This window comes from Jeotgalicoccus halotolerans (genome assembly GCF_003387165.1).
GTDB classification, from domain to species: Bacteria; Bacillota; Bacilli; order Staphylococcales; family Salinicoccaceae; genus Jeotgalicoccus; species Jeotgalicoccus halotolerans.
In genome coordinates this window covers 1-115,343 of record NZ_QUMW01000015.1, presented here as the reverse complement: position 1 = coordinate 115,343, position 115,343 = coordinate 1, and the positions used below count along the sequence as shown (strand labels likewise).

At 41.0% G+C, this 115,343-nt stretch carries 105 protein-coding genes and 1 pseudogene (1 of these 106 running past the window's edge); 77 read left to right on the top strand and 29 right to left on the bottom strand.

Features of this window, described 5'->3' with window-relative positions; genetic code table 11:
* On the top strand, positions 1-1,072 hold the 3' portion of the coding sequence (gene gcvPB / locus DFR63_RS10595) for an aminomethyl-transferring glycine dehydrogenase subunit GcvPB (RefSeq protein WP_115885921.1). 392 nt of this gene lie to the left of the window's left edge; 1,072 of the gene's 1,464 nt are visible here — the last part of the coding sequence; its start codon lies beyond the left edge, outside the window; the stop codon is at positions 1,070-1,072.
* Positions 1,073-1,269: 197 nt separating this feature from the next.
* Entirely contained in the window at positions 1,270-2,052 is a 783-nt protein-coding gene (locus tag DFR63_RS10590; RefSeq protein WP_115885920.1) for a SurA N-terminal domain-containing protein, read from the top strand.
* Positions 2,053-2,096: 44 nt separating this feature from the next.
* Here the strand turns inward: DFR63_RS10590 and DFR63_RS10585 are convergent, their stop codons facing one another.
* Positions 2,097-2,516: a hypothetical protein gene (locus DFR63_RS10585; RefSeq protein WP_115885919.1), complete on the bottom strand. Its 420-nt coding sequence runs from the start codon at positions 2,514-2,516 to the stop codon at positions 2,097-2,099.
* Positions 2,517-2,639: 123 nt separating this feature from the next.
* A complete protein-coding gene (locus DFR63_RS10580; RefSeq protein ID WP_115885918.1) occupies positions 2,640-3,452 on the bottom strand; it encodes a MerR family transcriptional regulator in 813 nt (270 codons plus the stop codon).
* A gap of 116 nt (positions 3,453-3,568) precedes the next feature.
* Here DFR63_RS10580 and DFR63_RS10575 point away from each other — a divergent pair, with 116 nt between their 5' ends.
* From DFR63_RS10575 to DFR63_RS10540, 8 genes are all read left to right on the top strand, one after another.
* Positions 3,569-5,059 carry an MDR family MFS transporter gene (locus DFR63_RS10575; protein WP_115885917.1) on the top strand — a complete coding sequence of 497 codons (1,491 nt, stop codon included), beginning with the start codon at positions 3,569-3,571 and terminating at the stop codon, positions 5,057-5,059.
* A gap of 215 nt (positions 5,060-5,274) precedes the next feature.
* Positions 5,275-5,604, top strand: coding sequence for a GRAM domain-containing protein (locus tag DFR63_RS10570; RefSeq protein ID WP_115885916.1), 330 nt, complete (start codon positions 5,275-5,277; stop codon positions 5,602-5,604).
* Between the two features lie 111 nt (positions 5,605-5,715).
* Positions 5,716-6,690: a tRNA dihydrouridine synthase gene (locus DFR63_RS10565; RefSeq protein ID WP_115885915.1), complete on the top strand. Its 975-nt coding sequence runs from the start codon at positions 5,716-5,718 to the stop codon at positions 6,688-6,690.
* A gap of 87 nt (positions 6,691-6,777) precedes the next feature.
* Positions 6,778-7,719 carry a DMT family transporter gene (locus DFR63_RS10560; protein ID WP_115885914.1) on the top strand — a complete coding sequence of 314 codons (942 nt, stop codon included), beginning with the start codon at positions 6,778-6,780 and terminating at the stop codon, positions 7,717-7,719.
* Between the two features lie 38 nt (positions 7,720-7,757).
* On the top strand, positions 7,758-8,711 hold the full coding sequence (locus DFR63_RS10555) for a VOC family protein (protein WP_115885913.1): 954 nt from the start codon (positions 7,758-7,760) through the stop codon (positions 8,709-8,711).
* A 505-nt stretch (positions 8,712-9,216) separates the two neighbouring features.
* Positions 9,217-11,352 (top strand): ATP-dependent Clp protease ATP-binding subunit, encoded by a 2,136-nt coding sequence (locus tag DFR63_RS10550; RefSeq protein WP_115885912.1) that lies wholly within the window; start codon positions 9,217-9,219, stop codon positions 11,350-11,352.
* A 116-nt stretch (positions 11,353-11,468) separates the two neighbouring features.
* Positions 11,469-11,930, top strand: a complete 462-nt coding sequence (locus DFR63_RS10545; RefSeq protein WP_115885911.1) for a DUF2243 domain-containing protein — start codon at positions 11,469-11,471, stop codon at positions 11,928-11,930.
* A 2-nt stretch (positions 11,931-11,932) separates the two neighbouring features.
* Entirely contained in the window at positions 11,933-12,718 is a 786-nt protein-coding gene (locus DFR63_RS10540; protein WP_115885910.1) for a cytochrome c oxidase assembly protein, read from the top strand.
* 42 nt (positions 12,719-12,760) lie between these two features.
* Here DFR63_RS10540 and ybaK read toward each other — a convergent pair whose 3' ends face one another.
* Positions 12,761-13,234 (bottom strand): Cys-tRNA(Pro) deacylase, encoded by a 474-nt coding sequence (gene ybaK / locus DFR63_RS10535; protein WP_115885909.1) that lies wholly within the window; start codon positions 13,232-13,234, stop codon positions 12,761-12,763.
* A gap of 101 nt (positions 13,235-13,335) precedes the next feature.
* Between ybaK and DFR63_RS10530 the strand changes: the two genes are divergently transcribed.
* From DFR63_RS10530 to DFR63_RS10495, 8 genes are all read left to right on the top strand, one after another.
* Entirely contained in the window at positions 13,336-13,974 is a 639-nt protein-coding gene (locus DFR63_RS10530) for an NAD(P)-dependent oxidoreductase (protein ID WP_115885908.1), read from the top strand.
* A gap of 72 nt (positions 13,975-14,046) precedes the next feature.
* Positions 14,047-15,492, top strand: coding sequence for an aldehyde dehydrogenase (aldA, locus tag DFR63_RS10525; RefSeq protein WP_115885907.1), 1,446 nt, complete (start codon positions 14,047-14,049; stop codon positions 15,490-15,492).
* 112 nt (positions 15,493-15,604) lie between these two features.
* Positions 15,605-16,006, top strand: coding sequence for a hypothetical protein (locus DFR63_RS10520; protein WP_115885906.1), 402 nt, complete (start codon positions 15,605-15,607; stop codon positions 16,004-16,006).
* Between the two features lie 172 nt (positions 16,007-16,178).
* Entirely contained in the window at positions 16,179-16,928 is a 750-nt protein-coding gene (locus tag DFR63_RS10515) for a DeoR/GlpR family DNA-binding transcription regulator (protein WP_162842344.1), read from the top strand.
* A 12-nt stretch (positions 16,929-16,940) separates the two neighbouring features.
* A complete protein-coding gene (locus DFR63_RS10510) occupies positions 16,941-18,224 on the top strand; it encodes a four-carbon acid sugar kinase family protein (protein WP_115885904.1) in 1,284 nt (427 codons plus the stop codon).
* Between the two features lie 12 nt (positions 18,225-18,236).
* Positions 18,237-19,235 (top strand): 4-hydroxythreonine-4-phosphate dehydrogenase PdxA, encoded by a 999-nt coding sequence (pdxA, locus tag DFR63_RS10505; RefSeq protein WP_115885903.1) that lies wholly within the window; start codon positions 18,237-18,239, stop codon positions 19,233-19,235.
* 69 nt (positions 19,236-19,304) lie between these two features.
* Positions 19,305-20,702, top strand: a complete 1,398-nt coding sequence (locus DFR63_RS10500) for a GntP family permease (protein WP_115885902.1) — start codon at positions 19,305-19,307, stop codon at positions 20,700-20,702.
* Between the two features lie 279 nt (positions 20,703-20,981).
* Positions 20,982-21,980: a CHAP domain-containing protein gene (locus DFR63_RS10495; RefSeq protein ID WP_162842343.1), complete on the top strand. Its 999-nt coding sequence runs from the start codon at positions 20,982-20,984 to the stop codon at positions 21,978-21,980.
* Between the two features lie 78 nt (positions 21,981-22,058).
* On the opposite strand, the gene DFR63_RS10490 is transcribed toward DFR63_RS10495, so the two are convergent.
* The 4 genes from DFR63_RS10490 to trhO all read right to left on the bottom strand — a co-directional run bounded on the left by DFR63_RS10490 (position 22,059) and on the right by trhO (position 27,245).
* The gene (locus DFR63_RS10490; protein ID WP_115885900.1) at positions 22,059-23,498 is read right to left on the bottom strand and encodes a carbon starvation CstA family protein; all 1,440 of its coding nucleotides are present in this window, start codon (positions 23,496-23,498) and stop codon (positions 22,059-22,061) included.
* 200 nt (positions 23,499-23,698) lie between these two features.
* Positions 23,699-25,009 (bottom strand): LLM class flavin-dependent oxidoreductase, encoded by a 1,311-nt coding sequence (locus tag DFR63_RS10485; RefSeq protein ID WP_115885899.1) that lies wholly within the window; start codon positions 25,007-25,009, stop codon positions 23,699-23,701.
* Entirely contained in the window at positions 25,006-26,007 is a 1,002-nt protein-coding gene (locus tag DFR63_RS10480) for an MsnO8 family LLM class oxidoreductase (protein ID WP_115885898.1), read from the bottom strand. Before DFR63_RS10480 ends, DFR63_RS10485 begins: the two co-directional genes overlap by 4 nt.
* A gap of 254 nt (positions 26,008-26,261) precedes the next feature.
* A complete protein-coding gene (gene trhO, locus DFR63_RS10475; RefSeq protein ID WP_115885897.1) occupies positions 26,262-27,245 on the bottom strand; it encodes an oxygen-dependent tRNA uridine(34) hydroxylase TrhO in 984 nt (327 codons plus the stop codon).
* A gap of 170 nt (positions 27,246-27,415) precedes the next feature.
* Here trhO and DFR63_RS10470 point away from each other — a divergent pair, with 170 nt between their 5' ends.
* Positions 27,416-28,054, top strand: a complete 639-nt coding sequence (locus DFR63_RS10470; RefSeq protein WP_115885896.1) for a DsbA family oxidoreductase — start codon at positions 27,416-27,418, stop codon at positions 28,052-28,054.
* Between the two features lie 58 nt (positions 28,055-28,112).
* On the opposite strand, the gene DFR63_RS10465 is transcribed toward DFR63_RS10470, so the two are convergent.
* On the bottom strand, positions 28,113-28,394 hold the full coding sequence (locus DFR63_RS10465; RefSeq protein WP_115885895.1) for a hypothetical protein: 282 nt from the start codon (positions 28,392-28,394) through the stop codon (positions 28,113-28,115).
* A gap of 112 nt (positions 28,395-28,506) precedes the next feature.
* Between DFR63_RS10465 and DFR63_RS10460 the strand changes: the two genes are divergently transcribed.
* The 6 genes from DFR63_RS10460 to DFR63_RS10435 all read left to right on the top strand — a co-directional run bounded on the left by DFR63_RS10460 (position 28,507) and on the right by DFR63_RS10435 (position 34,025).
* A complete protein-coding gene (locus tag DFR63_RS10460) occupies positions 28,507-29,010 on the top strand; it encodes a GNAT family N-acetyltransferase (RefSeq protein WP_115885894.1) in 504 nt (167 codons plus the stop codon).
* A gap of 68 nt (positions 29,011-29,078) precedes the next feature.
* Positions 29,079-30,269 (top strand): dicarboxylate/amino acid:cation symporter, encoded by a 1,191-nt coding sequence (locus DFR63_RS10455; RefSeq protein ID WP_115885893.1) that lies wholly within the window; start codon positions 29,079-29,081, stop codon positions 30,267-30,269.
* 106 nt (positions 30,270-30,375) lie between these two features.
* Entirely contained in the window at positions 30,376-31,527 is a 1,152-nt protein-coding gene (locus DFR63_RS10450; RefSeq protein WP_245954178.1) for an MFS transporter, read from the top strand.
* A gap of 10 nt (positions 31,528-31,537) precedes the next feature.
* On the top strand, positions 31,538-32,452 hold the full coding sequence (locus tag DFR63_RS10445; RefSeq protein WP_115885892.1) for a Rossmann-fold NAD(P)-binding domain-containing protein: 915 nt from the start codon (positions 31,538-31,540) through the stop codon (positions 32,450-32,452).
* A 47-nt stretch (positions 32,453-32,499) separates the two neighbouring features.
* On the top strand, positions 32,500-33,219 hold the full coding sequence (locus DFR63_RS10440) for a YebC/PmpR family DNA-binding transcriptional regulator (protein WP_115885891.1): 720 nt from the start codon (positions 32,500-32,502) through the stop codon (positions 33,217-33,219).
* A gap of 32 nt (positions 33,220-33,251) precedes the next feature.
* Positions 33,252-34,025 carry an SDR family NAD(P)-dependent oxidoreductase gene (locus DFR63_RS10435; RefSeq protein ID WP_115885935.1) on the top strand — a complete coding sequence of 258 codons (774 nt, stop codon included), beginning with the start codon at positions 33,252-33,254 and terminating at the stop codon, positions 34,023-34,025.
* Positions 34,026-34,125: 100 nt separating this feature from the next.
* Here DFR63_RS10435 and DFR63_RS10430 read toward each other — a convergent pair whose 3' ends face one another.
* The 5 genes from DFR63_RS10430 to argF are packed head-to-tail and all read right to left on the bottom strand — an operon-like array spanning position 34,126 to position 39,552.
* Entirely contained in the window at positions 34,126-35,334 is a 1,209-nt protein-coding gene (locus DFR63_RS10430; protein ID WP_115885890.1) for an aspartate aminotransferase family protein, read from the bottom strand.
* Positions 35,331-36,236: an acetylglutamate kinase gene (gene argB / locus DFR63_RS10425; RefSeq protein ID WP_211313799.1), complete on the bottom strand. Its 906-nt coding sequence runs from the start codon at positions 36,234-36,236 to the stop codon at positions 35,331-35,333. Before argB ends, DFR63_RS10430 begins: the two co-directional genes overlap by 4 nt.
* A gap of 10 nt (positions 36,237-36,246) precedes the next feature.
* Positions 36,247-37,467, bottom strand: a complete 1,221-nt coding sequence (gene argJ / locus DFR63_RS10420) for a bifunctional glutamate N-acetyltransferase/amino-acid acetyltransferase ArgJ (protein ID WP_115885888.1) — start codon at positions 37,465-37,467, stop codon at positions 36,247-36,249.
* 14 nt (positions 37,468-37,481) lie between these two features.
* Complete coding sequence (argC, locus tag DFR63_RS10415) at positions 37,482-38,522, bottom strand: N-acetyl-gamma-glutamyl-phosphate reductase (RefSeq protein ID WP_115885887.1); 1,041 nt, start codon at positions 38,520-38,522, stop codon at positions 37,482-37,484.
* Positions 38,523-38,544: 22 nt separating this feature from the next.
* Entirely contained in the window at positions 38,545-39,552 is a 1,008-nt protein-coding gene (gene argF / locus DFR63_RS10410; RefSeq protein WP_115885886.1) for an ornithine carbamoyltransferase, read from the bottom strand.
* Between the two features lie 244 nt (positions 39,553-39,796).
* Here argF and DFR63_RS10405 point away from each other — a divergent pair, with 244 nt between their 5' ends.
* The 7 genes from DFR63_RS10405 (at position 39,797) to DFR63_RS10375 (ending at position 46,249) form a co-directional block, all read left to right on the top strand.
* Complete coding sequence (locus DFR63_RS10405; protein WP_115885885.1) at positions 39,797-40,177, top strand: GntR family transcriptional regulator; 381 nt, start codon at positions 39,797-39,799, stop codon at positions 40,175-40,177.
* Positions 40,174-41,079, top strand: coding sequence for an ABC transporter ATP-binding protein (locus DFR63_RS10400; RefSeq protein WP_115885884.1), 906 nt, complete (start codon positions 40,174-40,176; stop codon positions 41,077-41,079). The genes DFR63_RS10405 and DFR63_RS10400 overlap by 4 nt, the downstream gene beginning before the upstream one ends.
* Complete coding sequence (locus tag DFR63_RS10395) at positions 41,051-43,006, top strand: ABC transporter permease (RefSeq protein WP_115885883.1); 1,956 nt, start codon at positions 41,051-41,053, stop codon at positions 43,004-43,006. The genes DFR63_RS10400 and DFR63_RS10395 overlap by 29 nt, the downstream gene beginning before the upstream one ends.
* Positions 43,007-43,103: 97 nt before the next feature.
* Entirely contained in the window at positions 43,104-43,640 is a 537-nt protein-coding gene (locus tag DFR63_RS10390; protein WP_115885882.1) for a ribonuclease FAU-1 family protein, read from the top strand.
* A gap of 45 nt (positions 43,641-43,685) precedes the next feature.
* Complete coding sequence (locus DFR63_RS10385; RefSeq protein ID WP_115885881.1) at positions 43,686-44,546, top strand: LysR family transcriptional regulator; 861 nt, start codon at positions 43,686-43,688, stop codon at positions 44,544-44,546.
* 15 nt (positions 44,547-44,561) lie between these two features.
* A complete protein-coding gene (locus DFR63_RS10380; RefSeq protein ID WP_115885880.1) occupies positions 44,562-45,767 on the top strand; it encodes an MFS transporter in 1,206 nt (401 codons plus the stop codon).
* Positions 45,767-46,249: a DUF456 domain-containing protein gene (locus tag DFR63_RS10375; protein WP_115885879.1), complete on the top strand. Its 483-nt coding sequence runs from the start codon at positions 45,767-45,769 to the stop codon at positions 46,247-46,249. The genes DFR63_RS10380 and DFR63_RS10375 overlap by 1 nt, the downstream gene beginning before the upstream one ends.
* Here the strand turns inward: DFR63_RS10375 and DFR63_RS10370 are convergent.
* The 5 genes from DFR63_RS10370 to DFR63_RS10350 are packed head-to-tail and all read right to left on the bottom strand — an operon-like array spanning position 46,215 to position 50,572.
* Positions 46,215-46,559, bottom strand: a complete 345-nt coding sequence (locus DFR63_RS10370; RefSeq protein WP_147302219.1) for a hypothetical protein — start codon at positions 46,557-46,559, stop codon at positions 46,215-46,217. The genes DFR63_RS10375 and DFR63_RS10370 overlap by 35 nt on opposite strands.
* 52 nt (positions 46,560-46,611) lie before the next feature.
* The gene (locus DFR63_RS10365; protein WP_115885877.1) at positions 46,612-47,718 is read right to left on the bottom strand and encodes an ABC transporter ATP-binding protein; all 1,107 of its coding nucleotides are present in this window, start codon (positions 47,716-47,718) and stop codon (positions 46,612-46,614) included.
* A complete protein-coding gene (locus DFR63_RS10360; protein WP_115885876.1) occupies positions 47,708-48,715 on the bottom strand; it encodes an ABC transporter ATP-binding protein in 1,008 nt (335 codons plus the stop codon). Before DFR63_RS10360 ends, DFR63_RS10365 begins: the two co-directional genes overlap by 11 nt.
* 15 nt (positions 48,716-48,730) lie before the next feature.
* Positions 48,731-49,651, bottom strand: a complete 921-nt coding sequence (locus DFR63_RS10355; RefSeq protein ID WP_115885875.1) for an ABC transporter permease — start codon at positions 49,649-49,651, stop codon at positions 48,731-48,733.
* A 12-nt stretch (positions 49,652-49,663) separates the two neighbouring features.
* The gene (locus tag DFR63_RS10350; protein WP_115885874.1) at positions 49,664-50,572 is read right to left on the bottom strand and encodes an ABC transporter permease; all 909 of its coding nucleotides are present in this window, start codon (positions 50,570-50,572) and stop codon (positions 49,664-49,666) included.
* Positions 50,573-50,877: 305 nt separating this feature from the next.
* Here DFR63_RS10350 and DFR63_RS10345 point away from each other — a divergent pair, with 305 nt between their 5' ends.
* The 10 genes from DFR63_RS10345 (at position 50,878) to DFR63_RS10300 (ending at position 62,812) form a co-directional block, all read left to right on the top strand.
* Complete coding sequence (locus tag DFR63_RS10345; protein WP_115885873.1) at positions 50,878-52,560, top strand: glutathione ABC transporter substrate-binding protein; 1,683 nt, start codon at positions 50,878-50,880, stop codon at positions 52,558-52,560.
* Between the two features lie 45 nt (positions 52,561-52,605).
* Entirely contained in the window at positions 52,606-54,285 is a 1,680-nt protein-coding gene (locus tag DFR63_RS10340) for an ABC transporter substrate-binding protein (protein WP_115885872.1), read from the top strand.
* A 173-nt stretch (positions 54,286-54,458) separates the two neighbouring features.
* Positions 54,459-55,733, top strand: coding sequence for an alcohol acetyltransferase (locus DFR63_RS10335; RefSeq protein WP_115885871.1), 1,275 nt, complete (start codon positions 54,459-54,461; stop codon positions 55,731-55,733).
* Positions 55,734-55,735: 2 nt separating this feature from the next.
* Positions 55,736-56,401 carry a DUF6320 domain-containing protein gene (locus tag DFR63_RS10330; protein WP_115885870.1) on the top strand — a complete coding sequence of 222 codons (666 nt, stop codon included), beginning with the start codon at positions 55,736-55,738 and terminating at the stop codon, positions 56,399-56,401.
* A gap of 28 nt (positions 56,402-56,429) precedes the next feature.
* Entirely contained in the window at positions 56,430-57,401 is a 972-nt protein-coding gene (locus DFR63_RS10325) for an alpha/beta hydrolase (protein ID WP_115885869.1), read from the top strand.
* Between the two features lie 267 nt (positions 57,402-57,668).
* Positions 57,669-59,342 (top strand): glutathione ABC transporter substrate-binding protein, encoded by a 1,674-nt coding sequence (locus tag DFR63_RS10320; protein WP_115885868.1) that lies wholly within the window; start codon positions 57,669-57,671, stop codon positions 59,340-59,342.
* 491 nt (positions 59,343-59,833) lie between these two features.
* The gene (locus DFR63_RS10315; protein WP_115885867.1) at positions 59,834-61,516 is read left to right on the top strand and encodes a glutathione ABC transporter substrate-binding protein; all 1,683 of its coding nucleotides are present in this window, start codon (positions 59,834-59,836) and stop codon (positions 61,514-61,516) included.
* Between the two features lie 104 nt (positions 61,517-61,620).
* Positions 61,621-61,881 (top strand): hypothetical protein, encoded by a 261-nt coding sequence (locus DFR63_RS10310; protein WP_115885866.1) that lies wholly within the window; start codon positions 61,621-61,623, stop codon positions 61,879-61,881.
* Positions 61,882-61,893: 12 nt separating this feature from the next.
* Positions 61,894-62,229, top strand: coding sequence for a hypothetical protein (locus DFR63_RS10305; RefSeq protein WP_115885865.1), 336 nt, complete (start codon positions 61,894-61,896; stop codon positions 62,227-62,229).
* A gap of 19 nt (positions 62,230-62,248) precedes the next feature.
* Positions 62,249-62,812, top strand: coding sequence for a GNAT family N-acetyltransferase (locus tag DFR63_RS10300; protein WP_115885864.1), 564 nt, complete (start codon positions 62,249-62,251; stop codon positions 62,810-62,812).
* 29 nt (positions 62,813-62,841) lie between these two features.
* On the opposite strand, the gene DFR63_RS10295 is transcribed toward DFR63_RS10300, so the two are convergent.
* Positions 62,842-63,423 carry an LOG family protein gene (locus DFR63_RS10295; RefSeq protein ID WP_115885863.1) on the bottom strand — a complete coding sequence of 194 codons (582 nt, stop codon included), beginning with the start codon at positions 63,421-63,423 and terminating at the stop codon, positions 62,842-62,844.
* Between the two features lie 25 nt (positions 63,424-63,448).
* Positions 63,449-64,408 carry a hypothetical protein gene (locus DFR63_RS10290; RefSeq protein ID WP_115885862.1) on the bottom strand — a complete coding sequence of 320 codons (960 nt, stop codon included), beginning with the start codon at positions 64,406-64,408 and terminating at the stop codon, positions 63,449-63,451.
* A 137-nt stretch (positions 64,409-64,545) separates the two neighbouring features.
* On the opposite strand from DFR63_RS10290, the gene DFR63_RS10285 reads away from it, so the two are divergent.
* Positions 64,546-65,229 (top strand): hemerythrin domain-containing protein, encoded by a 684-nt coding sequence (locus tag DFR63_RS10285; RefSeq protein WP_162842342.1) that lies wholly within the window; start codon positions 64,546-64,548, stop codon positions 65,227-65,229.
* A 179-nt stretch (positions 65,230-65,408) separates the two neighbouring features.
* Here the strand turns inward: DFR63_RS10285 and pnpS are convergent, their stop codons facing one another.
* Together pnpS and DFR63_RS10275 are read right to left on the bottom strand one after the other, a co-directional pair.
* A complete protein-coding gene (gene pnpS, locus DFR63_RS10280; protein WP_115885860.1) occupies positions 65,409-67,184 on the bottom strand; it encodes a two-component system histidine kinase PnpS in 1,776 nt (591 codons plus the stop codon).
* Positions 67,185-67,877, bottom strand: coding sequence for a response regulator transcription factor (locus DFR63_RS10275; RefSeq protein WP_115885859.1), 693 nt, complete (start codon positions 67,875-67,877; stop codon positions 67,185-67,187).
* Between the two features lie 206 nt (positions 67,878-68,083).
* Here DFR63_RS10275 and DFR63_RS10270 point away from each other — a divergent pair, with 206 nt between their 5' ends.
* Together DFR63_RS10270 and DFR63_RS10265 are read left to right on the top strand one after the other, a co-directional pair.
* Positions 68,084-69,085: a ThiF family adenylyltransferase gene (locus DFR63_RS10270; RefSeq protein ID WP_115885858.1), complete on the top strand. Its 1,002-nt coding sequence runs from the start codon at positions 68,084-68,086 to the stop codon at positions 69,083-69,085.
* A gap of 12 nt (positions 69,086-69,097) precedes the next feature.
* Positions 69,098-69,604 carry a MogA/MoaB family molybdenum cofactor biosynthesis protein gene (locus DFR63_RS10265; protein ID WP_425453206.1) on the top strand — a complete coding sequence of 169 codons (507 nt, stop codon included), beginning with the start codon at positions 69,098-69,100 and terminating at the stop codon, positions 69,602-69,604.
* A gap of 246 nt (positions 69,605-69,850) precedes the next feature.
* On the opposite strand, the gene moaC is transcribed toward DFR63_RS10265, so the two are convergent.
* Positions 69,851-70,327: a cyclic pyranopterin monophosphate synthase MoaC gene (gene moaC, locus DFR63_RS10260; RefSeq protein WP_115885856.1), complete on the bottom strand. Its 477-nt coding sequence runs from the start codon at positions 70,325-70,327 to the stop codon at positions 69,851-69,853.
* Between the two features lie 99 nt (positions 70,328-70,426).
* On the opposite strand from moaC, the gene DFR63_RS10255 reads away from it, so the two are divergent.
* The 13 genes from DFR63_RS10255 to DFR63_RS10195 all read left to right on the top strand — a co-directional run bounded on the left by DFR63_RS10255 (position 70,427) and on the right by DFR63_RS10195 (position 83,886).
* Positions 70,427-71,686: a molybdopterin molybdotransferase MoeA gene (locus tag DFR63_RS10255; protein WP_115885855.1), complete on the top strand. Its 1,260-nt coding sequence runs from the start codon at positions 70,427-70,429 to the stop codon at positions 71,684-71,686.
* Complete coding sequence (mobB, locus tag DFR63_RS10250; RefSeq protein WP_115885854.1) at positions 71,687-72,157, top strand: molybdopterin-guanine dinucleotide biosynthesis protein B; 471 nt, start codon at positions 71,687-71,689, stop codon at positions 72,155-72,157. It begins immediately after the preceding gene.
* Positions 72,144-72,587 carry a molybdenum cofactor biosynthesis protein MoaE gene (locus DFR63_RS10245; protein ID WP_115885853.1) on the top strand — a complete coding sequence of 148 codons (444 nt, stop codon included), beginning with the start codon at positions 72,144-72,146 and terminating at the stop codon, positions 72,585-72,587. Before mobB ends, DFR63_RS10245 begins: the two co-directional genes overlap by 14 nt.
* On the top strand, positions 72,587-72,820 hold the full coding sequence (locus tag DFR63_RS10240; protein ID WP_115885852.1) for a MoaD/ThiS family protein: 234 nt from the start codon (positions 72,587-72,589) through the stop codon (positions 72,818-72,820). The genes DFR63_RS10245 and DFR63_RS10240 overlap by 1 nt, the downstream gene beginning before the upstream one ends.
* Positions 72,821-73,387 (top strand): molybdenum cofactor guanylyltransferase, encoded by a 567-nt coding sequence (gene mobA / locus DFR63_RS10235; protein ID WP_115885851.1) that lies wholly within the window; start codon positions 72,821-72,823, stop codon positions 73,385-73,387. It abuts the gene before it with no gap.
* A gap of 11 nt (positions 73,388-73,398) precedes the next feature.
* Positions 73,399-74,424 carry a GTP 3',8-cyclase MoaA gene (gene moaA / locus DFR63_RS10230; RefSeq protein ID WP_115885850.1) on the top strand — a complete coding sequence of 342 codons (1,026 nt, stop codon included), beginning with the start codon at positions 73,399-73,401 and terminating at the stop codon, positions 74,422-74,424.
* A 56-nt stretch (positions 74,425-74,480) separates the two neighbouring features.
* Entirely contained in the window at positions 74,481-76,046 is a 1,566-nt protein-coding gene (locus DFR63_RS10225; protein ID WP_115885849.1) for an ATP-binding cassette domain-containing protein, read from the top strand.
* A complete protein-coding gene (locus tag DFR63_RS10220) occupies positions 76,043-77,590 on the top strand; it encodes an ATP-binding cassette domain-containing protein (RefSeq protein WP_115885848.1) in 1,548 nt (515 codons plus the stop codon). The genes DFR63_RS10225 and DFR63_RS10220 overlap by 4 nt, the downstream gene beginning before the upstream one ends.
* Before the next feature lie 217 nt (positions 77,591-77,807).
* Complete coding sequence (locus DFR63_RS10215) at positions 77,808-79,166, top strand: hemolysin family protein (protein ID WP_115885847.1); 1,359 nt, start codon at positions 77,808-77,810, stop codon at positions 79,164-79,166.
* A 413-nt stretch (positions 79,167-79,579) separates the two neighbouring features.
* Positions 79,580-79,891 carry a hypothetical protein gene (locus DFR63_RS10210; protein ID WP_115885846.1) on the top strand — a complete coding sequence of 104 codons (312 nt, stop codon included), beginning with the start codon at positions 79,580-79,582 and terminating at the stop codon, positions 79,889-79,891.
* A 5-nt stretch (positions 79,892-79,896) separates the two neighbouring features.
* Entirely contained in the window at positions 79,897-81,282 is a 1,386-nt protein-coding gene (gene hydA, locus DFR63_RS10205; RefSeq protein ID WP_115885845.1) for a dihydropyrimidinase, read from the top strand.
* Between the two features lie 24 nt (positions 81,283-81,306).
* Positions 81,307-82,557, top strand: coding sequence for a Zn-dependent hydrolase (locus tag DFR63_RS10200; protein WP_115885844.1), 1,251 nt, complete (start codon positions 81,307-81,309; stop codon positions 82,555-82,557).
* Positions 82,558-82,662: 105 nt separating this feature from the next.
* Positions 82,663-83,886 (top strand): hypothetical protein, encoded by a 1,224-nt coding sequence (locus DFR63_RS10195; RefSeq protein ID WP_115885843.1) that lies wholly within the window; start codon positions 82,663-82,665, stop codon positions 83,884-83,886.
* A 288-nt stretch (positions 83,887-84,174) separates the two neighbouring features.
* On the opposite strand, the gene DFR63_RS12085 is transcribed toward DFR63_RS10195, so the two are convergent.
* From DFR63_RS12085 to DFR63_RS10175, 3 genes are all read right to left on the bottom strand, one after another.
* Positions 84,175-84,318, bottom strand: a complete 144-nt coding sequence (locus DFR63_RS12085; protein ID WP_415708195.1) for a recombinase family protein — start codon at positions 84,316-84,318, stop codon at positions 84,175-84,177.
* Positions 84,319-85,298: 980 nt separating this feature from the next.
* Positions 85,299-87,212 (bottom strand): heavy metal translocating P-type ATPase, encoded by a 1,914-nt coding sequence (locus DFR63_RS10185; protein WP_026858752.1) that lies wholly within the window; start codon positions 87,210-87,212, stop codon positions 85,299-85,301.
* Between the two features lie 331 nt (positions 87,213-87,543).
* Positions 87,544-87,870 carry an ArsR/SmtB family transcription factor gene (locus tag DFR63_RS10175; RefSeq protein WP_026858751.1) on the bottom strand — a complete coding sequence of 109 codons (327 nt, stop codon included), beginning with the start codon at positions 87,868-87,870 and terminating at the stop codon, positions 87,544-87,546.
* An 883-nt stretch (positions 87,871-88,753) separates the two neighbouring features.
* Between DFR63_RS10175 and DFR63_RS10165 the strand changes: the two genes are divergently transcribed.
* The 4 genes and pseudogenes from DFR63_RS10165 (at position 88,754) to DFR63_RS10150 (ending at position 93,461) form a co-directional block, all read left to right on the top strand.
* A complete protein-coding gene (locus DFR63_RS10165; protein WP_052256044.1) occupies positions 88,754-89,122 on the top strand; it encodes an ArsR/SmtB family transcription factor in 369 nt (122 codons plus the stop codon).
* Complete coding sequence (locus tag DFR63_RS10160; protein WP_115885840.1) at positions 89,115-91,817, top strand: heavy metal translocating P-type ATPase; 2,703 nt, start codon at positions 89,115-89,117, stop codon at positions 91,815-91,817. The genes DFR63_RS10165 and DFR63_RS10160 overlap by 8 nt, the downstream gene beginning before the upstream one ends.
* The gene (locus tag DFR63_RS10155; protein WP_026858749.1) at positions 91,814-92,434 is read left to right on the top strand and encodes a CadD family cadmium resistance transporter; all 621 of its coding nucleotides are present in this window, start codon (positions 91,814-91,816) and stop codon (positions 92,432-92,434) included. The genes DFR63_RS10160 and DFR63_RS10155 overlap by 4 nt, the downstream gene beginning before the upstream one ends.
* A gap of 526 nt (positions 92,435-92,960) precedes the next feature.
* Positions 92,961-93,461: pseudogene (locus DFR63_RS10150) on the top strand (recombinase family protein).
* A 180-nt stretch (positions 93,462-93,641) separates the two neighbouring features.
* Here the strand turns inward: DFR63_RS10150 and DFR63_RS10145 are convergent.
* Positions 93,642-93,737, bottom strand: a complete 96-nt coding sequence (locus DFR63_RS10145; RefSeq protein ID WP_115885839.1) for a type I toxin-antitoxin system Fst family toxin — start codon at positions 93,735-93,737, stop codon at positions 93,642-93,644.
* Between the two features lie 326 nt (positions 93,738-94,063).
* Here DFR63_RS10145 and DFR63_RS10140 point away from each other — a divergent pair, with 326 nt between their 5' ends.
* The 11 genes from DFR63_RS10140 (at position 94,064) to DFR63_RS10090 (ending at position 110,089) form a co-directional block, all read left to right on the top strand.
* Entirely contained in the window at positions 94,064-94,633 is a 570-nt protein-coding gene (locus DFR63_RS10140; RefSeq protein WP_115885838.1) for a TetR/AcrR family transcriptional regulator, read from the top strand.
* Between the two features lie 73 nt (positions 94,634-94,706).
* Positions 94,707-95,060 (top strand): DMT family transporter, encoded by a 354-nt coding sequence (locus DFR63_RS10135; protein ID WP_115885837.1) that lies wholly within the window; start codon positions 94,707-94,709, stop codon positions 95,058-95,060.
* Positions 95,060-95,374: a DMT family transporter gene (locus DFR63_RS10130; RefSeq protein ID WP_115885836.1), complete on the top strand. Its 315-nt coding sequence runs from the start codon at positions 95,060-95,062 to the stop codon at positions 95,372-95,374. The genes DFR63_RS10135 and DFR63_RS10130 overlap by 1 nt, the downstream gene beginning before the upstream one ends.
* 88 nt (positions 95,375-95,462) lie before the next feature.
* Entirely contained in the window at positions 95,463-95,705 is a 243-nt protein-coding gene (locus DFR63_RS12080) for a helix-turn-helix transcriptional regulator (protein WP_115885835.1), read from the top strand.
* Between the two features lie 547 nt (positions 95,706-96,252).
* Positions 96,253-104,316: a Cna B-type domain-containing protein gene (locus DFR63_RS10120; RefSeq protein WP_115885834.1), complete on the top strand. Its 8,064-nt coding sequence runs from the start codon at positions 96,253-96,255 to the stop codon at positions 104,314-104,316.
* 587 nt (positions 104,317-104,903) lie between these two features.
* Positions 104,904-105,437: a thiol-disulfide oxidoreductase ResA gene (gene resA / locus DFR63_RS10115; protein ID WP_115885833.1), complete on the top strand. Its 534-nt coding sequence runs from the start codon at positions 104,904-104,906 to the stop codon at positions 105,435-105,437.
* A gap of 89 nt (positions 105,438-105,526) precedes the next feature.
* Entirely contained in the window at positions 105,527-106,231 is a 705-nt protein-coding gene (locus DFR63_RS10110; protein WP_115885832.1) for a cytochrome c biogenesis protein CcdA, read from the top strand.
* A 109-nt stretch (positions 106,232-106,340) separates the two neighbouring features.
* A complete protein-coding gene (locus DFR63_RS10105; RefSeq protein ID WP_026859513.1) occupies positions 106,341-106,847 on the top strand; it encodes a CueP family metal-binding protein in 507 nt (168 codons plus the stop codon).
* A gap of 258 nt (positions 106,848-107,105) precedes the next feature.
* Positions 107,106-109,154, top strand: a complete 2,049-nt coding sequence (locus DFR63_RS10100; RefSeq protein ID WP_115885831.1) for a copper-translocating P-type ATPase — start codon at positions 107,106-107,108, stop codon at positions 109,152-109,154.
* A 112-nt stretch (positions 109,155-109,266) separates the two neighbouring features.
* Positions 109,267-109,698, top strand: a complete 432-nt coding sequence (locus tag DFR63_RS10095; protein WP_115885830.1) for a CopY/TcrY family copper transport repressor — start codon at positions 109,267-109,269, stop codon at positions 109,696-109,698.
* A 139-nt stretch (positions 109,699-109,837) separates the two neighbouring features.
* A complete protein-coding gene (locus tag DFR63_RS10090; protein ID WP_115885829.1) occupies positions 109,838-110,089 on the top strand; it encodes a copper ion binding protein in 252 nt (83 codons plus the stop codon).
* Positions 110,090-110,272: 183 nt separating this feature from the next.
* Here the strand turns inward: DFR63_RS10090 and DFR63_RS10085 are convergent, their stop codons facing one another.
* The gene (locus DFR63_RS10085) at positions 110,273-110,896 is read right to left on the bottom strand and encodes a YdhK family protein (RefSeq protein WP_115885828.1); all 624 of its coding nucleotides are present in this window, start codon (positions 110,894-110,896) and stop codon (positions 110,273-110,275) included.
* 712 nt (positions 110,897-111,608) lie between these two features.
* On the opposite strand from DFR63_RS10085, the gene DFR63_RS10080 reads away from it, so the two are divergent.
* Positions 111,609-112,997, top strand: a complete 1,389-nt coding sequence (locus tag DFR63_RS10080; RefSeq protein WP_115885827.1) for a sensor histidine kinase — start codon at positions 111,609-111,611, stop codon at positions 112,995-112,997.
* The gene (locus DFR63_RS10075) at positions 112,990-113,661 is read left to right on the top strand and encodes a response regulator transcription factor (protein WP_211313797.1); all 672 of its coding nucleotides are present in this window, start codon (positions 112,990-112,992) and stop codon (positions 113,659-113,661) included. The genes DFR63_RS10080 and DFR63_RS10075 overlap by 8 nt, the downstream gene beginning before the upstream one ends.
* 104 nt (positions 113,662-113,765) lie before the next feature.
* Here the strand turns inward: DFR63_RS10075 and DFR63_RS10070 are convergent, their stop codons facing one another.
* Complete coding sequence (locus tag DFR63_RS10070; protein WP_115885826.1) at positions 113,766-114,092, bottom strand: hypothetical protein; 327 nt, start codon at positions 114,090-114,092, stop codon at positions 113,766-113,768.
* A 744-nt stretch (positions 114,093-114,836) separates the two neighbouring features.
* Between DFR63_RS10070 and DFR63_RS10065 the strand changes: the two genes are divergently transcribed.
* Together DFR63_RS10065 and DFR63_RS12020 are read left to right on the top strand one after the other, a co-directional pair.
* The gene (locus tag DFR63_RS10065) at positions 114,837-115,205 is read left to right on the top strand and encodes an ArsR/SmtB family transcription factor (RefSeq protein ID WP_115885825.1); all 369 of its coding nucleotides are present in this window, start codon (positions 114,837-114,839) and stop codon (positions 115,203-115,205) included.
* Positions 115,198-115,343: cation transporter (locus tag DFR63_RS12020; protein WP_147302218.1), on the top strand; the 146-nt coding region annotated here is incomplete at its 3' end. The genes DFR63_RS10065 and DFR63_RS12020, both read left to right, overlap by 8 nt.

Below are 115,343 nucleotides of genomic sequence, written 5' to 3'. Positions count from 1 at the left end.
TGAAATCACTTTGCAGCCGGCAGCCGGTTCACAGGGTGAATGGACTGCATTAATGGTGTTTAAAGCTTTCCACGCAGCAAACGGAGAGTCACACCGCAACGAAGTAATCGTTCCTGACTCGGCACATGGTACGAACCCTGCATCTGCAGCAGTTGCAGGCTTTAAAATCGTCGAAGTTAAATCAAACGATAAAGGTTTAGTTGACGTCGAAGACCTTAAAAAGGTAGTTAACGAAAACACTGCAGCATTAATGCTGACAAACCCGAACACTTTAGGTTTATTTGAAACTGAAATCCTTGAAATGTCAGAGATTATCCATGAAGCGGGCGGTAAAATGTACTATGACGGTGCAAACCTTAATGCAATTATGGGTTACGCACGTCCAGGAGACATGGGCTTTGATGCAGTTCACCTTAACCTGCACAAGACATTCACCGGTCCTCACGGCGGCGGCGGCCCGGGTTCAGGCCCAATCGGTGTAACAGATGAGCTTGCGCCTTATCTTCCAAAACCGGTTGTTGTAGAAGAAAACGGTGTCTATGATTTAGACTATGACCGGCCAGATTCAATCGGTATGGTTAAGAATTTCTACGGTAACTTTGGAATAAACGTCCGTTCTTACACGTACATCCGCACACTTGGTGCCGAAGGACTTAAGAAAGCAAGTGAGTATGCGGTACTTAATGCGAACTACATTATGCGCAGCTTACAGGAGAAATACGAACTTCCATTCACACAGCACTGTAAACACGAATTCGTTATCTCAGGTAACAAGCAGAAGGACCTTGGAATCAGAACAGCAGACATCGCGAAGCGTCTGATGGACTTTGACATTCACCCGCCGACTGTTTACTTCCCGTTAATCGTAGAAGAAGCAATGATGATTGAGCCGACTGAAACAGAGTCTAAAGAAACTTTGGATCACTTTATCGATACAATGCTTCAAATCGCAGATGAAGCAGAAAATAATCCGGATATTATCCACGAAGCTCCTCACAAAACACCAGTTAAACGTTTAGACGAAACAAGGGCTTCACGTAAACCTGTTTTACGCTGGACTAAAGAAGGATAAGTAATAATTTTTAAACCCCTGTACCAGATACTTGATGTATCAGGTACAGGGTTTTATTTATAGTGAGTTGATTCACAATGTCACGAATTAATCATAAATCTTGAAAAAAGTTTTCTTCTCAGCCGCTTTTTGAATGCCTCTCTCATCAATCTGCGTTAAAATGACGGACAAGTAAGAAATTAAAGGAGAATTACACAATGAAAAAATGGTTATCAAGTTTAACAATAATAGGTTCATTGCTGCTGCTCGGAGCATGCAATGGTGATGAAGAAGCAGCAACCGAAGATACTGAGAGTACAGAAGAAGCGGCACCTGAATCAGGTGCGGCAGCGGAGGGTGAAGAAGGCGCTGCAGAACAGCCGGAAATGCCTGAGCCGGATTTAGAAGACGTACCTGATGTTGTTGCGGAAGTAAATGATACTGAAATTGAAAAAGCAGAATTTGAAGAAGCGTATAATATGCAATTCCAGCAGATGGCTATGATGTCTCAGATGTCTGGTGAAGAAGTGAACCAGGACGATTTGAAAAAACAAGTAGCTGACGGTCTTGTATCTCAGGAATTATTACTGCAGGAAGCGGATAACCGTGACCTGGAAGTGACAGAAGAAGATAAAAACGGTGTGCTCGACAGTTTAGTTGAACAAAACGGTATGGAATCACAGGACGATCTGTTCGCAGCATTTGAAGAGCAGGGTATGCCTGAAGATGAAGTGATGTCACAAGTTGAAATGCAGGTAAAAGTTGATAAACTTATCGCTGAAGAAGCGGGCGATATCGAACCGTCTGAAGAGGAACTGCAGGAAGTTTACGATGCACAGGTAGCACAAATGGAGCAGATGGAAACAGAAGAAGAGCCGCCTTCATTTGAAGAAATGGAACCTCAGCTGAAAGAACAGGTTGTACAGCAGAAAGAAGGCGAAGCAGCACAGGCTTTAGTTGAAGACCTTAAAGAAAGTGCAGATGTAACAGTTCATATTTAAAAAGATGAAAGACTGATGGAAGTTAAATCCATCAGTCTTTTTTATTAGATCCACCATTTAATTAAAGAGCCGACGGCAAAACCGAAAATCGCATGACTGAATGTCCAGTAAAACCAGGAAGAAAAACTGTCGGAAGCGGGGGGCTTATCAGTGAGTAAGCTGAGAAAATAAAGTACGCCGCTGCCTGCTGTATATACGAGAACGTACGGCCAGATATTAGATTCCCATCCAAACGGGACGAGCATATAGAATAATACAACAGCACTTACTATACAGGTTATATAGTGAAAGATAATTCCTGTAATCCACTTAGCACTCCATTTTTTAAGCACCGGCATATAGTCCATATTGTATAAAAGAATTTCCGCTTTGTTACCGGTAGTAAGACGAATAATTTTTCCTGAAGCGGCAAGTATCATTCCGGATATAAAACCTATTATGATTAACTTTAAAAAGATAGTCATCGAAACACTCCATGTCATTTTATTCCTTTTATATACCCGGTTAAGATAGGTATTTATCGCGATGGATGTAATTTTCTCTGATACTTTTTTAGCTTATTCGTTTGCAGCAAACAATTAAAGCTGTCATTCCCGGCTCACCGGTATCGTAATCTTCGTCACGTACTTATCACTGTCATTTACTGAGATGCGGTCGAGTATAGGTTCAGCATAAAAGTATTCGGCAACCTTAAGACGATGTTCTTTTATAAAAGAGAACATCTTTTCATACGTATCTGAGAACGCCTCGTATTTTCCTATGTGATAGCCGGTAACCTGTAAGCCCTGTTCTTTTTTTGCCAGCGGCAGTGCGTCTGTATAATCTGTTTTTGCAAATAAGTATTCGAAGCTGCCGACTTCCGAAGCTGCCGGGTCTTCGATTTTAATCAGAGCACCGATGGAGTATTTTTCATGAAGCTCCCGCATGCATACTTGATAGAAGTCAGAGATTGCAGCTCTGTTTTCATCATCATCATTATCGAGCGGGGCACTTAAATATACATACTCTTCCTCAGCCTCACTCAGCACAATTTTACTGAAATCGGTGTTCTTCGCTTCTTTGGTAAGCAGTATTTTCTTTTCTATCGTGTTCTGAATACTGGCAAGGTTATTTATCTTTTCAGAGATCTGCCTCGATTGTTCTGTGAACATTTCAATCATCGTATCAGGTGTTGTAATACTGATAAATTCTTTTATCTCGCTGAGCGGCATCTCCATTTCTTTTAGGGATTCTATTACATACATCGTATCGAATTGTGTATACGAGTAATACCTGTAGCCTTTTTCATCTTTGTGATGAGGGCAGAGCAGTCCGATATTATCATAATGGAAAAGAGTCTGTTTAGTGACTTCACAAAGTTTAGCGAAATCACCTGTAGTAAAATAAATTTCTGATTTCATAATGCTCACCTCTTGACTATATGGTTACCATATACTTTATATTATACTAGGTCATCATTTTGATGTGTATTGGAAACTCTCACTTTTCAATATGAAGAAATTATAAGAGGTGCAAAATGACAGAGAATAATAATATAAAGTACGAATTTTTATCGGAGGATCCGAACGCAAAAACCCTGCCGATTATGGTCGCGTTAATTATCGGAGCCTTCTTCGCCATTTTAAATGAAACACTGCTCAATATTGCGTTAACCACACTGATGGCGGAGTTCGGCATTACGCTTTCCACAGTTCAATGGGTAGCGACCGGTTTCATGCTTGTCATGGCTATCGTCATTCCCGTATCCCCGCTGTTAATGGGCTGGTTTACGACGAGGCAGCTGTTTATCGGTACGATGGTCACATTTTTAATCGGTACCGTTGTCGCTGCGTTCGCGCCGACTTTTTCTGTGCTGCTCCTTGGCCGGATGATTCAGGCAATCGGAACCGGCTTGATTATGCCGATTATGTTTAATGTATTTTTACTGATTTACCCGCCTCATAGAAGAGGGAAGATTATGGGAATTGTCGGGCTCGTTATTATGTTTGCTCCAGCAATCGGTCCGACGCTGTCGGGTATTATTGTGGAATACTTCGGCTGGAGATTTTTATTTATCTTCGTTATGCCGTTTACGGTTTTTTCAATTCTCTTTGCTTTGAAATACCTTGTAAATATTACCGAAAGAACAAAGCCGAAAATAGACTGGATTTCACTTGTGTATTCAACAATCGGTCTCGGGGCAACGATATACGGCTTCAGCCATGCAGGAGAAAGTGCAGACGGCTTTATGACACCGTCTGTCTTTATTCCGATTATTATCGGACTCATCGGTATCCTGCTCTTTGTCCTCCGCCAGTTTAAGCTCGATGAGCCGCTGATGGATCTCCGGGTCTTTAAGTTTCCAATGTTTGCTCACGCAGTGGTGTTATTTGTCATTATTATTATGATGATGTTTGCGTCGGAATTAATTCTGCCTGTATTTATGCAGGGACCGATGGGTCTGACTGCAGCAGCGGCAGGACTTCTGCTCTTGCCGGGGAGTTTGCTGAATGGTGCAATGAGCCCGTTTATGGGAGCTTTATTCGATAAAGTCGGCCCGAAAGTCATGATGATTCCGGCAACGATTGTCCTTGCTGTGACGATGTTTATGTTCAGCAACCTGACAGCGGACACGCCGCAGTGGATTATTATTGCAGGCTTTATGCTGATTATGCTGAGTGTATCTGCAACGATGATGCCTGCTGAGACGAACGGTTTAAACCAGCTGCCAAAACATTTATATCCGCACGGTACAGCTGTAGTATCGACCTTGCAGCCCTTGGCCGGAGCAATCGGCGTGTCGGTGTTTATCGGCCTGCTTAACTCGCGTCAGCAAAGCTATCTGGAAGGTGCAGCAAATCCTGAATCAAAAGCGGCAATGACAGCAGCGATGGTTTCGGGAGTAGAATTTGTTTACTTCCTTATCTTCATTGTTGCATTAATCGCAGTAGTGATGTCCTTCTTCGTTTACCGTGCAAAACCGATCGAAGATTTGGTACCGGCACCAGTTAAAAAAGACAATAATTAATGAATAATTTATGAAATCACTTCATTTTCGAAATGAAGTGATTTTTTTACGTGTATAATGTATATACAGTGTTCTGTAAAGGAGCGGAAATTATGAGTAAATGGTTTATGGGATTTCTAATCATTGTTATCGCAGGATTGCTAATTTTTACAATTATGATAGCATTAGGCGGAGTATAATACTTTTAAAAATATATAAAGCTGGGGTGAGGCATTATGAGGTTGAATAAAGGAGACATTGTACGTGCGGGCCATGCTCACATGAGACGTCCGATGAGAGGTGTCGAAGGACCTTTATATTTAACGAAATCAGCATTGTTTCACGAAGGCTCAGTTGGACCGTATATTGAATCGGTTGAAACGATTATTGATTTAAAAGATATTAAAGAAATTAAAACGAAACGCAGCATGGGCTTGATTCCGAATGTGATTAAAATAATTACTCACAATAACAATATATTCAAGTTCAGTGTGTTTAAACGGGAAGACTGGATTACAGCGATAAATAAAATGAGAAAAGAATTATATGCACCTGCAGAAGATTAGGTTCTGCAGGTTTTTTCATGACGATCATACTTTTGTGTAAAATGACTTTTTGTGGTAATATCATCATGGATAAAAATTCGAGATACTATAGATAAGAAGGTTTAAATATATATGAAAGAAAATTTTTGGCGTGAATTACCGCGTCCATTTTTTGTTTTGGCCCCCATGGAAGATGTCACAGATGTCGTTTTCCGTCATGTTGTCAGCGAAGCAGGACGTCCCGACGTATTTTTCACTGAATTTACAAACACAGAAAGCTTTTGTCATCCGGAAGGTGTACACAGCGTACGGGGACGCCTGACTTTTACTGAAGATGAGCAGCCAATTGTTGCCCATATATGGGGAGATAAGCCAGACCATTTCCGGGAAATGAGCATAGGAATGGCAGAGATGGGATTTAAAGGCATTGATTTAAATATGGGCTGTCCCGTTCCAAACGTTGCGGCGAAAGGTAAGGGGGCAGGTCTCATCCAGCGTCCTGAAACAGCGGCGGAGATTATTCAGGCGGCAAAAGCAGGCGGTCTGCCGGTCAGCGTTAAGACGCGGCTCGGCTATACTGAAATCGATGAGTGGAGAGATTGGCTGACACACGTATTTAAACAGGATATTGCGAACCTGTCTATCCATCTCCGTACGAGACGGGAAATGAGCAAGGTCGATGCGCATTGGGACTTAATCGGAGAAATTAAACAGCTGCGCGATGAAATTGCACCCGATACACTGCTCACGATTAACGGAGATATTCCGGACAGAAAAACAGGGCTCGAATTGGCAGAGAAATACGGTATTGACGGTGTTATGATCGGGCGCGGTATTTTCCATAATCCGTACGCTTTTGAAAAAGAGCCGAGAGAGCATACAAGCGAAGAGCTCCTCAGTCTGTTAAGACTGCATCTCGACCTGTTCGACAAGTATTCTAAAGAAGAATCGCGTTTGTTCAAACCGCTGCGCAGATTTTTTAAAATATACGTGCGCGGCATCAGAGGCGCAGGTGAGTTAAGACACCAGCTGATGAGCACGAATACAACAGATGAAGTCCGAGCTTTGCTCGCTGATTTTGAAGCCGGAATGAAGTCGGCAGAATAACAGTCATCCCTTTTGAAAAAATCAAAAGGGATTTTTGCATTGATAAGTGATACGATTATATTCAAATATACAGAGGATGTGAGCAAGATGTTGACTGCACTGCTCGGCGCTGCGATTGGAACCGGAATGTCCATGCAGTCAGCCATCAATTCAGGTCTCCGGACTTACGTGAAATCTCCATTTACTGCATCGATGATTTCATTTGTCGTCGGCACCGTATTTTTAAGTATCATCATACTGGTGAACGGTCTGCCGCTCACGCCGCCGCTGTCCGCATTTACTGGCGAACCGCTATGGATATGGCTCGGCGGGGTGTGCGGTGTCATCGCGCTGACGACGAACATATTCATCTTCCCTAAAATCGGCAGTGTAGAAACTGCAATTATGCCGATTATCGGGATGATTATTACCGGAATGGTTATCGATAATTTCGGCTGGTTTAACTCGATGATTCAGCCTTTCGGTCTGACGAGATTCCTCGGCGTTACACTGATTTTTGCCGGGGTCTTTCTTGCGGTGGTCCTGCAGGATATCATGAAGCAGCGCCGCTATAAACTTGAAACGGTGAATGATAGAATCAATAAATGGCCGTGGCGTGCGGCCGGTTTTACCGGGGGTGCACTGTTGTCAATTCAGGCAGCAATTAACGGCGAACTCGGCAGCGCTGTATATTCACCATTTACGGCAGCCTTTATTTCTTTCTTTATCGGAGCGGCGACTTTAATTATCATTGTTTTAATAAGAGAAAAAACATTAATTCCAGTAAAATATCCTATTACAGAAAAAGCACCGCTCTGGGTCTGGCTCGGTGGAATATTCGGCGGATTTTACGTATTAATTAATATATTTCTCGTCGGTGAAATAGGTACGGGTCCGACAATCGTGCTGGTGCTGTTTGGTCAGATTACAGGCAGTATTCTCGTCCAGCAATTTGGTATGTTCAGATCGGGGAAAAATACAATTGTCCCGGTTCAGCTTGCCGGCCTGCTTGTTCTGCTTGCAGGTGTTGTGCTGATTAATCTGTTTTAAGATTTATTTTTTAATATAACTATACGGAGGTTAATATTATGAAGACAATTTTAGGACATCACCATATTTCTATGCTGACGAAAAATGCTCAGGAAAATAACAAATTTTATACTCAGGTTCTCGGCATGCGCAGAGTTAAAGTAACCGTTAACCAGGACGATCCGTCAATGTATCATTTATTTTACGGCGATCAAAACGGTACACCGGGGAGTGAACTCACCTTTTTTGAAATGCCGATGGCAGCTCATACCAGACGAGGCACAAACGCAATTACGCGGATAGGGCTGTTCGTCAGGGGCGAGAGCAGTTTATCGTACTGGCAGAAAAGATTTGATGAACACGGCGTGGAATATAGTGAGGCAGCAAATTACGGCGGAAGAAAATCGCTGCTTTTTGAAGACGGTGACGGACTGAGGCTGGCACTGCAGGCAGCAGATAATGATGAAGTCAGCAAATTCGAGAGCTGGAACGGTTCCGCTGTGCCGGCAGAATATCAGATTATGAGCATGGGAACTATTGAAATGAGTGTCCGCCGAATTGAGAAGATGGAAAGAACATTGACGGAACTGTTCGATTACGTGAAAGTATCGGGAGATGACCATGAACGACTGTACCGGCCGGCGAATAGTGGCGGACACAGTGAAATCGTTGTTAAATATAAAGACGGCGGCCGCGAACGGCCGGGGCGCGGGAGCGTACATCACCTCGCAATTAATGTAGAAGATGAAGAAACATTGCAGTACTGGCATGAACAGGTTGTAAAGAGAGGATTCAGTTCAACAGGAGTCGTTGACAGACACTTCTTCAAAAGCTTATACTTCCGGGAATCCAACGGCATTATGTTTGAACTTGCAACAGATAGACCCGGGCTCGTGGGTACAACACCCGGCATTGAAGCGGGAGAAAAATTAGATCTGCCGCCATTCTTGGAAGCGGACAGAGCCGAGATTGAAGCAAAACTGACTCCTATTGAAAAGGATAAGAGAATATAGTGAAGTTAATTTGGGCAGATATCCTTGATAAGGATATCTGTTTTTTTGTTGATGAAGTTGAAGGAGGTGGCCAGTGGTGAGCAAGGTGGTGCAATTTTGGTTGACCTTGCTCATAATGAGTGTTGAAACGAGCAAGGTAGTGATATTTTGAGAGACCTTGCACAAAAGAAAGGCGAAAGCGCGAAAGTAATTGGCTGCATGGAGCTTTATCAAGTCTTGAATATGAAAAGGTAACACATCGAAATGATTATCGATGAAAGGTTGAGAGAAATGAGAAGATAGCAGCAATAGAAAAATATCTACCAAAAAACACTTGAAAGTCAAAGAAGGTCAGTGTATAATAAATATATAAGGTCAAAGATAGTCAAACAAGGGATTTAATAAAAATAAAGAGTGAGCATCATATTTGAAAATATCTTTTAAGGCCTTTATACTGTATTTATAGTCAAATATAGTCAAAGTCAAAAGACTGTAAATACGAATATATCAATAGGAGGAAACACATATGAAATGTCAAAATTGCGGAATTAACGAAGCGAATGTAAACCTTGCAATGAATTTTAACAATCAAAAAATGCAGGTTCATTTATGTGACAGCTGTTTCCAGGATATCCAGGGTCAAATGATGAATTCAAATGACTTTTTTAAAGGATCACCTTTCGAAAATAATAATATGAACAATAAATATTTTAATGGACAAGGAAACAAAGGAACCAGTACACAAACAAAAGAACGTGAAAATAGTCAGCGCGACGGGCTTTTAGACCAGCTCGGCAATAATATTTCAGACGAAGCAAGAGCGGGCAATATCGATCCTGTTATTGGCCGCGACAAAGAAGTAAAACGCGTTGTTGAGACGCTGAACAGACGTAATAAAAACAATCCGGTATTAATCGGTGAACCGGGTGTCGGTAAAACAGCAATTGCTGAAGGGCTGGCACTGAAAATAGTAGAAGGCAATGTGCCGGCGAAATTAATGGACAAAGAAATTTACGTGCTGGACGTAGCATCGCTTGTTGCGAATACTTCAATGCGCGGTCAGTTCGAAGAGCGTATGAAACAGCTCATTGCTGAACTGAAAGAGCGTCAGGAAGTTATTCTCTTTATCGATGAAATTCACCAGATTGTCGGTGCGGGTTCTGCGGAAAGTTCACAGATGGACGCAGGTAACATTCTTAAACCGGCGCTTGCACGCGGTGAACTGCAAATTATCGGTGCAACAACGCTGAAAGAGTACCGTCAGATTGAAAAAGATGCAGCGCTCGAACGCCGGCTGCAGCCGATTATCGTAAAAGAACCGACTTTAGAGGAATCGGTTTTAATCCTTAAAGGAATTAAAGACCGCTATGAGAAGTTCCATGAAGTCAGCTATTCCGACGAAGTGGTTGAAGCGTTTGTGAATTTATCGCACAGATATATTCAAGACCGTTTCTTACCGGATAAAGCAATCGACTTAATGGATGAAGTCGGTGCACGGTTGAATCTCGCAAATGCAGAAAATGATACAGATTCAATCAAACAGAAACTTGAAAAAATTGCTGAAGAAAAAGACGCTGCGGCAGAGCAGGAAGATTATGAAACTGCAGCACGCTTGAAATATCAAGAACTTCAGCTTGAAAAACAGCTGGAAGCAGCAGCTGATGATCAGCAGGTTATGAATGTTGATGTATCTGACATTCAGCTTATAGTCGAAGAAAAAACAGGTATTCCTGTGACGAAACTGCAGTCTGAAGAACAGGCGCAGATGAGAGATCTCGGTACGAATTTGAGTACTAAAGTGATCGGTCAGGACGAAGCGGTGGATAAGGTATCGAAAGCTGTCAGAAGAAGCCGTGCAGGACTTAAATCTAAATACCGTCCAATCGGTTCATTCTTATTTGTCGGACCAACGGGTGTCGGTAAAACTGAATTAACGAAAGCACTTGCTGAAGAGTTATTTGGTACAAGAGAGTCCATGATCAGACTCGATATGAGTGAATATATGGAGAAACATTCCATCTCTAAAATTATCGGTTCGCCTCCAGGCTATGTCGGTCACGAAGAAGCAGGCCAGCTGACAGAAAAAGTGCGTCACAATCCTTATTCAATTATTCTTTTAGATGAGATCGAAAAAGCGCATCCTGATGTGCAGAACATGTTCCTGCAGATTATGGAAGATGGCCAGCTGACAGACTCACACGGCAGAACAGTCAGCTTTAAAGAGACAGTGATCATTATGACAAGTAACGCCGGTACAGGTGATAATAATGTAAGCGTCGGCTTTAATGCGGAACAGCACGAATCGGTCAGCACGCTTGAAAACTTAAGCAATTATTTCAAACCTGAATTCCTGAACAGATTCGATGCAATTATTAACTTTAGCGAATTGTCAGAGGATAACTTAATGGAAATTGTTGATTTAATGCTTAATGACTTGCAGGAAGCATTAGAAGAAAACGAAATTGAAATCTCAATTACAGATGACGCCAAGAAAAAACTCGTCAGCCTGGGTTATGACAAGCGTTTCGGTGCAAGACCGCTCCGCCGTGTCATTCAGGATAAAATCGAAGATCAGCTGACAGATTTAATTCTGGAAGAAGATGAATTAAACAGTGTTAAAGCGCACATCAAAGACGGGGAAATTGTCGTTGTAAAAGCTTAATATAAATGTAAAACCTTAAATCCGCTCAGGATTTAAGGTTTTTTTGTTTATACGGGTTAATATATATAATGCCAGGGTATTTTATATATTAACATTTATGCGAAAGAGGAATGTCTATGGCTCATCAAAACATTGATTCGCATCGGAGTAAAAACATATGGTCAGGTATTTTTTTAGGAATCGGCTTAATGGCACTCGTCGATGAAATTATTTTTCATCAGCTTCTTCAGTGGCATCACTTTTACGATCATTCGACGACATTTATCGGTATTTTGTCTGACGGCCTGCTCAATTCATTCGCCTTATTTGCCCTCGTGGTCGGTTTCTTTATGTTTGCTGATTCACGCCGGAAAAAAGAAATGCACAAACGGCGGTGGATAGGAGGAATATTTACCGGTCTCGGTATTTTCCAGCTGTTCGACGGCATTATAAACCACAAATTGCTCCGTATTCACCAGGTGCGCTATGACGTTAATATACTGCCGTATGATTTAGCCTGGAATATCGCAGGTGCAATTTTCTTAATTGCAGGGATTATAATAATTTACAGGTCAAAACGCGAAAGCGCAGGTAATTAAGTATGCATCATATGAATATGACGCACTTTTTAATTCTTGAAATTATCGTCGGCGCGCTCGCGCTGGCTGCCTTAGTACTTTACCCTGCAGCCATGTACGCTTCCGGAAAGAAACATCAAAAGTGGAAATGGAGCAGGTATACCTTGTTTGCAGCAGGTGTGACTCTTTCAGCTGCTGCGCTGACAGGTCCGCTGGCTCGTTTGTCCCATATGGATTTTACTGTCCATATGCTGGGGCATCTGCTGCTCGGCATGCTTGGACCGCTTCTTATACTGCATGGTAAACCGATGACTCTCTTGATGAGAACACTGAAAGTAGCCCATGCAAGAAAACTGAGTAAAATTCTGAATTTGAAGTATGTTCAATTTATCAGTAATCCAATTGTCGCTTCTATATTAAATATCGGCGGCTTATTTCTTATTTATAAAACAGGATTATTTGAAATTATGCACTCATCTGTACTCTTGTTTGCGCTTATTCATCTTCATGTTTTTCTCGCGGGCTATCTTTTTACGATGTCGATAATTTATATCGATATTGTTACTCACCGTTACACATTTTTATACCGTGCTGCAGTTCTGATTGCGGCCCTTGGTTTTCATAAAATACTATCCAAGATGATATACGCTTCACCTCCGGCCGGCATAGCACGAGAGGATGGTGAAGCAGGTGCAATGCTGATGTACTACGGCGGCGACATCGTTGACCTCGCACTGATAATCATCCTATGCTGGCAGTGGTATAAGGCCGCAGAAAGAGAGCATACTCGTTTATTAAAATTTTCTTAGATAATAAAGAGCTCTGACCTTTTCTTTGGTCAGAGCTCAATTTTATTCTGTGATATCAGCGAAATTGCCTGCGGTGACTTGCAGTAAATCATCAGGAGCAAGTTCCATCTGCATGCCGCGCTTTCCAGCAGAGACGATAATGGTATCCATCATTTCTGCTTGTGCTTCGATATAAGTCGGAAACAGTTTTTTCATGCCGACAGGCGAACAGCCGCCGCGGATATAGCCTGTTGTTTTTTCAAGATCTTTCATATGAAGCATATCGACTTTTTTGTTACCGCTCGCTTTGGCAAATTTCTTTAAATCGAGCTCGGTTGAAGAAGGGATACAGCCGACAATCACTCCTGTATTATTGCCGACAGCAACAAGGGTTTTATAAATTTTGTCGAACGGCACCCCCGCGTTCTCCTCATCTGTATGATCTTCATTCCAGGGATATTCATGCACTTCGTAGCTGATTTTGTTATTCTCAAGTACGCGCATGGCATTTGTTTTTTGGGTTTTCTTTTTCTTCATATAGCTGCTCTCCTAATCAGTAAAAAAGTATAGTTTCAAAAAGTAAGTACAGGGTATACATAGATAGTATTTAAAATCATAACATAACCGGAGGGTTTTTAATGAAAATAGGAATCGTAGGCGCAACGGGTAAGGCCGGCAGTTTAATATTAGATGAAGCGGTCAGAAGAGGACATGAGGTCACTGCGATTGTCAGAAATGCTTCGAAGTTAAATAATGATAATGTGAAAGTAATAGAGAAAGATGTACATGATACATGGACAGAGGATTTTAAAGGACTGGATGTCGTCGTAAACGCCTTCGGTGCTCCGCTTGGTGAGAAAGATGCCCATGTTGAAGCGGGACGGGTGCTGATTAATGCGCTTTCCGGCACTGGCATCCGTCTGATTGTTGTCGGCGGTGCCGGCAGTTTGTATGTCGATGACAGCAGAACGATGAAAGTTATCGATACACCGAACTTCCCGGATATCTTTAAACCGACTGCGGGCGGACAGAGTGAAAATCTGGAAGAACTTGAGCAGACAACAAACCTAAAATGGACCTTTATCAGTCCGTCAGCAGAATTTGACGCCGACGGAAAACGGACGGGAGCTTATGAATCAGGGAACGATGTGCTTCTTGTGAACAAGTCGGAAGAGAGCTACATCAGCTACGCTGACTTTGCAATCGCGGTCATGGATGAAGCTGAAAATGCGGAACATGTAAATGAACGATTCACTGTTGTTGCCGAGAAAGAGTAGTTCGCTGCTTTGAAAGTTTTACCGGAAATATAAAGGGAAGATAATGAGTAACATAATTTAGGAGGAGATTTTTTGATTCAGCATCAGTTATATATTGACGGGACCTATACGGATTCGACAGGAAAAGACTGGATTGACGTAATCAATCCGGCGACTGAAGCGGTAATTTCACGAACTCCGAAAGCGACCAATGCAGATGTAGACAAGGCGGTGCAGGCTGCAGCAAAAGCTCAGAGATCATGGGAACTCACGCCGAATATAGAACGCGGGAAAATCGTCCGTAAACTCGGCGATGCCATCGCAGATAGACGCGATACCTTTATCGATTTGCTTCAGGAGGAACAGGGGAAGGATTACGAGCTTGCTGGCGGTGAAGTCGATCTTGCGATTGATTATTTCCACTATATGTCGGAATGGGCGAGACGTATTGAAGGTGATGTTGTGCCGAGCGACCGTGCCAATGAGAATATTTTAATTTACAAAAAGCCAATCGGTGTTGTGGCGGGGATTAATCCCTGGAACTTCCCGGTATTTATACTGGCAAGAAAAGTGGCGACCGCCCTCGTTACAGGTAATACGATTGTGCTTAAGCCGAGTCAGCACACACCAAATACGGCGATGGAATTCACAAAAATTGTCGATGAAATGGAAGAAATTCCGGCGGGCGTCTATAACGTGGTAACCGGTGTGGGTTCTGAAATCGGCAACGCGCTCGCAAAACATAAAAATGTAGATATGATTACAATGACCGGCAGTATTACTGCAGGAACTAAAATAATGGAAGCAGCAGCCCAGAATATTACAAAAGTGAATCTGGAGCTCGGCGGCAAGGCGCCGGCTATTGTGTCGAAGCATGCGGATATTGATCTTGCGGTGAATGCTCTCGTGACCTCGAGACTCGCTAATAATGGCCAGGCTTGTACAAACGCTGAACGTGTTTATGTGCATTCCAGTGTCGCAGAAGAATTAACTGATAAGCTTGCTGCAGCTTTTAAAGAGAAAAAACTCGGTAATCCCCGTGAAGATAAAGACGTTGAAGTCGGACCGCTGATTAACGAAGACCGTTTGAACACAGTTGCTGAAATGGTGGATGAAGCAGTGGCTGACGGCGCAAAAGCAGTTACTGGCGGAAAGAAAGCGGATATGGAGAAAGGTTTCTTCTATGAACCAACCATTTTAACGAATGTAACGCATGATTCTAAAATTATGCGCGATGAAATATTCGGACCCGTTTTGCCGATTGCGACTTTTGAAACAATCGATGAAGCAATCGACATGGCAAACGACACAATTTACGGACTGTCATCATCACTTTACACTGATGATATGAACGAAACGATGAAAGTCATCAACGAGATGAAGTTCGGTGAAACGTATGTGAACAGGGAAAACTTTGAAGCAGTCCAGGGTTACCATGCAGGCATGAGACAGTCAGGGCTCGGCGGCACCGACGGCAAACACGGTGTTGAAGATTTCTTAGTTACACAAGTTGTGTACATGCAGTATAAAAATGAATAGATAGAATGAGGAAGATGCCATTATTTTTTTAGAAATAATAGCATTTTTTTGGCGTAATCCGGCAGCTTGTTTAGTATAATGCTAAGCAGGAAGAAATATGAGGAGCTTTAGTATGTTTTTAAAATCAGAAGAAGATAACAGGCGGCCGGACAGAAAGAAATATCACTTTGATCCGGTAAGAGTACTCATGGGAATGGCAGTTGGATTTATTATTCCGGAAATCGCGCAGTTTTTATCAGAAAAAGTAATTAGCAACGATACACTTGAAAATATCGCTGGAGTATCGAGCATCGGACTTGCAGTAATATTTGGGATTATAATGCTGTTTGTAACGTTCCGGGTGGAGATGATATATAACGATGATAAAGCTCAAAGCGGTAAGATTCACGGTGAGCAGAATGAAGTGACCGACTTGCTGAGTGAATATCATGAAGCGAAAGAAGCCGGTGACACCGAGCGTATGAAAAGTACTGCGGCACGGCTGAAAGAACAAGGAGTGCTTATCAAGAAATAGTATATTATGAAGCGAAAAGTAAAATCCGGAGAGACGGGTTTTACTTTTTTGTTGTGCCAATTACTTTTTAATGTTAATTAGTAACAAAATAAAATTAAAGATGTTAAATTATCACACTATTTTCTTTACAATGTGAAAAACAAACAATATAATGAATCTCAAGGTGATGGATATGAAGATTAAAAGACAGCAGTATATTGTCAACCGGGTAGCTGAGGACAGCAATGTAACGATAGAGCTGCTCGCAGCCGAGCTTAATGTTTCCGAGATGACAGTACGCCGTGATTTAAAGGAACTTGAATCAAATGAACAAATTATCAGAACGTCCACTTCGATCTTGCTGAAGGATTCCTTCTTAAATGAAGTGCCGTTCGTAAAGAAGCAGCTTGTGAATATAGAAGAGAAACGGCTGATCGCGAAAAAGGCAATGCAGTTCATTAAACCGGATGAAACAATACTGCTCGATGCCGGCACAACGACTCTTGAAATTTGCAAACTGTTAAAAAATGCAGATTTTACAGTACGTATCGTTACGAATGATATTAAAGCGGCAGCTGAGTTAATCGACAGTCAGCATGAAGTGATTATATTGGGCGGAACTGTCCAGCAGAATGTCGGGTCAATGTACGGTGCTCAGACGATAGATATGCTGAACAACATTAAAGTAAATGTTTCCTTTGTCGGCACCCAGGCCATGATGATAGATGAAGGTATTTTTGCACCGACGATTGAAAAGGCGAAGGTAAAACGTTTAATGATGAAGTGCGGCCAGACAGCTTATCTTGTCGTGGACTCCAGTAAGCTCAGCCATACTGCATTTTCAAAGATTTGCGACTTAAAGGATTTTACAGGAATTATTACAGATGATCATATCGGACCAAATGAACTTGACCGGATTGCTGAACATACAGCTGTAATATAAGGAGGGTAAATCGTGAAAGTAGGAATAATTGCGGACGATTTAACCGGTGCAAATGCCACCGGCGTCCGGCTCAGTAAAAATGGTTTTCATCCGGCAACGTATTTTCATTACAACGATTTAATGCAAGATGATGAAACCGATGCGATTATAGTAGATACAGACAGCCGTTATGCTTCAAAAAAAGTGCTCGACTACAGAGTCGGCGGCTCTCTTCGTAAGCTGAAAGACTGGGGTGCAGACATACTGTGCAAACGCATTGACTCTACGCTCCGCGGCAACGTCGGTGTTGAAATAGATATGATTCTCGATACAGTCGGACCGGATTCAGTCGGAGTAGTTGTTCCGTCGTTTCCGGATTCCGGAAGGGTGACAGTCGGCGGCTATCTTCTGGTCGATAACCTGCCGCTCCATAAAACAGATGCAGCAAACGACCCGATTACTCCAATTACAACATCATATGTCCCGGAAATTATTTCTTCTCAAACCAGTCATAAAGTCGGGGTCCTGACCATTAATGATATGACGGATGACCGGGATATATTTATCCGCAGCTTTAAAAAACTGGTAGATGACGGCAATAAGATCATCGTTCTCGATGCAGTGACGAATAACGATATTGAGTTTATTGCAGAAACACTTTGCGGTTATACGGATAAAAAAATTGTACCGATTGATCCGGGACCGTTTACGTCGCTCTATGCTAAATACCGGGCGGATCAGATCGGCGACGACCGGAAGATTATCGTTACAGTCGGCAGTGCAACGAAAGTGTCGGAAAGACAGCTCGTGTATTTAATCGACAGACTGAAATTAACACCGGTTATTCCCGATATTAACAAACTTGCAACCTTCGATGAAAACTGGCATGCCGAAGTTGAGAAAAGTGTACAGCTTGCCAAGGAGCGCATGGAGGAAAACGAAGTTGTTGTGATTACCACTAATGAAGAAAACCTCGTTATTATCGACATTAAAAAAATTGCGGCATCGCACGGGGTTACGCCGGATCGTGTAGCTAAACGGATAACCGACGGGCTGGCGACAATTACGAAACGGCTGCTCGACGAAGCGGACCACGAAATTAAAGGCTGTTACGTCAGCGGCGGTGATGTAACAGCATCACTTGCGAGCATTACGCTTGCGAGCGGAATTAAATTAATCGATGAAGTCGGTCCGCTGATTGCATACGGCCATCTGCTCGGCGGAAAATATGAAGGTCTCCCGCTCGTGACTAAAGGCGGTATGATCGGCAGCAGGCAGACGCTCTATGAAGCAGTACAGTATTTAAAATCAAAATAGGAGGAATTATATATGACAAAAGCAATTATTGCAGTACCAATGGGAGATCCGGCAGGGATTGGTCCGGAAATTACAGTGAAATCATTTTTAAACAGCGAGGTGCTTGAAGCGGCAAATTCAATCGTTGTCGGCGATAAAAAAATTATCGATAAGGCGCTGGAAATTACAGGCACTGATTTGCCGGTAAACGTAATTAAAGAAGTCGAAGAAGCGGACTTTTCAGGCAAGGCAATCAATCTAATCGATTTAAATAATGTCGATACAGAAACTTTCCAATTTGGAGAAGTTCAAAAACAATGCGGTAAAGCTGCCTTTGAATACATCGAATATGCAATTAAACTCGCTATGGACGGAAAAGTTGATGCACTGGCAACAACACCGATTAACAAAGAATCGCTGAAAGCGGCTGAAGTGCCTTTTATCGGACACACTGAAATGCTTGAAGAGCTGACGAATTCGCACGATCCGTTAACGATGTTCCAGGTGAAAAGCCTGCGTATATTCTTCCTGACGCGTCACTTGTCCGTAAAAGATGCGATTGACCAGATGACAGCTGAACGTGTGCACGATTACATTAAACGTTCGTATGACGCTTTAATTAAACTTGGTGTTGAAGCACCAAAACTTGCAGTGGCAGGATTAAACCCTCACAGCGGAGAAGGCGGACTATTCGGGAACGAAGAAATCGATGAAATTACTCCGGGAATCAAACGTGCACAGGCAGACGGCTACGAAGTCGCAGGACCGGTTCCTGCAGACTCTGTATTCTTCCAGGCACTTAACGGACGTTATGATGCAGTCATTTCTCTCTACCACGATCAGGGGCACATCGCAGCGAAAATGACGGATTTCCACAAAACAATTTCGATTACAAACGGCTTGCCTTTCCTGAGAAGCTCAGTAGATCACGGTACAGCATTCGATATCGCAGGACAAAATATTGCATCCAGCGAAAGCATGGAAGAATGTATTAAACTCGCAGGAGAATATGCATTAACTTTCAGAAAATAATTCCAGGGCGGTTTATCCGCCCCTTTAATTTACATAAAATGAAAACGCTTTTTGACGGAGGGAAAATATATGACAGATGTTTCATCGACACAAATGATAGTCGGTCTGGTTATCGGCATCGCACTGCTTATCTTTTTAGTGCTTAAGACTCGCATACATGTATTCCTTGCTTTACTTATCGCGGCAGTAATGACCGGTATTATCGGGGGAATGTCACCTGAAGATACTATCGGAACAATTTCTTCCGGCTTTGGTTCAACTCTGGCTTCAATCGGTATTATTATTGGACTTGGAATTATGATGGGTAAAATTATGGAAATTTCAGGCGCTGCAGAAAAACTGGCCTATACGATGATTAAGTTTATTGGACGGAAAAAAGAAGAATGGGCAATTGCGGTCAGCGGTTACATCGTTGCAATTCCAATCTTTGTAGATTCAGCCTTCGTAATTCTGCATCCGCTGGTTAAAGCCTTGTCACGTCAAACAGGTAAATCTGTTATTACACTTGGTGTGGCACTGGCAGTCGGACTTGCTGCGACACATCATGCAGTTCCGCCGACACCGGGACCTCTAGGTGTAGCAGGAATATTCGGTGCTGACGTCGGTAAGATGGTTATAATCGGTCTAATTGTTTCGGTGCCTGTTGTTATTTCAGGTGTTTTATATGCACAGTGGATTGGCCGGAAAATTTACCAGCTGCCAGAAGCAGAAGGTGAAGGTTATTACCGTCCTTCTGCTAAAGAAGCATTCGCAGAATTTGAAGATGCAGTATCAGTACGTGAAAAGGAACTGCCTTCCTTTATCTTATCTGCTCTGCCAATCGCTATTCCGCTCATTTTAATTTTTAGTAATACAGGAATTAATGCTTTGCAGGACGGCGGGATAATTAATATTTCTGAAACAGTACTATCATACATTACATTTTTCGGAAATCCGATTGTTGCTGTGGCTCTCGGTCTGATTTATTCTCTCTTATTCCTGACCAAAGGATATTCGAAGGATGCTACCCTCGATGAATTGGAAACAGGAATTAAAACATCAGGTATTATACTGCTCGTTACCGGTGCAGGGGGAGCGCTCGGAGAAGTGCTGCGCGTCAGCGGCACAGGGGAAGTCATTGCAGAATACGTTGCAACATGGAGTGTGCCGGCGATACTGATTCCGTTCTTTATCGCAACCTTCGTGCGTCTGGTGCAGGGAAGCGGCACTGTAGCAATGATTACAGCGGCTTCAATCGCTGCACCAATCGTTTCCAACATGGGGCTTGATCCTGTGCTCGCAGCCCAGGCAGCAGCATTCGGAGCAATGTGTTTCTCATACTTTAACGACAGCCTGTTCTGGGTAGTCAACAGAATGCTCGGTATAACTAAAGTTAAAGAACAGATTATGGTCTGGTCAATTCCGACGACCATCGGCTGGTTTGTCGCCGGTGTGACACTGATTTTACTTGATTTAGTGTTCTTTTAAAACATTACAGTTATATTACGAAAGTTTGATAACTTTGAATTTAAAATATACGATAAAACACCCGCAGCCTTTGCATATCAAGGCTTGCGGGTGTTTTACGTAAAATTAACAATTATGAAGCCGCTTACTTAATATAACTCTAATCTCATAAATTTTTCTATTAGATTACAAGTCAATTACAAACGCCAAATCCCTTGAGCCATATGCTATAGTAATACTCGTGGAATGACTCGGGATAGAGTTCAATAACATTATTCCCAAACTATGGAGGATTTAAACATGAAAAAAACAATTATCTCTGCAGCATCGCTTACAGCTTTATCAGCAGTAGCTGCAGCTAATATATCAGCATCAGAAATTACAGTAGAATCAGGGGACACTCTTTGGAGCATCTCTTCAGGTACAGCACAGTCAGTTAATGAAATTAAATCATTAAACAACTTAACTTCAGATCTTATTTTTCCTGGAGACGTTCTTAAAGTAGACGCTGAAGCACCAAATGCAGCACCTGCAGAAGAAGTTGAAGTTGAAGAGGAAGAAACTGCTACTACATATACAATTGAAGCTGGCGACACTTTATTCGCAATTGCTAATCAGTTCAATGTAACAGTCGACAACCTTAAAGCTTGGAACAACTTATCTTCAGATTTAATTATTGCAGGCAAAACTATTTCCGTTGCTGAAATATCAGCGACTGCAGCAGTGACAGTAGAAGAAGCGCCTGCTGAGGAAACTGCAGCTCCGGCTGAAGAAATTTCAGCACCAGCAGTAGAGGAAGTTGAAGCAGCGGAAGCGGCTCCAGCTGAATCAGCACCAGCTCCAGCAGCAGAAGAAGTACAAACAGAAGAAGTTTCAGCACCAGCAGTAGAGGAAGTTGAACAGCCGCAGGCAGCAACTCCAGCAGCATCAGCACCTGTAACAAGTGCAAGCAACGGTGCAAACTACTATGACTGGGGTACATGTGCATGGTATGTATTTGAACAGCGCTCACAGCGCGGTCTAGGCGCAGGCAACATGTGGGGAAATGCTACAAACTGGGCAAGCGCAGCTCAGGCATCAGGCTACTCAGTAAGTAATTCACCTTCAGTAGGTGCAATTATGCAGGCACCAGCTTATACTAATGGTGCATACGGACTTGGTCACGTTGCGATTGTCGAAAACGTAAACGCTGACGGTTCAGTTACTGTTTCTGAAATGCAGTTTGGCGGCGGACTTGGAAGTGTGAGCACAAGAACACTAAGTGCTTCTCAAGCAGCAAGCCACAATTTCATCAACTAATTTATAATAAATAAAAAAGCGGGACGAGAATCTTAAAGAATTCTGGTCCCGCTCTTTTTATGCAGTTGATGAGAAGAATTAATGCTCATATAGAGCGTCTTTAACTGCTGCAGTACGCTGTTTCATAATTGCTTTGATATAGAGGAAACCTGTGACAGCTACCGGGATTAAACCGCCGATAACAGAGATTCCGTAATCGAGATTTAAAGTCTCCGGTGCATAAAGGAAGTAAGTTCCTACAACACCGGTCATAAATAAGGCCGGGATACCTGCAATGTAATGTAACTTTCCTTCTTTTAAGAGATAAACAGTGGCAACCCACAGCATTGTCGCTGCGACTGTCTGGTTTGTAAAACCGAGGTATCTCCAAAGAAAGGTGTAATCTATTGTTGATAAGAGGAAGGCCGGAGTACCAACACAAATTGTCATCCAGAACATTTTTGGTGCTTTACGGCTCTTTTTTATACTTGCTACAGCTTCAGTCAGCATCATGCGCGATGAACGAAGTGCAGTATCTCCTGTTGTAATCGGTAAGATAATCGCACCTAAAAATGCAAGAATCGCCCCCGCAGAACCGAGCATCTCAATAGAGATTGTATCAATAACACCAGCAGGACCGCCTGCTGCAAGTGCTTCAGCCAGTCCGCCTGTGCCATGGAAGAATGTCATGCCGGCAGTCGCCCATATGAGTGCAATAACACCTTCGGCAATCATAGCGCCGAAAAATACTTTTCTGCCATCTGATTCTTTTTTAACTGTACGCGCAATAATAGGGCTTTGAGTTGAATGGAAACCGCTGATTGCGCCGCATGAAATTGTTACCATAATTAATGGCCAGACAGGAAGGCCTTCCGGATGCTGGTTTTCAAAAGTCAGGTTTGGAATTGGAGTGCTTGAAAAAATTAGACCAATCATTACTGAAACCGCCATAATAATCAGCACAGCACCGAAAAACGGATAAATACGGCCAATGATTTTATTAATCGGCAGTACCGCTGCCATAACAAAGTATGCAAAAATAATAACTAAAGCGGCAAAGAATGGAATGGCTCCGTTTGTTTTTAAGGAAATCAGTTCTGCAGGACCTGCAGTGAACGCTGCGGTTACGAGAATCATTAAGGCTAGTGACACGATGTAGATAAAAGCCTTAACACCTTTACCTAAGTATCTTTCTACCAGCGCGGGAAACTGCGACCCGTTATGTCTTAGACTGAGCATACCGGCAAAGTAATCGTGAACAGCACCAGCAAAGATACAGCCGACAACTATCCAGATTAAGGCAGGCGGTCCGTAAACGGCACCTGCGACTGCACCGAATACAGGCCCTAGCCCGGCGATATTTAATAACTGGATCAGCCAGCCTTTAATCGGATGCATCGGCATGTAGTCGACACCGTCGTTAGTTTCATATGCCGGAGTGGGATTTTTATCATTGATTACAAATATTTTTTCAACAATTTTCCCGTAAATCATATATCCTGCAATTAATAAAAATAAAGCTGTAAAAAAAGTAAGCATGGCAGTCCTCCTGCAACTGTATTTATAAAAATTTAATGCTAAGTGTAGCAAGACTGGTAACATTCGTCAATTAAATTTCAGATAATTTAGATTTAATAGAAAATTAAAGTGTTTACATCCTGATTCAGTAAGATTTGAACCTCTATAAACCGCAATAAAAAAGCATCTGTTCCAAATGGAAGCAGATGCTCGCAAATAATTTATTTTGAATACCTGTTTTCTTTAAACGGCAGGCCGAGTTCATCCCGCAAAGTTTTGCCTTCGTAAGCAGTATCGTAATATCCTTTATCAACTAAAATCGGAATCACTTTTTCGATAAAGTCGTGGAAGAAATTTCCGAGTACATGCGGAGTCAGAACAAATCCGTCAGCGCCTTTGTTCTCAACCCATTCAATAATCTGGTCAGCTACCTCTTCGTACGTGCCCATAAACGGACTTTCACGTGTAGTTTCTTCCATTGCCACCTGACGCAGGGTCAGTTTGTTTTCCTTAGCGCGTTTCTTAATTTCGTCAGTTGTCGACTGGAAACTGTTTTTACCGATATCTCCAAGTTCAGGGAACGGTGCATCGACATCGTATTGGCTGAAATCGTGATGATCGAAGTAACGGCCGAGATAAGCGAGAGCTTCTTCAATCGTCACCAGGTTCTTAATGTATTCGTAACGTTCGCGGACTTCATCTTGATCTTTGCCGACAATGGGCTGCAGAGTCGGGAATACTTTAATCTCATCAGGGCTGCGGCCGTTATCCGCCGCCTGCTGGCGCAGGTCTGCATAAGTTTTTTGCGCTTTTTCCAGAGTGCTCGCATTGGTAAAGACAGCATCGGCATTTCGTGCCGCGAATGCTGAGCCTTTTTTAGAAGCACCTGCCTGGAAAATTATCGGCTGGCCTTGAGGAGAGCGCTCGATATTGAGCGGACCCTGGATCTTAAAGAATTCACCTTCGTAATTCAGCTGATGCATTTTTCCCTTGTCAAAATACTTCCCGCTTTTTTTATCGCGCACAAAAGCATCATCTTCAAAGGAATCCCACAAGCCCTGAACGACTGCGAGATGTTCATCTGCGATATCGTAGCGGAGACTGTGCTCCGGATGTTTGTCTTTGCTGAAGTTTTTCGCACTGCCTTCAAGCGGTGATGTGACGACGTTCCAGCCCGCACGTCCGCCGCTCATTATATCAACTGATGCGAGCTGCCGTGCAATTGTAAACGGTTCGCTGTAGGACGTCGATACCGTTGCAACAAGACCGATATGAGATGTAATCGGTGCAAGGGCGCCGAGCAGGGTTAACGGTTCGAAGCGGCTTAAAAAGTGCGGAATTGATTTATCGTTTATATACAGTCCGTCAGCTACAAATATAAAAGAAAAGCCTGCATCTTCAGCCTTTAAAGTAATATTTTTGTAGTGTTCGAAATTCACGCTCGCATCACTTGGAACGTCTTCGCTTCTCCATGCATTCATGTGACCGCCGGGGCCGTGCAGCATAACTCCGAATTGTACTTTCTTACTCATAATATCCCAGCCTTTTCTTTGTGTATGGTATGAATCGGTGCAAGTGCTTCTACTGTAAGGTTGCGGAGATTAGCATCTGCTGTCGGCAGATGGAACATGAACTCATCGATTGGACAGCTGTTGCTGAGTTCATTTAATTTCGATAAAATCTCGTCCTTTGTGCCGAGTATCATATCCAGCTGACTCTTCTCTACTTCAATTTTTTCATCGGTATTTTTAATATAGTCATTGACCTGTTTCTCTGTAGTGACACGCAGTGTTCTTCCATCTTTGAATTTAAGAGAGTAGACGACATTTTCTTCTTTCGCAGCTTTCTTCTCTTTTTCCGTTTCAGTTAAGAGCACTGATAAGGCTGCAATGAATTTCCCATCAGGATACAATCCTTTGTAGGCTGAGGCCACTTCTTTCAGTAATATTTCATCATTTTTAATAAAATGAGCAAAGATATAATTCACTTCATTGTCAGCAGCAAATTTTGCAGACGATAAACTGCCGCCGAGCAAAAATAAATCAGGTTTCGAAGATTCAGTGTCTACGGATATTTTAAGTACTTTGTGATTATCGTGGGTACCGTCCACGAAAGATTTCAAACTAAGGAATCGGTCATTAAAGGAGTCAATATCGGAACGAAGCTCGTGCTGCAGCGCAGCAGTTGCGAGCGGTGTTCCGCCGGGAGCCTTGCCGACACCGAGATTGACGCGTCCGGGAGCGAGATGGCTGATCAGCTGGAACTGCTCGGCTACGTGAAAAGGATTGTGATGGGACAGCATAACACCGCCTGCTCCGATATTTATATTTTTTGTCTGGTTAAGAAGATGTGTTACTAAAACTTCAGGTGATGTACCGATGACATTTTCCATATTGTGATGTTCCGATACGAAGTAACGTTTGTAGCCAAGGCGGTCAGCCAGCTTCGCAAGCTCTGTCGTATGGCCGAGAGACTGTTCGACAGAATGTCCGTTAAGTACAGGGCTCTGATTTAAAATATTGAACTCCATGAAATTCTCCTTCCAATAAATAAATGACTAATATACAATATTTTTTTCCTAGTCAATAACTATGAATTGAAATTAATGATATCACGTATTTAGAATAATTCAATAATTTAAACAGCATTTATCAAATAAAACTTACTTTTCTACTAGGAATTAAGGGAGGAGGGTGGTTCATTGACCGGCAAGCGGCCGGACTTGTCAAAAACAGCACAAAAAAGCCAGCCGGGGACTTCCACGGCTGGCCGAATAAATATATATTAACCTTTATGACTCAAAACAGGTTCTGTTTTAGCAAAATCTGTCTGCTTTAATTCTTCTATACGTTCTTTAACGAAGTCGCTGGTCATGTTGTGTTCAACGATATATCTGTTGCGCGGGTGTTCTGCACATTCGATGGAACATCCGCCGAGGTGATAGTGCTGGTTTTCTTCAGACGCTAAAATTTGAGCGTTGCAGACAGGGTTCGCACAGTTAATATAACGTTCACACGGTTCGCCGTCAAAGTGATCGCGGCCAACGACTACGTGTTCAACCTGATTGATCGGCACTGTCAGTCTTTCATCAAAGACGTACATTTGTCCGTCCCACAGCTGGCCTTTAGCGACAGGGTCTTTCGAATATGTTGCAACGCCGCCGTGCAGTTGTGCTACATTATCAAAGCCTTCATTCTTCAGCCATCCTGAGAATTTCTCACAGCGGATTCCGCCTGTGCAGTAGGTGAGAATCTTCTTGCCTTCAAACAGATGCTTGTTGTCGCGCACCCATTGCGGTGTATCTCTGAATGTTTCAACTTCCGGCTTGATTGCGCCGCGGAAATGGCCGACGTCGTATTCATATATGTTGCGGACGTCGAGAACTACGGTATCATCGCGCTGCATCTGTTCGTAGAATTCTTCAGGTGATAAATATTCACCTGTCTGTTCACGCGGGTCAATGTCAGTATCAAGGCTCAGGTTAACAAGCTCGGGACGCGGACGCACGAACATTTTCTTAAATGCATGTTCATCAGCTTCATCAATTTTAAAGACAATATCTTTAAATAAAGGATGTGCTTTCATATATTCCATATAGCGTTCAGTCTGTTCATAATCGCCTGAAACCGTTCCGTTAATACCTTCTTCGGCTACAAGAATACGGCCTTTCAGGCCGAGGTCCTTACAGAATCTTAAATGTTCTGCCGCAAATGTTTCCGGATCTTCTACATCCGTGTAGTAATAGTAAAGTAAAACTCGATATTTCATTATATTTTCCACCTATCAAATTTATTTGCAGGATAAATCCTGATAGTTTTACAGACATTATTGTATCAGACTTTGACATTATTTAGTATGAAAAAATTCACAACATGTTGACAGTTTTCTAATTCTACCTGTAAGTGTGTTAAAATTTAATAAAGATAAGGAGTGGTTTGATGGATGTTAAAATTTATACTGATATCGCATGTCCGTTTTGCTATATCGGCAAGAAAAACTTTGAAAAAGCACTGGCTGAATACAAAACAGATGCAAAAATTAATATAGAGTACGCGAGCTATGAACTGGATAATCAGGCGCCGAAAGTACCTGAGAAAAATATGTATGAAGTCCTTGCGGAAAAGCATGAGAAACCGCTGGATGAGGTTAAAGAAATGGTGAATCATATCGTCGAACAGGGCAAAGTCGCCGGTATAGAGTTTAACATGGATAAAGTGATCCCGTCGAATACGAGAGATGCGCACAGATTATTAAAATTGGCCTATGAATTCGGACTTGGAGAAGCGGTGCTTGAATCGCTGCACCGAGCATATTTTACAGAAGGTAAGAACGTCAGCGATAAAGATGTGCTCTTAGAAATCGCCAAAACAAACGGTATACCTGAAGTACCCGCTCTCGAAGTGATTAATGACCCGAGCTTATTTTTGGAAAATGTTATCGGCGACTTTAATATGGCGAAAGTAAACAAAGTCCGCACGCTGCCGTATTACATATTCGATGAGAAATTTGCAATCAGCGGCGCCCGTGAACCTCGTCATTATACTATTGCTTTAAACAAAACGCTGCAGTCTGAATAACGTTATAGAAAAACTCCGCAGCCTTCTGACTGCGGAGTTTTTTCCATCCCCATGGAAATCAGTTTTCTGCCGGCACGTTTTTTCCTGGTTTAATCAGTTTAATTAAATGATATACAGCACCGGCTATAAGAAGAAACGGCACGATAATTAAAATCAGGAAGAACAGCGATCCGATAAACTCGTCAAAACCGAAGGATGAGAAAAATTCAGATGTCGTAACTTCCAGGAGCGGCGGTAGAAATGCGAAATAATAAATCAGTCCGACAACAGCTAATGTAACTACGTAAAATATCATATTCGAAATATGATACGGAACAGTGTTTTTATCAAACTTGAACATTATAAAACCCCTTACATTTTTAGTCTTTAAAATAGTATACAACAATGTATAATTATATGCATAGCTTATTGACGGTATTTTAAGAAAATTAATATTAAATGGAGGAAAACGAATGGCTTTACGTTTAGCAGAAAGCGATGATGTACCTTATATAATGGAGATTATCAGAAAAGTAATACCGAGAATGCACGCAGCGGGAAATTATCAGTGGGATGAATACTACCCGACTGATGCGACTTTCAAAAAAGATATAAAAAACGGCACACTTTACGTTTTTGAAGAAGAAGCAGTGATTAAGGGGTGCATCGCCGCTGATGACAATCATGCGTTTGCTTATGATGATATTCCCTGGGAACTGGCGCGCATGGACTGTCTTGCCCTTCACAGACTCGCTGTTGATCCGCAGTATCAGGGCCAGGGGCTCGCACAAAAAATATTAAAAGGCATTGTGGAAATCGGACGGGAAAAAGAATATCTCGGCATACATACCGATACTTCACAGGAAAACAAACCGATGCAGCGGTTGTTTCAAAAGCTCGGCTTCGATTACAAGGGGCATCTGAATCTCGATGATAATCTGGATAACTGGTACGCGGCCTACGAAAAAGTTTTCTAGAAATCGATTGCAATCCGGAGTGTAAAAAGCTATGTTAATTGAGATGAAAAAATCAAGGGGGATTTAGTGTGAAATTATTAGCAAAATTAATTGCGGGTATCGTTGCCGGTATTCTGGTGGGGGGAATATACTACCTTGTAGGGGACGGCGGCACTGCAGGTTCTATTATGGAAGCTGTTGTCAGGTTATTCGTAACGATGCAATCAGTACTTGGAGCGTTTATCTTCTTTACAATTCCATTTATTATTCTGTTTTTTATTGCATCGGGGATTTCAAAAATCGGTACAGGGTCGGGTAAGGTCGTCGGCGCGACTTTAGGAGTAGCATACATATCAACGCTCGGCGCGGGTCTTTTGGCTTTTGCCGTAGCAAGTTTTATCATGCCGCGTATTACAGGGGGTAGTTCAGTGCCGGAAGAGGGTGCTGAAATTGCTCCGTTCTTAGAATTTGATATTCCGCCTGTCATGGATATTTTACCGGCGCTTGTACTGGCTTTTGCCGTCGGTATCGTTATGAACATTCTAAAACTGGACTTAATGATAAAGTTCTTTGATCAGGGGAAAGATATCACAGAATTTATTATTGAAAAAGTGATTATCAGAATTTTACCATTCTACATTGCGGGAGTATTCGCAGGCATGGCAGCGACAGGAACTGTATTTGACACGCTGCTCGTGTTTGGTGTCGTACTCCTTGTAGCAGTTATTCTGCATTGGGTATGGCTGATGCTTCAGTATACAATTGCGGGTTCATTATTAAAGCAGAATCCGTTTAAGATGCTGAAAAATATGCTTCCGGCGTATTTTACAGCACTCGGTACCATGTCGAGTGCTGCAACAATTCCGGTAACACTGGCCAGAACTAAAGAAAATGGTGTTCGCGGGCGTATAGCGGACTTCGTAGTGCCGCTTTGTGCGACTATTCATCTGTCCGGCAGTACGATTACAATCGTCAGCTGCTCCATTGCGGTAATGACGATTCTCCCGGCCTATGATATGCCGGGGCTGTGGGAAATGCTTGGTGTAATACTCCTCTTAGGTGTTGTAATGATTGCAGCTCCGGGTGTGCCGGGCGGTGCGATTATGGCAGCGAGCGGTGTGCTGATGTCTAATCTTGGATTTAATGAAGCAGCAGTTGCCTTTATGATTGCCTTATACGTTGCCCAGGACAGCTTTGGTACAGCAACTAACGTTACAGGTGACGGCGCTGTTGCGGCAATCATCGATGCGTATGAACAAAAATTGAACAAAAAAGCTTAAATTTTATACGAAGAAAAGAAAGACAGCCGGGCATGCGTGCCTTGCTGTCTTTTTTTCGTTATAATTGAAAGGATAGAAAATGTGAATTTTAGATAGAGGGAATAATGTGAAGTCAAAAGTTATTTTATATTTGGTTATCGTCATCTGCTTTTTGGATTTATTTATCCAGCTGCCGATTATTACGCCGTTCGCTTTAGAGCTCGGTGCTTCTGAATTTACAGCAGGTATTGTCGTTGCGATGTATTCGCTGTTCAATATGGCAGGAAACATCGCCGGCGGCTTTCTCTCAGATAAGTTCGGACGCAGAAATACGCTGTTATTCGGCATGATTATGCAAGTGTTTTTCGTGCTGATTTATACGATGACGCCGTCGATCGCAATACTGATTGGTGTCAGAGCCATACACGGTTTTTCGAGCGGTCTGCTCACGCCGGCGTCCTTCAGTTTAATCGCTGATATTTCCCGGAAGTCGGCCATTGGCAAATCGATGGCCTTGACCGGTGTTGCCATCGGAACAGCGGCAATAGTCGGACCGGCTGCAGGCGGTATTATTTCAAGTGCTGTCAGCTACGAAATGGTGTACTTCATCTTATCCGGGGTATACGTATTTGGAACGCTTTTAACCTTCTTTGGTATCAGGGAAAGTTCGACAGACGAAAGCAGAACGCGTCACGCGGCAACACCTTTTAAAGAACTGCTGCTCCGTCCGTCCTTAAATGTCGCATACATCTCATCATTTACCTTGATGATTGCCCAGGGAACACTGGCTTTCGGACTGCCGATAAAAACCGGCATTCTCGGCCTTGAAGCATCGATTACAGGCATGATGCTGAGCGTGTTTGGTGTGACAGCAATTATTGTTTTTGCGACACCGATTAATAAAATATATTCGCGCTATAAAAGTGAAAGTCTCGTTGCCGCCGGCATCCTGATTTTAAGTGCCAGCATGATACTGCTGCACTTCGCTCCGTCGTCAGGTTTTGTCTTTTTAGTTATGGTGATTTACGGATTTGGATTCGGTTTTATCTTCCCGTCGATGAATAAGATTATCGCGGAACATTCGGAAATGAATGAGCGGGGCAAGGCAAACGGAATCTTTTATTCTTACTTTTCACTCGGCTCTGTAGCGGGCTCTGTGCTTGCAGGCTATTTTGCAACGGTGTTTAATCTGCCGTTTCTCGGAATCGGTCTGCTGACGCTTGTCATGCTTGTAATTTTAATGTTTATTCGTTACAGACTGGAAATAAGCCGTCAATAGGAGGATTGTTATGACCAAGAAAAATGTACTGCTTATGGGTGTACATGGCAGAATCGGCGAGCATATGTATTTAGAGCTCAACGAAGCGGCTAACCTGTTCGCTTTTTCAAGTCCGAAACAGGCGCCGGATTACGAAAATATTACATTTATTAAAAAAGACTTATTTATTTTACCTGAAGTTGAAGAAGCGCTCAGGAATATTGATGTGGTAATTTTTTACGAAGACCCGATTATGCGGCTCAACAGGCTGACACAGGGGAAATTTTACGATTTATATTTGCTGATTGCGGATAATATCGCGCGGGCGGCAAGCACTAATAACGTGGAACAGATAATATATATCGCCGATGAACTGTCAGACGGCAGTATTTTATCGATATTAGGTGCTTACGGTGCCAGGGTTCAGAAAACAGAAACGCCTATCCGCCGCTACGGCAAAAACCTGACTTATAAAACGAAGGATTATAACAATGTACGGAGCGTGCAGCGAGCTCCGCTGCCTCCGGGATGGACAGTAGAGAATGTGGCATGGTATTACTTCGCCTGGCTCGATGAAATCATTTACGATTTCGTTAATACCCGCATCGAAAATAATACGGTGTATATAAATGTACTCGATAAGCCGAAACCGGTGCTTGTCTTAAAATTTAATGAGGCCCGTTCTGAAGAGGATATTGTGTTTTTTGAAATTACAGGCGGCAGCCTGAAAAAACGCTCGACAAATAAAGAACAGCGCTTTGAATTCAGAAAGCTGCCAGAGAGAGAAGAGTTCATTATGGCGCTGCACGACTTTGAACCATCATTGCCGTGGCCGCTGTTTAAAATGACACAGGCTCCAATCCAATCGCTTGTCAGCAGAATTTATCAGGTCGAAATGATTATTAATAAAGACGTGCCTGAACAGCGTCCGCGCAGGAATAAATAAAGTGGTAAAATATAAAAGAAATTATACTGAGTTAAGGAAGATGACCGATGGGAAGAAAATGGAATAATATTAAAGAGAAGAAAGCACAGAAAGATCAGAATACGAGCCGGATATATGCGAAGTTTGGAAGAGAAATATATGTAGCAGCAAAAAAAGGAGATCCGGATCCGGAAACCAACCAGGCGCTGAAAGTCGTACTGGAACGTGCTAAAACTTATTCTGTGCCGAAACATATTATAGACAAAGCGATTGAAAAAGCGAAAGGCGGCGATGATGAAACATTCGACGAACTCCGCTATGAAGGTTTCGGACCCGGCGGTTCGATGATTATTGCCGATGCACTAACTAATAATGTGAACCGCACAGTATCCGATGTCCGTGCAGCTTTTGGTAAAAACGGCGGGAATATGGGAGTCAGCGGGGCAGTCAGCTATATGTTCGACAGCGTTTCTGTCTTTGTTTTTAGCGGATTTGACGATGAGACTGTGCTTATGCATTTAATGGAAGCAGAAGTCGATGTGAAAGATGTTGCGGAAGAAAACGGGATGACCGTCGTCTACGGTGAACCGCAGGCATATAATGATATTAAAGAAGCGCTTGATAAGCTTGGAGTCGAAGACTTCGAAGTGGCGGAACATGCGATGATTGCGCAGAACGAAGTGAGTTTAGGAGAAGAAGATCTCGAACAGTTTGAGAAATTGATTGATGCTTTAGAAGACGTGGAAGATGTATCGAACGTGTTTCATAATGTAAACTTAGGTGAGTAAACTTATGAAGGAGTGATACTGTGTCAGAGTTAATGGATTTCGGTTATCAGGGAAAGGCAGCGGTCATTACGGGCTCGAGTAAAGGTATCGGACGTGAAACGGCAGAACAGATGGTAAAGCTCGGGGCTAAAGTGATGCTAGTTGCACGCGGTGAAGAAGCTTTAAAAGAAGCGGCTGAGGAACTTCGTGAATTTGGTGACGTTGACTATATTGCGCAGGATATAACTGAAAGCGGCGCAGGTGAGAAAATTGTTAAAGCAGTCATTGAGAAATACGGACGGCTGGACGTGCTTGTGAATAATGCTGGCAGTTCGTTTGCCAAAAACTTTGAAGATGTTGAACTTGCAGATTGGGAAGAGGATATTGATCTGAAAGTGATGGCAGCAGTAAAAATGGCAAAAGCCGCACTGCCGTATTTGAAAAAACAGGGCGGGGCAATATTAAACTTAACAGCAGTCATGGGGAAAACGCCCCAGCCGAACTCTCTGCCGACAACAGTATCGCGGAGTGCAGGACTCGCGCTCACTAAAGCGATGAGCAAAGACCTTGGACAGTACGGCGTTCGTGTAAACGCAGTATGCATCGGTCTGATTCGGAGCGACCAGATCGAAAAACGCTGGCAGAAGCAGTCTCCGGAACTATCATGGGAAGAATTCTCGGCTTCTAAGGCGGACAACATCCCGCTCGGCCGTATCGGAGATACATCGGAAGCCGCGAACGTGATTACCTTCCTTTGTTCTGATTTAGCATCATACGTGAGCGGGACCGCGGTGAATATTGACGGCGGCAGCGGCCACGCTTGGTAAATAAAGTGTATTTGAGTATTTATCGGACACCGTGGAACTGACAGTGTCTGACAAACGATAAAAGCCATCGAATCCTTAACAGATTTGATGGCTTTTCATATTATTCTGCAACTTTTTTAACCGCTGCACCAAATTTCTCCAGCGCTTCATCGATTTCTTCAGCGCTTACATTGAGCGGGGGAAGCAGGCGCACAACATTATTTTTCGCTGTTACTACCAGCATTTTTTCATCATAGCATGCTGATAAAACGTCAGCTGCCGGCACAGCTTCATCAAATTGTACACCAATCAGGAGTCCGAGTCCTTTCACTTCAGCAATACTGCCGGTTTCAGCGGATATTTTCTCGAGACCTGCAGTGAGCTCAGCTGAACGCGCTGCAGCATTATCGAGCAGATCCGCTTCAATAATTTCATCAAATATTGCATTGCCGACTGCGGTTGCAAGAGGATTCCCGCCGAGCGTCGTCCCGTGATCACCCGGCTTAAAGTGTGCAGCAACTTTATCGGTCGCAAGAAATGCACCAATCGGAAAGCCGCCGCCGAGTCCTTTGGCGAAGGTCACGACATCGGGCTCCAATCCGAACTGTTCAAATGAAAAAAGTGTCCCAGTGCGTCCCATGCCGGTCTGAACTTCATCGATAATCAGCAGAACACCGTCCTTCTGAAGCTCATTCAGCGTGTCGATGAATGACTCGTTTAAAGTATTAATACCGCCTTCGCCCTGAATCGTCTCAAAAATAATCGCACAAGTATTATTATCAACAGCTGCCGTCAGACCTTCACTGTCATTTAATTCAACATATTTTGAACCGGACAGAAGCGGCTGAAAGTCTTTGTGCATATCCGTCTGGCCTGTGGCGGACAAGGTTGCCATCGTGCGGCCGTGAAATGAATCCACTAAAGAAATCACTGTTGTACACTCCGAACCGTTCACTTCCCTGCCGTATTTCCGTGCCAATTTCAGAGCACCCTCGTTCGCCTCAGCGCCTGAGTTTGTAAAGAATACTTTCGATAAACTGCCGGCTCCTTTATAATTTACAAGCTTATCAGCAAGTTCAATCGACGGTTTATTCCAGTATACATTGGAAATATGTATCAGCTCTGAAGCCTGCTTGGTGACTGCTTCAACAATTTTTTCATGAGCATGTCCCAAAATATTAGTCGCAATGCCTGAAACGAAATCAAGAAACTCTTCGCCGTCGTTATTTTTAATATATGTGCCTTTACCTGAAATAAATATTTTATCGCCGCGGTTATAAGTATTGAATAGTGCTGAATTGCCAAGCTCAATTAAATCTTCTGTCTTCATAAAACTCTTCCTCCTTCATGAGGTATAATCATCGTGCCGATTCCTGCATCAAAAAACAGCTCTAAAAGCAATGAATGCTTAAGGCGGCCGTCGACAATATGCGCTTGCCTGACACCTTTTCTAAGCGCGTGCGAACAGCATTCGACTTTCGGAATCATACCTTCGGAGATCACACCCGATTCTATATGCTCTTCCACCTCTGCCAGTGTGAGTTCTGCGAGCAGCGTCGATTCGTCGTCTTTATCTTTGCATACCCCTTTAGTATCTGTTAAAAGAATAAATTTATCAGCGCCGATTGCACCGGCAATTTCTCCTGCGACATAGTCCGCATTCACGTTATAAGTGTCGCCGTTCATATCCGCAGCTACCGGTGAAATGACAGGGACGAAGTCATTGTCAATCAGCAAGGTCACGAGAGCAGGATCAATCGTTTCAATCTCCCCGACAAGGCCGATATCTACCCGTCTGATTTCCCCCTTATTATTATGCTCTTCAATGTACTTCTTCTTCACTTTAATCAGATTGCCGTCCTTGCCTGAAATACCGACAGCCTTGCCGCCGATCTTGTTGTAATGTTTTACAATATCCTTATTCACCTGGCCGGATAACACCATTTCAGCAACATTCATCACCGCATCATCTGTCACGCGGAGTCCCTTTTTAAACTCGGTTTCGATATTTAAGTCGGTCAGCATATTATTGATGAACGGTCCGCCGCCGTGAACGATGACAGGCTTGATACCGACCGATTTCATGAGCAGCACATCCTGCATGACCGACTCTTTTAAGCTGTCATTGACCATGGCATTGCCGCCGTATTTCAGCACGATAATATTATCCTGGAAAATATTAATGTAGGGCAGGGCTTCGATGAGCGTATCTATTCTCTCTGTATCATTCATGATTATCATCCTAACTTCTGTAGTCCGCATTTATTTTTACATAATCGAGTGACATATCACACGTCCATACTTGAGCTGAAGATTCACCTGCATTTAAATCGATAAAAATCCCAATATCTTGAGCGCTTAAAATTTCATGAGCGCGGGCTTCATCGAAAGGTACTGCGAGACCCTCATGACAGACGAGAACTTCATCATTGCCTGAAGTGAATTTAATCGTTATTGTAGCCGGATTTAAATAATTAGCGTCGCTGTTTCCGATGGCCATAATAACCCGGCCCCAGTTGGCGTCCTGACCGTAAACAGCTGTTTTAACGAGGCTCGATGTTGCGACTGTTTTTGCCACACTGACAGCATCACTTTTACTGTATGCATTAATAACATTTACGGTAACGAACTTCGTCGCACCTTCAGCGTCGCGTGCAATCATCTGCGCTAACTTTTGGCACAGCGCAGTCAGCACCGAAGTAAATTCGGCCGCATGACTTTCATCGAGCATAAGTTTATTAGTAGAAGCGAGCAGCACAGTGTCATTTGTACTCGTATCGCCGTCGACTGTCATGACGTTAAAGCTGTCGTCAGCTGCAGATTTCAAAGCGGCGTTTAAGTCAGCTTGCGGCAGTCCGGCATCGGTAACAATGTAGCCGAGCATGGTGCCCATATTCGGATGAATCATACCTGCACCTTTAATCATGGCACCGAAATGCACAGTGTGACCGCCGATTTCAGCTTCTAATGACAGTTCTTTCGGCACAGTATCCGTCGTCATAATTGCCTCGGCTGCTGAGGTGGAAGTGTCCGTGCCAAGTCCGCCAATCAGCGAGTCGAGACCAGTATAGAATGGTTTTAAATTCATAGGCTCACCGATGACACCTGTCGAGCTGACGAGAACTTCATGCGATTCGATATTCAGTTTTTTTGCCAGAGCTGAAGTCATTGACTGAACATCCTCTTCGCCGTTCAGTCCATTGCACGCATTAGCATTGCCGCTGTTAACCAAAATAGCTTTAAAATCTGTAAAGTTTTTAAGCATTTTCATATCGTAAAGTACGGAGTGTGCTTTCACTTTATTTCTCGTAAACACTCCTGTTACGGTTGCACCATCCGGAAAATAGATGAGCGCAAGATCCTTGTCCTGAGCTTTAAAACCGGTATGTATACCGTTTGTTTCGACGCCTTCAACCGCACAAAGTCCTTTTTGCACCAATCCTTTTTCCTCTGTAATCTGCATATCAAAAACCCTCTCTAAGGCATCATGGCAATGGTAGTCAGTCCTGAATTTTCAGGCAATCCAAACATGATGTTCATATTTTGTACCGCTTGTCCTGCTGCGCCTTTGCCTAAGTTATCGATAACTGATAAAACAAGGAGTCTGCCTGTCCGTTCGTCCAGCTGTACTGACAGCTGACAGCTGTTTGTTCCGCCAACGTGTTTCATCTGCGGCAGTTCCCCTGCCTCAAGTACATGCACAAACGGCTCATTTTCATATGCTGACTTATAGCTGTCAATAATGTCAGCTTCGGTAATGCCGTCTTTAACTGTTGCGTAAATTGTTGAGAAGATACCGCGCTCTGCCGGGAGTAAGTGAGGCGTAAACTGCACCTGTACAGCATTTTTTGATGAGCTGTTCAGTTCCTGCTCAATTTCCGGAATATGGCGGTGGGCGAGTGGATTGTATGCTTTAAAGTTGCCCATCAGTTCCGTCAGCAGCTTATCAACCGAAGCGCTGCGCCCCGCCCCGCTGACACCTGTTTTACTGTCGATAATTACAGACTGTTCATCAATCAGGGTATCGCTTACTGCAGGAAGGAGACCGAGTAAGGCACTTGTCACGAAACACCCGGGATTGGCAATGTATTTCGCATTTTTAATATCATTTCTGTATTTTTCAGGCAGGCCGTAAACAAAATCTTTCAGTAAATTTGGTGCAGCCTGTTCAACGTTATAAGTCTGTTCATAGACATCGATATTTTTCAGACGGAAATCAGCGCCGAGGTCGATAACCTTTACATCATATTCTGAAGCTGCTGCTGAAAGTTCCATCGAATGACCGTGGGGCAGACAGATAAAGACGACATCGCTCTCATCGAATACTACTTCCTGATTGAGTTCTGAAAACTGCTTGTCGATACTTCCTTTTAAGAAGGGGTAGTAACTGTCAGCCTTTGTGCCAGCATGGCTGCGCGATGTTAAATACATGAGTTCAACTTCCGAGTGGGGAATTAAATAACGTAAAAGCTCGCTGCCTGTGTAACCTGTTGCACCGATAATACTGACTTTGATCATAATATGACCTCCTGAATTTTTATCAATTTAAATCCGGTATAAATAAGCTGCCGTTCGTTGCTGCCATAATCGCTTTAATAGAATGCATGCGGTTTTCACCCTGTTCAAACTGTTTCGCGTAATCTGCTTCGAATACTTCAGATGTAACTTCCATTTCTTCAATACCGAACTCTTCAGCGACATTTTTTCCGTACTCGGTATTTGTATCGTGAAAGGCCGGCAGGCAGTGCATGAAGATAAAGTTCTCGCTGACTTCTGAAAGAAGCGCCTTATTAACCTGATATGGAAGGAGTGTATTCACTCGTTCTTCAAAGTGTTCTTCTTCACCCATGGATACCCAGACGTCTGTATAAAGCACATTTGCATCTTTAACAGCTGCTTTAATGTCCGAAGTAATTTCAACAGCTGAGCCGGATTTTTTGGCGTACTCTTGTGCCAGCGTCACGTAAGCATCTTCCGGGGATAGCGATTCCGGAGCTGCGATTGTGACATCAATACCGAGAATGGCTGCCGTTACAAGCAGTGAGTTCGCAACATTGTTACGTCCGTCTCCCGAGTAGACAAGCTTAAGGCCATCAAATGTGCCGAACTCTTCTTTAATCGTCATGAAGTCGCCAATCATCTGTGTAGGATGTGAGGCGTCTGTCAGACCGTTCCAGACAGGCACACCTGAGTGTTCAGCAAGTTCTTCAACGACTGCCTGACTCTGTCCTCTGTATTCCAGACCGTCGAACATGCTGCCTAAAATTTTAGCGGTATCTGTTACAGATTCTTTTTTACCGAGCTGGATATCACCGGAACCTAAAAACTCAGGTGCCGCTCCAAGATCATTTGCTGCGACTGTAAAAGCAGCACGTGTACGGGTAGAAGACTTTTCAAACAGCAGTGCGATATTCTGTCCTTTTAAATACTGGTGAGGAATATTATTTTTCTTTAATTGTTTTAAATGAATAGCAAAATCAATCAGATATTCGACTTCTTTCTTATTGAAATCACTGATTGTTAAAAAACTTTTTCCTTGAAAATGCATGAAAACACTCCTTTTAAACTCATTATCTAATTATTATTCGTTATAATGTATATTTATAATTATTGGTTGTTGTTTATAATATACAAATTAAATTCATAAATCAAGTGCTTTAACGTATATATTCTCTTTATTTAGTATAAATTTAAGTTATCAAAATAATAATAAATTAATTGACGATGTTCTGTTTTAGCTGTACTATATTAATTAATACAGTTAGTACAGCAAACCAACAGGAGGTGGATACGTGTTTGATATCGATGTAAAAAGCCGCATGCCTATATATGAACAGATTACAGAAAACGTAAAACGTCTGATTATTCAAGGAGTGCTGCTGCCGGAAGAAAAACTGCCGTCAGTACGCAGTCTGGCCCAGGAACTTACGATTAATCCCAACACGATCCAGAAAGCTTACAGAGAATTGGAAAGGGAAGGGTACGTGATTTCCCGTCCCGGAAAAGGGAGTTTTGTGAATGATATGACGGAAACAATGAACAGAGAGCATATTAAAACATTAACGGCAGAAGTGGAACGTCTGATTAAGGAGCTGGTGTTTCTTGATGTGCCGGGAGTATCTTTAAAAGCAATGATAGATAAAGCAGAACGCGAAAAGGAGGGACAGGAATGAAGCTTTTGATAAATGGTGCAAAGAAGAGTTTTGGTAAAAATACTGCAGTTGAGAATATAGATTTATCAATTACAGAAGGTACGATTCATGGGCTTTTAGGATCGAATGGAGCAGGCAAAACAACATTGATGAAGGTGCTGTCGGGCATTTATAAAGCGGACAGCGGCACGGTGAGCTACGATGGCCAAAGTATTTATGAGAACCCGGATATTAAAAGCGATGTAATCTTCATGCACGATATTCCCTTCTTTTTTAAAGGCGCGAGCTTAAAGAAGATGGCGAAATTTTACAAAGCAATGTATAAGAACTGGTCGGAGGAACGTTTTTTACAACTGTCGGGTCACTTCGGTATTGCACCTGATAAACAGCTGAATCAGCTGTCGAAAGGAATGAAGCGGCAGGCTGCCTTTATCCTTGCGTTCTCAGCGAGACCGAAAGTGATGCTGCTGGATGAACCGTTTGACGGCCTCGATCCGATTATGCGGAAACAGGTTAAAAATATTCTGATGCAGGACATTGCTAACCACGGGATGACTGTCGTTGCTTCAAGTCATAACTTAAGAGAAATGGAAGACCTGTGCGACTCGGTATCGATTATGCATGACGGAAAAATACTCTTCCACAAAGAACTGACGGATATCAGAGGCACGCACTGCAAGCTGCAGATTGCCTTTAAAGAACTGCCTGAAGATAAGTTTTTCACTGATCTGAATGTCGTTCACCATAAAGTTAAAGGACGTATTATTACGTGTATAGTAAAAGGAGATATATCTAATCTGGAAGAAAAAGTGACGAAATATAATCCGCTGATGTACGACATCCTGCCGCTGACGCTGGAAGAAATATTTACTTATGAAATGGGGGAACTCGGTTATGAAATCTCAAACATCATTGTTGAATAAAACATTACTGTCCCATTTCACGGGTACGATATTCTGGCTGACGATTGTCTTTATGGCCTTAAATATTATTGCTCTGCCTCTGTCGATATGGATTGTGACGTTTGACAGAGATTTTTATCCGGACTATCAGATTCCGGAAAACTTCTTATTTCAAATAGCTTCCGGGCAGCTGATTATCGGTATGATTTTCACAGCGTTTTTAGCCATGTTTTTACTGAACTATTTAAACGATGAAAGTTCATCTGATTTCATGCACAGTCTGCCGGTTAAACGGACAGCTCTTTTGATACATGTCTTATTAACGGGCATAACAGCAATCGTTGTCCCACTGGTTATCAGTGCCGTAATACTGCTTATTGAGCGGATGATATTCATTCCGGAAATTGCAGTAACGGATATCGGTAAATGGTTAATCTATGCTCTTTTTGCTCACTTTGTTATTTTTGCGATAGCAATATTTACAGGGTTTTTAGTTAATGGTATCTTCCTGCACATGCAGGTGATTATTCTGGGCTTGTTCCTTCCGCTCGCCGTATGGGCATTAACGTATGCGGCGGCAAGTGTATTATATGATGGAATTTCATCATTATTTATGGAACATTCAGAATTAGTGCTGAACGCAACGTTTCCTTATATTGCAGTCACCCAGCTTTATGACGGAATTAATACGCCGCTCAGCCTTGTGTGGGCTGCAGCAGCCATCCTGCTGATTGTATTGTCTTTTGTGCTGTATAAATACCGTCGCAATGAGAAAGTGACAGCGAGCTTTAACTTTATCTGGCTGAAAGAAATTTTGACAGCAGTAACGACGATTGCCGGTATGCTGGCAGTAGGGGCCTCGGTATCGCTGTTAATACCAGTTTCTCCAGCAGTATCTATTTTTGGATTTGCGGTAGGTGCAATTGTTGCTTACTTAATTGTCGAAATGTTCTTCCAGAACAGTGTGAAAATACAGTTCAGCTGGAAGTCGATAGTATTTACGGTGCTTGTTATTATTATTTTTTGGCTTGTATTTTTAATCGGCTGGACAAAATATGTAAATGATGTGCCGTCCGAAAAAGAAGTAGCAAGTGTTTATATTGCTGACGATTATATGTATTACACGAACGACTCTCTCAACGAGTATTTCGAAGAAGGATTTTTATTTAATGATGACGAAAAAGTGATTGAATCTGCAATCAAAGCACATGAAGCTGCGATTGAAGATAAATCTTTCCCGAATATATATGCCGGGGATGAAACTGCCCGGCTAGAATTCCAGTACAAGATGGAAGACGGCAGTGTGATGAATCGTACTTTCCACACACTTCAGAATGATTCTGAAGCAGTGCAAATTACTAAGCAGCTGAATTCGGACAGATATAATATTAATGCGGACTTCCTTGAAAACATTAAACGTCATCCGGAAATGACCGAGCTGTGGCTGTTTAACAATACTCTGAGAGCAGACCGGTCATTAATAGAAGATTATAAGAATCACAGCGCTCAATTAATGGACTATAATCCTTATATCGCAAATGAAACGGGTCGTATTGAAGCAAGTGCTAATTATGAAAACAATTACGAGTCGGGCATGAGCTCAATTTATAATGAAGCAGTTCTAAAACGGATTGCAGAATCTGATCTTCTGATGGAAGAAATATTATACCTTAATCAGTCGAGTGAAATGTTCATCGCGGACATACAAGCTGATGAACTTGAAACATTCTTTAATGATTACAAGGAACTGAACATACGGGAACTGGCAGAAAAACATGAGCTTGAAAACTTATCTGAAGAGCAAAAAACAGATATTATCAGCCAGGTCAACGATGGAGAACTGGCGCCTGAAGGCAGCAAACTGCTCATATACAGTTACCCGGATTATACAGAATCAGAAGAAGATTATCCGGCAGAAATGGATTTCAGCATTCTGGCTATACAATAAAATATAAGCAAAAGTTATAGAGATAGGTAAAATTAATGCCTATCTCTATACTTTTGTTTTCTTTTTTTTGTATAATTACCAGTAGGAGATGAATGCCATGAAAACTAAGTATCTGGATAAGAAAAAATGGCGTCGGCTGGTGCGCTCAAAATATGATGAAACAATCATTACTTGTCATGGTGAGAGAATTTTGGCAGGTATCATTCATATGCATAAAGTTCGTGAACCGCTCAGTGTTCGCGTGGTCGGAGAAGATACGTTAGTTGTGGCTAACAATTTTAAATGGATGCAGCTCCTGCCTGAAAAACGTAATTACAGCATTACTGTCATGTATGATGAAAGATGGCAGGAAATACAATATTATTTTGATATTAACTATTCTCATACTTTGGAACTCGGAAAAGCCCGGCGGCAGGACTTATATCTCGACGTTCTGGTGCTGCCGGACGGTCGTTATGAACTCGTAGATGAAGAGGACATTAAACGCGCTTTCAAAAAGGGGGTTATCAGTCAGGAAGAAAGAGATTTTGCCTATCGGACTGCGCGCGAGCTGATGGCGGAAATTGACAGGGATTTCAGCCAGTTTAAAAAACTTGCGGCATCGTGTTTAAAAGAACTTAAAAAATTAATGTAGCCATCCAGGGGAAACGGGGATGGCTTATTCACTGGAGGTAATGTCGTGAAAGTTGATGATTATCGTTTACTTGCAACATTAAGCGAAGCTAAAACCTTGCGTAAAGCAGCTGAAAAGCTCTACATATCACAGCCGGCAGTCAGTCAGCGTCTGAAGTCCATCGAAGACGAATGGGGTGTGCAGATTTTTATCAGAACTAAAAAAGCGCTCTATACAACCGGCGCCGGAGAAAGAATCATTGCACATGCTAAAAAGGTCGTCGATGAAGAACGTCTCGTTAAAGATTATATTCAGGCGAATGAAGGCGCGATTGAAGGGAAAATTTCAATTGGTGTATCGTCTTTAATCGGCTATACGATTCTGCCGGATATTCTGGCAAAGTATTTAAGTGATTTCCCGAATGTAAACGTTAAAATTGACGTGGGTTCGACCAAAGAAATTATTGCGAACCAGGGCGACTATCACTTATCAATTGTACGCGGTGCCCGTATTTTAAATAAGGAAAATGAACTGCTCTACAGCGATAAACACTACCTGGTCACTCCGAAAGATGTCGAGCTTGAAGATCTCGCCGTAATAGAATTCCAGGCAGATCCCGACTATATTACGCATATTAAAAATTATTTTGAAGAACGTTTCAATATTAAATATGAACCTCAAATTTTCGTCGATCAGATTACGACCTGCCGCGAATTACTGCGTAAAAAAGTCGGCATTACAGTGCTGCCTGAACTGGTATTAGACGGCCTGGACCTCGATAATTATCATATCGAAGAAGTTCTGGTAGACGGCAAACCGCTGACCCGCGACACTTATATTTCTTACGACAAGAGTGTACTCATGCTGCCGCAGGTAGAGTCTTTTATCGACTTAATCAAAAGAGATTCGCATAACAGCGGACACTAAAGCCGGGGGACGAAGATGATCAAAGACTTATTTCAAATACAGAACTACAAATTATTTTTAACGAATATGACCATGCTTGGGATGGCGGTTGCGATCACAGCCCCCTTCCTCGTTATTTTTATGACGGAAATACATGGAATGTCTTCTACTGGTTACGGTATATTCATGGCTTCGGCAGCTGTCGGCAGTTTTTTTGTCAACACGATTATCGGCCGTTACAGCGACAGGCTCAAATTTGACCGCAAGTATTTAATCATTGCGGCTCTCTTGATGCAGATCATGGCATTTTTAAGCTTCTTAATTATTCCAAATACCTGGATACTGATTATTTCTTATATTATATTCTTTTCATTGGGTGCTCCTGCGATGCCCCAGCTGTATGCATCCGCCCGCGAATCGATTAACCAGTACCGTTCAAGTATCGCGGTGATGGCAAACACGATTTTGCGTTCGATGTTCAGCTTCGGTTTCCTGTTCGGACCGCTCGTCGGTTCCATCCTGCTTGCCCGCTACGATTTTACCGGCTTGTTTTTCGGTACAGTCATTATGTTCGCTGTCGTCTTTATGTCGAGCTTTCTGATTAAAAACTCAAACCCGCCAGCGGTAGAAAATACGATTGAAATTACCGGATACGAGGAACCAAAAAGTCCGAATCTGTTAACCAGTCTGACTTTATTTATACCGTTTATTGCTTTTGTCTTTCTTCACGTGGGACAATGGATGTACCTCTTGAATATGCCGCTGTTTGTAACGGGGTATCTAGGGGAAGCGGATAGTGCAGTTGGTATACTCGCAAGTTTATGTGCGGGGCTTGAAGTGCCGCTTATGATATTTATGGGATATGTCGCTTCACGCGTATCATCAAAAACACTTTTAATCATTGCCGGTTTTATCGGCAGCATGTACTTTTTATCGATTGGAATCTTTGAAAGCTACACCATGATGCTAATTGGACAATTGCCGCTCGCTTTATTTTTAGCAATATTACTCGGTCTCGGAATCAGTTATTTCCAGGACCTGCTGCCGCAGTTTCCCGGCTACGCATCAACCTTATTCGCTAACGCTATGATAGTCGGGCAGCTGCTCGGCAATTTGCTTGGCGGTATTGCGAATGACGTGCTCGGTGTGGAAAATTCATTTTACATCAGTGGTACATTTTTATTTATAGCATTTATCCTGTTCTTCTTTACTAAGAAAGAAGTCAGAAAAGGAGAAATTTGATGGACATTATTTTATGGCTCATTGTCATCGCATCATTTGTACTCGGATTTGCCGGAATCATATATCCAGTGCTGCCTTCAGTACTCATGTTCTGGATAGGATTTTTAGTATACAACTTTTTCATCGGCGACGAACTGTCATGGATGTTCTGGGTAATCGCCGGAGCGCTGACACTCGTAGCGCTTATCAGTGACGTGGCAGCAAACAGTTACTTCGTGAAAAAATTCGGAGGCAGTAAAAAAGGCGAATGGGCAGCAATTATCGGTGCTATTGTCGGAATGTTTGTTTACCCGCCGTTCGGTGTGTTGTTCGTACCTTTTGTCTTCGTATTCTTTGTGGAATTCATACAGATAAAAGATATGAGCAAGGCGTTGAAAGCATCAGTAGGCTCATTTTTAGCCTTTATCTCAAGTGCAATCTTCGATGTGATAATATACATCTTCCTGGTTATATTCTTCCTGTTAGATGTATTTTTATATTAGACTCTATACGATATATGATAAAAATCCGCATCTCGGTTTTGAGGTGCGGATTTTTTGATGACGGGATTCGAGTGATATCAGACCAGAAAAATTCATAGATTTTAACCAAGATTACTTTTTTAGTAATTATGATGACCGACACCATCCAAACCTTGTTAAACGTCGTCGTCGAAGTAAACGACACCATCCAACCCTTGTTAAACGTCGTCGTCAAATTAAACGACACCATCCAAGCCCCGTTAAACGTCGTCGTCAAATTAAACGACACCATCCAAGTCCCGTTAAACGTCGTCGTCGAAACAAACGACAACGTCCAACCTCCCCAACCAAAAAAAGCCCCCGCAATTGCGGGGACCTTATCATTATTTTTCAGTTTTTGTATATTCTTCGCCTTTATCTGTTGCTGCGTCTTCACTTTCATCATCGAGTATTTCACGGACGTTGTACATTTCGTACTGCGGTTCGTGTTTCCCTCTTTGGATGTCTAATGCATAGTGACATGCAACTTTGTGGAAGCCTGCGTATTCAGCATCTTTCTGCTCAAGCTCCGGGACTTCCGTACGGCAGTGATCTGTCGCGAACGGGCATCTCGTATGGAAGCGGCAGCCCGTCGGAGGATCAATCGGTGACGGCACATCGCCGCGCAGGAAAATGCGTTCTGATTTTTTACGCGGGTCCGGTACAGGTATTGCTGACAGCAATGCTTTCGTGTACGGGTGCTGAGGGTTTTCAAAGATAGAATCTGTATCTCCGACCTCAACGATTTTCCCTAAATACATTACGATGATGCGGTCGGCAATATGACGGACAACACCAAGGTCATGAGAGATAAAGAGATAAGTTAATCCGAGATCGCGCTGCAGTCTCTTTAACAGGTTAAGCACCTGAGCCTGGATTGATACGTCCAGCGCAGATACGGCCTCATCACAAATGATTAATTTAGGATTAACTGAGAGCGCACGTGCAATCCCGATACGCTGGCGCTGCCCGCCTGAAAATTCATGAGGGTAGCGGTCGATCTGGTGACGCTGCAGTCCTACAGTTTCCATCAATTCAATAATACGGTCGTTGCGCTCTTTGCGGGGAACGACTTTTTGAATATCCATGGCTTCCCATAATGTCTGTCTGACAGTTTTACGCGGGTTTAATGACGCATAAGGATCCTGGAAAATAATCTGCATATCTTTTCTCATTTTGCGCATCTCATCTTTAGACATGGCAAGAACGTCCTGGCCTTCGAACTCAACTTTACCGCCAGTAGGTTCATCGAGACGAAGAATAGCACGGCCTGTAGTTGATTTACCACAGCCTGACTCCCCAACAACTGCTATCGTTTCACCTTTATCGATTGAAAAAGTAATACCGTCGACAGCTTTCACATGATTGACTGTACGTCCGAGGATACCTCCTTTAATCGGGAAGTGCTGTTCCAGATTTTCAACATTTAATAATGGCTGTTTACTTGGCATTGACCTGTACCTCCTTATCTCCATCCCACTGATCAGTATAAATCCAGCATCTGACTTCGTTGCCGTCTCCCTGATCTTCGAGTTCGGGCAGTGTGTTGCAAATATCCGATGCGAAAGGGCAGCGGGGTGCAAAACGGCAGCCGGACGGCATTTCGTTTGGTGCAGGTACATTACCTTTAATCGGAATCAGCTCATCCTGCGATTTATCGTGGCGCGGCAGTGAATTTAAGAGTCCGACAGTATAAGGGTGTTTCGGATTTTCAAATAATGTATAAACATCAGCGAATTCAACAACTTTCCCGGCATACATTACAGCGACATAATCACACGTCTCCGCAACAACACCGAGGTCGTGTGTAATCATAACAACACTCATGCCGATCTCTTCCTGAAGTTCTTTAATCAGTTCGAGAATCTGCGCCTGAATTGTTACATCGAGGGCAGTTGTCGGCTCGTCTGCGATAAGCAGTTCAGGCTTGCAGGCCAATGCCATCGCAATCATAACGCGCTGTCTCATACCGCCTGAGAGTTCGAAAGGATACTGGTCAACGCGTTTTTCCGGTGAAGGAATGCCGACGAGTTCAAGCATCTCAATTGCACGTTTTGTACCTTCTTTTTTACCGAGACCTTCGTGAATTTTATAAGATTCACGAAGCTGCTGGCCGATAGTAAATGTCGGGTTAAGCGACGTCATCGGCTCCTGGAAAATCATTGAGATTTCATTACCTCGGATTTGGCGCATGCGCGAATTTTTAACTTTTGTTAAATCCTCGCCTTTATATTTAATGCTGCCTCCGATAATTTCACCGGGGCTTTCTATTAATCTTAAAACCGAGAGGGCAGAAATACTTTTACCTGACCCGCTCTCTCCAACGATACCTAAAGTTTTACCTTTAGGAACCTGGAATGTTACTCCGTCGACAGCCTTTACTTCGTTGGAATCAACGAAGAAGGAAGTGCGGAGATCTTCTATATCGAGAATCATTTCTTCTGACATGATTTTCACTCCTTCTTAGTTTAAGTCCACCCGTTTGTTCAGCAGTCTATACGTAATATCAACGACCAGGTTAACGATAACGAACACTACCGCGATAACGAGTATTGCACCCTGAACGACAGGGAAGTCGCGCTGAAGGATTGAATCGATGATTAACCTTCCGAGTCCATTGATTGCGAAAACACTTTCCGTAAGTACAGAACCGGACAGGAATGAACCGAACTGAATACCGATAACAGTAATTACCGGAATCATCGCGTTTTTAAGCGCGTGGCGTAAAATAACTGTACCTTCTTTAACACCTTTGGCACGTGCGGTACGAATGTAATCCTGATCAATAACATCGAGCATACTGCTTCGTGTCATACGTGCAATTATGGCAGCACCGGCCGTACCGAGCGTAATAACCGGCAGAACGTTCTGTTCAAGACTGCCCCAGCCTGTAGGTTTAAAGATCTGAAACTCAATCGCAAACCATTGAATTAACATCAGTCCAAGCCAGAAGTTCGGCATTGACAGACCGAACAGTGCAACGACCATCATTGCAACATCTTCAAATGTATATCTTCTTACTGCTGAAATAATCCCGGCTAACAGACCCCAGAAAACACTGAAGATCATAGCCATTACAGATAGTTCAAGTGTAATTGCAAAACGTGCGCTGATATGGTTGAAAACGGGAATGTTGTCACGGATAGAAGAACCGAAGTCCAGCTGTGCCGCGTTCCCTAAAAATCTGAAATACTGCTCGTAAAGCGGGTCGTTTAGCCCGAGCCTTGCCTCAATCGCTTTAACAGTAGCTTCCGGTGCACTTTCTCCGGCCATAATCACAGCAGGGTTACCCGGAGTGAGGTGCATCAGACTGAATACGAGCACCGTAACTCCGAGGAGCACGGGAATAAGCTGCAGCAATCTGCGAATTATAAATTTTGTCATGATATCCTCCTCCTATTTCTTGGCTTTCGGATCCAGAGCATCGCGAAGACCATCTCCGAATAAGTTAAATGCGAGTACTACGATAACGATCATCATACCAGGGAAGAATGTAATGTGGGCTGCCTGGTACATGTAGTTACGTCCGTCGTTAAGCATAGCCCCCCACTCAGGAGTCGGCGGCTGTACACCTAACCCTAGGAAAGACAGACCCGCTGCTGATAAAATCGCAGTTGCGATAAATAGAGTTGTGTTAACGATAATCGGCGACATTATATTCGGCAGAATGTGCTGGAATATAATTTTTCCGTCTTTTGCACCGAGTGCTCTGATTGCGTCGATATACTCGAGTTTCCTCGTTGTCAGCGTAGACCCGCGGACAATACGTGCGAACTGCGGCAGTGCTCCGATTGCAATAGCGACGGTAACGTTAATCGTACTTCCGCCGAGAACACTGACAATCGCAAGTGCAAGCAGGATGCCCGGGAATGCAAGCAGGACATCCATTAAACGCATGATGACAGTATCAAGCCATCCGCCGTAATAACCTGCAAGGAGACCAATCGGCACTCCGACTAAGGCAGCCATAAAGGTTGCTGCGAAACCTACACCCAGTGTTATGTACATTCCGTGAAGAATACGATAAAAGATATCGCGGCCCAGGTGATCTGTTCCAAACCAGTACTGCGCTGAAGGACCCAGCAGTTTATCAGTAAGGTTTGTAGCGTTTGAATTCACGCCCAATATATTATAGTTAGCGTCCAGTGCGCCAAAGATTGAAACGAAAAATAAAAATACCAATACGTAAAGACCGACAAGCGCTGCTTTGTTTTTTCGAAGCTTCTTATAGAAGTCTTTGAAATTGTCGAGTCTACGATTGGCAGGTTTTCTTACTGGAACCTGACTTGGTTGTATATTTGACATACAACTTAAACCCCCTCTAAAAACTAAATATTAAGATAAATCTAAATGTAACAGACATATTTATTCATAATATATCGTTGTATAGACTATACCAAGAATGAATCCCTTAAGTCTATACTTTTTACTGCCAATATTCACAAAAGTATAGATAATTGAAAACGTTTCCTTAAGCCCCCCAAGGGTTGCAGCAGTCTGTAATTTTAAAATAGATGTTGCAACTCTTTAATTCCGAGTGATATAATCTGGATTACAATGCATATATATTTACTATGAATTGATTATATCACAATAACGGAGGCTGTAAATTGGCAAAGAAATATTATACATATTTATTACTGGCTGCACTTATATTCGTGCTCGCTGCCTGTACGAGCGACTCGGATGTCGAAGTTTCAGATGAAGAAGGAAATACAGAAGAACCGGCGGCAGGCGGAGATCTTGTTGCATCTTACGCCACGGATGTTTCTTCGCTTGACCCGGCAGGGCAGAACGATCTGCCTTCAGACCAGCGGAGAAATGTGATTTACGAAGGACTGCTTTACTTAAATGACGACCTTGAACCGGAACCGCGTCTTGCTGAGACATACGAACAGACAGATGAGACAACTTGGGAGTTCCATCTGCGGGAAGGCGTTAAGTTTCACGACGGCACTGAATTTACCGCTGAAGCAGTAAAAGCGAATATCGAAAGAATTGTCGATCCTGCAGTCGCATCATCCCGCGCGAATATTTTCGAAATGATAGAAGAAGTCAACGTTATCGATGATTATACAGTTGAAATCATTACGGAGTATCCGTTTGCGGCACTGCCGAATTATCTGGCACACGATGCGGGCGGCATGGTCTCTACGACAGTTATCGATGAAGATTATCAGAATGCGATTGATGAAGCAGGACTTGATATGACACTGGATGAGTTTTACAGTCTGCGTGAAAACGGCGGCGAAGCTTATGAAGAAGCAGCAGAAGAAGCGGGCAGTCATACCGGTGCAGTCGTTGAACAGAAACCTGTCGGTACAGGCTATATGAAATTTCAGTCCCGTTCGCCTGGTGAAAATGTAGTCGTTGAACGCTTCGAAGACTATTGGGATACACCGGCGAAACTCGATACGATTACATTTAAAGTCGTTGCAGAAGATGCCTCAAGAATCGCTGAACTTGAAACCGGCCAGTCTCATTTTATTCAGGGATTTGATAATGCTCAGTGGGACCGTATAGAGAACCATCCGGAAATGGAAACACATCCGGTTTACAACCTGTCTAACGAATATATCGGCATGAACACACAAGAAGGGCCGCTTGAGGATAAACGGGTACGGCAGGCAATCGGCCATATGGTCGACAAAGAAACGATTATGGACGGAATATACTACGGTATCGGCCGCACCATGAAAGGCGCTCTTCAAGAGGAAATTCTCGGGTATAACGAAAATCTTGAAGATCTCCAGTACGATCCGGAACGTGCGAAAGAGTTGCTTGAAGAAGCAGGCTACGGTGACGGCTTTGACTTAACGATTATGACAAATGACTCACCAGAGCGTGTCGACCTTGCGATTTACCTTCAGGAAGAACTGAAAGAAGTCGGAATTAATTTAAATATTGAACAGCTTGAATGGGGTGCTTACCTGGAAGCAGTATCAAACGGGGAGCACGACTTATTCATTCTCGGCTGGCCGAATCCTGTCGGCGACCCGGATCAGGGCATTTGGCCGCTGTTCCATTCATCGATGCAGGGAGCAGGCGGCAACCGTACTTTCTTTGACAGCGAAGAAGTTGATGAGCTGCTTGAACAAGGGCGAAGAGAGCTGGATGATAACAAGCGCGAAGCAATCTATCAGGAAATTGATGAAATACTCGTAGAAGAACAGCCGGCAGTCTTTATCAGGCAGGCGCAGAGTGCGAATGCTGCACGTACCGAAGTAGAAGGGCTCTATATCAGCCACTTTAATAAACCGGATTTCAGAAATGTCACTATTAATGAGCAGTAGGGTTTTATCATAAAAAAATGACCTTAATCCAGGGGGATGTATAATATGAAGTATTTCAAACGTTTAACTATCGCTGCAATGGCACTTGGACTTGCAGCTTGTACGAGTGATGCAAATGTGGAAGTTGCAGATGAAGACGGCGAAACGAATACTTCAGGGGGAGATTTTATCGCATCTTATGCAAGTGATACTTCATCGCTTGACCCGGCGGGGCAAAATGATCTGCCGTCGGATCAGCGGAGAGATGTATTATATGAAGGATTATTTGATATAGACGAGAATATGGAACCGGAAATGACACTGGCCGCGGATTTTGAACAGGTGAATGATACAACCTGGAAATTTAAGTTGAGAGATGATGTGAAGTTCCATGACGGCACAGACTTTAATGCGGAAGCTTTTAAAGCGAGTATCGAACGTATTGTTGACCCGGCTGTTGCGTCATCACGGGCGAATATTTTTGAAATGATTGAAGAAATTAATGTGCTTGATGACTATACGGTCGAAGTGGTAACGGAATATCCATTTGCGGCGCTGCCGAATTATCTGGCGCACGATGCCGGCGGTATCGTTTCTAAAGCAGTTATCGATGAAGATTATCAGAACGCAATTGACAATGCAGGGCTCGATATGACGGCAGATGAATATTACGGACTCCGAGCTGAAGGCGGCGAAGAATTCGATAAAGCTGCGAATGCAATCGGCAGTGATACGGGTGCAGTGATTGAACAAAACCCGGTTGGTACAGGATACATGAAGTTCCAGTCTAGAATTCCCGGGGAATCAGTAGTTGTTGAACGCTTTGATGACTACTGGCGTGAACCTGCAAAAATCGAGACGCTGACCTTTAAAGTGGTGACCGAAGCGACAGCACGTATTGCAGAACTTGAAACCGGCCAGTCCCACTTTATATACGGCATTGAAAATTCCCAGTGGGACCGCCTTGTAAATAATCCGGAAATAGTCACCGAAGACGGTGTATATAATATTTCTAATGAATATGTCGGAATGAATACAGAAAAAGGTGCGCTGGCCGACAAAAAGGTACGCCAGGCGATTGCTCATATGGTAGATAAAGAAGCGATTATGGAAGGTGTCTACTACGGTCAGGGCCGCACGATGAAAGGCGCGCTGCAGGAAGAGGTGCTCGGCTACGACGAGGATCTGGAAGATCTTGAACATAACCCGGAGCGTGCAAAAGAGTTAATGAAAGAAGCAGGCTATGAAGACGGTCTGAACTTAAAAATTATGACGAACGATGTACCTGAACGTATTGATATCGCGGTCCTGCTGCAGGAAGAGCTGAAAGAAATCGGTATTAATCTTGAAGTTGAACAGCTTGAGTGGGGTACTTACCTCGAAGCCATATCGAACGGCGAACATGATTTATTTATCCTCGGCTGGCCGAATGCAGTAGGCGATCCGGACCAGGGGCTGTGGCCGCTGTTCCACTCTTCAATGAAAGGGCCGGGCGGCAACCGTGCCTTCTTTGACAACGAAGAAGTCGATAAACTTCTTGAAGAGGGACGTCAGGAATCAGATTCGGATAAGCGGGCGGAAATTTATAAAAAAGTTGACCAGATACTCGTTGAAGAGCAGCCGTCTATTTTTATCAGACAGGCGGCAAGTGCTCATGCAGCACGTGCAGAAGTTGGAAATCTCGACACAGGACACCTGGCGAAACCCGATTTCAGAACGGTCACCTTGGAAGAACAAACTGAGTAACAATCACTGGACAGAAGCAGAACTGCTATTACTATAGTAGACTTTGCTTCTGTTTTTCTTTTGAATTTACATTTATCAGAGTAAAAGAAAAAAATAGCTCTTTCTTTCTTTTCGCTCTACAATATATAGTAAGTAAAGAAAAAATGCTCAATATTTTCTTCGGAGGTTGTGACATGGATCAATGGTATAAAATAGATAATACAGGGAAGATATTTCATGCAGTATCGAACGCTTCGAACTCTGCAGTCTTTCGTGTATCGATGACGCTTCACGAAATGGTTGATCCAAAAATTCTGCAGGAAGCACTGGATATTGTTGTGCTGAGGTTCCCTACCTTGACGGTCAGAGTCCGTAAAGGATTGTTCTGGGATTTCCTTGAACAGAATGATCAGGTGCTGCTCGTTAAAGAAGAAACGGATTATCCGTGTGCACCGATAGACAGAAAAGAGAATAATGCATTTTTAATCCGTGTGCTGTACTTTAAAAAACGCATCTCAGTCGAAGTGTTCCACTCACTGACAGATGGCGGCGGTGCAGCAGAATTTTTAAAAACATTAGCATATGAGTATTTACTGCTGAAAGGTGAACCGGTTGAAGCGGACGGCACATATATTATGCTGCCGCACGATGCACCAAAACGAGAAGAAGTGGAAGACAGCTTCGAAAAATATGCAACCTCGCGTGAGGTTAAAAATCCGGCATCAAGCGATAAGAAAGCATACCAGCTGAAAGGTACGACATTAAACCCGCCGGGAATTAATGTTATTCAGGGGATAGTCGATGCCAAAGCGCTCAATACATTTGCAAAAGCCGAGGGCACCTCGTTGACAGGTTTTTTAACAAGTTTGCTGATAAAAGTTATTCATATGGAAAAACACCGGGAAAAATCTAAATCTTCACTGATAACAGTAGCGATGCCAGTCAGTCTGCGGCGGCATTTCCCTTCGGTATCTATCCGAAACTTTTTTTCGGTTTCGAATATCGGCGTGAGAATGAGCGATGATGTATCGCTTGAAGAAATTATCGAACAGGTGACACAGCAGCTGATTGCTAAAACTGATAAGAATTTTCTGCAGGAAGGTATTAACCGGTTCGTGGCCTTTCAAAGTCATTTATGGCTAAGAATCGTTCCCGTATTCATTAAATATCCGGTGATGCGTTTTGCATTTAACCAGTTCGGCGAGAGGGCAAAGACATTGACTCTGTCGAACCTCGGCAATATTCAGCTGCCGGAATCGATGCAGCCCTATGCCGATTCGATGGATGTCGTACTTTATCCGACAAATAAAAGTCCGATTAACTGCGGCACGGCAACAGTAAACGATAAATTAACGATTACATTTTCACGTTCAATAGAGGAAAATAAAATTATAAAAACGTTTTTTAAAGAGATTACAAGACTGACAGGACTTGATGTGACAGTATCTTCAAACGGATGGGGTGAGTAGCAATGAACAGATGCACGGAATGCGAAATCGTCACGGCGGAAAATACATGTCCGCTGTGCCATAAGCTGCTGTCTGAAGATAGAAATGCTGAAGAAACGAGAGCGTACCCCGTCTACGATCAGCAGGAATATAAAATGCGCGCACGTATATCGAGACTCGCAATTATCGGCGGTATACTTGCAACGCTGATCTGCTTTATCGTGAACTTAATCGTTATGCCGCATTTCCTGTGGGTTTTCTATGTGGCGGTCGCAGTCTTTTATCTGCTTGTATCACTGAACCATACGATACTGTCAGCTTCGCATCTCGGCGGTAAGATAACCGCCCAGGTCGTTAGTCTGACAATACTTTTACTCGTAATCGACGGCATGTCGGGTTCAATGCAGTGGTCGGTCAATTACGTCGTGCCGTTTGTGATTATTGCAGGCATCATGCTGATTTCAATTATCATTATAAAGGTCCGTCTGAAATGGACGGGCTACATCAGCTTTCTGCTTCTGATGATTGCACTCGGTTTTCTGCCGCTTATACTTTACTTTACGGGGGTGGCAGACGTGCTGTGGCCAAGCGTATCCGCAGCATCGTTCGGTGCAGCGACATTTATTGCAATGCTGCTGATTGCCAACCAGTCGTTCATGACACAGCTCGGCAGAAGATTCCATTTTTAATATAATAGAAGATAAAGGGACGGGTAAAATGAAAATATTATTTAGAGGTGCGGCAATTTTGACAGCAGTTTCCGGTATCATTATGTATATATACAGGGCGCTGTTTGTACATAAGAGAAGTATCGGCAGCGAACTGGCTGAAGATTTAATCAGAGTTGCGAACTTTGATTTAGAAGACATGAATGAGGAAATGCTCGAACGTAATGCTGAAGAAAACCGGCGGGAGTATGAAATTCCAAAAAGTATCGTTACCTCCCATATTGAAAGCTGTGAAGTGTCGGGCATGAAAGTGTTCAGCATGTCACCAAAGACGCCGAAGAGCAGACAGCGGGTACTGTATTTGCACGGCGGCGGTTATATTCATCAGCCGTCCGTATTCCACTGGCGTTTTTTAAGCAAACTCGTTAGAGAAACAGGCATGGAATTTATCGTTCCGATTTATCCGAAGACACCGGAACATACTTATATCGAAGCATACGAAGCGGTGCAGGAATTGTATAAACAGCTCGTTCAGGAAAGTGAAAATATAATCATTATGGGAGACTCTGCAGGCGGAGGACTGACGCTCGGCCTTGTACAATGGATAAAAAAAGCATCGCTGCCGCTGCCGAAGGCGCAAATCGTCATTTCACCCTGGCTCGATATTACGCTGAGCAATCCTGAAATTGAAAAATTTGAAGCGGTTGAGCCGATGCTGAAAACAGATAATTTGAAAATTATCGGGAAAATCTGGTCAGGTGATGCTGCGCCGGACAATTACAAAGTATCACCGATGTACGGAGATTTAACGGGGCTGCCGAAACTATACTTATTTGCAGGAACACGCGAGATTATATTACCCGATGCCCGTAAGTACGCTGAACTGCTGGGTAAAGCTGGAGCAGCTTACGAGTACTACGAGTACGCTATGCAGAATCATGTCTTTCCGCTCTATCCGATTAAAGAAGGCATCGAGGCGAGAAAGCAGATTAAGGATATTCTGCTTGAATATGATAATTAAAATCTTCAGGAAGCAGAACAGTGATTCTGCTTCTTTTTTTGTTGATGAGATATTAATTTAACGATCTTCATCGACAACACAGCATCGCTGTTATTATCTCAAAGCTACATTTTAAAAATTCAAATGCCATTCCAATAACAAATAAATAAGTAAGCGTATTCAATAATTAGATTTTTCTGAAATAACAGTTGTATAAATTTAACTTCTAGTGTAAAATTCTGAATATTATAAGAAGTGCTTACAGCTTCTTGAAATGGGGGGAATCAAATGAAAAAGTTTAGTTTTATGGCATTGCTCGGCGTATTAATACTTATTCTCGCAGCATGTACTGATGACAGTAATGTGGAAGAGGAAGCAACTGAAGGGGAAGAGACCGCAGCTGCAGAAGGCGGTACTCTGACCTTGGCAATACCAAGTGATGCAGTATCGATGGATCCGCACGGCAGTAATGATGTACCGTCGGAACAAATCCGCGATACAATTTATGAGCCGCTCTTAACACAGGATGAAAATTTTGAAATAGTTCCTGTCTTAGCTGAAGAGTATGAACAGGTTGACGATACAACGTGGCAATTTAAGCTTCGCGAAGGGGTCACTTTCCATGACGGCAGTGAATTTAATGCTGATGTCGTTAAAGCGAATATCGAACGTGTAAAAGATCCGGCGAAAGCTTCACCGCGTTCATTCCTGCTCGAGATGGTAAGCGAAGTTAACGTTATCGACGATTACACTGTAGAACTTGTGACTGAGTATCCTTTTGCACCGCTTGCGAACAACTTGACTCATGGTGCGGGAAAAATGATCAGTAAAGATTTAATCGATGCTGATTACCAGCAGGCACTCGATGAAGCCGGCAGCGATTTATCTCTTGAAGAATACTATGACCTGCGCGCTGAAGGCGGGGAAGAGCATGAAGCAGCAGCAAATGAAATCAGCTCTTTTGTCGGCCAGCTTGTTGAATCTGAACCTGTTGGAACAAACTACTTCAAGTTTGATTCGAGAAGCCCTGGAGAACAGACTGCTGTAGTACGCAACGATGATTACTGGGGAGATACAGCACTGCTTGACGGGGTGACATTTAAAGTAGTATCTGAACCGGGTTCACGTATTGCTGAACTTGAGTCAGGTTCATCAGATGCAATTTTAGCGACACTATCCAGCAATATTGACCGCGTGGAAAATAACGAAGATGTAACACTTCTCCGCAACGATTCAGTATCGATTGACTACATCGGATTCAATACTGAAAAAGAACCGTTTGACGACCCGAGAGTACGTCAGGCAATCACGCATGCATTTGACAGCCAGGCTGTACTCGATGGAGTGTACAACGGATCAGGTACACCGGCAGAAGCACCGCTTGCACCGGGAGTCCTCGGTTATTCTGAAGACCTTGAAGGTTTGGAATATGATATGGACCGTGCCGAGGAACTGTTGGATGAAGCAGGTGTTGAAGATTTAACAATTAACTTAATGGTTAACGATGATAACCCTGAACGTGTAGACGTAGCCCTGTGGCTGCAGGAATCATTGAGCAACCTTGGTATTACAGTGAACGTTGAACAAGTTGAGTGGGGCGCGTACCTTGCAGCGACAGGCGCAGGAGAACACGATATGTTCATCCTTGGCTGGAGCAACTCAACAGGTGACCCGGATAACGGAATCACACCGCTGTTCCACAGTGATAACATCGGTGACACTGGTAACCGTTCCTTCTACAATAACCCTGAACTGGACAGTATTTTAGATGAAGCCCGCCAGTCAACTGAAGAAAGCGAGCGAGAAGAACTGTATATGGAAGCTCAGCAAATCTTAGTAGATGAAGCACCGGCAATCTTTATCCGTCACGGGGAAAACTTAAACGCATACGGCAATCACGTTGAAGGATTCGGAGGCGATGCTTATAATATCTTCGATTTCAGAGGCACTTCAATTCAATAAGTAAAGAATTGGCAGGATAGACTGCCCGGAAATCTTACTATTAAGATTTCCGGGCAGTTTTTGGTTCGTCACTCTCTGTGAGGAGTTATCTTACTTTGCAGAGTATTTAAATGCACATAACGACAACGTCCATGAATTTAAAGCCAACGGTTTCAATATGCTGGATTTCAGCGGAACTTATATTGATAGTGAATAAGGAGAGAATTTTACCCTACAGTCATGGTAAATTGAAATGTCATGGTTGTCTTTTTTTAACGGTGTTTAATATACACACACTCATAAAAAAATATTGAAAGCGCTTTATTTTGAATGAAGTGCATGCTATAGTGAGAATGGTTGAAATTTGAAGGGGTAATTATTACTCATCACATTGATAATATTTTCAAAATTCTACCTTGTAAGAAAAATTTTTTTGGGGTAATATTGTAAGAGTGAAATTTTAGGATTCGAAATAATCTTAAAATTTAAAATTAATTAGGGGGAAATACATAATGAAGAGCCTTAAACAACTGCTTACTTTAAGTATTGTACTGATGTTTACATTAGTACTGGCAGCTTGTACAAGCGACAGCGACGTTGAGCCTGAAGCTGAAGACGGCGCATCAGAAGGTACACCGGCCGGCAGCCAGGACCTTGTCATCTCTCAGATGAGTGACATTGTTTCAATGGACCCGCACGGCAATAATGACGTACCATCATCAAACGTGCGTTACAACTTATACGATGGACTGACTGTCCTGAATGCAGATATGGAAGTGGAACCTGGTCTTGCGACTGAGTGGGAACAGGTAGATGACACAACATGGAGCTTTACTCTCCGTGACGATGTAACCTTCCACGACGGCACACCTTTCAACGCGGAAGCTGTTGTTGCGAACCTTGAACGCGTACTTGATCCGGCTATGGCATCACCTCGTATGTTCTTATACGAAATGGTTAGCGATGTTGAAGCAGTGGATGAGTACACAGTTGAAATTACAACTGAATATCCGTTTGCACCATTGCTTGCGCACCTTGCACATGATGGCGGCGGTATGATCAGTAAAGATGTAATCGATACTGATTACCAGGAAGCACTTGATGCTGCAGGTGAAGATATGACTGCAGAAGAATATTATGAATTACGCAAAAATGGTGATGCTGAAGAAGTTCAGGATGCAATTTCTTCTGATCTTGGCGAATACGTCACTGCAAATCCTGTAGGAACAGGCGTCTTTAAATTACAGGAACGCACACCGGGTGAGCAGGTTGTCCTTGAGCGCAATGACGATTACTACGGTGAAGTTGCAACACTCGACACAGTAACATTTAAAGTAGTTCCGGAAACTGCGTCACGTATTGCTGAAATCGAATCGGGCACTTCTCATGTTGCAGGTGCTGTTGAATCGAGCAACGCAGACCGTATTGCTAATGGAGCAGAGACTGAACTTGACGAAACAGAATCAATGTCACTTTCTTATATCGGATTTAACACTGAAAAAGAACCTTTAGACGATGAAAGAGTACGTCAGGCAATTTCTTATGCTATCGACCGCGAAGAAATTATCAGCGGAGTATACGACGGTGTAGGTATTCCGGCACAAGGGCCGTTAGCTCCGGGTGTCTTCGGATACGATGAAAATGTTGAAGGTATCTCTTACGACATCGAACGTGCCAAAGAACTGATGGCAGAAGCCGGTTACGAAGATGGACTTGATCTGTCAATCTGGACTAACGACAGTCCTGAACGTGTAAATACGGCAATTTATCTGCAGGAATCACTGCAGGAAATCGGCATCAACTTAACTGTTGAACAGCTTGAGTGGGGCGCGTACTTGGAAGAAACAGCTGCAGGGAACCACGATATGTTTATCCTCGGCTGGTCAACTGTAACTGGTGATGCGGACTACGGTACTTATCCGTTATTCCACTCATCAATGCATGGCGACCCGGGTAACCGTTCATTCTTATCAGACGATAAAGTAGACGAATTGCTTGAAGCAGGACGTCAGGAAACTGATGAAGAAGCGAGACTTGAAATTTATTCAGAACTTCAAGATTATCTCGTAGATGTAGCGCCGATGGCCTACATTCACCACCAGAACTACTTAACAGGCTTAAATGCTAACGTTCAGAACTTCTGGGTTGATGCACAGGGTATTTATCATGTGGATCAGGTAACAATTGAAGAATAGTAAAGATTGAAGGACCCGGCATTTTTGCCGGGTTTTTTCTATAAATTTAAAAATATACATATGAATGGTATAATATTGGGTAAGATTAACTATAGGTGGATATGATGAAAAAACTGATAATGCTAATATTTGTACTGGGACTTGCAGCCTGCAGCAGCGAATCTACCCAGGCAGAAAAAGATCTGGAAAACGTCAACAATGAAATTGCCGAGCTGGAAGAGGAAATTAATTCCCTGCAGGGTGATAATGAAGCGCTTCAGCAGAATGTCGATGCGAAAGAATCAGAACTGGAAGCACTCGAGCAGGAATTCGAAGAAAACCAGCAGCCTGATGAAGAGGAAGATGAAGAAGAAAACGAAGAGTAAAGGAGTTTTATCATGCATGAAGAGAAGTTTTATTTAATTGAAGGTAAAAAAATGAAGCTCAAAGAGCTGGCAAAAGAAATTGAAGCGGCTACCGGCGGCGAACTGGAAGATGATCAAGGTTCGATTAACCGTGTTGTCGTGAAAAAACCGGCACCGGAAGAGAGCTTTGAAACTTTTACTATTACGTTTAAAGAAAAGCATACGGTCGACTTCATCGATGCAGTCGTGACAACGGATAACAAGAAGAAAAATCTTGAAGACTACGATTTTGAAAACAGTGAATTTACCGTGCGTTTAATCAGTTACATCCGCCGCGATGTGCCGATTCAAAATGAAGCAGAACTTTAATAGATAGGCCTGAAGTAAAATGAAATATATTAAGACAAAACGTCTGATTTTACGCGACTGGCAGGAAAGTGATTTAAAGACCTTTATTAGAATGAATCAGGATCCGGATGTCAGGCGTTATTTTCCAACGCTGGTAACACCTGAGGAATCTGTTGCATATGCACGCACCGCTCAAAAGTGCATTATCGACAGAGGCTTTGGTCTGTTTGCTGTTGAACGGAAAGATACGAATGAATTTATCGGCTTTACGGGAATTCACGTACTGGAAGCAGATGACACTCTCGATTTTGATTTCCTGCCCTGTATAGAAATAGGCTGGCGGCTTCAAAAGAAACACTGGAACCAGGGCTTTGCGACAGAAGCCGCCCGCGGAGTATTAAAATTCGTCGAACGTCAGACAGATATTAAGGAAGTTTACGCTTATACAGCAGTGCGGAATATCCCTTCGATTAATATTATGGAAAAAATCGGCATGGAACCGGTGCAGACTTTTGATCATCCGGGTATTATGGACGGGCATTCTTTGAAACGGCACGTGCTGTTTAAAAAATCCACACAAAAAGAGCGCAGATTCAAACTGTAAACTTGAATCCGTGCTCTTTTTTTTCCTGCTTATTTTAAATCTTCGTAAGTTCTCACTGCTACAGGCACATATGATTCAAAACCCTCAAGAATATCGTTAAGGTTATCGTGGATGAACAGCATATCAAGATAACGCTCTTCTAGGAAACCTTCTTCAATCGATTTGTAGATTACGGCTTTAAGCGCATCAAAATAACCGTCAACGTTCAATATGCCAATCGGTTTTTCATGCAGCCCGAGCTGTCCCCAAGTAAAAACTTCAAAAAATTCTTCAAGCGTGCCGGCACCGCCGGGCATCATAATAATTGCATCCCCTTCTGCTTCCAGCTCATGTTTGCGCTGGTGCATAGACTGGACGATGCGCATATCCCTGACGCCGGGGTGAGCAACTTCGCGGTCGACAAGAAACTGCGGAATCACCCCGGTGACTTTTCCGTTTTCAGCGAGCGCTCCGTCTGCAACTGCGCCCATCAGGCCGGTTGCGCCGCCGCCGTATACGACGGTTAAGTTTTTACGGGCAGCATCTTCGCCTAATTTATAGGCAGCTTTTTCATAATTTTTGTTTTTCCCGGTTTTTGCACCGCAGAATACAGTAATTTTTTTAAAGTTCATAAAGTATGCTCCTATGATGTTAAACTTATTTATTAAACATTAGCTCTTCGTAATTTTTAATTGTTTCATCTTTAATATAAGGAGTGCCGTCGCCGATAATGCGTTTTCTCTTGTTCGCATGTTCAAAGTTCATGCGGCGGTGTTTATTGAAGAGACTGTTGCTGTTTCGTAGGTTCTCTTTTTCTTTTTTCTTTTCTGCAGCGTATTTTTCACGTGCCGCACTGCGCGGGTCTAAAATGTTTTTATGCTGCTGGCGAAGCGGTAAATTCTCATCCTGCTGATCGTTTGAGTTTCTTGTGAATTTTGTGTCGTTGAGAACTTTTTCTTCATTAATTTCCTGGATGTTTGTCATTTTCTCACTGCTTTCATTAATTTGAATTGCGTTACCTATATATGGTACCAGTTCGTTCTGAACTTTGTCATCTTCTTCACTGTCTTCAAACATATATTTTTCACCGTAAACCGGTTCTTCATTATCCGGCTCTGTCAGTTTGTCAGTGTTAATATCCGGTGTCGGCGAGTTCTGTGACATCAGTTCATCGGACACTGTCATGCCGTCTTTAATATCATCGGCAGATTTTTCACTGTGTGACTGGAAGATTTTCGGCACAAAGGAAGAACGGTTTTTATCACTGCTGTCCGCCTTGCGTTTTTCTTTATGAGCTGTCTTGTCTTTCTCAAAACGCTTTTCAAGCGATTCTTCCTGCTCGAGGCTCTTCTGATAATTTTTAACTTCCTTATTATAGCTGCGTTCTTCAAGCGTATCGCTTACTTTCGTACCGATAGTCTGGGCGGTATTTTTCGTCGTTTCGTAAGCACTTGAGGCAGCATCTTTACTGCTGTCTCTAACGCGCGTGTAGACTGAATTCGATACTGCCCCGAGCTTTTGCATATCGGGATGTTTCGCTATCTTTTTACGTTCATTAAATAAGGGAACCGCGATCAATGGTATAATTGTAGCTAACATTTTTAAATTTTTATTCACTGGGACTGACCTCCATATAAATAGCTGTTTAGATTAATTATACAATACCCCAGGCAAGAAAGAATTAAACGGGTACCAAGGTTTAAATAATTTCAATTAATGGTATGAATATAAAGAATAGACGAGGAGGATTCAACATGTCAAATATAAATGAAACGATGAAATTAAAAGATATTCTATTTAAGGTGCCGGCAGCGGCAGGCATCTTCCGTGAAATTAATATTGATTTTGTTAATCACGGCGACCAGACTTTAAAGGAAGCTCATGAAGCAGGCGATTTTAATCTGGAAAACATTTTATATGAAGTCAACGAACTTGCGAAACAGCGGATTGAGGGAATCGATGTATCGTTTATGGATCAGACGAGCATTATTAAGTATATCGAACGTAAATATTACGACGACCTGCTGGATGAACTGCCGGTTCTAAATGACTACGTCGAAAAACTCGCCAAAAAATATAAAAAAGAAGATGTTGAATACGATAAAGTGGCCGAACTCTTCTATAATATTTACCGGGAAATGACAGTGCATATCGAAACGGAAGAATCCGATGTGTACCCGCTGCTACTGACGTATTATGAACAAAAAAGTTCAGTCGCTTTTGAAGCGCTGAAACCGCACATTACAAGATTACTCGATGAACATCGAAATATCGTCAACTGGTTCAAGCAAATCCGTTCGCTGACCAGCGGCTACACACCAGTCGACAGCAACGAGCCGTTAAACGTCTTCGTACTGAAGAAACTGGAAGAAAATGAGAAGAATATTATGACCCTCCTGCATCTGGAAAACAATCTGCTGTTTACGCCGTTCAGGTAATATATTGTTTAATGAAAACCCGCTCATGTGAGCGGGTTTTTGGGTTTTATGAGGATATTAGAAGGCTGGCGCGCCATTGTGAAACTGACAATGGCTCGGCAGCTGTTTTATCTAACCTCCTTGACAGAAAAACCGGACGCATCTCATGCGCCCGGCTTAATCTTAATCAATTTACTTATCTATTCTTGTGTTTTCGGGAGTTCAACAGTAAAAGTCGAGCCGACTCCTTCTGTACTTTTCACATAGATTTCACCTTCGTGGGATTCGACTAAGTGCTTGACAATGGCGAGACCGAGTCCCGTGCCGCCTGAATGACGGCTTCGGGCTTTGTCGACGCGATAGAAGCGTTCGAACAGCCGATCGAGGCTTTCTTCCGGTATACCCATCCCGGTATCGCGCACGTTAAGGACGACTTTCGACGAGCGTTCTTCAACATCAATATAAATATGTCCGTTATCAGATGTGTAGTTGACTGCATTTGCAACCAGGTTCAGGACAATCTGTCCGAGCCGGTCTTTATCGGCTTCCACATACACCGGAGAACTATCTTCCGGAAGATGCAGCGTAATATTTTTATCGTGTGCAAATTTGGAAATAGTCCGCGTGGAATTTTTAATCACCGTCTTCATATCCACCTTGGTAATTTCGAGCGGCATTGCCTGCTTTTCAATTTTCGATAATTCAAGCAGATCGGTAATCAGCCGGTTTAACCTTTCGCTGTCATCATAAATAATCTGCAGGAATTGTTTGGCTGTCGCTTCATCCGGCACATCGCCGCTGAGCAGTGTTTCAGCAAATCCTTTCACCGAAGTAATCGGCGTTTTCAATTCGTGCGAGACATTCGCAACAAATTCACTGCGCATTTTCTCAAGCCTTCTGATATCTGTAATATCGTGCAGCACAATAATCGCGCCGCGCTGCTGCCAGCCTTGGCTGTAATACGGCGCGATATGTACATCCAGAATCCGTTCTTCCGGAAAGTAAAGATGCGCTTCATCGTGCCGGCTGACATTATCTTCAATCACAGTTTCAATTAAATGGTCGATACCGAGCGGCCCGAATACGTAATTGTATTCTCTCTGGTAAATTTTTGAAGTATGTTTCGATAAAAAGCGCTCCGTTGCCTGGTTCGTCAGCGCAACTTTACCTTTATCATCAATCAGCACCACACCGCTGACCAGATTCGACAGGATACTGTTTAACTGCTTTTCACTTTCTTCTATTTCATTGACATGCGACTGCAGACTTGCAGCGAGCGCATTGACAGAGGTGTTTAGATTACCGATTTCGCCGGAATAATCCGAGTTAATACGCGCACTGTAATCTTTATTCTGCAGCCGCTTTGTTACGTTAATCACTCTATTAATCGGCTTCGTAATATTATAGCTCAGGAGGGCCGCCGAAATTACAGAAACGAGCAGAATAATAAACAGAATTGCACTCAGCGTTGTCCAGATGGCACTAATAGCGTTATCAATCGATTTTGTCGAAACGGAAGTTCTGACAGCTCCAATAATTTCACCGTCGGCTTTAAAAGGAATCGCTATGTACATCATCGACATATCATGCGTATCACTCAGCCTGACAGATTCACCGATTTCCTGATTTCTCACGAGTACCGCATCGATTTCCGGCCTGTTTAAATGATTGTCCATCGTTTCAATATCACTTTCGGTATCCGCAATTACCGTACCGTCTTTAGCGATAATCGTATAGCGGAGCGTAATTTCTTCATCAAAATGACTCGTCCATTCATCAAGTGTCTCCCGGTCTTCATCCAGACCGCCGAGCGTAATCACTTCCGATACCAGCTGGGCATTTTCTATCAGATGTTCTTTCGTCATATCCGTATATGTATTTTGAATAATCGAACTGATAAAAAACCACAGCACCAGTATAAATGTAATCGATAATATTAAATAAGATCCTGTGATTTTCAGCCACAGACGCTGCATTTAATCCTGTCCTTCCATCTTGTAGCCGAAGCCGCGGATTGTTCGTATATACACAGGCTGCTTCGTATCCGCTTCGATTTTTTCACGCAGATGGCTGATATGAACATCCACAATGCGCGTATCTCCATCGTAATGGAAATCCCAGACACCGTTTAAGAGCTGGTCGCGGCTCAAAACCTTGCCGCGGTGGTTGGCAAGATAAAGAAGCAATTCGAATTCTTTCGGTGTCAGCACCAGCTGTTCACCTTTAAACATCACCATGTATTTGTCGGGATGAATTTCAAGCTCGCCGATTTTAATCACTTCATTTTTCGCCTCAGCCTGAACGAGGTTGGTCCGGCGTAAAATGGCTTTAACCCGCGCGACGACCTCTCTCGGACTGAACGGCTTAGTCATATAGTCATCGGCGCCGAGTTCAAGACCGAGAATTTTATCGAACTCATCATCTTTTGCTGTCAGCATTAAAATAGGCGTATTAATTTTTTCCTGGCGGAGTGTTTTGCAGACATCCATGCCGTCCATGCCCGGCAGCATCAGGTCGAGAACGATCAGCGTCAGATCTTCAGTCACAGCAATTTCCAGCGCATCATTGCCGTTTTCAGCTGTGAGCACTTCAAAACCGCTCTGCTCCAGGTTGAATTTCAGTAAGGTTAAAATTGATGGTTCATCATCAACGACTAGCAGCTTCTTCATCTATAAGACCCTCCGTAAATTTCATTAAGTTATAACAACTATATTTTAGCACAATTCATACAATTTACAGACGAACTTTACACCATCTTAACAATAAGGTTCTAAAGACCATTGTTTGTAAATCAATAAAATGATTTAGCCCCGTGTTTGTGATAAAATCAAGGATGAAAGCGTTACATAAATTTCTATATTAATGAGTGAAAATAATGGATAACAGATATTCAAGACAGCTGCTCTATTCTAATATCGGCGAGCAGGGTCAAAAGCTTCTCGGAGAAAAAACAGCGGTGATTGTCGGGCTCGGCGCACTTGGTTCTCTGTCGTCAGAAATGCTCGCAAGAGCGGGGGTCGGCAAACTGATTTTAATCGACCGCGATTATGTGGAATTAACGAATCTGCAGCGCCAGACATTATATAACGAAGAAGATGCACAAGAAAAAAAGCCGAAAGCTGTTGCCGCTTACGATAAACTGTCTAAAATCAACAGCAGCATCGATATTGAAGTGCATGTGGCGCACTGCGATGCAGGACTAATTGAGTCGGTCGCAAAAGAAGCGGATCTGCTTTTAGACGGTACGGATAATTTCGATACACGCATGCTGATAAACGACGCAGCCTTTAAATATAAGCTCCCGTGGATCTATGCGGCCTGCATTGAAGGTTCATATTCCAGTGCAGCCTTCGTGCCGGGCGAGACACCGTGCTTCAGATGCTTAACACCGGTGCTGCCGGCGACGACTCTGACCTGCGATACCGCAGGCATTATCTCGCCGGCAGTCCATATGGCTGTCAGTCACCAGGTGACCACAGCCCTTAAAATTCTGACAGAGCAGTTTAGGGGCCCTTATCATATGCATATCGGCAATGTATGGGATATGGATTATATGAAGTTCGATATCAGCAGCATGACGGAAAGCGCATGTCCGACTTGCCAGTCGAAAGAATTCCCGGAACTGAACAGGGAAGAAACGAGTGCTATGAAATTCTGCGGCCGGGATATGATTCAGGTCATCGACGGCCGGCTGACTGAGAGCGTGGTAACAGAAACACTCGAGCAGGCGGATATCGTCTATAAAAGAACGCCGTATTTTATCGAGTTTAACTACGGAGAGACACGCATCGTGAGTTTCTCCAACGGCAGAATGCTGATGCATAACGTCGTGAATTTAAATAAAGCACGGACCATCATCAACCAATTATTCGGCTAGGAGCGGATGTTTTTGAGTATTGTGGATAGAATTGACAGAGATATTAAAGTGGCGGTAATTACGGTTAGTGATACACGCGATAAAACGACGGACAAAGGCGGTAAACTCGTCATTGATTATATCGGGACGGTGAATGCCTTTGTGCCTGAAGAACATTATGAAATCGTTAAAGACGAAATTGATACGATTCAAAATGCGGTGAAACAGCACCTTGCAGCGGGCGTGGATGTTGTGATTACGACGGGCGGCACGGGAATCGCCAGACGCGATGTGACGATTGAAGCGGTGACGCCGCTGTTCGATAAGGAAATCGAAGGATTCGGCGAGCTGTTTCGCATGCTGAGCTACACGGAAGACATTGGTTCACGCAGTCTTTTATCCCGCGCAGCAGCTGGAACTTACGGTCGTCAGCTGATTATCTCACTGCCGGGTTCAAGCGGTGCAGTAAAGCTCGGCATGGAAAAACTCGTAATGCCGGAATTGAACCACCTGGTATTTGAGCTGAATAAAGAGAATTAGAGTATATGTCACGTTGTGTATACATGAGCCCCCGTCATGCCCATGCAACGGGTCTTTCGTATACATGAGCCCCCGTCATGCCTATGCAACGGGTCTTTCGTATACATGAGCCCCCGTCATGCCTATGCATCGAATCATTCATATACATGAGCTCCCGTCATGCCTATGCATCGGATCATTCGTATACGTGAGCCAGCACCCAACTAAAAAATCCGCCTGCTCAAGGGCAGACGGATTCAATCATATTTAAGCCTTGTAGTCGCCGGATTTGCCGCCGGATTTTTCAAGAAGCTTTGTTTCTTTAATAATCATGCCCTTATCGAGCGCCTTGCACATATCGTAAACGGTAAGCGCTACAGCGCTTGCTGCTGTCAGTGCTTCCATTTCAACACCGGTTTTGCCGGTCGTTTTTACTGTCGCTTCGATAACGAGCACATAGGCTTCATCAGTTTCCCAGCGGAATGAGACGTCGACACCAGACAGTGACAGAGGATGGCACATCGGAATAATCTGATGTGTGTTTTTCGCTGCCATAATACCTGCCACCTGAGCAACACTGAGAACGTCTCCTTTTTTTACAGTGCCTTCGGTGATACCTTTATAAATGTTTTCAGGCACTTCGAGCAGACTCTGTGCAGTTGCACTGCGTTTCGTGACTGATTTATCTGATATATCGACCATTTTGGCACGGCCTTCTTCATTAAAATGCGTAAAATTAGACATTTGCAACCTCCCATTTAGTACAATAAGTATAAGTAATCAAATTATATCAAACATTTATACGAAACGATAAATAACTTAAACACAGCGAGGATGATAGAAATGACTTTAAACAGAACACCGGTTCATGTTAACGATGCAGTGGCAAAACTGATGGCAAGAGTCACAGAACTCGGTACAGAAACTGTCAGCTATAAAGAGAGTTACGGCAGAGTGCTCGCGAAAGACTTAACAGCGACGTCGGATGTTCCTTTATTTACGAAATCTGCCATGGACGGTTTCGCAATTCATTCACAATCGTCTCAAGGTGCTTCAGGTGATAACAGAGTACCGTTTAAAGTAGTTGAAGAAGTACCGGCAGGCAGTTCGAGCGATTATGTCTTAAAGGAAAATGAAGCTTTCCGCATTATGACGGGAGCTGAAATTCCAGAGTCGGCGGATACAGTCGTTATGTTCGAACAGACGAAAGAAACTGAAGACGGTTTTACAATCCGGCGTGAGTTTACACCAGGTGAAAATATCGCACAAAAAGGTGAAGAGTGTAAAGTCGGTGATATTATTGTCGAAAAAGGTACGATGATTAACCCGGGTACGGTCGCGACACTTGCTACTTTCGGCTACAGCGAAGTTGAAGTGTTCAAGCAGCCGGCGGTCGGCGTGCTGTCTACAGGAACAGAACTTTTAGAAGTTGAAGATGAACTCGAACGCGGGAAAATCCGCAACTCGAATACACCGATGGTAATGAGTCAGCTGAAACGCATGGGTATCGAAGGCAAGCATTACAAATTAGAAACAGATGACTTCGATACGCTGTATACGCGGATTAAAGCGATGCTCGATGACGTCGACGTGATTATTACAACAGGCGGCGTATCGGTCGGTGATTACGACCTGCTGCCGAAGATCTACGACGAACTCGGCGCTGAAGTCCTTTTCAATAAAGTAGCTATGCGTCCGGGCAGCGTTACAACAGTCAGTATTTTAAACGATAAACTGCTTTTCGGACTCAGCGGCAACCCGTCAGCGTGCTATTCAGGTTTTGAACTGTTTGCCCGGCCTGCGCTGAACTTAATGCAGAGTGCAGCACTGCCGTTTGCACCGCTTATTGATGCGGTGCTTGATGAGGACCACTCGAAGGCTAATCCGTTCTCGCGCTTTATCCGTGCGGAACTGTTTTTTAAAGAAGGCAAAATATATGCACGCCCATCCGGTTTTAACAAATCAAATGCGGTGACATCTATTGCACGGAGCAACGGCGTTATCGTCCTGCCGGGCGGTACGCGCGGCTTTGTTAAAGGCGATGCAGTCAAAGTGATGATGACTGATGTCACGACAGGCGCAGACAATTTTGGGGTGGAGTAGATGAAAACCTTACAGATAGCAGGCTATAAAAATACAGGTAAAACAACGCTCATCCTGGACCTGGTAAATTTATTAAAACAGCACGGCTATACTGTTGCAGTGATTAAACGGCATCATATTACCGAAGACATCCCGAACGATACGGATACCGGCAGATTTTTTGAAGCGGGTGCAGATTATACTGCCTTCAATATGCCGGGACATTCCATTATGACGGAACGTCCCGACAAGCCGCTGACTGTACAGCTGCAGAGATTTCAAACTGAAGGCGTGGATTTCGTACTCGTTGAAGGCTATAAAAAAGAAAACTATTCAAAAATTATACTGACCTATTCGTTTACAGAAGGTGACACGGATATTAATGAAATCGGCCTCACGAATGTGTTAAACCGTTTTGATATGCGTTATGATAAGGATAATGCAGTGAACTGGTTTAAAGAATGGAGCAGTATCGGTAATGAAAATGTTTGAAGTAACAGATAAAGAACTGGATATAAACAAATACCATAAAATGACTGTTAATGAACATCAGGGAGCAGTATGCACCTTTACGGGACATGTCCGCGAATGGACGAAAGGCACGCGCACCGTTCACTTGGAATATGAAGCCTATATTCCGATGGCGGAAAAAATGCTCGCTCAAATCGGCGATGAAATATCGGAACGCTGGCCGGGTGTGATTACAGCCATCGGTCACCGTATCGGCAAGCTTGAAATTTCCGATATCGCAGTGGTTATTGTAACGAGTTCGCCGCACCGTACAGACAGCTACCGGGCGAACGAGTATGCAGTTGAACGGTTAAAAGAGATTGTCCCGATCTGGAAAAAAGAAATTTGGGAAGACGGCGAAAAATGGATTGGCGATTCCCGCAAATATCATCCGAGTGTGGAGGAAAACTAATGGAAATTAAAGTATTTGCAAGTATAAAAGAAAAAATCGGCAGCGACACAATTGACTTGTTTGTCGGCGACTCAATTACTGTCGGTGAATTAAAGAATCATATTTTTATCGACTACCCTGAACTTGACGGCGAAGTATTTCAGGTAGCTAAAAACGAAGCATTTGTTAAAGATGACGAAGTCGTTACATCAGAAGATACTGTGGCGTTAATTCCGCCGGTAAGCGGCGGTTAAATGATCGGGGTAATTTTAGCGGGCGGCAAATCGAGCCGCTTCGGCGAGGATAAAGCCTTGTATATGTTAAATGGCCGTCCGATGTATGAACATGTCGCACAATCGTTGGAAAATGTTCAAGCAATAGACGAGATTGTCATCAACACAAATGATAAACTGAAGACAAGCTTTAAAAATTATAAAGTAATTACCGATGATCCGGAGTATATCGACCACGGGCCGCTCGGCGGATTGTACGCTTCGGCCAAAGAGTATCCGGGACAAGCACTGATGGTGATATCCTGTGATACACCGTATGTTGATTCGGCCTGGCTCGATATTCTTAGTGAAGAAGCAGAGAAGACAGGCGATACGGTAATTACGACTGATAACGACAGAGAGCACCCGCTCATCGGGGTTTATCAGCATGACACTCTGGCTGAACTGTTAAAAGCGCAGCTTGAGACGAAACGGTTAAGTTTAAAAGCGTTTTTCGAGAATCTCGATGTCCAATATTTAAACATCGGGTCTTATAATCTCAATAGTACGACGCTGGTTAATATCAATCGGAAGACTGATATTAAATAAGGAGGAATTACATGGCTCAGGTAGTTACAGATAAATTTGGCCGTCCGATCCGGGACCTCAGAATTTCGGTCACGGATAAATGTAACTTCAGATGCCGATACTGCATGCCGAAAGAAATTTTCGGAGATGATTTTGAATTCTTAAAGCGTGAACAATTGCTTTCCTTTGACGAAATTGAAAGGCTCGCAAGAATTTACGCCAGTCTCGGTGTGAAGAAGTTGCGTCTGACGGGCGGAGAACCGATGATGAGAAAAGACCTTCATGAATTAATTGAACGATTAAACGTGATTGAAGGCATTGAAGATATCGGACTCACAACGAACGGACTGCTTTTGAAGAAACACGGCCAGAAACTGTACGATGCAGGGCTGAGACGTATTAATATCAGCCTCGATGCGATGGATGACGAACTGTTCGGTAAAATTAACGACCGGGGTATTGGCACGTCGCGCATTTTGGAACAGATTGAATATGCAATCGGCCTCGGTTTCCAGATTAAAATCAATATGGTTGTGCAAAAAGGCTTGAACGAGCAGGAAATACTGCCGATGGCACGCTATTTTAAAAACTTGCCTGTGACCTTGCGCTTTATTGAATTTATGGATGTTGGCAACGATAACGGCTGGAACTTCGACAAGGTGGTCAGCAAGAAAGAAATTCTTGAAACCTTGCAGACGGAATTTGATCTCGCCCCGCAGGATCCGGCCTATTACGGTGAAGTGGCGAAAGTTTACAAGCATAACGATGCCGAAGATTCGTACTTAGGATTTATTACGAGTGTATCGGAAAGCTTCTGTTCTACTTGTACGAGAGCAAGACTGTCATCTGACGGCAAGTTTTACGGCTGTCTGTTTGCGGTCGACGGTTTCGATATTAAGACAATGATGCGGGATGGCATCAGTGACGAAGAACTGACAGAAGTATTAATGGGCGTCTGGGACAAACGCGATGACCGTTATTCTGAAATCAGAGCAGAAATTACAGAAGAAAAACGCCGGGAGCGGAAGAAAATCAACATGAGCTATATCGGCGGATAAATTTACAAAAAACGTGAAGGGGTCTCTTCACGTTTTTTGTGTCTGAAGGTGAGACTTTGAAACTGAATTTAAGTTTAAAACGTGCTGTATTGTACAGTTTAATTGCAGCAATCAGCCTTGCATTTTATATAGCTTTCGGCCATCAGTTATCGCGTATACTGGAAAGTATTGTGATGGATAAAGGCCTTAAAATAACAGAACCGCTCATTTATATGAGTGCGTTTTTTGTGCTGTTTATAATCACAGATAAATTTTATAATCTGTATACGCGGATGTCTGCGAATAAATCAATCGAAAGGAAAGCAGATCAGCTGATCGACCGTATAGATGTTAAAACGCAGCGGGAGTCAGAGGGGATGATCAACGCTCTGCTTGTGCACCTGGAGTCCTACCGGCCGTATGAAACATCGTTTACACCGACAGTTATTAAAACAATGATTAAAGTTACGGGCATTATAGCAGTCTTATTTTTTATCGATATCTATGCAGCGGCGATACTGCTGTTTACCGCACCTTTTATCCCGCTGTACTACGTGCTCGTTGGACTGCAGACCCAGCAAGAATCGGTAAAGCAGGCCACGCGTTTTGACAATATCGGCACCTTGTTTTTAAATCTGATCCGCGGCAAGGATACTGTAAAAAATACGCAGTCCAGAAATACAGTGATAAAAAGACTGGAAGAAGATAATAAAGGTTTCGTCAAGGAAACCATGCACATTTTAAAATACGCCTTCCAGTCGACGATGATGCTCGAGTTTATAACGATACTCGGTATCGGTCTTGTCGCCTTGGAAATTGCGCTTCGAATAATTATTTTTGAAAATATTTCATTCTATACCGCATTTTTCGTCCTGCTTTTAGCACCGGAATTCTACAACGCGCTGAAAGTGCTCGGGACGGAATTTCATAACGGAAAGCTCGCACTCGGCAGCTTTGAAAAAGCGAAAGCAATTATTAACAAGCCTAAAATGAATACAGCTTACAGAGGCAAAACAGACAATTATGCAGCAGAAGCTGACAAACTGACAATCAGCCATGGCGAAAAGCTGCTGCTGGACAAAGCTGATTTTAAGTTTGATAAAAGAGGACTCACTGCGATTACAGGCGAGTCTGGAGCTGGTAAAACAACGCTCTTAAGAACTCTCCTCGGACTCCATGAACCGGATTCAGGCACCCTCGATGTGCTGACTGCTGATATCGGCTATGTTTCAGACCAGGTGTATTTTTCTGATACGACGATCTATGACTATGTGTCGGGAGACAGTCATTCAGAAGAGAAAGTGCATGATATTCTCGAACAGTTAAATTTGTCAGAGAGTATCGATAATCTGGAAGAAGGCATTCATACGCCGATTGTTAATCATAATATTCCATTATCCGGCGGGGAAATTGTCCGTTTGAAAATGGCGAGAGTATTAATCGCACGTCCTGACATTATTATTATGGATGAACCGACTGAGTTTCTCGATGCGGAAACAGAGCAGCTCGTGATGGAGTATCTCAGTGAATTAAAAGAAACATCAGCAATTATTGCAGTTATCCACCGCCGTCAGCTGCTCAGCATTGCAGACAGTCATTATGTGCTAAGTAACGGTCACTTGAAAAGAGGTGAAGCGGTATGATGTATTTAAAAGGTGAAAAGATGCATATTTTCTACAGTATCATCCTCGGTATCGTCGGCGGTCTTGTAGGTGTTGCGATATTTGGACTGAGCGGCTACATGATCAGTCTAAGCTTCTTTGAACCGCCGTTCTTCCTTATTATTTTAATTATCGCTGTTATTAAAATGTTCGGTCTGACAAAAGGTGCTGCGAAGTATCTCGAGCGTCTTTTAAGTCATGATGCGACATTTAAAATGATCGGCAGATTAAGAGCGGCCTACTTCAAACAGTCGGTAAACAGCAAGGAAGATACACACAGCGTCCGCTATATTCAAAAGCTGACGAGTTATTTTGATGATATTGAAGATTATTATATCCGCATTATTTATCCTTATATCGTTGCGGTGTTTATCTCGCTTATATTAACGGTGCTGTCGCTGCTGGTTGATCCAAAACTGCTTGTGATTCTGCTCGTGTCGGTCCTGATACTGCTGCTCACTATGCCGCTCATTATAAGCGGTATTTCAGGCAGGCTGTACGATGAGAGAAACAGGGCGGAAGATACGCTGTTTACAGAGCTGTATCATTACATTCATGACTTTACAAATCTGTTTGTCGTGAAAGAAGATAAGAAAATCAGCAGTAATATTAAAACTACCTATAAAAAGATTACGAAAAATGAAAACAGGGAAGCAGCCTTAGATGCGGCAATCGATATCATCAGTCTGTTTATCCAGCTTGGCGTGCTTCTTCTCGTCATTATTATGTTCAGCGGCGATTATCCTTTATTAATCCCGATGATTATCCTGCTCTTGATGAGTTTCTTTGAACTGGCCATTCCGGTCATTAAACCGGCCAGTAAATACAAAGCGGTCAAAGCACGCGTTGAAGCGGTAAGTGATCCGGGTGAAATGATGACGGAGAACAAAGATCAGAAGCTCTCCTTGTCCAATATGTCCTTCCGGTATCCGGAAACCAAACGCGATGTGCTGAGCAATATAAATATTGAAATTAAACCGGGTGAGAAACACGCGCTGATCGGCAGCAGCGGCTCAGGCAAAACAACCCTGCTCAACCAGCTGATTAAGCAGTCGGAAGCGGGAATTATGCCGCAGCATCTGGATTTTTACAATGCCACGGTTAAAGAAAATCTGACGATGTTCAATCATTTTAAAGCAGATGAAGGAGAGCTTAAGGATCTGCTTGAAAAATTTGAGCTGGACCACTTTAAGCCGGACGATTATATTACGTCTGCTGAGTATTTATCGCTTGGTGAGAAAAAACGGATGCACCTGGTCCGTATGCATATCGAAGGTAAAGACGCCTGGATAATGGATGAACCGACAGCCAGTTTAAATACGCGCCTCAGAGATAAAATATGGCAGGAAATATTCCAAAAAGATACGGTGCTTACAGCGACGCACGATCTCAGCCGCCTGGAGCAGTTTGACTATGTTCACTATCTGGAAGGCGGCACGATAACAGAAAGCGGCAGAGTCAAAGAAGTACTTGGGCAGAAAGGGCCGGTAACAGAAGCATACAGACGCTACAAAGATGCTTTGTAAAGAAGTTTTAACATCGGAAATATCCTTATGAAAACGGATTTTTATATGATATAATGTTCTTAATTTAACAAAATTAGTGGAGGTGACGGCTGTTGGGAAGGTGTATCTGAAAAGAACTGCAAAAAATACTGTGTTAACAAATAGCAGATTTATTCATGAACAAACGACCCAAGCGGTCACAAATTATCGGAGGTGAACCCCGCAGGAGGGGAACTGATTGGATATATCCACTATAACTAATTTATTATTATTTACAATATTAATCATACTGACAATGTTGTTCGTAGGATCAGAATTTGCATTTGTTAAAGCACGTATGTCAAGAATACATTCGCTTGTAGAACAAGGTGACAAAAGAGCAATACGTGTAGAGAAAATGATTAATAATCTGGACTATTACTTATCTGCCTGTCAGCTGGGAATTACAGTGACAGCACTAGGATTAGGCTGGATTGGGGAATCAACGTTTGAAGTGATTTTACACCCGCTGTTTGATTTAGTCGGAGTACCGGATGCTGTGCAGACGGTAACGACTGTTGCAGCAGCATTTATTATTGTTACCTTTATCCACGTTGTTGTAGGTGAACTTGCACCGAAAACTGTTGCAATTCAGTACGCTGAAAAAATGGCTCTAGCCTTAAGTGGTCCGCTTTACTTCTTCGGAACAATATTAAAACCATTCATTTGGACGATGAACGGTGCCGCAAGAGGCCTTGTGCGCTTAGTCGGTATTAAAGAAATGCCGACAGAACAGGCGCACTCGGAAGAAGAACTTAAAGTGATTATGACTGAAAGTTACCACAGCGGTGAAATTAACCAGACGGAACTTTCCTATATGCAGAATATATTCTCATTTGACGAACGGACGGCAAAAGACGTTATGGTGCCGCGTACGCAAATGATTACATTAGAAGAACCCGTGACAGTTGACCAGGTCGTAGAGACGATTAAAGAGTACAACTATACAAGATATCCCGTTACAGAAAGTAATGGTGACAAAGATAACATCATCGGCTTCATTAATGTCAGAGAATATTTAACAAATCACGTATCAGATGAAGATGTCGCTGCCGGTGATTATATACATGAGCTGCCGGTGATTACAGAATCAACGCGTATCAGTGATGCACTTGTTAAAATGCAGAGAGAAAGCGTGCATATTGCTTTAATTATCGATGAATACGGCGGCACAGCCGGAATGGTTACCATGGAAGATATACTTGAAGAAATCGTCGGAGAAATTCGTGATGAATTTGATGAAGATGAAGAGCTGGATGTTATTAAAGTCGAGGATAATCTTTACCATATAAACGGGCGGGTACTGCTCGATAATCTAGAAGATGACTTTGGGATTACGTTTGAAGAAAGCGAAGACATCGATACAATCGGCGGCTGGATACAGAGCATCAATACTGATATCGAAGAAGGCGGCTATATCGATACCGCTGAAGACCGGTGGCAGGTACTGGAAATTGAAAACCACTCAATTAAACAGGTCGCATTCTTAAGAGGTTACAATGTAGTTTCTGCTGACGAAGAATCAAAAGAAGCTGCTGAGGAGAATGAAGAAAAATAATATATATTAATGAATCGGGACATTTTGTTCCGATTTTTTGTTTTACGGAGGAGATTTGGCTGAGCTGGTTCTGGTCGGATGAAATCCGCTCATCTGGCCGAAAACCCCAACACAAACCGTCCCCAATAATATGATAAAATAAAATCAAATATGAGGGGTGATGGACCGATGGATACTTTGCTGGATTAGCAGCAGTAATTCTAACATTCACTGTACCGCTGTACGCAATTTACAGGGGATATAATCAGAGCGATAACAAGAGGGAATTAAAGAAAATGAAAGAACAGCGAAGACTTGAAGAAATTAAGCAGGAAAATTACCTGCTGTAGAATGAATCGATGCGGATTGAGCTGGATAGAATCAGTACCGGGACCTTATGTTAAACTGTAACTAAGAAAAATCGGAGGGATGACATGGGCGTATTTGAATTTATATTCTTCACATCTCTTGTACTGGTTGGAGGCGTCGTAAGCATTCCATTATACGCCATGCGGCGGGGATACAATCAGAGTGACGAAAAGCTTGAAATCAAAAAGCTGGTTGAACAGCGCAAGCTTGAGCAGATTAAACAGGATAATTATCTGCTTGAGAATAAAGTGATGGCTCTGGAGCTTGAGAAGATCAAAAAAGAACGCGAGCTGCGGGAACAGAAAGCACTGGAGAATCAAGAAAACTGCCGCTGGCTGATTGAAGACAAGAATGAAGAGGAAATTAAAAAGGGGTAATAACAATGAAGACATTAATTAAAAATGGTCTGATTGTAACGACGGAAAATGAATATAAAGGCGATATTTTAATCGAAGGAACTAAAATAGAAGCGGTCGGCAGAAATTTAAGAGTGGAAGCGGACAAAACAATCGATGCCGAAGGTATGATAATTCTGCCGGGCGGCGTGGACCAGCATGCACATTTCTCTTTTGAATTTATGGGAGAAAGAACGAAAGGCTTTGAAACGACAAATGCAGCGGTCCTTGGCGGTACAACGACAGTAATTGAGTTCGTTAATCAGGAACAGGGCAAAGGTCTTGTTGAAACAGTGGAAGAGTATCGTAAAGAGTGGGTTGAGGGTATTTCTATGGTGGATTACAGTTTCCATCCGGTGATTACAGATCCGACTCCTGAAACGTTTAAGGATATTAAAAATCTGCCTGAAGCGGGCTACCCGTCAGTAAAATTATTTATGGCATATAAGGGCCAGTTCTTTCATTCGGACGATGAAGCAGTAACGAATGCGCTATTAGAAGCGAAAGATGCCGGCGTGACTGTAATGGTGCATGCTGAGAATGCGGATTTAATTGATTTACTGCAAAAGAAAGCAATAGAAAACGGGGAAACGGATCCTTATCACCATGCATTGACACGCCCGCCGATTGTGGAAACGGAAGCAACTGAACGCGCCATTAATCTGGCCCGTTTTGCAGAGGCGCCGATTTATATCGTTCACGTCACGACTGAAGGGGCGGTTAATGCCATTAAGAAAGCGAAAGAGGAAGGACTGCCGGTCTATGGTGAAACGTGTACCCAGTATTTACTGTTCGATAAAGAGTATCTCGCCAAAGAAAACTTCGAAGGTTCGAAATACGTATGTTCACCTGCTTTAAGAGATAAGGCTGACCAGGAATACTTATGGAAGTCACTAAGAGACGGTTCGATTAATGCAGTAAGTTCAGACCACTGCGGCTTTACTTTTGACCAGAAAAAAATGGGGCTCGATGACTTCAGAAAAATTCCGAACGGCACGCCGGGCCTTGAAAACCGTCTGCCGATGCTTTGGACTTACGGTGTCGAAGCGGGAAGAATTACTAAATCTCAATTAGTAGATTACTTTTCGACGATGCCGGCTAAAAACAATGGACTTGATCACAGAAAAGGACACCTTGCACCGGGTTATGATGCAGATATCGTCATTTATAATCCGAATGTTAAGAAAAAAGTTACACTTGAAGACAGCCTGAACGGTCTGGATTATACAGCCTATGAAGGATTCGATCAGGTTGGTGAGTGTGATGCAGTCTTCTTAAGAGGAACACCGGTCGTTAAAGATGGTAAATATATCGGAGAAAAAGGCCAGGGGTCATTTATTAAAGGTACAGCTTTCGGTACAGCGTTCAGCTAATAATGTTTTAAAAAGGGGTAGAACATGACTGAGAATAGTATTTCAATCAATAAAGAACGTTTAATTAAAGATATGGAAGCAATCAACAGTAATACAGCGACACCGGGCAATGGCAGTACGAGGTTTTCTTATTCTGAAGAAGACAGAAAGACGAGAGAGTATTTATCAAGAGAATTCAAAAACTTAAATTTAGCAGTTAAAACAGATGGTGCGGGCAACATCAGAGCGAAATATAATCCGAAAGAGAACGACTCGCCGTCAGTAATGATCGGTTCTCATATTGATACTGTAATGAACGGCGGGGAGTTTGATGGTCTTGCCGGCACTATCGCAGCCTTGGAGGTCATCCGGACAATCAAAGAAAATAAGACAGATATCACGCATCCTGTTGAACTGGTCATATTCTCAGAAGAAGAAGGATCGAACTTCGGCAGCACAACTGTCGGCAGTAAAGTCATGACGGGTAAACTGACTAAAGCGGATTTAAAGACTTTATATAATAGTGAGAAACAATCGGCTTATGAAGTGATGCAAGCGTTCGGTTTTGATGCGGATTCAATCGGAGAAGACCTGCTTCAAAAAGATGAGGTAAAAGCGATGATGGAACTGCATATAGAACAGGGCGGCGTGCTGGAAGAAGAGAGTAAATCTGTGGGTATCGTCCATGCGATTGCGGGAATGAACACTTTCCAAGTAACGTTAAACGGGGTTTCGAATCATGCAGGAACCATGCCAATGCCCGGCCGAAAAGACCCTTTGGTCGGAGCATCCAAGGTAATTATTGCCCTGGAGGAATATGCGCGGACTCAAGTGAATGAGACAACTGTCGCGACAGTAGGCAAGCTGGAATGCAGTCCATCTGGTTCCAACGTTATTAATAAGACGGTGACATTTAATGTGGATATACGTGATATCGAACAGAGCGGGATTGATCAGGTTTCGAATTATTTAAAAGAAAAAGTAAAAGAAACCGCAGAAACACAGCAGCTGGAATACGAAATAGATTTAATAGGGACATCAGCACCGGCGAGATTATCTGACACTGTAATAGATACGCTGGTAGCCAAAGCGGAAAAACAAGGGATGAATTACTTAAAGCTGCACAGCGGAGCAGTGCATGACACGATGATGCTGGCAGATGTGACAGATGTTGCGATGATATTTGTGCCGAGTAAAAACGGCATCAGCCACAGTCCGGATGAGTATACGTCTTATGAGGATATTGAAGACGGCGCGAATTTAATGCTTGAAGCGGTGATTGAGCTGGCTCAGTAAAAAATAATACCTTTCGGGGTATTATTTTTTTACTCAAACAACGACTATGTAAAATTTTTTAAGTAATGACATAATAATAAGATGCTGTAAAAGGAGGATACTTTAATGAAAAAACTTTGGTTCATGCCGTTTCTTATACTGCTACTTATAATGACAGCCTGTTCAAATGACACTGAAAATAATGAAACAGCGAGCGAAGAAAGCAGTGAAGAAAGCAGTGAAGAAAAGAATATTGAGAACAGAGAGAAAGATGATGCTGACACGGCAGATACAGAGAATCAGGAAGAAAGTGAAGCAGGACAATCAGAAGAAGAATCAGAGCCTGCCGATGACACAGAAGAAGACAAGACAGGGGAACAAACAGCTGCAGATCAAGCGGACCAGTCAGATTCATCCTCGGACTTAATGTTTGATCTAAACTCACCGGAAGTTCAGGCGCAGCTGCTTGGAACGAGTGCTGGAAATGATGAAGGCACTTTTGAACAGGACTTTATCACTGAAGGCATGACGCAAACAGAAGTGGAAGAGCTATATGGTCCTTATGAATTTACATTTTATACAGGCGGTGCATCACCTGCATTTCACGGCAACTTAGGTGTTGTGTACAGTGAACGTGCACCGTATGGACCTGGTGATGATGGTTCAGACAGCAGCATCAATCCGGATGAGAACTATGTGGAATATGTGTGGTATTTTGCACATATTACTGAAGAAGAGTTGATAAATGCCCTGGGTCAACCTGATCAATATGATGACGGCAGCCGGTCGATGAATGGTTTGCCGCATTACGTATATGAGGGTGAAGGAGAAGATGGCAGGTATTTTATTACCGGCGCAAGTACTTATAACTCTCCGGAAGGTGAACGTATTGGATTGATCAAACGGGAGATTTTTGATGAAGATCCAAAAGAGCAGGCTTCATCCGATAATGGAGAACGTTATTTTGAGGACTATTATACAGAAGGATTCCCTATAGAATTGACAGAAGAAGATGATTATTTCACTTATGACACGTTAAGAAATTTTATTTTCAAAACGTATTTAGACAGTTTGGCTGATTATTACAATGACGAAAATGATGATGTGCTTTCTATTCTGGAAGGAAATGCACTGGATAAAATTCAGTTTAATAAAGCATCCGGAAACTTTGCAGATCATCAAAACTATCCGGGAACAACAGTTTCTGTTCAGCAGATTTCAGAGAGAGAATATCAGATTACTGTAAACAGAACATATTCACATGCAACATCGAATGGACAGGAAACTAGCCAGGTAACCTATACTGTCCTCGATACTAATGGCATGTTGAAAATAACTGATTATGAGTAAGTACAATATTTATAAAAGATACCCGCAGAGTACAAAAACTTCTTTACGCTCTGCGGGTATGCTGTGATTGTGTACACAAATATAACTTTACCTCACAAAGAGGCGCAGTTTTGATGGATTTTTTAAGTAAATGAGCACAATCGCTGCAGCTATAATTGTTAAACTGATAATAAACAGTTATAATTTTTTACTTTAGAAAATTAAAGGACTGTACAATCTCGTCATAGTTTCTTTCTAACTAACCACTTCAACAATGAATTAATCGCCTTCTCTAATAAGCTGTATAGCTTATTGAAATACAACTCTCTCAGATATATTTTTTTCTAGTAACTTCTCAGTAAATATTTTTTCTGAACAAAATTTTTTAAACACTTCAATCTGCCTATTGAGATTCTGATCCAGTGTAGAAACACGAGCATATGAAACTTTCATTAAATCAATCCTTTTTTCTAACACTTAATTTACACCCTAATCATACAGCGTGAAGCTAATCATATCAATACATATATAATGTCTATTGAGGGTCTAATCTAATCAAACAAAAATTTAAGAGAGAAGTCATATCTACAAGTTTTTTAACCAGAAGATTATTTTGATCTATTTCAAAAATTTTCAAACCGTTCTTAAAAGTGTATTTTTATAACCGTATGATAAAAGAGAAATTTTAGTCGCTTACTTCGTTTCAAGATATTACTGATACAATAAGGTTAAAAATCGGTACGTTTAACGGAACAAGTGTAGGTATTATAATAAACGTTTTTGATTTTGATGAAAAATAAGCTGTTCAATTTTTGATTGAACAGCTTTACCTAGTTATCCTTACTTTTATTCTTTTACCCTCAAAAGGCGGAGAGCATTCAGTATTACAATAATAGCAGCTCCTGTATCACTTAATACGGCCATTCATAGTGTAAGTATTCCCAAGAATATCAGAACAAATGCCGCCAACTTTATTGTGATGGAAAACCAGGTACGGTTGGGAAAATCCCCTTCCTGCGATTACCGTTCACAAACGCCCAAAAAGAGCAACTGGCCCTTTTAGCTCTGGGACTGTCTTGGCATAGAGAAGGTAAAACCTTTCCCACTTAAAAGAACGGAAAAAGACGCTCTGTCCTGGCATTATCTTTGGCTCGACGCTTGCCCCCATACGGATATTAATCGTTTCGAAACTTTTAATACAGTCAATGTAACTTTTGAATGTAAACTGGCTGCCTTAAGTCACTGTTTATGATTTTATGCTTCCCATGCTCTTTAATTGCTTATTTGACCGCCCGTATGATAAAAACGGTATGCAAGGCATTGTTTTTACTCATAACATCTTTATTAGATTGCTCTGTTTTTTAGTGTCCAATGTTATGGGAACATTGTAGAATCCACACTTCAAAGTTCATTCATGTCAATCGATTCGTTCATTATTTAGATCTTAATAATCGAAGTCCATTTAGTATAACAACTAAAGTACTTCCTTCATGAACAATTACACTGATTGTAATATCAGTTAATCCTAACAAACTAACGACAACTAAAAAGGCAACAACTGCCATTGAAAAAATAATATTTTGCCTAATAACACGACCCATATTTGAGGAAATTTTATGAGACTGTACTAATTTAGATAAATTGTTCTGCATTAAAACCAAATCAGATACTTCTACTGCCACATCAGTACCGCCCCCCATAGCTATACCAACATCAGCATTAACAAGGGCCGGTGCATCGTTCACACCATCTCCGACCATGGCAGTAACTCCAAATTTTTCTTTTTGTTCTTCTATAATTCTGGATTTATCTTCAGGCATTACATTAGCGATAACTTCGTCTATTCCCAATTGTTCGCCTACAGCTTTTCCCGTCATTTCCGAATCACCAGTAATTAAAGTCGTGTGGATACCAAGTTTCTTAAAGTAATTAATTGTTTCTTTAGCATGCTCATTCGGAATATCCATTAGAGCTATAAGCCCAATAACTTCTTCATTTTCTGCTACGTATACAACCGTCTTTCCTTCTGATGCCCAATCATGATTGAACTGGGTATACTCTTCAGAAACACTTTCAAAAGAAGTAGGCTTACCAATACGATAATTTTTTCCATTATAATCTCCTGTCAGACCTTTTCCAATTTGATTAGTAACTTCGATGCCTATTTTATTTTTAACTTCAAATTTTTCTAAAATAGCATTAGCGAGTGGGTGATTGGATTCCTTTTCAAGGGCGACTATAATATCAATAATATTTTCTTCGTTCACAGAATGAGTGAAATAGTAATTTGTTACTTTAGGTTCTCCGTTCGTAAGGGTTCCTGTTTTATCGAAGGCAATTGCATCTATATCCGCTAATTGTGATAGGTAAGTACTTCCTTTTGAAAGCACGCCTTTTTTAGCTAGGTTAGATGTTGTAGATAATGTTACAGATACAGTAGCTGCTGCCAAAGCACACGGTGAAGCTGCGACTAAAAGCACTAATCCCCTGTAAACACTTTGCGACCATGTCCAATCAAATAAAAAAGGAGCAAGTAACATTACTAATGGTATTGCGATTAAAACGATATTAACATATTTAGGCTCGAATTTTTGAATGATACTGGCAGCTTTTGTTTGATTATCTTGGTTTTGACTAACTAATTGTAAAATTTTAGAGAATACAGTATCCTTGTTTTCCTTAGTGACTTCCATAGTAAAAGTACCTGTTCCATTAATCGTACTTCCAAAAACTTCGTCACCCTTAGACTTCTCTTTCGCTATACTTTCCCCATTAATAGAAGATTCATCAATTGAGGTAGTACCCGATAAAATAATTCCATCAATTGGAACTTGATCACCGTTCAGCACTTGGAGTTGATCTCCAACTTTTAATTCACTGACATCAACAATTTTTGTGTTTCCATCAGGTAGAATTAATTTAGCTGTCGTTGGGTTCATTTCGAGTAGCTTAGTAATTTCTCTTTTACTTCTTCCTTCAGCGTAATCTTCAAGAAAATGAGCGCCGGAAAAAATAAGTATCAAAAGGGTTCCTTCCCAAAAACTCCCTATCAGAGAAGCCCCGATTGCAGCTAATCCCATTAGAATATGAGAATTAGGAGTGAATTTCCCCTTTAATTTAGTATTTTCAACTGTCTCTCCAATTCCTTCGAGAAGAATTACATGGTAGCCGGCTGTGATTGTGGCAAATGAAAATAAGATGTTTTGTATTAATAAATTTTCATCGCTTAAAAAAAGCCCAATTATAGCCAACACTAAGCCAATAAAATATGAAATAATTGGCATTTTTCCGTGGGTATGATCGTGGCTATGACTTTCGTGTGCTTGTTGCTCTTGAATATTTTTCATTTCTATCACCTTTCTAAATAAATATGATATATCGGGTTCCAATATATTCGCAGTAAGCTTAACTAAACCAGGACGTTAATTGACCACATCCAAACTTTTTGTTCCAATAATACATCCTATGAATTTATCAACCGTATTCACTAACCCTCTCTGCTACACCCATCTCACTTTCTTTCGAGATATCATACAACGCTTTCCATTCTGTTTTTTGTTTTCCATATCCATTGCAAAACCCTCTTTTCATACGCTTATAATCTATATTGTTATATAATCATATAACAATATTAATGACGTAAATTACTATTAACACTCATTACTGGTTTACGGAATACTAGTTATGATAGGCGTGATCGATCGCCTGTTTTAGCATATTCATAGTATGTTCATCATTATGGGAGTAAAACAACGTTGTGCCTTCCCTTCGGAATTTTACTAACCGTAAATTTTTCAAGAACCGCAATTGATGGGAAACTGTTGATTGTCTAAGATGTAGCGTTTCAGCAATACCGTTTACCGAATACTCCTTATAAAAGAGCGAATGGAGAATCCGGATTCTCGTAGGATCACCTAACGCTTTAAATGTTTGCGATACGACAAATAATGTTTCATCATCTAAGTCCTTATTATTTACTTCCTCAAATTCTTTTTTTTCTTCCATTATTTTTCCCTCACTTTAGGTTTCAAGTCCAAATCTTATATAATAATCACTATTTATCTACATATATTAATATATGTTCATATATATGATATTATCATCTGAATAAAGAGTCAAATAATATTTAATATGAATTCATATATTTTGTTTTGATTTTTTAGCGTAAAATAAACAAAGCATTTTTAAGGAGAGTAGTGGGATGAGTGCAGTATGGATGATCCGGCATTCGCTTCTGCATTTTGAATTGGTGTGGCGGTGGACTCGCTTGGATAATGAAAGGTTTTCAAAGTGGTCATGGCTTCATTTATTCATTATGTGCAGGCCTTATAATTGGTTTATTATTTTTTGAAATGATTCCAGAAAGTATTGAATTAGGCGGGTGGGTAATTTAAATCGGTGGAATAGCAATAGGCTTAGTATTATTCCAATCCATTCATCTATTAATAGATAAAATTACAATTATCACTAATAGTCATCAAAAAGATATTTTCGTTCGATCGGGAGTACTTTTAACTACCAGTATAGCAATTCATAATTTCCCTGTTGGCATCGCGATTGGATCAACAATTGGAACAAGTATGGGAAATTTCATGTTGACCACCTTATTTCTACATAACATACCTGAAGGAATAATTATTTTTAGCTGCGTTCGGTATGCTTACTTGGATACTGTTCGCAATAATTTTAGCAATCCATATCACGACAGGGTAATTATTCAGTCAATTGTTCGAGATTGGAAAATCATCTTTCATTGCATTATTTTCCTTAGCGTATGTTTTCCGTGTTTTGTTGGTAGGGCCCTTTATTATTCAAACATCTGCTTGAATAAAGAAAAATAAGATGATACACTATATTCAAACAAATATTTGAATGATGAGGTGTATGTATGAATAAGAAAGAAACATGTGAAGTTTTTTGTTATGACGAAGAAAAGGTTAACCGGATGCAAGAGAATTTACAAACTGTCGATATTGCCGGTATATCACAGATGCTTAAGGCTATTGCCGATGTGAATAGGGCAAAAATCACCTATTCCTTATGCAAGGAAGAGGAATTATGCGTCTGTGATATCGCAAATATACTCGGTGTGACTGTAGCAAATGCATCTCATCATTTACGCACGCTCTACAAAGAAGGCATCGTTACATTCAGGAAAGAAGGGAAACTCGCGTTCTATTCACTGGAAGATCAGCATATTAAAGAAATCATGACGATTGCATTAATACATAGGAAAGAAGTGATAACCAATGTCTGAAGGGATTGCAGAGCTGACTGAAGAAGAAAAAAAAGTTTACCGTGTTCAGGGGTTTTCCTGTGCGAACTGTGCAGGGAAATTTGAGCGCAATGTGAAGAAACTACCTGAAGTTCAAGATGCGAAGGTGAATTTTGGCGCATCAAAAATTTCTGTATATGGTTCTGCAACGGTTGAGGAACTGGAAGAAGCAGGAGCATTTGAAAATCTCAAAGTGGTGCCTGAAAAGTCTAGTCGTCAAGCGCAACCAGAAGTTAATAAAGAAAAAAATGTTTACCGTGTTCAGGGATTTTCCTGTGCAAATTGTGCTGGCACATTTGAGAACAATGTGAAGAAACTACCTGAAGTTCAAGATGCGAAGGTGAATTTTGGCGCATCAAAAATTTCTGTATATGGTTCTGCAACGGTTGAGGAACTGGAAGAAGCAGGAGCATTTGAAAATCTCAAAGTGGTGCCTGAAAAGTCTAGTCGTCAAGCGCAACCAGAAGTTAATAAAGAAAAAAATGTTTACCGTGTTCAGGGATTTTCCTGTGCAAATTGTGCTGGCACATTTGAGAACAATGTGAAGAAACTACCTGAAGTTCAAGATGCGAAGGTGAATTTTGGCGCATCAAAAATTTCTGTATATGGTTCTGCAACGGTTGAGGAACTGGAAGAAGCAGGGGCGTTTGAAAACCTCAAAGTGGTGCCTGAGAAATCCCGGGAAGAAAGTGGACAAGACAAAAAAGAAAAGGAAGTAACCATTCCATTTTATAAAAAGCACAGCACTCTGCTCTATTCGCTACTGTTTATCGCTTTTGGCTTCATTTCAATGTTGGTGAATGGTGATGACAATATTCTTACACCACTGCTATTCATCACTTCCATGATTGTCGGAGGGGCTTCAATGCTGAAAACGGGTCTCCAGAATTTAGTCCGGTTTGAATTTGATATGCGAACCCTGATGACAGTCGCAGTGATTGGCGGTGTCATCATCGGAGAATGGGCCGAGGTCGCCATTGTTGTCATCTTGTTTGCCATCAGCGAAGCGTTAGAGCGTTTCTCGATGGATCGAGCAAGGCAATCCATCAGTTCATTGATGGATATTGCTCCTAAAGAGGCACTTGTCAGACGCAACGGAAAGGAAATGACAGTGCACGTCAATGATATTGCTGTGGGCGATATTATGATTGTTAAGCCTGGACAGAAAATTGCTATGGACGGCGTAATTGTCAATGGCTACTCTGCAATCAACCAGGCAGCAATCACAGGTGAATCAGTGCCGGTTGAAAAATCGATCGATGATGAAGTATTTGCAGGGACACTGAACGAAGAAGGCTTACTGGAAGTTAAAATCACTAAATTGGTTGAAGATACGACCATTGCCAAAATCATTCATCTGGTGGAAGAAGCACAAGGTGAGCGTGCTCCTGCCCAGGCATTCGTTGATAAATTTGCAAAATATTATACGCCTGCCATTATGGGTGTCGCAGTGCTGGTTGCGATTGTACCCCCGTTATTTTTCGGTGCGAGTTGGTCCACTTGGGTGTATCAAGGGTTAGCGGTTCTCGTTGTAGGTTGTCCATGTGCATTGGTAATTTCCACGCCGATAGCGATTGTTTCAGCAATCGGAAATGCTGCCAAGAAGGGAGTCCTTATAAAAGGCGGGGTCTACCTCGAAGAAATGGGTGGATTAAAGGCCATTGCATTTGATAAGACCGGCACACTCACAAAGGGCGTCCCGGTTGTAACCGATTATCGTTTAATCGACAATGCAATTGATGAAAAGGAAATGCTGGCAGTCATCACAGCATTGGAAGATCGTTCCCAGCATCCATTGGCATCCGCGATTATAAAGAAGGCAGACAGTTATAACCTTCCTTATTCTGATATTTTTGTCGAAGACTTTTCTTCCATTACAGGCAAAGGGATACGGGGCAAAATCAATAATGAAATGTATTACGTTGGCAGCCCGGCATTATTTGAAGAGATAGAGGCAGCTAATTTCAATGATTCAATTAAAAGTGATGTCAAAACACTTCAAGAACAAGGTAAGACCGTTATGGTTGCAGGAACGAAAAATACAGTTCAGGCAATCATTGCAGTCGCGGATGAAGTCCGCGAATCAAGTAAAGCGGTAATCCAGAAGCTGCATCAGGCAGGCATCGAAAAAACAGTCATGCTTACGGGGGATAATCATAGTACTGCCCGTGCGATTGGTTCACATGTCGGTGTCACAGATATTCAATCTGAATTACTCCCGCAGGATAAACTAGACGTAATCAAGCAACTAAAAACTGATTATCGTCATGTAGGCATGGTCGGCGATGGGGTCAATGACGCCCCGGCGCTGGCAGCTTCCACCGTTGGTATCGCTATGGGTGGCGCCGGTACAGATACCGCTCTTGAAACAGCGGATGTCGCTTTAATGGGCGATGACCTGAGGAAACTGCCCTTTACCATCAAACTTAGCCGTAAAACATTGAACATCATCAAAGCGAATATCGCTTTTGCCATTGGAATCAAACTGATTGCTCTATTGTTGGTCATCCCAGGATGGCTGACACTATGGATTGCGATTCTCTCGGACATGGGTGCCACTTTAGTGGTGGCCTTGAATGGTTTGAGGCTTATGCGTGTGAAGGAAGATGAATTAAGCTTGGGTTCTTCCCAGATAAGTAAAAGTACTGATGTCGAAATATTGGAGTTGGAAAAATGATTATAACGGCATTTACAGCTGCTGCCATCTATGTAGCGACAGGAATCGACTATCTCGTCATATTGATTCTTCTGTTTTCGCAAATCAAAAAGAGTAATCAAATAAAACATATCTGGATTGGACAATATATTGGGACAGTCATTATTATACTCGCGAGTCTTCTGGTGTCATTGGGCGTTGCTAATCTAGTTCCCCAACAATGGATGATCGGACTGCTTGGACTGCTGCCGCTTTACCTGGGTATAAAAATATGGATTCAAGGTGAAGAAGACGAAGATGAAGGCAACATTCTCTCCCTTTTCTCTTCAGGCAGATTCAATCAATTATTCATAACGGTCACTTTCATTGTACTGGCTTCCAGTGCGGATGATTTCGCTATCTATATACCGTACTTTACGACTTTAAATATGATGGAAATCATTATTGCCGTCATTGTTTTCATGATCATGGTTGGTGTTCTATGTCTAATCAGCTATCGATTGGCTTCCTTGAATTTTGTTTCAGATAAAATCGAAAAATATGAACGTTGGATCGTTCCAATCGTCTTTATAGGATTAGGAATTTATATCCTATTTGAAAATGGCACATTCAACGCTCTGTTCTCATTCCTATTTTAATAGAAAATTTTATAAGCCGATATCTCTCTTTTAATGTGAGATATCGGCTTAATTTTAGTGCAAAATATCACTTAAATAAGTGCAAAATAAAGTCAAAAGTCACACCCAGATTTAAGACAAAGGTCTGCTAAACTTTAATCACCGATTCACATCCGGTTACCCCTTCTGTCACTTTCGTAATTATTCTGCACTAATTCAGACGATAATTTGCATTATAATTAAAGAACCCAGCTTGTCTTCGTAAGAAGACAAGCTGGGTTCTAAAGTAGTATGTGCAAAATAGTATTTAAAATATATGCAATTCATCGGTGAAAGAGACACTCTAGTGTTGTCTATTTAGGATCTACCCTAGTCAACCAAAAATTAAGAGAGAAAAATATCTGCAAATTGTTTAACCAGAAGATTAATTTTCTTATTATAAATGAAAAACATTCATAAATTTATATGCAAAGTATTAATTTTTCGTAAACTCTTTTTAAGAACGATTATTTTATCTATTTTAAATATTTTACAACCATTATTAAAAATGGATGTATTAAAAGGATATGGGTGTAATCATATACTTTCAGTGAAATTCAGTGTAAGAAAATATAGACGGACAGAGTTAGATAAGTGTTTAGATTACATGCGTGATGATGACACACTTGTGATTACTAAGCTAGATCGCTTAGGTCGCCCGACGAAACAATTGATTGAGCTATCTAAACACCTTGAAAATGAAAATATTGATTTTCAAATTATAGATATGAATATTACAACTAAAGATGCGATGGAGAAAATACACTTTACTATGATGGCGCATTTGTAGGACTATAAGCAAACTTATTAAGTGAGCGGGCAAAGAAAGGTCTAGAGTCAACACGTGCGAGAGAACTAGTAGGCGGTCGACCCGGTATATCGGATCAAAAGAAGGGGGTGATAATGTCACTATATAAATAGTAGAAACTATTCAGGTGAAGGAATCGCAAAGATGGTAGGTATGTCTAGATTAATCATTTATAAAGTGATTAATGAGAGAAAAAGTTAGTGATATAATAGCAATATATATACTGAATTGCTTTGACAGGTATAGACTTTTTAATTTACAAGTCAGTGTCCGAATGCTATAATGTACTTAACAAATAAAGTTTCCACATGATGAAACACCGAATCCCCAATCTATGTCCGTAGATTGGGGATTTTTAATGGTGTATTGGAAGTCATCTAGCTATTTTTCATCTCTATCTAACCAATAATTAAATAGAGCTATAATTGCACCGACAATAATTGGTGCAATTATCAAATCAAATAAAGTTAGCCACATGATGTCACCTCCTTCCATGCTAATGGCATAGAAGTAAACTAGATGACTTTAATTATTCTATCATAAATATATGTTCAGTAATATACACTATATAATAGTAGAAACTAGTTCATTTTGGACATGGTATAATAAATTGGATATTAAGTTGAGAGAAAGTGGAGGGATTTACTATGCCTAGAATAGCCTATGATAATCAATTTACACAATTAAATCCGCATTTAAGCTAGCGACTATTTATGTTGCTAGTTTTTATATATACTTGACACAATAAAATTCTAATTATATTATAGTGAATGAATATCATTCATTTTAAAGTTGGTGCATAAATGAACAAGAAAGAGGATATTATTAATTCTGCTGTTGAGCTATTTTTAGAAAAGGGAATAGAAAAAACTTCAGTAAAAAATATAACAGATAAAGCTGGCATAGCCCCAGGCACATTTTATTTGTATTTTCCTTCAAAACTTGCCGTCATGCCTTTTATTGCGGAAAAAATGGTGGAGAATATTTATAATTCTGCGATTCAAAATTTAGGCACTAGTTACAATCTAGATGAGTTGGTTAAAGTATTGATAGATTCTATATTTGAAAACACTCGGAAATATAAAGACTTAAGTTTGCTGATCTACTCAGGTTTTACACAGACAAAACAAATACAGAACTGGGAGACAATCTATAAGCCAATTTATGAATGGTTAGAAGACTGTTTGGAAAAACTCAAAGATACTGATCAGATTCCTCCAGTTATTAACTCTGCTAATTTTTCTAGAATTACAATAGGAACAATTGAATCATCGGCAGAACAAGTATATTTGTTCGACACAGAAAAGAGTGAACAAGATATAAAGGATTATAAAAAGTCCTTATTTAAATTTATTTATAAAGCACTTTCCTAGAGCAATTAACTTTGCTCTTATTATTTGAAATTATATGAATGACATTCATTCATATATTAGAGGAGAAGTAAAAGTGAATAAAAGTTGGTTTTATGTAATATTAACGAGTATTTTCGAGCTACTTTGGATTTATGGTTTTAATGTGGCAACGCAATGGTGGCATTGGGCAATAATAGGAGTAATGATATTAATTGATTTTTGGTTGTTATTCAAAGCAAGCGAGAATTTACCAACCGGTACAGTATACGCAATATTTGCAGCTGCTGGAACGGTAGGTACGGCGCTAATGGATGTATTCTTATTTAATGCAGATTTTACTGTTTTAAAAGGGATATTTATATCTGTTATTCTTTTCGGTGTTATTCTGCTTAATTTAGCAGACTATTTGGACGAAAGCAAAATACAAAGCAGTAAAGGAGACATATAATGGGTTGGATATTTGTTTTTATATCAGCCATCTTTGAAACGTTTGGCGTTATAAATTTAAAATTGTATACACTTAATAAAAAAATTATTAATTATTTTCTTTATATTACTGGATTAGTTACAGCTTTAGTACTGTTATATTTATCTTTTGAATTTCTACAAGTTAGTATTGCATATGCTATATGGATAGGAATAGGCACCGCATCTGCAGTGATTATTAATATGTTATTTTTCGATGAGTCAAAGAGTTTTGGAAGAATTTTGGGAGTTGTGGTTATAATATTTGGTGTAATGGGACTTAAATTTGTTTCTTAAAATGTAAATAATGATGCAATATCAATTAGTATAGTGGTAATTATAACTAAATAGGAGGTTATATTATACGAAGCCGTCAATTTGAACTATTACTTTATTTGCTAAAAGTAAAAAAACGACCCATAAAGAGTTATCGGATACATTCGAAGTAAGTATTAAAACTATTCAAAGAGATATTGATAAACTATCTATGATGGGTTTACCCATCATCTGTAAACAAGTAAATCAAGGTGGGATATACGTAGAAGAAAGTTACAAGTTAACGAACGAAGACTTGCAAACGATTACTTTTGCATTATCTATGTACGATAGTATTTCAAAAAAAACATGAAGACCGTGTGTTGAATAAGTTATCGCTTATTGCACCTGAGATTATCTAATCGTAGATCTTGTGGAAGAGAAAATTGACATGACAGGAAATATCTATGAAAAATTAATCATTGTCTCAATGAAGAGCTGTGTCTATGGATAGAAGTGAATGGAGAGCAACATGTTGTTGCCCCAATTAGCTATGTGTTACGACCCGAAGGTCTGTATTTATATGTGTTTGTCCAAGAATATTTATTGATTAAAATATCAAACATTCGTTATTCTGAAATCACTGCGATTGAATTTGAACGAAACATGATAGCATATAAAAATAATAATCATATAACACTCAAATAAGACATTAAGTGTCTTGTTTTGAGTGTTATTATTTTTTGGAGGATACATAATTAGAAATAACATATAGGAAACCAATCTATAAAAAATTAATCTTTACATTCTTACTTCCAGCAATTTTGACTTTAATTATCGAAAATAATTTGAGAACATTTACACAATACCGTGGTATAATTGTGTTGCTTTTAATAAATTATAGTAAGGAGAAAAGATTGATGAAGAAAAGGGTCTTTACATACTTTGCATTAATATTGGTGCTAAGTACTGTATTTATGTCACCACTATCAATTGTAGCTTCTGAATTTACATCAGATGGCCAAAGTATTGAAGTAAATGAGAAATTAATTAAAGAAGAAGCCAAGGCAGCAGCTGAAGAAGAAGCCAAGGCAGCAGCTGAAGAAGAAGCCAAGGCAGCAGCTGAAGAAGAAGCCAAGGCAGCAGCTGAAGAAGAAGCCAAGGCAGCAGCTGAAGAAGAAGCCAAGGCAGCAGCTGAAGAAGAAGCCAAGGCAGCAGCCGAAGAAGAAGCCGAGGCAGCAGCCGAAGAAGAAGCCAAGGCAGCAGCTGAAGAAGAGGCTAAGGCAGCAGCTGAAGAAGAAAAGCGTGGATTTAAACTAGAAATTAAAAAAGTGACGAAGTTGGACGATCAGGAAATTACTGAAGACAATGCACTGGAATCAGAAGAAACATTTATTCTAGAATTAGAAGGTAACCTCAATGATGATCACAATTATAAAATGAATGACACAGTGACATTTAACTTACCAGAATCTGTTGTCGTAGCTGAATCGGTTAATGAGGGAACTGCAGTGGGCAGTACCAATGTTGCGAATTACACAATCAACAATAACGGTGTTGTTGAACTGACATTTTTAGATGAAGCTGAGTCGGTTAGTAATGGAAATATGTCACTTGCTGTTGAGGTAGCATTAAATAAGAATTACATAGCTGAAGATGCGGAAGAAGCAGTAATTAATCCGATTGGAAATGAGAACGTAATTGTTGTCCCTCTGGCGGTTGAAAAAGTAGAAGAAATAGCACCATTAGAAGAACTGACTCGCAACATCTTTGAGTTCAGAAGTTTAACTCATAATGGCAACGCAATTGAAGATGGTGCAACTATTGATCTTGATGATGGTACTCAAGTAGAACTCGTTTTTGATTGGAACACGGAAGGGCTGAATGCAAAAAAAGGTGATACTGCAACCATCCAGCTGCCTGATGTATTTGAGCAAATTACCACACCGGCAGTGCCCTTAGTGACGAGCGGTGTAACTGTTGGAACTTACCAGATTCAAAATGGTGAACTTCAAATGATTTTTAATGAAAATATTGAAGATGGTGATGTATCTAATGGAGAACTAGGAATGAGCCTGGACTTCAATCTGCAAAAGTTTGAAGAGAATATTGAACAGGTCATTAGTTTCAATGATACAACTGGTAAAGAATTAAATGTCATTGCCAGACCGAATAATTTATCAAGTGGTATTACTAAAGAAGGTCATCCTGACCAAGATCATAATGCAAAAGAAATTACATGGACAGTTGATGTCATGAATAATAGCAGTGAAGCAGTGACAACTGCTACATTGGCAGATGTTTTACCAGATGGATTAGGAGTGCCTGGAAATTTTGTAATCACAGAATTATCCACAGGTTTAAATGGTGACAAAGTCACTGATGAAATAGTCGATAATGTGACACCAGTTCCTAGCGATACTGGGTTTGAACTAGCATTTGATCATCTGGCACCATATCAGGGTTACCGTATCCAATATACAACGCCTATTACAGACAGAGCCCAAACAGAATTTACAAACAATGCTGTATTTCATGATGGTGAAACTGATTTACCAGCTAAAGCAACAGTTTCAGGGCTTACAGCAAGTAATCCAATTGAAAAGTCGGGTACATATAATAATGAAACCGGTCAAATAGATTGGACTATTGTAGCGAATGAGAATGGTTCTGCCATAGAAAATCTCATCATAGATGATCTTTTACCAACCGGATTATCAGTCGATGAAGAAAATTTTTCAGTAGAGAAGTTTGTGGATGGAGCGAGTGTTGGAAAATTATCGATAGAACCTAATAACTTCCCTATCAACTTAGGTTCTGCTGCTGCAAACGAACACTTTGTCATTAATTTTAGTACAGATATAGATTATAGTGTGATTGGTGACGGTCAATATCAGACTCATAACAGTTTTGAAAATACTGGCGTATTGCTTGATGGCGAAGAGGAATTAGGGAGAGATGAAGCTGTTGTTGAATTTGACAGGCAGACTCTTTTAGAAAAAGAAGTAACCTCTGATGGAATTGATTATGAAAATAAAAAGATAAGCTGGACTCTTCATTTAAATAGAGCTCAGCACGATCTTAACGGAGTAACCGTTACTGATACACTCCCGCCAGGACTTACTCTTACAAAAGATGATATCAAAATTACTAACAGTGCCGGAGATGATGTAGAAGCCAATATCACTATCGCTCAAGGCGTTACAAATAGTGAAGGTGGCGATATCACTTTTGATTTTGGAGATATAGGTACAGAACACATCATTATAAAATACGACACTGACATTACGAGTTTTGATGTGGACAGTTTTGAAAATACTGCGACATTAGAAGGAGAAGGTGTTGGAGAAGAAGAGCACTCTACAACAATTCCAGCGAATCCTCCTAAAAATAGCTTTGAGAAAAACCATGCTGGTATTGACTATAATACAAAAACAATGGATTGGAATTTAAAAGTCAATCCAATTAGGGAAGGTATAGACTCACTCGTTATAGAAGATACATTCCCTAATAAAGGGATGATTTTAATTCCTGATACAGTGAACGTCAGTCATTCCGTGAATGGAGAACTGGAATTAAATAAAGATTTTACTCTAGAAGCAAGAACAGAAGACGATGAAACTGGTTACCATAAAGGTTTTATTATCAAGTTGATTGGTGAATATGCCACTTTGAATGGTGGTATTTTAGAGGTTAATTACCAAACTTCGTACGATCCTCAATTTGAAGTTGACGGTCATACTTTAGACACTCACCCCAATGAAGAAGGACAGGCACAAGTATATCTAAATAACGCCAACTACTCAGGTAAGACAACGAGCGGACATGATATTAATGTGGACAGAGGCGCTAGTACCACTGTTAGAGGTGACTCGTGGAACAGTGGTAAAAAAGAAGGACAGCTTGTTCACGAAAACAGTGAAGGTAACATTGTAAATGGCTGGCAAGGGGGTATAGAACGTAAAATTGCATGGCAATTATATACTAACTATCAGCAACAAAACCTCGGTAATAACGTAGTCATTACGGATACACTTCAGTATGAAGGGTCTATAGACGAGGATAGCATCAAAGTGTCTACTTATACAGTTGATGCCGGTGGTGACACTGTTATCACGGATAATGTATTAGATCCAGGAGCATATAGTGTCGAGGTAAATGGTGATAAGCTGACCTTGAGCTTTAATCAGGAAGTATCAGAAAGATATGTTATAGAATTATTAACAACGGTACCAAATACATCTCAGGAAAATTATACCAATGAAGCCACAGTTTCAGTGGACGGTAAAGATTATCCATATAGCGGTACTGTGAACTATAAAAACTATGATAATTTCTTAGATAAATCATCAGTCGGACAAGAAGATTCAAATGTCTACATTGGTGATGAAGTCAATTGGGAAGTACAGGTAAACGATAGTTTATCAATTATAGACAACGCGGAAATTACAGATATCATCAGTGCTGGATTAGAGTATGTACAAGGGACACTTGAAATTTCGACAGCAGATGGTAATCCATTAAGTGAAGGTGAGGATTATGTTCTATCCAACACTAAAACTGAAGATGGAAGAACGAGACTAAATATTGAACTTAATAAATCATTAAACCAGATATTAATTCTAAATTACACAACAGTAGTGACCGCTGAAGATGGAGACAAAGTAAGTAATGAGGCCACTTTAAGCGGTGAGAATATCGAAAGTCGAACGGTAACGACTGAAGAACTTACAGCAGAACAATTTAGTTGGGCTTCAGGTGATTTTAATCCAAAACGCGGGGCACTGAAAATTGTTAAATCAGATGCTGAAACAGGAGAGCCAATCGCAAATAACTCAGCAGTTTTCGAGTTATATTATGAATTAAATGGAGAAAGAGTTCTCTTCGCAGATCAGATTAAAACTGATAAAAACGGTGAAATATCGATTGGTAATTTGCCGCTTAGAACATATTATTTAGTCGAAGTTGAAGCACCAACTGGATACGTCATAGACGGTGAAGAGCAAGTGATAGATATAACTGAGCCATATGGTAATGAAGAGAGAATATATGATGTAGAGTTTACGAATACAAAAGAAAAAACAGACGTTTCGGTAATTAAAGAGTGGGACGATACTGACAATCAGGATGGTCTGAGGCCTTCAACTATCGCTGTTCAGTTATTAGCGAACGGTGAACCCGCAGGAAAAGTACTAACTTTATCAGAAGACAACGAATGGTCAGGAACATGGACTGATTTAGATGCTTATCGATCTAACGGAGAAATAATTGATTATACAGTTGAAGAAGTAAATGTACCTGAAGGTTATGAATCAGTGGTAAATATTGGTGAGGATAACAATATTACTGTGACGAACACTCATACACCTGAGGTGACTGAAGTAGCAGTTTCTAAAGTCTGGAATGATGCTGATGATCAAGATGGTGTGAGACCAGACAGTGTGACGGTTAATCTGTTAAACGGTAGTGAGATCGAAACATCAGTAGTATTGAACGATGCAAATAACTGGCAGCATACATTCTATGATTTACCGAAGTTTGCTAATGGAGAAGAAATTCGATACAGTGTGACAGAAAATACTGTTGCAGAATATTCGACCACAATAGAAACAACCGAGACAGATAAAGGATTAGACAGTGTTGTAACTAACACTTATACGCCTGAGAAAACATCTGCGACAGTAACAAAAGTCTGGAACGATGGTAATAATCAGGATGGAAACCGTCCAGATTCAATTTCAGTTCAGCTTTTTGCAGATGGTGAAACTTACGGCGAACCTGTCGAAGTAACTGCAGCTAATAACTGGACTTACACATGGTCTGAATTGGATCTTAAATCTGCTGGTTCTGACATTGATTATACAGTTCAGGAGATTTCAGAAGATGAGCATGATTATGAAGTAACGATTAACAATGAGAATCACGGAAATCTAGTAATCGAGAATGCATATATACCTGAGGTAACTGAAGTATCGGTTTCTAAAGAATGGGATGATGCAGACAATCAGGATGGTATTCGTCCGGATAATGTAATGATTAACCTCCTTGCAGATGGTGAAGTTGTTAAAACAGCTAATCTTGAAGAGTCAGGGGACTGGCAACATACGTTTACAGATTTACCGGTTTACAGTAACGGAGAAGAAATTGATTACACTGTGACTGAAAATGCAGTAACGGATTATACAGCTGAGATTACAGAAAATCCGAATGCAGCAAATGAATTTACAGTAATGAATACACATACACCTGACGAAACAAGTGCAACTGTTACAAAATCCTGGAATGATTCTAATAATCAGGATGGTAACAGACCGAACTCAATCCTTGTACAATTGCATATTGTAAATGGTGATGAGCTTGTACCGGTTGGTGAACCTGCAGAAGTATTTGCAGCAAATAACTGGACATACACTTGGACTGGTTTAGATGCAAATGCAGATGGTCAAGCAGTAGAGTATACGGTTGAAGAATTGAATGTTTCAGATGATTATACTGTATCCATTAATGATGCAGACCGCGGAAACATGATTATTACTAATAGCTATACGCCTGAGACAACTGAAGTACCGGTTACTAAGGTTTGGGATGATGCAAATAATCAGGATGGTGAACGTCCATCGAACATTACACTTAATTTATTGAACGATCGTGGGCAAATTGTTGAAACTGCGGTTGTTCAAAACCAGGAAAGTAATGAATGGAATTATACTTTCACAAACTTACCTAAGTTTGAAAATGGTTCAGAAATTAACTATTCAGTAACTGAAAACTTCGTTTCAGATTATTCAACAGTAATTGAAACAGATACAGAAGTTAATAATGGATTTATCATTACTAATACACTGACTCCTGATTTAACGAGTGTAACAGTGACAAAAGGCTGGAATGATGGTAATAATCAGGATGGAAATCGGCCGGATTCAATCGAAGTTCAGCTTACAGCTGATGGCGAACCTCAAGGTGAACCAGTAGAAGTATCTGCAGCAGATAATTGGACATACACATGGTCTGATTTAGATATGAATGCTGATGGTGAAGCAATTGATTATTCAGTACAGGAACTAAATGTTCCTGAAGAATATGAAGTATCAATTGATGACCATAATCATGGAAATATCGTTATTACGAATAGCTACACACCTGAATCAATTGAAATTCCTGTCCAAAAAGTTTGGGAAGACAAAGATAATCAGGATGGTGTGCGTCCCGAAAGAGTAGAAGTTAATCTGCTCGCTGACGGAGAGAAAATCAAAGAAGCTCATATTACAGAAACAACGGATTGGCAGCACGTATTTACTGATTTACCGAAGTATAAATCTGGTCAGGAAATTGTATATACTTTAAACGAAAATCACGTTGAAGGTTATTCTTTAACAGCTAATGGATTTAACGAAAAAACTGGTATGTACGAACTGACTAACTCGTATACACCGAAAAAAACAAGCGTAACAGCGACTAAGAATTGGCAAGATGCTGATAACCAGGAAAACGATCGACCGGAAGCAATCGAATTACAATTAATTAAAATTGTTGAAGGGGAACGTGAAGCAGTCGGTAGTTCTGAGGAAGTTTCAGAAGAAAATAACTGGACATATACATGGACAGGATTAGACCGAAATGCTGACGGAGAAATTATCGACTACACAGTTGAAGAAGTAATCGATGAAGAATACGGTTCATATGAAGTGACTGTTAATGATGATGATGAAGGCAATATTATTATCAAAAATACCAGAACTTATGAGACGAAACATACAGTTGTTAAAGGCTGGAATGATGATGAAAACCAGGATGGTATTCGTCCAGATTCAATCAATGTACAGCTGTTACAAAACGGTAAGGCTCTAGGGAAACCAGTTACATTATCTGAAGAGAACAATTGGATTCAAACATGGGAGAACTTAGAGAAATACGATGCAAATGACAAAGTATTTATGTACTCAGTTGAGGAAGTTGGAGTACCTGAAGGATATGAAAAATCAGTAAAAAAATCAGATAAATATCCGAACACAACTATCATTACCAATACTCACGAGTCAGCTGTGATTGGTATCGTTGGTGAAAAAGTTTGGGAAGATAATAATAATCAGGATGGAATACGTCCAGATAATGTTACAGTTAACTTGCTAAACGGCAGTGAGATTATCGCAGAAGCTGAACTGAACGAAGAGAATAACTGGCAGTTCAATTTCAAAGATTTACCGAGATACTCTGCTGGTGATGAAATTCTTTATACTTTAACAGAAAACGCTGTAGAAGGGTATTCAGCAGTAATCCAAACTATGGAGACAGAAACTGGATTAGAAAGTGTGATAACAAATACACTGACTCCAGAAGAAACAACAGCAACAGTTACTAAAGTATGGAAAGATGATAACGATGCAGATGAAAATCGTCAGGATTCAGTACTAATTCAACTCTTAGCTAATGGTGAAAAACACGGTGAGCCGGTGGAAGTGACTGTCGAAAATGACTGGACACATACTTGGACTGGTTTAGCTGTAAATTCAGAAGGATCGGCTATCAACTACACAGTTGAAGAAGTTAATGTACCTGAAGGATATGAAGTGAGTATAAACAATGAAAACCATGGTAACTTAGTGATTACAAATAGTTATACTCCTGAAGAACCAACAGAACCAAGAGAGCCAACAGAACCAACAGAGCCAACAGAACCAACAGAACCAACAGAGCCAACAGAACCAACAGAACCAACAGAACCAACAGAGCCAACAGAACCAACAGAACCAACAGAGCCAACAGAACCAACAGAGCCAACAGAACCAACAGAGCCAACAGAGCCAACAGAGCCAACAGAACCAACAGAACCAACAGAACCAATAGAGCCAACAGAATACGAACAGAATAGAGATAATTTACCTAATACAGGAATTCCTTTAGGAACTTCGATCGCTACTGTGGCAATATTCTTATTTATAGTGGGTAGTATAGCTATAATGCTTACAAGACGAAAGAAAAAATAGTAGATGATTTTAGTAGAAACTCTATAAATTTAATTTGTGAATTAGAAAGACATTAAGGCATATCCCTTGTATTCTACAGGGGCTATGCCTTTTATTTAGTATTTGTAACTGTCAAGTAGAATTACAAATATTAGAAAATATTTTGTTGACTGTTGAATTAGACACTTTAGTGAAATTTCTTTGTAACAAATTCATAAAACCAACCTAGGACAACGAGACCATATAAATTAATGGTCAAATATGTTGAAATTAATTCCTTAATATATTTTTCATGTCCAATTAAGGTCTACTCAAAACATCCGATTTTCATAAGCAAATTTATCTGGCTTATTTTAGTGTTGAATTTAAATTTATTCATAATTTGAAATGTCACATTAAATACTAATAAAATGCACAGTTTCTTTAAAAATTTGATTTAAGTTAAATAATTAGAGGGGAAATTTTTAATAGCTAAAATTGGTAATAAGACTAGTGTACGAATGATTTCTTATTCTAATAGAATAGTAAGTTTGTTTGAAAATTATCTTTCAAAATTAACTATGTATGAGGTGCAAGATGAAAGTAATTGCTACTGGAGGTGTAAGAGTATGAAGAAAAAAACAAGGAAGATTCTAAGAATCAGTATTATACTGAGTGTCATTATTTTGTTAGGTGTGACCTTATGGTTCAACTTAACTTCTGATACAAAAGCCTTACAAGTAGGCGATGAATCAATTGATTTTCAATTGGAGACGTTAAATGGTGATTCAATACAATTATCGGATATCAATTCAGAAAAAGGTGTTATTTTGAATTTCTGGGGGACTTGGTGTAAGCCGTGTCGTGAAGAAATGCCTGATATGAACCGAATATATAATGAAGGACATGAAGACTATGAAATCATTGCAGTAAATGTTTCTGAGGATGAGCAGCAGATTAATCAGTTCTTATCCAGTTTAGATGAAAAACTTAATTTTCCAGTTGCATTGGATCGCAATAGAGAAGTGACTAAAGCGTATCAAGTAGGCCCACTGCCAACGACAATAGCAATCAATAAAAACGGCATTGTTGTGGATAAGAAAGAATATCAGTTAACTGTAGATGATATTTATAGATTTGTAGAACAATCATCTTCTGAATAGGATGAGAGTTTATAGGATTGAAAGAAATAAAATGTGGAAGAAATTCGTTCGGATTATTTAAAAGATGCAATATGAATGGAGTGTTTTTTTTGGGTAGTGAAATGACTTTCTTTCTTGCATTTGGAGCTGGTTTTTTAAGTTTTGTCTCACCTTGTGTGCTTCCAGTATTTCCTGCTTTTATCTCTTACATAACAGGAATGAGTTATAATGAAGTAGAAAATCAAAAATTCAATGCACGCGCAATATTCCACACAATTTTCTTTCTTGTGGGATTCAGTTTGTTCTATATAGCATTAGGGTTTGGCACGGCCTTTTTAGGCGGAATATTGATTGAACATGCGAACCTGATTAGACAACTAGGTTCAATCCTGATTATTATCTTCGGGCTTATCATTACCGGTGTGCTTAATTTTAATTTCCTGATGAAAGAGAGAAAAATACAATTCAAAAATAGACCGTCTGGATTTTTAGGTTCAACTTTAATAGGTATGGCATTTGGTGCCGGATGGACTCCGTGCAATGGACCGATTATCGGAGCTATTTTCGCAATGAGTGCCAGTGCACCAAACGATGCTTTAATGTTAATGGTTATTTACTGTCTGGGCTTTGCAATTCCATTCTTTATATTGAGCTTTTTCGTATCTCGTACACGCTGGATGCTGAAATACTCGAATACGATTATGAAAGTTGGTGGGGTCATCATGATATTAATGGGTGTACTTCTGTATTTTGATGGATTGACTCAGATTATCATTTGGCTGCAGCCGTACTTTGGAGATTTTCAAGGCTTCTAATTATGAATACATTAAACGACTTGTTTATATAACTTTCATAGAAATGATATATTATTATAAAATTTGTTTAAAAATTATTGTTAAAATTAAATATCAAGGAGGAATCTGGATGAAAAAATATTTAATGCCAGTTTTGATGGGCGTAATCTTTATTTTAACAGGTTGTAGTGATGACTCAGCATCGAACGAATCAAATATTAAAGAAATGGTTTCGGAATTAAGCGCTAGTAATATTGTAGAATCAGCATCTATAAATGATAAAACACTTATTGTTAAAGATAGTGGAGATGAGAATGTCTATACTTTGCCAGACGATGAATTTTTTGTATCTATTGCACCATACATCTCATACACACATCCTTGTGAATTTCATAGCTTAACAGGTTGTCAGGGAGAGCTGATGAATGAAGAGATGGATGTAAAAATTACAGATGAAGATGGAGAAGTTCACGTTGATGAGAAGTTGACTACCCTTGAGAATGGTTTCTTGGATTTTTGGCTGCCAAGAGATAAAAATTACTCTTTAGAAATTAATTATGATGGAAAAAAAGTTGAATCTAATTTTTCAACTTTTGAGAATGACAGCACCTGTCTGACAGATTTACAGCTTAAATAATATTATTAAATGCAGATTACCCAATGCTATTTAGTGTTGTGGAATCTGCATTTTTAATTCAATGTTAAATCTCAGAGCAGCAGTTAATTTATTTTTACTTAGTTTTTAAATACATGTAGTGGATAGTTTCTGCACATATATTTTTTATAATAAACTTAGTAAATTAATAGCTTGACAAATAACGACTACAGATGTAATCTTTAAGTTAATAAATCGTTTACAATTGTAGTCTTATTATAATGTAGGAGGGGGAAAGAAATGAATAAAGAAGATAATCATAATCATGCTGAGCACGAAGAAAGTCATCATAACCATGAGGAGAACCATGAATCCCATAATCATAACGGTCACGATCACCATGCACATATGGTGACAGATTTTCGAAATAAATTCTTCATTATCCTGATATTCACAATTCCAATTGTACTTCTATCTCCGATGATTCAAAATTTCATAGGTGTGGATTGGCAATTTACTGGAGATAGTTATATTGTGGCAGCGTTGGCCACATTCGTTTATTTCTACGGAGGCTGGCCATTCATTAAGGGCGCTTACGATGAATTGAAAAACAAAGAACCAGGCATGATGACATTAATAGCAATGGCGATTTCCGTTGCTTACTTCTATAGTATGGCAGTTGTTTTTGGATTCAATGGGCAAGAAATTTTTTGGGAGCTGGCAACTCTGGTATTAATCATGCTTCTGGGACATTGGATTGAAATGAGAGCTATTAACAATGCTTCTAAGGCCATGGAATCCCTCGCATCATTAATGCCTGATACGGCAAACCGTATCGTTGAAAATGGTGAAACAGAAGAAGTTCGGATTGATGATATTAAGGCAGGTGATTTACTGCTGGTCAAACCCGGAGAAAAAATGCCGCTGGATGGTAAAATCATTAAAGGAAAGTCGCAAGTTGATGAATCAATGTTAACGGGTGAATCTGTTCCGGTTGGAAAATCCATTGATGACGAGGTCATCGGAGGTTCAATCAACAGAGAAGGTTCTCTCACTATTCAAGTAGAGAAACTGATGAATGAATCTTACCTGACACAAGTTATTGATATGGTAAGAGAATCACAACGTACTAAATCTAAAACACAGGATGTAACTAATAAAGCAGCTAAATGGTTATTTTATATCGCTTTAGCTGCCGGAATTATCACCTTTATCGTTTGGATAAGTATTGGAGCAACTGTAGATACTGCTATCATGAGATTAGTAACTGTTCTGGTCATCGCTTGTCCTCACGCTTTAGGTTTGGCAGCACCTCTGGTTATTTCAGTATCTACATCACTTGCTGCCAAACATGGTCTGTTGATTCGCCAACGGCCGCAGTTTGAAAAGGCTCGTAAAATTAACGCTGTGATATTTGATAAAACCGGTACTTTGACTGAAGGTAAATTTGAGGTTACAGATATACAGACCTTCAATAATATAGACGAAAATACTCTTTTAAGTTATGCGGCAACAGTGGAAAATGACTCAGAGCATCCTATTGCTAAAGGTATACTCAATGAAGCCAGATTAAAGGAACTTGAACTGCTTGAAATGACAAATTTTAATTCAATTACCGGTGCAGGAATTGAAGGGGTGATTGATGATAAGCAAGTCAAAGTAGTGAGCCCGGGATATGTACGTAAACAAAAAATTGATTTTGATGATTATAACTTCAATAAATGGTCAGAACAAGGTAAAACGGTTGTTTTTCTTCTGGTAGATGAAGAATTGGCAGGTGCGCTTGCGCTTGCGGATAAGATTAAGGAAAGTTCTAAGCAGACAATAGAACAGCTGCATAAGAAAAATATTAAAGCTGTAATGTTGACCGGAGATAACCAAAAAGTCGCAAATTATGTCGCAGAACAAATTGGGATTGATGAAGTTTATGCTGAAGTAATGCCCAATGAGAAAGCAGATAAAGTGACAGAAATCCAAGAACGTGGTTTGATTGTTGCAATGACAGGTGATGGAATCAATGACGCACCGGCACTGACTAAAGCAGATGTTGGTATCGCAGTGGGTGCAGGCACAGATATCGCGATGGATAGTGCAGACATCGTTCTCGTTGACAGTAATCCGAAAGATATTCTTGCAATATTCAGCCTCTCTAAAAGAACATATAATAAATTGGTACAGAATCTGATCTGGGCAACCGGATATAACGTGATTGCCCTCCCATTGGCAGCAGGAGTGCTGGCGCCTTGGGGGATAATACTCAGTCCGGCTGTAGGTGCGATTTTGATGAGTCTCAGTACAATCATCGTTGCAATCAATGCGCAGTTACTTCATAGATTTGAAGTAGAATAAAATAAATGCCGACAAATCCTTACTTAAGGATAGTCGGTATTTTAATTCTTTATTGTATGAAATATGAAAGACATCTTAAAAATACTTGAAAAAATTAGAGAGAGGTGAAAATATGACCAAAGCAATTGATTCAAATATCACAGATTCCGAATGGGAAGTGATGCGGGTCGTTTGGGCACAAAGCAAAACTACGAGTAAAGATATTAGAGATATTATAGAAAATAAAAAGAATTGGAAACCGGCCACGACCAAAACACTTATTGGGAGACTTGTTGATAAAGGCGTATTAAACACAGAAAAGGACGGCAACAAATACATTTATTCAACTAATTTAAAAGAAAGTGACTTTCTCAAAAGTACACTTGAACAAACTTTCGATAATATATGTAATAAAGACATTGGAAAAATTATTGCAGATTTAATTTCAAAATCAACATTAAGCTATATAGATATAGAAGAGTTGGAAAAAGTGTTAGAGATGAAAAAAAAGGATGCAGTTGACGTAGTGCCATGCAATTGTGTTCCAGGTCAATGTAATTGTTAATCAGCAGTAGACAAAATTAATAAATTAAGACAGATAATTGATATGTTAAATAAAAAATGAAAAAGGATAAAATACCTACCATGGGTATATTGAAACTTTCGTATAAAATAATATAATAAAATTTTAATGAGAAATTTATATGTCAAAAGTAATACTTAATGTAGAAGGTATGTCATGTGGGGCTTGCGTTAATAAAGTCGAAGAGAGCGTCGGTCAATTAAATGGCGTTGAATCAGTTAAAGTTCAACTTCCTGCAGGTAAAGCAGATGTAACATTTAATGACAGTACAATTAATTTGGATGACATCAAAGTTGTTATTCAAAATACCGGCTACGAGATTAAAGAGAACGCTGATAAAGAAGATGGTTCTGCATGTTCATGCTGCGGGTAGTTAACGGCAAAAGATTTTATTAATTTAGAGTATCATTTTTTTATCTTATTGATTTTATATAATAATTATAAAAAAGAAGATAAGATAAAAATTCCGGCAAATCTTAACTCAAGATTTGCCGGAATTTTTCTTTGTAATCAAAAATCTAATGTTTCTGTACTATATTAATATTCACTAATTAATTTATTCTACAGGTGCCAACTCACCTTCCGTGACCCATTTATGATTCTGAACTTCTTCTTCAGTATCTGTTGTAACGAAATCCACCATATAGACAGTGGTCTCTTCAGCAGAATCGATCGTAGCGGTTGCACCTTCCATGCCTTCCATGTGTGATGTATTCATTACTGCTTCATCGTCTGGTTCTAATGGGGCTTCTCCCGGTTCTTCCAATTCTTCATGAATGACCCATTTATGATCTTCTACCAGTTCTTCGCCGTTCGTCGGCGTGTATGAGACAGTATAGACGGTGGTGTCAAAAGCACCGGAAATTGTTGCTTCAGCACCATCCATACCTTGCATGTGTTCTGCTTGAATAATCGCTTGACTTCCAACTGCATAAGTTGGATTTTCTGCTTCTTTCAAGTCTTCAGGTACTTCACCGGAACTGGACATCTCATCAGCTGAATGTTCCATATGACCTCCGGAATCTGATTCCATGTCCATTTCCACTTCAGAGCTGGACTCTGTTTCAGTGCTTTGGCTTTCTTCATCTTCATTAGGCTGAGTTTCCCCATTACCACAGGCAGCCATTAAAAATACAGCGAATATGGAAAGAACCCCTAATAATATTTTGTTTTTTACCATGTATATACCCTCCATTTTATTAGTTCCACTGAGAACTCTACCTATAACTTTTGCAGTTTACGTGCAGATTCAATGAAAAATAAATGTATTTAATCAAGAATAATATTACCGACTCGACATATTGGATTTCAATTTAAAGGTTTATTAACCGTGGATGATATCTCAGCGCTTCCTTCAAATCTGCACGAAAAATCGATATTTAAATAATAAAATGTATAAAGAGAGTAGCGAATATAATCATGATACCAAGAAAATTAATAATTAATACTATCATATTATCATCTATATTTTTAGCGGGATGCGGTAAAATCACTCATGTAACTTCGAGTGTCCCTTTAATTTTAAAAAGTCTTGACGGTCAGGTGTTATACTTAGTCATACATTTTTCAGACTAAAACTTCGTTGCAGCTGCCACCTCTGCTAGATTATTTTTATCGAAAGATAGTGGAGATGAAAGATGATGGTATTTTGTATGTTGCAATCAATCCACAGAACGAAGATGAGTTAGCAATCTAGACTATAAACAGAAATATTTATGTGTCTAATGACGGCTCATAAGAACAGTGGAAGAAAATTTTAGTTGTGGGCAAAGTAAAATAAGCTGAATTATTCATAATAAAAATACTACTTTTCTATATAATATGACTAATGAACAAAATGATAAGATAATCTATTACGATTTATGCTGTTGCAGAAAACTGAGGAGGATTTTATGTTCAATAAATTAGCTTTAAAAATCGGACTTTTGTTTTTTCTGGTGATTCTTATTATTGAAATCATATTATTCTATATCCTGTATACAAATCTGGTCGCTGATCGTGTGGAGGAAGTGATGGGGGATTTATTGGCCAGGGGGAATACACACAGAGACGTATTGGAAGAAAACTATACAACCACGACATTGGAACATGTTGCGATTATGGAGTCAGAATCAGATTTTATTGTGGTGATAACAGATGAGAATGGAGAGATAATCACCAATTCTGATCCGGTTGAACCAGAAATGATAACTATTATTGAACATACTGATTATGGTGAAATACCACAAGAAGGAGTTATCCTGAAATCAAATTGGTCAGAAGAAAAATATGTCTCTACAGACAGCCCTCTAACTTTTAATGAAACTCACAGCGGGCATGTTTTTATGTTTGCTGAAAGTGATAGCATCGAACGGATTATTGATCATCTCAGCAATAAGTTTTGGCTTGTGGGTCTATTGACTTTACTTCTGACTGTTATAACGGTGTTCATTCTTTCCAGAGTTATTACCCAACCGGTACTGAGGATGAAAAAAGCGACAGAACAATTAAGTAGAGGCAATCATAACTTGGAATTATATACACATCGAAAAGATGAGCTTGGAGATTTGGCGACTTCGATTACTTTGCTGTCGCAAGATCTGGAACGTTTAAAAAACGAGAGAAATGAATTTTTAGGGAGTATATCGCATGAGCTACGAACACCTTTAACCTATATGAAAGGGTATACGGATATTATTAGCAGAAAAGAAATATCCACGACGGACAGGAATAGATACATTAAAATCATTCAGGAAGAAACAGAGCATTTAGCAAACCTGATAAAAAATCTGTTTGAATTAGCTAAAATCGATCATAATAAATTTACCATCACAAAAGAGAGGGTAGTATTTAGCGCTTTGATTGAGACGGTTTTAGCACGAATCCGTCCAGCACTCAATGATAAAAAGATAGAGCTTTTCTTTCATTGTCCAGACAACTTGGTTGTTATGGCAGATCCCGAAAGAATTCAACAAGTTATATTGAATATATTAGATAATGCAATAAAGTATACTCCCGAAGAAGGGCATATCACAGTGGCAGTAACCCAAAATCAAAGGGATATTTTAACAACTATTTCAGATACAGGAGAAGGAATCGCAGAAGAAGATCTGCCCTTTATATTCGATCGGCTGTATCGTTCTGAAAAGTCTAGATCCCGGGTAAGCGGAGGATCAGGTCTCGGGCTGACAATCGCTAAAGAAATTGTGGAGTTGCATGGTGGCGAGATTGGAGTAGAAAGTACACTCGGCAAGGGGACTGTTTTCGTCATATCTTTAAAGAAGGAGAATGTAAATGAATAAAGTGCTGTTAATCGATGATGAAGAGAGAATGCTCGAACTGTTGACATTATACTTGAAACCTTACCCTTATTTTTGTCGAAAAGCAGTAGGTGCAAAAGCAGGGCTTAAGTTTGTTAAAGAAGAGAAGTTTGATCTTATTCTACTGGATATCATGATGCCTGAAATGAATGGATGGGAAGTATGCAGAGAAATACGGCAATACTCAGATGTACCTATTATCATGGTGACTGCACGTGAGCAAAAAGAAGATATTGTAAAAGGACTCAAGCTGGGTGCAGATGACTATATCACAAAACCTTTTAATGAAGAAGAATTGGTTGCAAGAATGGATGCATTACTAAGAAGAACAAGACCTGTCAACCGGATTGAAGTCGAAGGACTGCTATGGGACAAAGATCAATTTGAACTATCCTATAAAAAGCAGCTTGTAAAATTAACACCAAAAGAATTTGCAATCATTGGATTACTCATGAAAAATCCAGGAAGGGTATTTTCTAGAAATCAATTGATTGATTTAGTGTGGGGCATGCATTCTGAAACGGAAGGACGTACTGTAGATTCCCATGTTAGAAATATGCGGGAAAAAATTCGGGAAGTCGGCTTTCCTATTGATGATTACTTTCACACAGTGTGGGGCGTTGGTTACAAATGGATTAAAAATTAAAAACACTTTCAATATTAGAACGTTAGACTGATTGCTTTTGTTCTATTAATAAGAAACGCCATGCCAGAATTATTATCTGACATGGCATTTTTTCTATATAAGTTTTATTTTAAGCGATTTCCTTTGTTGCTGTCGCTTTTGAGTACAGGGGGGATACTCAGTTCGTTTTTTCCTGTCGAATCGATTAGACTTACAACTTCATCATGATCCATATGGCCATTACCCATGGAACTATTATTCATTTCTCCTCCACTGGAGGAGCCATTTATATTTTCTTCCATAGAACTTTCATTGTCTTCATTCATTTTCATCTCTTCATTTGAATTCTCTTCATTGTTAGTATCTTCTACAGATGCTTCGCTTGTACAAGCTGATAAAACAATGACCATCATTAGTGAAAACAAGCTTATCAATAAGTTCTTTTTTCTCATACTTTAAATCCCTTCTTTCTACTTTTAATAAAGAACTTGTCATTCCTTCATGTATTAGACTAGATTATAATTTTCGAGAATGCGTGCATAAAATGAGTATTTAATATGACAAAAACTATATGTAAAATTAAGTTCAAAAAACAACTGTTAATTATAGTTTTTAGGATTTATAGGAATCCTGAATGTCACTTTCGTAATTATTCTGCACTGATTTAGACGACAATTTGCACTATAGTTAAAGAACCCAGCTTGTCTTCTTACGAAGACAAGCTGGGTTTTAAAGTAGTATGTGAAAAATAATATTTAAAATATATGCAATTCATTGGTGAAAGAGACACTCTAGTGTTGTCTATTTAGAGTCTATTCTAATTAATCAAAATTTAAAAGAGAAAATTACATCTGCAAATTATTTAACCATAACATTATTTATCTGATTATAAATGAAAACATTCGCAAAATTACATGCAAAATATTGAACGTTCGTAAACTATTTTTATGTGCTTAGGAATATTTATTTCAAATTTTTTCAAACCGTTCTTAAAAGTGTACTTTTAAGAACGAATAAATTATTTATCACAATAAAGTTCACTTATGAAATTGTAATTTCTTTCAGCTTTATTCCAGAAAATTCTTTATATGGCGAGAAAAAATTATACATATTTATTATTTAAATATCTACTTGAATAAAGAAAAACGAGATGATATGTTATATTCAAACGAATATTTGAATGGTGAGGTGTATGTATGAATAATAAAGAAACATGTGAAGTTTTTTGTTATGACGAAGAAAAGGTTAACCGGATGCAAGAGAATTTACAAAGTGTCGATATTGCTGGTATATCAGAGATGCTTAAGGCTATCGCCGATGTGAATAGGGCAAAAATCACCTATTCCTTATGCCGGGAAGAGGAACTATGCGTCTGTGACATCGCAAATATACTCGGTGTGACTGTAGCCAATGCGTCTCATCATTTACGCACACTCTACAAAGAAGGCATCGTCACATTCAGGAAAGAAGGGAAACTTGCGTTCTATTCTCTGGAAGATCAGCATATTAAAGAAATTATGACGATTGCTTTAATACATAGGAAAGAAGTAATAACCAATGTCTGAGGGGATTACAGAGCTGACTGAAGAAGAAAAAAAAGTTTACCGCGTTCAGGGGTTTTCCTGTGCGAACTGTGCAGGGAAATTTGAGCGCAATGTGAAGAAACTACCTGAAGTTCAAGATGCGAAGGTGAATTTTGGCGC

Bases quoted from the DNA above. Each gene is read 5' to 3' on its own strand.
- DFR63_RS10590 (WP_115885920.1), top strand. From the start codon at position 1,270: ATGAAAAAATGGTTATCAAGTTTAACAATAATAGGTTCATTGCTGCTG.
- DFR63_RS10585 (WP_115885919.1), bottom strand. From the start codon at position 2,516: ATGACTATCTTTTTAAAGTTAATCATAATAGGTTTTATATCCGGAATG.
- DFR63_RS10580 (WP_115885918.1), bottom strand. From the start codon at position 3,452: ATGAAATCAGAAATTTATTTTACTACAGGTGATTTCGCTAAACTTTGT.
- DFR63_RS10575 (WP_115885917.1), top strand. From the start codon at position 3,569: ATGACAGAGAATAATAATATAAAGTACGAATTTTTATCGGAGGATCCG.
- DFR63_RS10570 (WP_115885916.1), top strand. From the start codon at position 5,275: ATGAGGTTGAATAAAGGAGACATTGTACGTGCGGGCCATGCTCACATG.
- DFR63_RS10565 (WP_115885915.1), top strand. From the start codon at position 5,716: ATGAAAGAAAATTTTTGGCGTGAATTACCGCGTCCATTTTTTGTTTTG.
- DFR63_RS10560 (WP_115885914.1), top strand. From the start codon at position 6,778: ATGTTGACTGCACTGCTCGGCGCTGCGATTGGAACCGGAATGTCCATG.
- DFR63_RS10555 (WP_115885913.1), top strand. From the start codon at position 7,758: ATGAAGACAATTTTAGGACATCACCATATTTCTATGCTGACGAAAAAT.
- DFR63_RS10550 (WP_115885912.1), top strand. From the start codon at position 9,217: ATGAAATGTCAAAATTGCGGAATTAACGAAGCGAATGTAAACCTTGCA.
- DFR63_RS10545 (WP_115885911.1), top strand. From the start codon at position 11,469: ATGGCTCATCAAAACATTGATTCGCATCGGAGTAAAAACATATGGTCA.
- DFR63_RS10540 (WP_115885910.1), top strand. From the start codon at position 11,933: ATGCATCATATGAATATGACGCACTTTTTAATTCTTGAAATTATCGTC.
- ybaK (WP_115885909.1), bottom strand. From the start codon at position 13,234: ATGAAGAAAAAGAAAACCCAAAAAACAAATGCCATGCGCGTACTTGAG.
- DFR63_RS10530 (WP_115885908.1), top strand. From the start codon at position 13,336: ATGAAAATAGGAATCGTAGGCGCAACGGGTAAGGCCGGCAGTTTAATA.
- DFR63_RS10520 (WP_115885906.1), top strand. From the start codon at position 15,605: ATGTTTTTAAAATCAGAAGAAGATAACAGGCGGCCGGACAGAAAGAAA.
- DFR63_RS10515 (WP_162842344.1), top strand. From the start codon at position 16,179: ATGAAGATTAAAAGACAGCAGTATATTGTCAACCGGGTAGCTGAGGAC.
- pdxA (WP_115885903.1), top strand. From the start codon at position 18,237: ATGACAAAAGCAATTATTGCAGTACCAATGGGAGATCCGGCAGGGATT.
- DFR63_RS10500 (WP_115885902.1), top strand. From the start codon at position 19,305: ATGACAGATGTTTCATCGACACAAATGATAGTCGGTCTGGTTATCGGC.
- DFR63_RS10495 (WP_162842343.1), top strand. From the start codon at position 20,982: ATGAAAAAAACAATTATCTCTGCAGCATCGCTTACAGCTTTATCAGCA.
- DFR63_RS10490 (WP_115885900.1), bottom strand. From the start codon at position 23,498: ATGCTTACTTTTTTTACAGCTTTATTTTTATTAATTGCAGGATATATG.
- DFR63_RS10485 (WP_115885899.1), bottom strand. From the start codon at position 25,009: ATGAGTAAGAAAGTACAATTCGGAGTTATGCTGCACGGCCCCGGCGGT.
- DFR63_RS10480 (WP_115885898.1), bottom strand. From the start codon at position 26,007: ATGGAGTTCAATATTTTAAATCAGAGCCCTGTACTTAACGGACATTCT.
- trhO (WP_115885897.1), bottom strand. From the start codon at position 27,245: ATGAAATATCGAGTTTTACTTTACTATTACTACACGGATGTAGAAGAT.
- DFR63_RS10470 (WP_115885896.1), top strand. From the start codon at position 27,416: ATGGATGTTAAAATTTATACTGATATCGCATGTCCGTTTTGCTATATC.
- DFR63_RS10465 (WP_115885895.1), bottom strand. From the start codon at position 28,394: ATGTTCAAGTTTGATAAAAACACTGTTCCGTATCATATTTCGAATATG.
- DFR63_RS10460 (WP_115885894.1), top strand. From the start codon at position 28,507: ATGGCTTTACGTTTAGCAGAAAGCGATGATGTACCTTATATAATGGAG.
- DFR63_RS10445 (WP_115885892.1), top strand. From the start codon at position 31,538: ATGACCAAGAAAAATGTACTGCTTATGGGTGTACATGGCAGAATCGGC.
- DFR63_RS10440 (WP_115885891.1), top strand. From the start codon at position 32,500: ATGGGAAGAAAATGGAATAATATTAAAGAGAAGAAAGCACAGAAAGAT.
- DFR63_RS10435 (WP_115885935.1), top strand. From the start codon at position 33,252: ATGGATTTCGGTTATCAGGGAAAGGCAGCGGTCATTACGGGCTCGAGT.
- DFR63_RS10430 (WP_115885890.1), bottom strand. From the start codon at position 35,334: ATGAAGACAGAAGATTTAATTGAGCTTGGCAATTCAGCACTATTCAAT.
- argB (WP_211313799.1), bottom strand. From the start codon at position 36,236: ATGAATGATACAGAGAGAATAGATACGCTCATCGAAGCCCTGCCCTAC.
- argJ (WP_115885888.1), bottom strand. From the start codon at position 37,467: ATGCAGATTACAGAGGAAAAAGGATTGGTGCAAAAAGGACTTTGTGCG.
- argC (WP_115885887.1), bottom strand. From the start codon at position 38,522: ATGATCAAAGTCAGTATTATCGGTGCAACAGGTTACACAGGCAGCGAG.
- argF (WP_115885886.1), bottom strand. From the start codon at position 39,552: ATGCATTTTCAAGGAAAAAGTTTTTTAACAATCAGTGATTTCAATAAG.
- DFR63_RS10400 (WP_115885884.1), top strand. From the start codon at position 40,174: ATGAAGCTTTTGATAAATGGTGCAAAGAAGAGTTTTGGTAAAAATACT.
- DFR63_RS10395 (WP_115885883.1), top strand. From the start codon at position 41,051: ATGAAATCTCAAACATCATTGTTGAATAAAACATTACTGTCCCATTTC.
- DFR63_RS10390 (WP_115885882.1), top strand. From the start codon at position 43,104: ATGAAAACTAAGTATCTGGATAAGAAAAAATGGCGTCGGCTGGTGCGC.
- DFR63_RS10380 (WP_115885880.1), top strand. From the start codon at position 44,562: ATGATCAAAGACTTATTTCAAATACAGAACTACAAATTATTTTTAACG.
- DFR63_RS10375 (WP_115885879.1), top strand. From the start codon at position 45,767: ATGGACATTATTTTATGGCTCATTGTCATCGCATCATTTGTACTCGGA.
- DFR63_RS10365 (WP_115885877.1), bottom strand. From the start codon at position 47,718: ATGCCAAGTAAACAGCCATTATTAAATGTTGAAAATCTGGAACAGCAC.
- DFR63_RS10360 (WP_115885876.1), bottom strand. From the start codon at position 48,715: ATGTCAGAAGAAATGATTCTCGATATAGAAGATCTCCGCACTTCCTTC.
- DFR63_RS10355 (WP_115885875.1), bottom strand. From the start codon at position 49,651: ATGACAAAATTTATAATTCGCAGATTGCTGCAGCTTATTCCCGTGCTC.
- DFR63_RS10350 (WP_115885874.1), bottom strand. From the start codon at position 50,572: ATGTCAAATATACAACCAAGTCAGGTTCCAGTAAGAAAACCTGCCAAT.
- DFR63_RS10340 (WP_115885872.1), top strand. From the start codon at position 52,606: ATGAAGTATTTCAAACGTTTAACTATCGCTGCAATGGCACTTGGACTT.
- DFR63_RS10335 (WP_115885871.1), top strand. From the start codon at position 54,459: ATGGATCAATGGTATAAAATAGATAATACAGGGAAGATATTTCATGCA.
- DFR63_RS10330 (WP_115885870.1), top strand. From the start codon at position 55,736: ATGAACAGATGCACGGAATGCGAAATCGTCACGGCGGAAAATACATGT.
- DFR63_RS10325 (WP_115885869.1), top strand. From the start codon at position 56,430: ATGAAAATATTATTTAGAGGTGCGGCAATTTTGACAGCAGTTTCCGGT.
- DFR63_RS10320 (WP_115885868.1), top strand. From the start codon at position 57,669: ATGAAAAAGTTTAGTTTTATGGCATTGCTCGGCGTATTAATACTTATT.
- DFR63_RS10315 (WP_115885867.1), top strand. From the start codon at position 59,834: ATGAAGAGCCTTAAACAACTGCTTACTTTAAGTATTGTACTGATGTTT.
- DFR63_RS10310 (WP_115885866.1), top strand. From the start codon at position 61,621: ATGAAAAAACTGATAATGCTAATATTTGTACTGGGACTTGCAGCCTGC.
- DFR63_RS10305 (WP_115885865.1), top strand. From the start codon at position 61,894: ATGCATGAAGAGAAGTTTTATTTAATTGAAGGTAAAAAAATGAAGCTC.
- DFR63_RS10300 (WP_115885864.1), top strand. From the start codon at position 62,249: ATGAAATATATTAAGACAAAACGTCTGATTTTACGCGACTGGCAGGAA.
- DFR63_RS10295 (WP_115885863.1), bottom strand. From the start codon at position 63,423: ATGAACTTTAAAAAAATTACTGTATTCTGCGGTGCAAAAACCGGGAAA.
- DFR63_RS10285 (WP_162842342.1), top strand. From the start codon at position 64,546: ATGTCAAATATAAATGAAACGATGAAATTAAAAGATATTCTATTTAAG.
- pnpS (WP_115885860.1), bottom strand. From the start codon at position 67,184: ATGCAGCGTCTGTGGCTGAAAATCACAGGATCTTATTTAATATTATCG.
- DFR63_RS10275 (WP_115885859.1), bottom strand. From the start codon at position 67,877: ATGAAGAAGCTGCTAGTCGTTGATGATGAACCATCAATTTTAACCTTA.
- DFR63_RS10270 (WP_115885858.1), top strand. From the start codon at position 68,084: ATGGATAACAGATATTCAAGACAGCTGCTCTATTCTAATATCGGCGAG.
- moaC (WP_115885856.1), bottom strand. From the start codon at position 70,327: ATGTCTAATTTTACGCATTTTAATGAAGAAGGCCGTGCCAAAATGGTC.
- DFR63_RS10255 (WP_115885855.1), top strand. From the start codon at position 70,427: ATGACTTTAAACAGAACACCGGTTCATGTTAACGATGCAGTGGCAAAA.
- mobB (WP_115885854.1), top strand. From the start codon at position 71,687: ATGAAAACCTTACAGATAGCAGGCTATAAAAATACAGGTAAAACAACG.
- DFR63_RS10245 (WP_115885853.1), top strand. From the start codon at position 72,144: ATGAAAATGTTTGAAGTAACAGATAAAGAACTGGATATAAACAAATAC.
- DFR63_RS10240 (WP_115885852.1), top strand. From the start codon at position 72,587: ATGGAAATTAAAGTATTTGCAAGTATAAAAGAAAAAATCGGCAGCGAC.
- mobA (WP_115885851.1), top strand. From the start codon at position 72,821: ATGATCGGGGTAATTTTAGCGGGCGGCAAATCGAGCCGCTTCGGCGAG.
- moaA (WP_115885850.1), top strand. From the start codon at position 73,399: ATGGCTCAGGTAGTTACAGATAAATTTGGCCGTCCGATCCGGGACCTC.
- DFR63_RS10220 (WP_115885848.1), top strand. From the start codon at position 76,043: ATGATGTATTTAAAAGGTGAAAAGATGCATATTTTCTACAGTATCATC.
- DFR63_RS10210 (WP_115885846.1), top strand. From the start codon at position 79,580: ATGGGCGTATTTGAATTTATATTCTTCACATCTCTTGTACTGGTTGGA.
- hydA (WP_115885845.1), top strand. From the start codon at position 79,897: ATGAAGACATTAATTAAAAATGGTCTGATTGTAACGACGGAAAATGAA.
- DFR63_RS10200 (WP_115885844.1), top strand. From the start codon at position 81,307: ATGACTGAGAATAGTATTTCAATCAATAAAGAACGTTTAATTAAAGAT.
- DFR63_RS10195 (WP_115885843.1), top strand. From the start codon at position 82,663: ATGAAAAAACTTTGGTTCATGCCGTTTCTTATACTGCTACTTATAATG.
- DFR63_RS12085 (WP_415708195.1), bottom strand. From the start codon at position 84,318: ATGAAAGTTTCATATGCTCGTGTTTCTACACTGGATCAGAATCTCAAT.
- DFR63_RS10185 (WP_026858752.1), bottom strand. From the start codon at position 87,212: ATGAAAAATATTCAAGAGCAACAAGCACACGAAAGTCATAGCCACGAT.
- DFR63_RS10175 (WP_026858751.1), bottom strand. From the start codon at position 87,870: ATGGAAGAAAAAAAAGAATTTGAGGAAGTAAATAATAAGGACTTAGAT.
- DFR63_RS10165 (WP_052256044.1), top strand. From the start codon at position 88,754: ATGAATAAGAAAGAAACATGTGAAGTTTTTTGTTATGACGAAGAAAAG.
- DFR63_RS10160 (WP_115885840.1), top strand. From the start codon at position 89,115: ATGTCTGAAGGGATTGCAGAGCTGACTGAAGAAGAAAAAAAAGTTTAC.
- DFR63_RS10155 (WP_026858749.1), top strand. From the start codon at position 91,814: ATGATTATAACGGCATTTACAGCTGCTGCCATCTATGTAGCGACAGGA.
- DFR63_RS10145 (WP_115885839.1), bottom strand. From the start codon at position 93,737: ATGTGGCTAACTTTATTTGATTTGATAATTGCACCAATTATTGTCGGT.
- DFR63_RS10140 (WP_115885838.1), top strand. From the start codon at position 94,064: ATGAACAAGAAAGAGGATATTATTAATTCTGCTGTTGAGCTATTTTTA.
- DFR63_RS10130 (WP_115885836.1), top strand. From the start codon at position 95,060: ATGGGTTGGATATTTGTTTTTATATCAGCCATCTTTGAAACGTTTGGC.
- DFR63_RS10120 (WP_115885834.1), top strand. From the start codon at position 96,253: ATGAAGAAAAGGGTCTTTACATACTTTGCATTAATATTGGTGCTAAGT.
- resA (WP_115885833.1), top strand. From the start codon at position 104,904: ATGAAGAAAAAAACAAGGAAGATTCTAAGAATCAGTATTATACTGAGT.
- DFR63_RS10105 (WP_026859513.1), top strand. From the start codon at position 106,341: ATGAAAAAATATTTAATGCCAGTTTTGATGGGCGTAATCTTTATTTTA.
- DFR63_RS10100 (WP_115885831.1), top strand. From the start codon at position 107,106: ATGAATAAAGAAGATAATCATAATCATGCTGAGCACGAAGAAAGTCAT.
- DFR63_RS10095 (WP_115885830.1), top strand. From the start codon at position 109,267: ATGACCAAAGCAATTGATTCAAATATCACAGATTCCGAATGGGAAGTG.
- DFR63_RS10090 (WP_115885829.1), top strand. From the start codon at position 109,838: ATGTCAAAAGTAATACTTAATGTAGAAGGTATGTCATGTGGGGCTTGC.
- DFR63_RS10085 (WP_115885828.1), bottom strand. From the start codon at position 110,896: ATGGTAAAAAACAAAATATTATTAGGGGTTCTTTCCATATTCGCTGTA.
- DFR63_RS10080 (WP_115885827.1), top strand. From the start codon at position 111,609: ATGTTCAATAAATTAGCTTTAAAAATCGGACTTTTGTTTTTTCTGGTG.
- DFR63_RS10075 (WP_211313797.1), top strand. From the start codon at position 112,990: ATGAATAAAGTGCTGTTAATCGATGATGAAGAGAGAATGCTCGAACTG.
- DFR63_RS10070 (WP_115885826.1), bottom strand. From the start codon at position 114,092: ATGAGAAAAAAGAACTTATTGATAAGCTTGTTTTCACTAATGATGGTC.
- DFR63_RS10065 (WP_115885825.1), top strand. From the start codon at position 114,837: ATGAATAATAAAGAAACATGTGAAGTTTTTTGTTATGACGAAGAAAAG.